Source organism: Conyzicola nivalis, assembly GCF_040548875.1.
Classification (GTDB): domain Bacteria; phylum Actinomycetota; class Actinomycetes; order Actinomycetales; family Microbacteriaceae; genus Conyzicola; species Conyzicola nivalis_A.
The window spans coordinates 277800-393142 of the sequence record NZ_JBEPSJ010000001.1 but is presented as its reverse complement, the minus strand read 5'-3'; the positions used below and the strand labels follow the sequence as shown (position 1 = coordinate 393142).

105 protein-coding genes, 1 tRNA gene and 1 pseudogene (2 of these 107 cut by a window edge) are annotated in these 115343 nt (G+C 68.4%); 27 read left to right on the top strand and 80 right to left on the bottom strand.

Annotated elements, in window-relative coordinates:
• The 3 genes in view from ABIE21_RS01940 to ABIE21_RS01930 are tightly spaced (at most 58 nt apart) and all read right to left on the bottom strand, a layout consistent with a single transcriptional unit that may run on beyond the window.
• On the bottom strand, nt 1-669 hold the 5' end (the start) of the coding sequence (locus ABIE21_RS01940; RefSeq protein WP_354023099.1) for an aspartate ammonia-lyase. Its footprint begins 933 nt before the window's first position; only the first 669 of its 1602 coding nucleotides appear in the window; it begins with the start codon at nt 667-669; the stop codon falls past the left edge of the window.
• A gap of 58 nt (nt 670-727) precedes the next feature.
• On the bottom strand, nt 728-931 hold the full coding sequence (locus tag ABIE21_RS01935; protein WP_354023098.1) for a hypothetical protein: 204 nt from the start codon (nt 929-931) through the stop codon (nt 728-730).
• The gene (locus tag ABIE21_RS01930) at nt 928-2205 is read right to left on the bottom strand and encodes an inorganic phosphate transporter (RefSeq protein WP_354023097.1); all 1278 of its coding nucleotides are present in this window, start codon (nt 2203-2205) and stop codon (nt 928-930) included. Before ABIE21_RS01930 ends, ABIE21_RS01935 begins: the two co-directional genes overlap by 4 nt.
• Before the next feature lie 213 nt (nt 2206-2418).
• Between ABIE21_RS01930 and ABIE21_RS01925 the strand changes: the two are divergent.
• The 3 genes and pseudogenes from ABIE21_RS01925 to ABIE21_RS01915 form a co-directional block, all read left to right on the top strand.
• Nucleotides 2419-2529, top strand: a pseudogene (locus ABIE21_RS01925) (DUF2510 domain-containing protein); the annotation flags it as partial.
• An 18-nt stretch (nt 2530-2547) separates the two neighbouring features.
• Nucleotides 2548-3639 (top strand): hypothetical protein, encoded by a 1092-nt coding sequence (locus ABIE21_RS01920; protein WP_354024425.1) that lies wholly within the window; start codon nt 2548-2550, stop codon nt 3637-3639.
• A gap of 132 nt (nt 3640-3771) precedes the next feature.
• Entirely contained in the window at nt 3772-5094 is a 1323-nt protein-coding gene (locus tag ABIE21_RS01915; protein WP_354023096.1) for a DUF2510 domain-containing protein, read from the top strand.
• Nucleotides 5095-5184: 90 nt separating this feature from the next.
• Here ABIE21_RS01915 and ABIE21_RS01910 read toward each other — a convergent pair whose 3' ends face one another.
• Together ABIE21_RS01910 and ABIE21_RS01905 are read right to left on the bottom strand one after the other, a co-directional pair.
• Complete coding sequence (locus ABIE21_RS01910; RefSeq protein ID WP_354023095.1) at nt 5185-7329, bottom strand: DEAD/DEAH box helicase; 2145 nt, start codon at nt 7327-7329, stop codon at nt 5185-5187.
• A 153-nt stretch (nt 7330-7482) separates the two neighbouring features.
• Complete coding sequence (locus ABIE21_RS01905; protein WP_354023094.1) at nt 7483-7833, bottom strand: DUF6804 family protein; 351 nt, start codon at nt 7831-7833, stop codon at nt 7483-7485.
• 131 nt (nt 7834-7964) lie between these two features.
• On the opposite strand from ABIE21_RS01905, the gene ABIE21_RS01900 reads away from it, so the two are divergent.
• Nucleotides 7965-8969, top strand: coding sequence for a phosphodiesterase (locus tag ABIE21_RS01900; protein ID WP_354023093.1), 1005 nt, complete (start codon nt 7965-7967; stop codon nt 8967-8969).
• Between the two features lie 61 nt (nt 8970-9030).
• Here the strand turns inward: ABIE21_RS01900 and ABIE21_RS01895 are convergent, their stop codons facing one another.
• On the bottom strand, nt 9031-10608 hold the full coding sequence (locus ABIE21_RS01895) for a stealth family protein (RefSeq protein ID WP_354023092.1): 1578 nt from the start codon (nt 10606-10608) through the stop codon (nt 9031-9033).
• Nucleotides 10609-10691: 83 nt separating this feature from the next.
• On the opposite strand from ABIE21_RS01895, the gene ABIE21_RS01890 reads away from it, so the two are divergent.
• Nucleotides 10692-12080 carry a M20/M25/M40 family metallo-hydrolase gene (locus tag ABIE21_RS01890; protein WP_354023091.1) on the top strand — a complete coding sequence of 463 codons (1389 nt, stop codon included), beginning with the start codon at nt 10692-10694 and terminating at the stop codon, nt 12078-12080.
• Nucleotides 12081-12084: 4 nt separating this feature from the next.
• On the opposite strand, the gene ABIE21_RS01885 is transcribed toward ABIE21_RS01890, so the two are convergent.
• Together ABIE21_RS01885 and ABIE21_RS01880 are read right to left on the bottom strand one after the other, a co-directional pair.
• Entirely contained in the window at nt 12085-12984 is a 900-nt protein-coding gene (locus ABIE21_RS01885; RefSeq protein WP_354023090.1) for a glycerophosphodiester phosphodiesterase, read from the bottom strand.
• 77 nt (nt 12985-13061) lie between these two features.
• On the bottom strand, nt 13062-14579 hold the full coding sequence (locus ABIE21_RS01880) for an SDR family oxidoreductase (RefSeq protein ID WP_354023089.1): 1518 nt from the start codon (nt 14577-14579) through the stop codon (nt 13062-13064).
• 75 nt (nt 14580-14654) lie between these two features.
• On the opposite strand from ABIE21_RS01880, the gene ABIE21_RS01875 reads away from it, so the two are divergent.
• A complete protein-coding gene (locus tag ABIE21_RS01875) occupies nt 14655-15614 on the top strand; it encodes an ROK family protein (protein WP_354023088.1) in 960 nt (319 codons plus the stop codon).
• A gap of 66 nt (nt 15615-15680) precedes the next feature.
• Here the strand turns inward: ABIE21_RS01875 and ABIE21_RS01870 are convergent, their stop codons facing one another.
• Nucleotides 15681-16913: an MFS transporter gene (locus ABIE21_RS01870; RefSeq protein ID WP_354023087.1), complete on the bottom strand. Its 1233-nt coding sequence runs from the start codon at nt 16911-16913 to the stop codon at nt 15681-15683.
• Between the two features lie 36 nt (nt 16914-16949).
• Between ABIE21_RS01870 and ABIE21_RS01865 the strand changes: the two genes are divergently transcribed.
• Complete coding sequence (locus tag ABIE21_RS01865) at nt 16950-17855, top strand: hypothetical protein (protein ID WP_354023086.1); 906 nt, start codon at nt 16950-16952, stop codon at nt 17853-17855.
• A 15-nt stretch (nt 17856-17870) separates the two neighbouring features.
• Here the strand turns inward: ABIE21_RS01865 and ABIE21_RS01860 are convergent, their stop codons facing one another.
• From ABIE21_RS01860 to truB, 4 genes are read right to left on the bottom strand one after another with little or no spacing between them, the layout of a single operon-like run.
• A complete protein-coding gene (locus ABIE21_RS01860; protein ID WP_354023085.1) occupies nt 17871-18836 on the bottom strand; it encodes a bifunctional riboflavin kinase/FAD synthetase in 966 nt (321 codons plus the stop codon).
• Nucleotides 18837-18838: 2 nt separating this feature from the next.
• Nucleotides 18839-19276, bottom strand: coding sequence for a hypothetical protein (locus ABIE21_RS01855; RefSeq protein ID WP_354023084.1), 438 nt, complete (start codon nt 19274-19276; stop codon nt 18839-18841).
• 10 nt (nt 19277-19286) lie between these two features.
• Nucleotides 19287-19655, bottom strand: coding sequence for a hypothetical protein (locus ABIE21_RS01850; protein WP_354023083.1), 369 nt, complete (start codon nt 19653-19655; stop codon nt 19287-19289).
• 13 nt (nt 19656-19668) lie between these two features.
• A complete protein-coding gene (truB, locus tag ABIE21_RS01845; RefSeq protein WP_354023082.1) occupies nt 19669-20577 on the bottom strand; it encodes a tRNA pseudouridine(55) synthase TruB in 909 nt (302 codons plus the stop codon).
• A 110-nt stretch (nt 20578-20687) separates the two neighbouring features.
• Between truB and ABIE21_RS01840 the strand changes: the two genes are divergently transcribed.
• Nucleotides 20688-21680 (top strand): ketopantoate reductase family protein, encoded by a 993-nt coding sequence (locus ABIE21_RS01840; RefSeq protein ID WP_354023081.1) that lies wholly within the window; start codon nt 20688-20690, stop codon nt 21678-21680.
• Nucleotides 21681-21689: 9 nt separating this feature from the next.
• On the opposite strand, the gene ABIE21_RS01835 is transcribed toward ABIE21_RS01840, so the two are convergent.
• Nucleotides 21690-22364, bottom strand: coding sequence for a uridine kinase (locus ABIE21_RS01835; protein ID WP_354023080.1), 675 nt, complete (start codon nt 22362-22364; stop codon nt 21690-21692).
• A gap of 48 nt (nt 22365-22412) precedes the next feature.
• Between ABIE21_RS01835 and ABIE21_RS01830 the strand changes: the two genes are divergently transcribed.
• A complete protein-coding gene (locus ABIE21_RS01830; RefSeq protein WP_354023079.1) occupies nt 22413-23276 on the top strand; it encodes an A/G-specific adenine glycosylase in 864 nt (287 codons plus the stop codon).
• Between the two features lie 36 nt (nt 23277-23312).
• The gene (locus ABIE21_RS01825; RefSeq protein ID WP_354023078.1) at nt 23313-23687 is read left to right on the top strand and encodes a hypothetical protein; all 375 of its coding nucleotides are present in this window, start codon (nt 23313-23315) and stop codon (nt 23685-23687) included.
• 6 nt (nt 23688-23693) lie between these two features.
• Here the strand turns inward: ABIE21_RS01825 and rbfA are convergent, their stop codons facing one another.
• The 17 genes from rbfA to ABIE21_RS01740 form a co-directional block, all read right to left on the bottom strand.
• On the bottom strand, nt 23694-24197 hold the full coding sequence (gene rbfA / locus ABIE21_RS01820) for a 30S ribosome-binding factor RbfA (protein ID WP_354023077.1): 504 nt from the start codon (nt 24195-24197) through the stop codon (nt 23694-23696).
• A gap of 78 nt (nt 24198-24275) precedes the next feature.
• Complete coding sequence (gene infB, locus ABIE21_RS01815) at nt 24276-27104, bottom strand: translation initiation factor IF-2 (protein WP_354023076.1); 2829 nt, start codon at nt 27102-27104, stop codon at nt 24276-24278.
• A 45-nt stretch (nt 27105-27149) separates the two neighbouring features.
• Nucleotides 27150-27425: a YlxR family protein gene (locus tag ABIE21_RS01810; protein WP_354023075.1), complete on the bottom strand. Its 276-nt coding sequence runs from the start codon at nt 27423-27425 to the stop codon at nt 27150-27152.
• Between the two features lie 77 nt (nt 27426-27502).
• Nucleotides 27503-28504 (bottom strand): transcription termination factor NusA, encoded by a 1002-nt coding sequence (gene nusA / locus ABIE21_RS01805; protein WP_354023074.1) that lies wholly within the window; start codon nt 28502-28504, stop codon nt 27503-27505.
• Between the two features lie 104 nt (nt 28505-28608).
• Nucleotides 28609-29313, bottom strand: a complete 705-nt coding sequence (locus ABIE21_RS01800; RefSeq protein ID WP_354023073.1) for a tetratricopeptide repeat protein — start codon at nt 29311-29313, stop codon at nt 28609-28611.
• Nucleotides 29310-30392: a VWA domain-containing protein gene (locus tag ABIE21_RS01795; protein WP_354023072.1), complete on the bottom strand. Its 1083-nt coding sequence runs from the start codon at nt 30390-30392 to the stop codon at nt 29310-29312. Before ABIE21_RS01795 ends, ABIE21_RS01800 begins: the two co-directional genes overlap by 4 nt.
• Nucleotides 30389-31366 (bottom strand): vWA domain-containing protein, encoded by a 978-nt coding sequence (locus tag ABIE21_RS01790; protein WP_354023071.1) that lies wholly within the window; start codon nt 31364-31366, stop codon nt 30389-30391. Before ABIE21_RS01790 ends, ABIE21_RS01795 begins: the two co-directional genes overlap by 4 nt.
• On the bottom strand, nt 31357-31824 hold the full coding sequence (locus ABIE21_RS01785; RefSeq protein ID WP_354023070.1) for a hypothetical protein: 468 nt from the start codon (nt 31822-31824) through the stop codon (nt 31357-31359). The genes ABIE21_RS01790 and ABIE21_RS01785 overlap by 10 nt, the downstream gene beginning before the upstream one ends.
• Nucleotides 31811-32695, bottom strand: coding sequence for a DUF58 domain-containing protein (locus ABIE21_RS01780; protein ID WP_354023069.1), 885 nt, complete (start codon nt 32693-32695; stop codon nt 31811-31813). Before ABIE21_RS01780 ends, ABIE21_RS01785 begins: the two co-directional genes overlap by 14 nt.
• Nucleotides 32696-32705: 10 nt before the next feature.
• Nucleotides 32706-33725 carry an AAA family ATPase gene (locus tag ABIE21_RS01775; RefSeq protein WP_354023068.1) on the bottom strand — a complete coding sequence of 340 codons (1020 nt, stop codon included), beginning with the start codon at nt 33723-33725 and terminating at the stop codon, nt 32706-32708.
• Nucleotides 33722-35494 carry a proline--tRNA ligase gene (locus ABIE21_RS01770; RefSeq protein ID WP_354023067.1) on the bottom strand — a complete coding sequence of 591 codons (1773 nt, stop codon included), beginning with the start codon at nt 35492-35494 and terminating at the stop codon, nt 33722-33724. The genes ABIE21_RS01775 and ABIE21_RS01770 overlap by 4 nt, the downstream gene beginning before the upstream one ends.
• 88 nt (nt 35495-35582) lie before the next feature.
• Nucleotides 35583-36731: a flavodoxin-dependent (E)-4-hydroxy-3-methylbut-2-enyl-diphosphate synthase gene (ispG, locus tag ABIE21_RS01765; RefSeq protein WP_354023066.1), complete on the bottom strand. Its 1149-nt coding sequence runs from the start codon at nt 36729-36731 to the stop codon at nt 35583-35585.
• Between the two features lie 52 nt (nt 36732-36783).
• Entirely contained in the window at nt 36784-38127 is a 1344-nt protein-coding gene (locus ABIE21_RS01760) for a M50 family metallopeptidase (protein ID WP_354023065.1), read from the bottom strand.
• A gap of 52 nt (nt 38128-38179) precedes the next feature.
• Nucleotides 38180-39262: a 1-deoxy-D-xylulose-5-phosphate reductoisomerase gene (gene dxr, locus ABIE21_RS01755; RefSeq protein ID WP_354023064.1), complete on the bottom strand. Its 1083-nt coding sequence runs from the start codon at nt 39260-39262 to the stop codon at nt 38180-38182.
• An 85-nt stretch (nt 39263-39347) separates the two neighbouring features.
• Entirely contained in the window at nt 39348-40328 is a 981-nt protein-coding gene (locus ABIE21_RS01750) for an FKBP-type peptidyl-prolyl cis-trans isomerase (RefSeq protein WP_354023063.1), read from the bottom strand.
• Nucleotides 40329-40444: 116 nt separating this feature from the next.
• Nucleotides 40445-41449, bottom strand: a complete 1005-nt coding sequence (locus ABIE21_RS01745; protein WP_354023062.1) for a DUF2330 domain-containing protein — start codon at nt 41447-41449, stop codon at nt 40445-40447.
• Nucleotides 41450-41499: 50 nt separating this feature from the next.
• Nucleotides 41500-41973 (bottom strand): OsmC family protein, encoded by a 474-nt coding sequence (locus tag ABIE21_RS01740; RefSeq protein ID WP_354023061.1) that lies wholly within the window; start codon nt 41971-41973, stop codon nt 41500-41502.
• A gap of 60 nt (nt 41974-42033) precedes the next feature.
• On the opposite strand from ABIE21_RS01740, the gene gabT reads away from it, so the two are divergent.
• Nucleotides 42034-43389, top strand: coding sequence for a 4-aminobutyrate--2-oxoglutarate transaminase (gene gabT, locus ABIE21_RS01735; RefSeq protein WP_354023060.1), 1356 nt, complete (start codon nt 42034-42036; stop codon nt 43387-43389).
• Between the two features lie 138 nt (nt 43390-43527).
• Here gabT and ABIE21_RS01730 read toward each other — a convergent pair whose 3' ends face one another.
• The 13 genes from ABIE21_RS01730 to ABIE21_RS01670 form a co-directional block, all read right to left on the bottom strand.
• On the bottom strand, nt 43528-44337 hold the full coding sequence (locus tag ABIE21_RS01730) for an ABC transporter permease (protein WP_354023059.1): 810 nt from the start codon (nt 44335-44337) through the stop codon (nt 43528-43530).
• The gene (locus tag ABIE21_RS01725; RefSeq protein ID WP_354023058.1) at nt 44334-45251 is read right to left on the bottom strand and encodes an ABC transporter permease; all 918 of its coding nucleotides are present in this window, start codon (nt 45249-45251) and stop codon (nt 44334-44336) included. Before ABIE21_RS01725 ends, ABIE21_RS01730 begins: the two co-directional genes overlap by 4 nt.
• 2 nt (nt 45252-45253) lie before the next feature.
• Complete coding sequence (locus ABIE21_RS01720; protein ID WP_354023057.1) at nt 45254-46450, bottom strand: ABC transporter ATP-binding protein; 1197 nt, start codon at nt 46448-46450, stop codon at nt 45254-45256.
• 25 nt (nt 46451-46475) lie between these two features.
• Nucleotides 46476-47657, bottom strand: coding sequence for an ABC transporter substrate-binding protein (locus tag ABIE21_RS01715; RefSeq protein WP_354024384.1), 1182 nt, complete (start codon nt 47655-47657; stop codon nt 46476-46478).
• A 193-nt stretch (nt 47658-47850) separates the two neighbouring features.
• Nucleotides 47851-50934: an FtsK/SpoIIIE domain-containing protein gene (locus ABIE21_RS01710; protein ID WP_354023056.1), complete on the bottom strand. Its 3084-nt coding sequence runs from the start codon at nt 50932-50934 to the stop codon at nt 47851-47853.
• 159 nt (nt 50935-51093) lie between these two features.
• Nucleotides 51094-52224 (bottom strand): zinc-ribbon domain-containing protein, encoded by a 1131-nt coding sequence (locus ABIE21_RS01705; protein ID WP_354023055.1) that lies wholly within the window; start codon nt 52222-52224, stop codon nt 51094-51096.
• A complete protein-coding gene (locus ABIE21_RS01700) occupies nt 52221-54602 on the bottom strand; it encodes a transglutaminaseTgpA domain-containing protein (RefSeq protein WP_354023054.1) in 2382 nt (793 codons plus the stop codon). Before ABIE21_RS01700 ends, ABIE21_RS01705 begins: the two co-directional genes overlap by 4 nt.
• A complete protein-coding gene (locus tag ABIE21_RS01695) occupies nt 54599-55954 on the bottom strand; it encodes a DUF58 domain-containing protein (RefSeq protein ID WP_354023053.1) in 1356 nt (451 codons plus the stop codon). The genes ABIE21_RS01700 and ABIE21_RS01695 overlap by 4 nt, the downstream gene beginning before the upstream one ends.
• Nucleotides 55951-56922, bottom strand: a complete 972-nt coding sequence (locus ABIE21_RS01690; RefSeq protein WP_354023052.1) for an AAA family ATPase — start codon at nt 56920-56922, stop codon at nt 55951-55953. Before ABIE21_RS01690 ends, ABIE21_RS01695 begins: the two co-directional genes overlap by 4 nt.
• 47 nt (nt 56923-56969) lie before the next feature.
• Nucleotides 56970-62858, bottom strand: a complete 5889-nt coding sequence (locus ABIE21_RS01685) for an Ig-like domain-containing protein (RefSeq protein ID WP_354023051.1) — start codon at nt 62856-62858, stop codon at nt 56970-56972.
• A 7-nt stretch (nt 62859-62865) separates the two neighbouring features.
• Nucleotides 62866-64362 carry a protein kinase domain-containing protein gene (locus tag ABIE21_RS01680; protein ID WP_354023050.1) on the bottom strand — a complete coding sequence of 499 codons (1497 nt, stop codon included), beginning with the start codon at nt 64360-64362 and terminating at the stop codon, nt 62866-62868.
• 52 nt (nt 64363-64414) lie between these two features.
• The gene (locus ABIE21_RS01675; RefSeq protein WP_354023049.1) at nt 64415-65269 is read right to left on the bottom strand and encodes a PP2C family protein-serine/threonine phosphatase; all 855 of its coding nucleotides are present in this window, start codon (nt 65267-65269) and stop codon (nt 64415-64417) included.
• A 6-nt stretch (nt 65270-65275) separates the two neighbouring features.
• Complete coding sequence (locus ABIE21_RS01670; protein WP_354023048.1) at nt 65276-65863, bottom strand: FHA domain-containing protein; 588 nt, start codon at nt 65861-65863, stop codon at nt 65276-65278.
• Nucleotides 65864-66011: 148 nt separating this feature from the next.
• Here ABIE21_RS01670 and ABIE21_RS01665 point away from each other — a divergent pair, with 148 nt between their 5' ends.
• From ABIE21_RS01665 to ABIE21_RS01650, 4 genes are read left to right on the top strand one after another with little or no spacing between them, the layout of a single operon-like run.
• Nucleotides 66012-66491, top strand: coding sequence for an Lrp/AsnC family transcriptional regulator (locus ABIE21_RS01665; protein ID WP_354023047.1), 480 nt, complete (start codon nt 66012-66014; stop codon nt 66489-66491).
• A gap of 5 nt (nt 66492-66496) precedes the next feature.
• The gene (locus ABIE21_RS01660) at nt 66497-67918 is read left to right on the top strand and encodes an aspartate aminotransferase family protein (RefSeq protein WP_354023046.1); all 1422 of its coding nucleotides are present in this window, start codon (nt 66497-66499) and stop codon (nt 67916-67918) included.
• Nucleotides 67919-69280: an NAD(P)/FAD-dependent oxidoreductase gene (locus tag ABIE21_RS01655; protein ID WP_354023045.1), complete on the top strand. Its 1362-nt coding sequence runs from the start codon at nt 67919-67921 to the stop codon at nt 69278-69280.
• 43 nt (nt 69281-69323) lie between these two features.
• Complete coding sequence (locus tag ABIE21_RS01650; RefSeq protein ID WP_354023044.1) at nt 69324-69656, top strand: hypothetical protein; 333 nt, start codon at nt 69324-69326, stop codon at nt 69654-69656.
• Between the two features lie 13 nt (nt 69657-69669).
• On the opposite strand, the gene ABIE21_RS01645 is transcribed toward ABIE21_RS01650, so the two are convergent.
• The gene (locus tag ABIE21_RS01645; RefSeq protein WP_354023043.1) at nt 69670-70095 is read right to left on the bottom strand and encodes an NUDIX hydrolase; all 426 of its coding nucleotides are present in this window, start codon (nt 70093-70095) and stop codon (nt 69670-69672) included.
• A gap of 166 nt (nt 70096-70261) precedes the next feature.
• Between ABIE21_RS01645 and ABIE21_RS01640 the strand changes: the two genes are divergently transcribed.
• Nucleotides 70262-71251 carry a hypothetical protein gene (locus ABIE21_RS01640; protein ID WP_354023042.1) on the top strand — a complete coding sequence of 330 codons (990 nt, stop codon included), beginning with the start codon at nt 70262-70264 and terminating at the stop codon, nt 71249-71251.
• Between the two features lie 33 nt (nt 71252-71284).
• Nucleotides 71285-71803 (top strand): TspO/MBR family protein, encoded by a 519-nt coding sequence (locus tag ABIE21_RS01635; protein WP_354023041.1) that lies wholly within the window; start codon nt 71285-71287, stop codon nt 71801-71803.
• 81 nt (nt 71804-71884) lie between these two features.
• Here the strand turns inward: ABIE21_RS01635 and ABIE21_RS01630 are convergent, their stop codons facing one another.
• Entirely contained in the window at nt 71885-73081 is a 1197-nt protein-coding gene (locus tag ABIE21_RS01630; protein ID WP_354023040.1) for a DUF4192 domain-containing protein, read from the bottom strand.
• Between the two features lie 142 nt (nt 73082-73223).
• Here ABIE21_RS01630 and ABIE21_RS01625 point away from each other — a divergent pair, with 142 nt between their 5' ends.
• Nucleotides 73224-74135: an NADP-dependent oxidoreductase gene (locus ABIE21_RS01625; RefSeq protein ID WP_354023039.1), complete on the top strand. Its 912-nt coding sequence runs from the start codon at nt 73224-73226 to the stop codon at nt 74133-74135.
• A gap of 25 nt (nt 74136-74160) precedes the next feature.
• On the opposite strand, the gene ABIE21_RS01620 is transcribed toward ABIE21_RS01625, so the two are convergent.
• Entirely contained in the window at nt 74161-75138 is a 978-nt protein-coding gene (locus ABIE21_RS01620; RefSeq protein WP_354023038.1) for an aldo/keto reductase, read from the bottom strand.
• A gap of 114 nt (nt 75139-75252) precedes the next feature.
• Between ABIE21_RS01620 and ABIE21_RS01615 the strand changes: the two genes are divergently transcribed.
• Nucleotides 75253-75792: a methylated-DNA--[protein]-cysteine S-methyltransferase gene (locus ABIE21_RS01615; RefSeq protein WP_354023037.1), complete on the top strand. Its 540-nt coding sequence runs from the start codon at nt 75253-75255 to the stop codon at nt 75790-75792.
• Entirely contained in the window at nt 75789-76394 is a 606-nt protein-coding gene (locus tag ABIE21_RS01610) for a DNA-3-methyladenine glycosylase I (RefSeq protein WP_354023036.1), read from the top strand. The genes ABIE21_RS01615 and ABIE21_RS01610 overlap by 4 nt, the downstream gene beginning before the upstream one ends.
• Nucleotides 76395-76467: 73 nt before the next feature.
• Here the strand turns inward: ABIE21_RS01610 and ABIE21_RS01605 are convergent, their stop codons facing one another.
• From ABIE21_RS01605 to ABIE21_RS01540, 14 genes are all read right to left on the bottom strand, one after another.
• Nucleotides 76468-76992, bottom strand: a complete 525-nt coding sequence (locus tag ABIE21_RS01605; RefSeq protein WP_354023035.1) for a DUF5684 domain-containing protein — start codon at nt 76990-76992, stop codon at nt 76468-76470.
• A 128-nt stretch (nt 76993-77120) separates the two neighbouring features.
• On the bottom strand, nt 77121-77867 hold the full coding sequence (locus tag ABIE21_RS01600) for a YaaA family protein (RefSeq protein WP_354023034.1): 747 nt from the start codon (nt 77865-77867) through the stop codon (nt 77121-77123).
• A gap of 6 nt (nt 77868-77873) precedes the next feature.
• Nucleotides 77874-78422 (bottom strand): AAA family ATPase, encoded by a 549-nt coding sequence (locus tag ABIE21_RS01595; protein ID WP_354023033.1) that lies wholly within the window; start codon nt 78420-78422, stop codon nt 77874-77876.
• 3 nt (nt 78423-78425) lie between these two features.
• On the bottom strand, nt 78426-78686 hold the full coding sequence (locus tag ABIE21_RS01590) for a F0F1 ATP synthase subunit epsilon (protein ID WP_354023032.1): 261 nt from the start codon (nt 78684-78686) through the stop codon (nt 78426-78428).
• 2 nt (nt 78687-78688) lie between these two features.
• Nucleotides 78689-80152 carry a F0F1 ATP synthase subunit beta gene (gene atpD, locus ABIE21_RS01585; RefSeq protein WP_354023031.1) on the bottom strand — a complete coding sequence of 488 codons (1464 nt, stop codon included), beginning with the start codon at nt 80150-80152 and terminating at the stop codon, nt 78689-78691.
• Between the two features lie 23 nt (nt 80153-80175).
• Nucleotides 80176-81075, bottom strand: coding sequence for a F0F1 ATP synthase subunit gamma (locus ABIE21_RS01580; protein WP_354023030.1), 900 nt, complete (start codon nt 81073-81075; stop codon nt 80176-80178).
• 47 nt (nt 81076-81122) lie between these two features.
• Entirely contained in the window at nt 81123-82760 is a 1638-nt protein-coding gene (atpA, locus tag ABIE21_RS01575; RefSeq protein ID WP_354023029.1) for a F0F1 ATP synthase subunit alpha, read from the bottom strand.
• Nucleotides 82761-82801: 41 nt separating this feature from the next.
• Complete coding sequence (locus ABIE21_RS01570; protein ID WP_354023028.1) at nt 82802-83590, bottom strand: F0F1 ATP synthase subunit delta; 789 nt, start codon at nt 83588-83590, stop codon at nt 82802-82804.
• Complete coding sequence (locus ABIE21_RS01565) at nt 83590-84153, bottom strand: F0F1 ATP synthase subunit B (protein ID WP_354023027.1); 564 nt, start codon at nt 84151-84153, stop codon at nt 83590-83592. The genes ABIE21_RS01570 and ABIE21_RS01565 overlap by 1 nt, the downstream gene beginning before the upstream one ends.
• An 8-nt stretch (nt 84154-84161) precedes the next feature.
• A complete protein-coding gene (gene atpE / locus ABIE21_RS01560) occupies nt 84162-84404 on the bottom strand; it encodes an ATP synthase F0 subunit C (RefSeq protein WP_354023026.1) in 243 nt (80 codons plus the stop codon).
• Between the two features lie 75 nt (nt 84405-84479).
• The gene (atpB, locus tag ABIE21_RS01555; RefSeq protein WP_354023025.1) at nt 84480-85289 is read right to left on the bottom strand and encodes a F0F1 ATP synthase subunit A; all 810 of its coding nucleotides are present in this window, start codon (nt 85287-85289) and stop codon (nt 84480-84482) included.
• 131 nt (nt 85290-85420) lie between these two features.
• Nucleotides 85421-85879, bottom strand: a complete 459-nt coding sequence (locus ABIE21_RS01550) for a hypothetical protein (RefSeq protein ID WP_354023024.1) — start codon at nt 85877-85879, stop codon at nt 85421-85423.
• Between the two features lie 8 nt (nt 85880-85887).
• Complete coding sequence (locus ABIE21_RS01545) at nt 85888-87096, bottom strand: MraY family glycosyltransferase (RefSeq protein ID WP_436232314.1); 1209 nt, start codon at nt 87094-87096, stop codon at nt 85888-85890.
• On the bottom strand, nt 87093-87770 hold the full coding sequence (locus tag ABIE21_RS01540; protein ID WP_354023022.1) for an L-threonylcarbamoyladenylate synthase: 678 nt from the start codon (nt 87768-87770) through the stop codon (nt 87093-87095). Before ABIE21_RS01540 ends, ABIE21_RS01545 begins: the two co-directional genes overlap by 4 nt.
• Before the next feature lie 64 nt (nt 87771-87834).
• On the opposite strand from ABIE21_RS01540, the gene ABIE21_RS01535 reads away from it, so the two are divergent.
• Nucleotides 87835-87987 carry a hypothetical protein gene (locus ABIE21_RS01535; protein WP_354023021.1) on the top strand — a complete coding sequence of 51 codons (153 nt, stop codon included), beginning with the start codon at nt 87835-87837 and terminating at the stop codon, nt 87985-87987.
• Nucleotides 87984-88598 (top strand): HAD-IA family hydrolase, encoded by a 615-nt coding sequence (locus ABIE21_RS01530; RefSeq protein WP_354023020.1) that lies wholly within the window; start codon nt 87984-87986, stop codon nt 88596-88598. Before ABIE21_RS01535 ends, ABIE21_RS01530 begins: the two co-directional genes overlap by 4 nt.
• A gap of 192 nt (nt 88599-88790) precedes the next feature.
• Here the strand turns inward: ABIE21_RS01530 and prmC are convergent, their stop codons facing one another.
• The 10 genes from prmC to argS form a co-directional block, all read right to left on the bottom strand.
• Nucleotides 88791-89684: a peptide chain release factor N(5)-glutamine methyltransferase gene (prmC, locus tag ABIE21_RS01525; RefSeq protein ID WP_354023019.1), complete on the bottom strand. Its 894-nt coding sequence runs from the start codon at nt 89682-89684 to the stop codon at nt 88791-88793.
• Nucleotides 89685-89708: 24 nt separating this feature from the next.
• The gene (gene prfA, locus ABIE21_RS01520; RefSeq protein ID WP_354023018.1) at nt 89709-90788 is read right to left on the bottom strand and encodes a peptide chain release factor 1; all 1080 of its coding nucleotides are present in this window, start codon (nt 90786-90788) and stop codon (nt 89709-89711) included.
• Between the two features lie 3 nt (nt 90789-90791).
• The gene (gene rho / locus ABIE21_RS01515; RefSeq protein ID WP_354023017.1) at nt 90792-93149 is read right to left on the bottom strand and encodes a transcription termination factor Rho; all 2358 of its coding nucleotides are present in this window, start codon (nt 93147-93149) and stop codon (nt 90792-90794) included.
• A 207-nt stretch (nt 93150-93356) separates the two neighbouring features.
• Nucleotides 93357-94310, bottom strand: a complete 954-nt coding sequence (thrB, locus tag ABIE21_RS01510; protein ID WP_354023016.1) for a homoserine kinase — start codon at nt 94308-94310, stop codon at nt 93357-93359.
• Entirely contained in the window at nt 94307-95383 is a 1077-nt protein-coding gene (gene thrC / locus ABIE21_RS01505; RefSeq protein WP_354024383.1) for a threonine synthase, read from the bottom strand. Before thrC ends, thrB begins: the two co-directional genes overlap by 4 nt.
• 18 nt (nt 95384-95401) lie before the next feature.
• On the bottom strand, nt 95402-96736 hold the full coding sequence (locus ABIE21_RS01500; RefSeq protein WP_354023015.1) for a homoserine dehydrogenase: 1335 nt from the start codon (nt 96734-96736) through the stop codon (nt 95402-95404).
• Entirely contained in the window at nt 96733-98220 is a 1488-nt protein-coding gene (locus ABIE21_RS01495) for a diaminopimelate decarboxylase family protein (RefSeq protein WP_354024382.1), read from the bottom strand. The genes ABIE21_RS01500 and ABIE21_RS01495 overlap by 4 nt, the downstream gene beginning before the upstream one ends.
• A 74-nt stretch (nt 98221-98294) precedes the next feature.
• Nucleotides 98295-99104 (bottom strand): LmeA family phospholipid-binding protein, encoded by an 810-nt coding sequence (locus ABIE21_RS01490; protein ID WP_354023014.1) that lies wholly within the window; start codon nt 99102-99104, stop codon nt 98295-98297.
• Between the two features lie 51 nt (nt 99105-99155).
• Nucleotides 99156-99965, bottom strand: a complete 810-nt coding sequence (locus tag ABIE21_RS01485; protein WP_354023013.1) for an LmeA family phospholipid-binding protein — start codon at nt 99963-99965, stop codon at nt 99156-99158.
• A complete protein-coding gene (argS, locus tag ABIE21_RS01480; RefSeq protein WP_354023012.1) occupies nt 99966-101624 on the bottom strand; it encodes an arginine--tRNA ligase in 1659 nt (552 codons plus the stop codon).
• Nucleotides 101625-101709: 85 nt separating this feature from the next.
• Here argS and ABIE21_RS01475 point away from each other — a divergent pair, with 85 nt between their 5' ends.
• On the top strand, nt 101710-102315 hold the full coding sequence (locus ABIE21_RS01475; RefSeq protein ID WP_354023011.1) for an iron ABC transporter ATP-binding protein: 606 nt from the start codon (nt 101710-101712) through the stop codon (nt 102313-102315).
• 79 nt (nt 102316-102394) lie between these two features.
• Here ABIE21_RS01475 and ABIE21_RS01470 read toward each other — a convergent pair whose 3' ends face one another.
• Both ABIE21_RS01470 and ABIE21_RS01465 read right to left on the bottom strand, forming a co-directional pair.
• On the bottom strand, nt 102395-103189 hold the full coding sequence (locus tag ABIE21_RS01470) for a transglutaminase-like domain-containing protein (protein ID WP_354023010.1): 795 nt from the start codon (nt 103187-103189) through the stop codon (nt 102395-102397).
• Nucleotides 103190-103317: 128 nt separating this feature from the next.
• On the bottom strand, nt 103318-103977 hold the full coding sequence (locus ABIE21_RS01465; protein ID WP_354023009.1) for a pyridoxine/pyridoxamine 5'-phosphate oxidase: 660 nt from the start codon (nt 103975-103977) through the stop codon (nt 103318-103320).
• Between the two features lie 70 nt (nt 103978-104047).
• Here ABIE21_RS01465 and ABIE21_RS01460 point away from each other — a divergent pair.
• A tRNA-Arg gene (locus ABIE21_RS01460) sits at nt 104048-104119 on the top strand.
• A 144-nt stretch (nt 104120-104263) separates the two neighbouring features.
• On the opposite strand, the gene ABIE21_RS01455 is transcribed toward ABIE21_RS01460, so the two are convergent.
• Entirely contained in the window at nt 104264-105016 is a 753-nt protein-coding gene (locus ABIE21_RS01455; protein ID WP_354023008.1) for a tyrosine-type recombinase/integrase, read from the bottom strand.
• Nucleotides 105017-106205: 1189 nt separating this feature from the next.
• Here ABIE21_RS01455 and ABIE21_RS01450 point away from each other — a divergent pair.
• Nucleotides 106206-108506: an AAA family ATPase gene (locus tag ABIE21_RS01450; protein ID WP_354023007.1), complete on the top strand. Its 2301-nt coding sequence runs from the start codon at nt 106206-106208 to the stop codon at nt 108504-108506.
• Nucleotides 108507-108826: 320 nt separating this feature from the next.
• Here the strand turns inward: ABIE21_RS01450 and ABIE21_RS01445 are convergent, their stop codons facing one another.
• From ABIE21_RS01445 to ABIE21_RS01430, 4 genes are all read right to left on the bottom strand, one after another.
• Entirely contained in the window at nt 108827-109237 is a 411-nt protein-coding gene (locus ABIE21_RS01445) for a hypothetical protein (RefSeq protein ID WP_354023006.1), read from the bottom strand.
• Between the two features lie 2 nt (nt 109238-109239).
• The gene (locus ABIE21_RS01440) at nt 109240-110001 is read right to left on the bottom strand and encodes a toll/interleukin-1 receptor domain-containing protein (protein ID WP_354023005.1); all 762 of its coding nucleotides are present in this window, start codon (nt 109999-110001) and stop codon (nt 109240-109242) included.
• A 559-nt stretch (nt 110002-110560) separates the two neighbouring features.
• The gene (locus tag ABIE21_RS01435) at nt 110561-111013 is read right to left on the bottom strand and encodes a hypothetical protein (RefSeq protein ID WP_354023004.1); all 453 of its coding nucleotides are present in this window, start codon (nt 111011-111013) and stop codon (nt 110561-110563) included.
• Nucleotides 111014-111174: 161 nt separating this feature from the next.
• Complete coding sequence (locus ABIE21_RS01430; RefSeq protein ID WP_354023003.1) at nt 111175-111966, bottom strand: thioesterase family protein; 792 nt, start codon at nt 111964-111966, stop codon at nt 111175-111177.
• Nucleotides 111967-112081: 115 nt separating this feature from the next.
• On the opposite strand from ABIE21_RS01430, the gene ABIE21_RS01425 reads away from it, so the two are divergent.
• Nucleotides 112082-113263, top strand: coding sequence for an amidohydrolase (locus ABIE21_RS01425; protein WP_354023002.1), 1182 nt, complete (start codon nt 112082-112084; stop codon nt 113261-113263).
• Between the two features lie 69 nt (nt 113264-113332).
• Nucleotides 113333-113674, top strand: coding sequence for an META domain-containing protein (locus ABIE21_RS01420; RefSeq protein ID WP_354023001.1), 342 nt, complete (start codon nt 113333-113335; stop codon nt 113672-113674).
• A 14-nt stretch (nt 113675-113688) separates the two neighbouring features.
• Here the strand turns inward: ABIE21_RS01420 and ABIE21_RS01415 are convergent, their stop codons facing one another.
• Both ABIE21_RS01415 and ABIE21_RS01410 read right to left on the bottom strand, forming a co-directional pair.
• Nucleotides 113689-114732 carry a DNA polymerase IV gene (locus ABIE21_RS01415; protein ID WP_354023000.1) on the bottom strand — a complete coding sequence of 348 codons (1044 nt, stop codon included), beginning with the start codon at nt 114730-114732 and terminating at the stop codon, nt 113689-113691.
• A gap of 39 nt (nt 114733-114771) precedes the next feature.
• Nucleotides 114772-115343, bottom strand: the 3' end of a protein-coding gene (locus ABIE21_RS01410; protein ID WP_354022999.1) for an NAD(P)-binding domain-containing protein. Its footprint extends 736 nt past the window's final position; 572 of the gene's 1308 nt are visible here — the last part of the coding sequence; its start codon lies beyond the right edge, outside the window; its stop codon occupies nt 114772-114774.

Sequence of the window (115343 nt, the reverse complement as noted above, 5' to 3'; positions counted from 1 at the left end):
CTGCAGCTGCGTGCGCCCGACCTTGAGGATGTCGTTGAACTCGATCCCCTTGCGGTTGAAGGCCATCGTGAGCAGCCGGTGCTCGGCCAGCAGGCGGTGGATGCCGAACACCATGGCGAGCTTGATCGCCGTCGGGTAGACGTCGTTGGTGCTCTGGCTGCGGTTCACGTCGTCGATCGGGTGCAGGTGGGAGTAGTCCCCCTTCTTGTACCCCATGAGCTCGAGTCCGCGGTTGGCGATCACCTCGTTGGTGTTCATGTTGGTGCTCGTGCCCGCACCGCCCTGGATGACGCCGACACAGAACTCGCGGTGGAGGGCGCCGCTGATGATCTCCTCGCAGACACGGTCGATGATGTCGGCCTTCTCCTGCGACAACACGCCGATCTGCGCGTTCGCGCGTGCGGCCGCCTGCTTCACGCGGGCGAGCGCCCGGATCAGGTCGGGGTAGTTCGTGATGGCACGACGGGTGATCGGGAAGTTCTCGAGCGCCCTGGCCGTGTGGATGCCCCAGTAGGCATCGGCGGGGATCTCGAGCGACCCGAGAGAGTCGGACTCCGTGCGGGTCTCGCCGGTGGGGCGGGTCTCGCCGACGGCGTGCGTCGGGCTGGTTTCGTCGGGGATCGTGGTGTGATCCGTGTCGGCGAGAACGGTGCTCCTGGGTGTGGGCATCGATCAATCTCCTTTGACTGTTCGGTTGCGATTCTGCAGATCGTGCAGAGGGCTGATGTTACTGGTGAAAGTAGGGAATAACGAGGTAGACGCCGTAGAGAACGACGAGCGCGCAGATCGTGAAGCAGGCGATTCCGGCCGGGCGACGCCAGCCGTGCCCCGTGTCGAGGAGCCGCAGACCCACGGAGTAGAAGGTGACGACGAGGCAGGCGGAGACGAGGGTCGAGACGAGCACGACGAAGAAAGCGGGCCAGTCGATCATGCGCGGTCGCTCTCGTTCGTCGTGACGCTCTGGTTCGATGTGACGCTCTGGTTCGACGTGACGCTCTGGTTCGACGGGGAGTCTGAGGTGTGTGCTGCCACCTGCTGCTCGTCCGCCCTGCGCCTCTCGTCTGCCTTGCGCTGATTGCGGCCGCGCTTGGGCCGGATCAACACCGTCGGCTCGTCGTGGATGTTGCGGGAGTCGACTCGATTGCGCCGGGAGGAGAGGAAGATCCCGACGATCACACCGACGGCGACGACCGTGTCGATCACGACGCCCAGCGCACCGCTGAGGGCCACGACCGCGGCGAGGGCTCCGACGAGCCCCGCCGCGGGGATGGTGATGAGCCAGCCGACCCCGATGCGCCCGGCGGTACTCCACCGCACCGAGGCTCCCTTGCGGCCGATGCCGGTTCCGATCACCGAACCGCTCGACACCTGGGTCGTCGACAGGGCGAACCCGAGGTTCGAGGAGGCCAGGATGGTGGCGGCGGTGGATGCCTCGGCCGAGAAGCCCTGGCCGGGCTCGATCTCGGTCAGACCCTTGCCCATTGTGCGGATGATCCGCCAGCCGCCCGTGTAGGTGCCGATCGCGATGGCGAGCGCGCACACCGCGATGACCCAGAACTCCGGTCCGGAGCCGGCGGCCTGGAACCCCCCGGCGATCAGGGTGAGGGTGATGACGCCCATCGTCTTCTGCGCGTCATTGGTGCCGTGAGCGAGCGAGACGAGCGACGAGGTGAAGATCTGGCCGTGCTTGAACCCGTTGCGCTGTCTCTTCTTGGTGATGCCGTACACGATCTTGGTGGCCAGAAAGGCCACGAGTCCCGCGGTGAGCGGAGCCAGCAGGGCGGGCAGCACGACCTTCGACATAAGCACCGAGAAGTCGACCGCGCCGAAACCGGCGCCCACGATCGCCGCGCCGATGAGACCGCCGAAGAGGGCGTGACTCGAGCTGGACGGGAGCCCCAGCAGCCACGTGGTCATGTTCCAGAGCGTGGCGCCGATGAGCCCGGCGAAGATCATGACCGGCGTGATCTGGATTCCGCTCTCGCCCTCCTTGATGAGGCCACCGGAGATGGTGCGGGCGACCTCGGTCGACAGGAACGCTCCGACGAGGTTGAGCACCGCCGCGATGGCCACCGCCGCCTTGGGCTTCAGAGCGCCCGTGGCGATGGGCGTCGCCATCGCGTTCGCGGTGTCGTGGAAGCCGTTGGTGAAGTCGAAGAAGAGAGCCAGCACGATGACCAGCACAACCATTAACTGCATGTCCACTGTCGATGATTGTAGCGGTGAACGGGAGGTGTACTTAAAGGAAACTGTCGACGCGCAAAGTGACCACGCCGATCTGTACCCCGTTTCGCGGCGTCAGCACCCCCGGCATTGGGGGTGCCTCGACAAGGTGAGAAATGATGCACTTGGGTTTGTCGGTTCCCTATACTCGGGAACAAGTCGGAAGATCAGGCTTTCGAAAAGGGGAACAACAACGTGGCACAAGACGATCTGTTCGGGGCGCCAGCGGGATGGTATCCAGACCCTCTGGGGCTGCCACAACTTCGCTGGTGGAACAATCACGCCTGGACCGAGCAGACCTCTGCCGCTCGCCAGCCGATGGTCATGCAGGACACGAAGTTCGCATGGGCCGACGACGAGCTCCCCACACGTCGCGAGGAGCGCGAGCGGGAACGCCAGCGGGACGAGCGCGCACCCACACGACCTGCTCAGCCCACCGCGGCAACCCTGCGTGAGCTCGAGCCTCCCCGCGCCTTCACGAAGATCGACGACACCGCGGCACCCAGCGAACCAGACGCCGGCTACCAGGCCTTCTACGAGCAGCCGTCGGAGTTCGGCGGCCAGCCGAACGCCGCTCAGCAGCCCAGCACCCAGTCCTACGCGCAGCCGACGCAGGCCCAGCCGTCCGCGGATCAGGCTCGTCCGTCGTTCGATTCGCTCTTCGACCCGGCTCCCGCCGCGGCCGGCCCCGTCTCGGAGGAGTCCCTCGACGCCCTCTTCGGGGCCAGGACCGAGAACTCAACCCCGTCGCGCCGATCGACCGACCGCGGCACCACGACCGCGAGCGCCCGCCGCGGCGACCCGCTCGTGAGCACCGCTCCCGCGTGGATCATCGCGATGATCCCCCTGTTCCAGCTCGTGCTCAGCCTGCTGCTGCTCACCGCGCTGGGCATGGGAAGCAACGTGGCCGTGTTCCTCGGCATCCTCACCGTTCCCTACCTTCTGGTGATCGCGCTCGCCTACGCCGACTACCGCATGCTTGGCAACCAGGGAATCGAGCGGCCGGCCCACTGGGCATGGGCGTTCCTCACCGCGCCCGTCTACCTGCTCGCACGCGCTCGCGCCGTCATCAGGGAGTCCGGCCACGGAATCGGACCGGTGCTCGTCTGGTTCGGACTGGGCGCACTGCACCTGGCCTCCGTCGTGGCCATCCCCGGCCTGCTGATCGCCATCCTCCCCGGAGTGTTCACCTCCCAGCTGGAGGCGTCGGTCGAGGGTGACGCGCTGCTCATCAGCGGCGCCGAGATGAACGTCTCGTGCCCCGCCACTCCCCCCGTTCTGTTCGGCGAGCAGACCGTCTGCGACGCCGTGAGCTCGAGCGGCAAGAGCTCCGAGATCTCCGTCAGCCTCGAACGCGCAAACGGCTGGATCGAGTGGCAGGTACTCGACTGGGGCGTCTGGGGCATGGAGAACTAACAGGGCGTGGTGTGGGCTCGTGCCCACGAACCGAACGTAAACAAAAGTATCCCTAGGCTTTTGCGATCCGGACGGGCTAGTGTGATGAACGCCTTTCGAGTAACCCGAAACCTGAAAGTGTAGTCACCCGATATGACCGAATTCACGCACCCCACCATCCCTGCGGGGTGGTATCCCGACCCGCGCGGCCTTCCGCAGCGCCGCTGGTGGGACGGCTCGTCCTGGACGCACGCTCTCGAGTCGCCACCCGCGCCCGCGGCGAGCCCGGCCGCACCCGCGTACGCCAGCATGCCCGGCCCGAGCGTTCGCAGGGTCCCCTCGCCGAATGCCCCCACCGTTCGCCACGCGATCAAGGCCGAGGCATCCGCGAACGACTCCTTCCCCACCCGCCGTCAGCTCCGCGACGCAGCGGCCGTGCTCGAACTGCAGAAGCAGCTCACCGAGCCGCGGGAGCACGACTCGGGGGGCTCCGGCGACGGCGCTCCCAGCTACGCCATGGGCCCGGCCGTGTCGGCCACCCAGAAGCCCCAGGCGTCGTTCTCGATCGAGCAGTTCCGCACCGTCGCCACACAGGCGCCGACGGAGAACGTCACGAAGGAGGCCGCGGAGTTGACCAAGTCGCCGGCGATCTCCACCGCGGCATCGCTCACCGGGGCCCCGCCGCGCGCCGTCGCGCAGACGCTCGCTCCCGTGAAGGCCGCCACTCCCGCGAGCGCCTTCGCCCAGACCCACACCTTCACTCCCGCGGCGCGCGCCGTGACCGAAGAGGCGGCCCAGGCCGCGGCCGTGGTCTCCCCGACCTCGACCCCGCATGCGGCGCAGGCAGCGCAGGCAGCGCAGGCGAACCCTGTGGCCGCACCGGTCCGCGCGCCCGCCGCGCCGGTCACCGCCGCCACCTCGGTCATCCCCCGTCAAGAGCCCGTCGTCACCGACTCGGCCGCCGCCTCTGCCTTCGTGCCGGTCATGCGCACGGGCGCCGCCACGCCGCCGGCCACCATTCCCGACGACATCGAGTACCGGCCGTTCGGCATGACGCCGCGCATCACGACGGGCACCGTGGAGCCGCCGACCCACGTCAACACCGGGTCGGTGTGGATGCTGACTCTGATGCCGTCCATCCTGTTGGGCGTCGTTGTCGCGCTGTCGATCCTCGCCCCCGGGTTCTACTCGCCGTTCATCCTCGGCGGGCTCGTGTTCGTGTTCGCGATGGCGTCCCTCGCCCTGGCCATCAGCGATCGCCGCCAGCTCGTGCAGCGCGACCACCAGACGACGGCGTCTCCCGCGTGGACGCTGCTGACCCCGCTCGCCTACCTCGTGGCACGCGCGGTGCGCACTCGCCAGCAGGCCGGACGCGGGTGGGCGCCCGCCGTGGTGTTCCTCCTGCTCAACGCCGCCGGCGCGGCCGCGGTCGTTCTCACGCCGATCGACCTGATGGGTTTCGCCGCGGCGCTGTAACCGGCCGCGGTGCTGTAACCAGCCGCGGCGCTGTACCCCGGGGCGAGGGGCGGCTGCGGCCGCCGACGCGCGTCGGCGGCCTACCGGAACCTAGTCGTCGAGGGCGTCGCGCAGCAGGCTCATCAGTGCCTGCAGCTGGATGTTCGACTCCGCGGTGATCTCCTCGTCGGATCCGTCGAGCGCGCGGGCGGCGAGCCCGGCCTTGGAGTCGATGAGCTCGGCGATGCGAGCATCGATCGTGTGGGCCGCGATGATGCGCCAGGCGGTCACGGGCAGCGCCTGCCCGATGCGGTGCACGCGGTCGATTGCCTGCGTCTGCTCGGCACTGGTCCAGCTGAGCTCGGCCAGGACGACGTTCGAGGCGGCCTGCAGGTTCAGCCCGACGCCCGCCGCGGTGAGCGATGCGACGACGACCGAGACCTCCGGGTCGGTGGCGAAAGCGTCGATGGCGGCCTGACGGGCCTTCGGCGACTGGTCGCCACGGATCGAGACGCTCGTGAGCCCCACCTTCGCGAAGTGCGCCTCCGCGGCGTCCATCACGTCGATGTGCTTGGCGAAGAACACGACCTTGCCCACGTTGCGGGCGAGCTGCGCGGTGTAGTCGGCGGCGAGCCCGGCCTTGGCCTGACCGATCTTGCGCACCATGGTGAAGACGTTGTCTCCCGTGCCCGCGCCCTTCGACTCCTCGAGCTCGGCGTGGGCGACGACGCGGATGAGGTCCTCGACGTCGGCGTCGGGCTTGAGCGCCCGCACCCGGCGGTAGGTCGCCATGAGGCGAGCGGTGAGCGCGGCCTCGGCGGCGCGGATGGTGCGCCCGAGGTCGTCGTCGAGTTCGACGGGGATGTCTGCCACCCGGCGTGCGGGGATGTCGGCCGCGACATCCACCTTCTTCCGTCGCACGATGCCCATGTCGATGACCGCCTGACGCGCCTCGGAGAAGAACCCGAAGTCGGCGGGGGTGAGCCCGGTGTCCTCGAGCTTCTCCATCAGCGTGGAGAGCGGCTTCTTGTCGTCGATCCAGCCGAGGAACTGCCAGATGGCGCGGAAGTCGTCGATGTCGTTGATGAGCGGCGTGCCGGTGAGCGCCATCATGAGCGCCCTGGGCTGAGCGGCGCGGATGCTGCGGCTGAGGGTCAGCACGTTCTTGCTGCGCTCGCTCTTGAGATTCTTGATGAAGTGCGCCTCGTCGACGACCATGCCTTTGAAGCCGAAGCGTCCGAGCCAGCCGACGTGCCGGTCGAGCACCTCGTAGTTGACGATGACGACGTCGCTGAACGCGTCGACGTCTTTGCCGTCGCCGTGCACGACGGTCGCCGTGCGCCCCGGGGTCCACAGTTCGACCTCGCGCGCCCAGTTGGTCTTGACCACGTTGGGAACGACGACGAGCAGCGGGTAGGAGTTCGAGACGGATGCGGCAAGGAGGGCCTGCGCGGTCTTTCCGAGACCGGGCTCGTCGGCGAGGAGGAAGGTGCGGTGGCCGCGCTTGACCTCTTCGACGAAGCGGGCCTGATGGCGCATGAGCTCGGTTCCGCCCGGGGTGACGAGGCTCTGCGCCTCGGGCAGCTCCATGCTGGCCGAGCCGCCGCCCGCCCCGTACTCGAACGCGCGGAAGAGGGGCTCGATGAGCTCCCAGTTGCCGAGGCGGTTGACCTGCACGGGTTTCGGCTGCAGTGCGCTGAAGTCGGGGGCCAGGAAGGGGTTCGACATCTGCATCTGACGCACCGACTGCGGCACGACCTGCTTCTCGACGGTCTTGTCGACGGGCTTCGGCTCTGTCGTGATGATGAGCTCGTCTGGGCTGAGCTCCACACCCGCGGCGAGGAGCAGGTCACGGCGCAGCGCCTTTGCTGCCGCGGTGACGGGCGCGTCCTCGGCGAGCATGGCGATCAGGCTGGTGTCGCGGGCTGCGGTCTTGGCGAGGATGCCGGCGAGGCCGTCGAGGCGTTTCTGCTCGTTGGCGCGTTCCGAGTCGGTCAGCGTCGGGTCTTTCTTGACTCGCGCGCGCTCCTCGCGCAGCAACAGCGCTGCGACCTGGAACCGGGCGCGGTTGGCCGGCTTGAGCGGGCCCTTCTGCACCGCCGTCTCGACCTCGCGTGCCGCACGGGCGAGCACCGGGATGACGCCGGCGTCGTCGCCGCCGCGTGCCCGACGCTGCTGCGTCGATCGTCGGGCGGTCGCTGTGCCGTTCGACTGTCGGTCGTTCTGGCGCCGTTGGCGCTGGCCCTGTTCGGCCATTGTTCTCCTCGTGCCCGGGTCGTCTCGCGATCGCGGGACTATCGCTGGTGCGGTCGGCGCCCGTTCGAGTTGTCCAGACCCAGTCGCGATGCGGCTGGTGGGTTCTAGGTGCGTTACGCCCATCTTAGGCGATACGCGAGCATGTCCCGGTAATCAGCGCCTATTTCGGTCTTCGGGGTTGCGCACCTTGATGCGGATACCCGCTGCGATGAAGATCAGAGCGGCGACGTACTGCATGCCGAGCCACACGTCGTCGGGGAATTCGATGGGCACGACAGGGTTCCAGGCGATCACGATGGGGGCGAGCCCGATGATCCACCACCACTGCTTCGCGTTCCAGGCGAAGACGATCACGATGAGCGCGAGGATGCTCGCGACGTAGCGGATGACCGTGAACGTGTCGGACTGCACGAGGGCGACACCGGCGAGCAGCGCGAGAGCCCCGAGAATGCCCGGTGCGAGCGCCGGGCGGGTGAACTGTGGTGTGGGGTACGACGCGCTCATCTCCCCTGAATCCTACCGTCGGCCCCCGGCTCGCAGATTCCGAGACGATCGTTCGCTTTTTTTCCGCTATTTTCCGACCCGCCAGCCCGCGTTTACCGTTTGTCCAGCAAACCTCTGATGGAATGGGCTGCATGAGCCTCCGAACGGCTGAATACTCTCGGCCGGACCACTTCATACTCCATCTCAGCGACACGCACTTCGTGGCTGAGGGCCCCCTCTACGGATCCGTCGAGAGCGAGCGCAATCTGCGTCAGCTCTTCGACGAGTTGGAGGCGTCGGGCGGCAGGCCGGAGGCCATCGTCATCACCGGCGATCTCGCCGACAAGGGCGACCCGCTCGCCTACCAGCAGCTCAAGTCGATCCTCGAGCCGGCTGCGGCCAGGCTAGGCGCCCAGGTGGTGTGGGTCATGGGCAACCACGACGACCGGGGCGCGTTCCGCACCGAGCTCCTCGACCAGGGCCACCTCGGCGCAGACCAGCTCGCGGCGCCCGTCGACCGGGTCTACGACGTGAACGGACTGCGCATAATCTCGCTCGACACCTCCGTGCCCGGCCATCACTACGGCGAGATCACGAGCGCACAGCTCGACTGGCTCGCCGAGGAGCTCAGCACGCCCTCACCCGACGGCACGATCCTCGCACTGCACCACCCGCCTATCCCGAGCGTGCTCGACCTCGCCGTGCTCGTCGAGCTGCGCGACCAGTCGGGGCTCGCGGAGGTGCTGCACGGCTCCGACGTGCGCAGCATCATCGCCGGCCACCTGCACTACTCGTCGACGGCGACTTTCGCGGGAATCCCCGTGTCCGTGGCATCCGCCACCTGCTACACGCAGGACCTGAACGTGCCAGTGGGCGGCACCCGCGCCCGCAACGGCGCGCAGGCCTTCAACCTCGTGCACGTCTATCAGGACACGGTGCTGCACTCCGTCGTGCCGCTGGGCGTCCACGCCCCCGTGAGCTACGTGAGCGCCGACGAGACGACCGCGATCCTGCGCCGCGAGGGAGTGCGGATCGCGCCGGCCACGGCGCACGCCATCGACGAGGAGACCGTTCTCACCGTGCCGATCGACATCATCCGCGCGGTGGAGCTCGACGCGACCCTCGACGCAGAGCGTGTCGTCGCGCCCCTGAAGTAGCGCGCTAGCCGACCTGCTCGGTGCTAGCCGACCTGCTCAGTGCTAGCCGACCTGCTCAGTGCTAGCCGACCTGCTCAGTGGTGACGGCGGCCGGCTTCTCCCACGGGGCGACGATCGGGAAGTACAGGTTGAGGAACGACTTGACCGCACGGGTGCGCTCCTCGGGCTCGACCTCGGGGAAGCTGCCGTCGTTCAGGCAGAACATGTCGTAGGAGCGCTTCTTCAACAGCCCGTCCATGAGCTTGAGCCCGGCACGCGTCGTGGTGTCGACGTATTTGACGCGGGCCGCGGTCTGCGCCACGGCGCGACCTGTCACGAGCGCGTAGTAGTGGTACAGCGAGTTCGTCACAGAGATGTCGTTGCGGTTGCGGAAGGCGCTCGCTGCGGTGCGGGAGAACTCCTCGGGGAACTCGCGCTCGAGCTCGGCGAGCACGCTCTTGCGCAGCGGAGCGGCCGAGTGCTCGAGGTGGCGCGTGATCGTCACGCCGAAGCGTTCGAGCAGCACGTTGCGGTTCACGCGCGCGGCGTTTTCGAAGCCGCTGCGCTCGGGCGCGCTCGACCCCAGCCCGATGCGGGTCTCCGCCTCGATGAAGCGGGTGATGCCGCCGGGCGAGAAGAACATGTCGGGGGTGACCGGTCGACCGAAGAACATGTCGTCGTTCGAGTAGAGGAAGTGCTCGGCCAGGCCGGGGATGTTGTGCAGCTGGCTCTCGACTGCCTGCGAGTTGTGCGTCGGCAGCACCGACGGGTCGGAGAAGAACTCCTCGCTGCGCACCACGGTCACCTTGGGGTGGTCGGCGAGCCAGTGCGGCATCGGCGAGTCTGTGGCGATGAAGATGCGGCGGATCCACGGCGCGAACACGTAGACGGAGCGCAGGGCGTAGCGCAGCTCGTCGATCTGACGGAACCGGGCCTCGTGGTCGTCGCCCTCCCCCACCACGTAGCTCTCCATGCGCCGGGCGCGGGCGCGCTGGAACTCGACGTCGGTGCCGTCGACCCAGGAGAAGACGATGTCGATGTCGAAGGTGACGTCGGAGGCGAGCCGGTTGAACATGGGCTCGGCGGTTCGCCAGGTGGTGCCGTAGCGCTCCACCGTCGACTCCACCAGCTCCGAGCGGGGAATGGTGGTGCGGGTGAGCGAGTTCTCGACGGGGGCGACGATCTCGTCTTCGCCGAACGTCCACAGCTCCACCTGCACACCCGTCGACGCACCGTAGCGCAGGCGTCCGCGCGGCTCGATGCGCGGCCGGTAGAGGCGGAAGACCCGGGCCTTGTCGTCGGCAGACAGCCGCCCGTCGGCCACGAACAAGGCCGGTCCGGCGTTCGGGTCGACGGTCTTCGAGTAGAACGGCTCGGTGGCCGACGCCGTCGCCAGCGCCGACTGCAGGACGAGACGGTCGCGGATGTCTACGGCGAGCACCGGTCGCGCGTCGTTTCCGCGCACAAGCAGGTACTCCAGCCCCGCCTCGTCGAGCACACGACGCACGAAGAGCAGGTCGTCGACCATCGACTCGAGCGGGGTGAGATGGTCGTTCACGAGGGTCAGTTGACCCTTGTGCACAACGACGTCGCTACGCGACAGCGTGCGCGGCCACGACGACGGTACAGCCGTGACATCCATCCCAGGGTTTTTGCTCATCGGGCTACTGTAGTCGAGCCCGCCTGATGGTCGGTGAGGGTTGCCAACCGGGCGAACGGCACCGGGGCAATATGCTCGTGGGCATGAGCGATGCCCCGAGTGAGCGCAGTGCGTCAGAGGCCGATTCGGCGGCCGGTTCGATGGCCGGGTCGATCGACCGATTCCGGCGGCTGGTGCGCATTCCCACGGTGTCGCGGATCGACGAGGCGCAGACCGACTGGGGGCAGTTCGACGCCTTCATCGCCGCGCTGCCGCAGCTGTATCCGGCGACGCACGCCGCGCTCGAGCGGGAGATCGTCGGCGGGCACTCGATGCTCTACCGCTGGGCCGGTCGCGAGGACGGCCCGCCCACGGTGCTGATGGCGCACTACGACGTCGTGCCGGCGACCGGCGAGGGCTGGACACGGCCGCCCTTCTCCGCGGAGGTCGTCGACGACGGCGACGGCGACGTGATCTGGGGGCGCGGCACCCTCGACGACAAGGGGGCGCTGGTCAGCATCCTCGAGGCCGTCGAGACCCGCGCAGCGGCGGGTTTCCGCCCCCGCCACGACGTCTATCTCAGCTTCGGCCACAACGAGGAGACCACGGGAGCGGGCGCGATCGCGATCGTCGAGACGCTCGAGGCCAGGGGCGTCCGGCCCGCCCTCGTTCTCGACGAGGGCGGCGCCGTCGTCGAGGGCGTCTTCCCGGGGGTCTCCAAGCCCGCGGCGGTGATCGGTGTGAGCGAGAAGGGCATCACCACCGTCACCCTCACCGTCGACCAGCAAGGAGGTCACGCGTCGACCCCGCCCCGGCTCACCGCCACGGCGCGGCTCGCCCGCGCGATCGTGCGCCTGAACGCCCGACCCTTTCCCGCCCGGTTCTCGCCGACGAACGTCGAGATGCTGCGCACCGTCGGCGCCCACGCCGCCGGCCCGATGCGCTGGGCGCTCGGAAACCTCTGGCTGACCGGTCCCCTCATGCTGCGCGTGTTCACGCGCCTCAGCGACGAGACCCGCGCGATGGTGCGCACGACGCAGGCCGTGACCCAGCTGAGCGGCAGCCAGGCGGCCAACGCCCTCGCCGAACGCGCGGAGGCCATGGTCAACGTGCGTATCGCGGTCGGGTCGTCGGTGGAGGAGACGGAACGCCACATCCGCTCGGCCATCGCCGACCCGGCGGTGCGCGTCGAGGCGCTGCTGCCGTCGGAGCCCTCCCCCGTCTCCCCCACGACCGGCGCCGCCTGGGAGCTGCTGTCGCGTACGGTGCGGCAGACCTTCGGCCAAGACGAGGTCATCGTCACGCCCTACGTCATGCTCGGGGCGAGCGACAGCCGGCACTTCACCCGCATCAGCGACCACGTCTACCGCTTCAGCCCGTTCGAGATGTCGGGTGAGGAACGCGGAACCCTGCACGCGATGAACGAGCGGATACGCGTGGAGTCGTGGCTGCGCGGCGTGCGCTTCTACACGACGCTGGTCGGCGAGCTGTAGACGCCTAGGTGCCAGGGGCCGTCTCGGCCAGCCACTCGTCGAGGTTGCTGGGCTTGTCGGTGACGATGCCGTCGACGCCCAGCGCGAGAGCCTCCGACCAGCGCTGCCTGCTGTTCAGCGTGTAGAGCAACAGCCCGAGTCCCGCCTCGTGCATCGCGGCGACCGCTGTCTTGTCCGCCTCGATCGACGCCGGGCTGGTGAGGATCGCGATCGCCCGGAAGTGCTCTGCGAGGGCCACCGGATCGGCGGGCAGCATCCGCTGGATGATGACGCGAGGGATGGACGGCGCCGCTGTGCGGAGGTTCATCATCGTGGTGAAGTCGAAGCTGGCGAAGGTGACGCGGTGCTGGGTGCCGCTGGCGTTGACCTGGTTCGCCACGAGGCGGACCTGGTCGACGGTCCAGAATCCCTTGAGCTCGAGCAGCGCCTGCTTGCTCGATCCGGCGAAGACGCCGAGGAACTCCTCGAGCGTGGGCACGGTGACCCCGGCGAACTGCGGCGAGTACCAGGTGCCGGCGTCGAGTGCGCGGATCTGCGCGTAGCTCAGGTCGGCCACGGCCCCCGAGCCGTCGGTGGTGCGGTCGACGGTCTCGTCGTGCATCAGCACCACCACACCGTCGGCGGTGAGCTGCAGGTCGGTCTCGACGAAGTCCATGGTGCTGTCGAGCGCCCCCTGCAGGGCCGGCAGCGTGTTCTCGGGAGCCGCCGACCTGTCGCCCCGATGACCGGCGATGAGCGCCGGCTGCCCGGGGCTGCGGAGGGTGCCGAAGACGCTCTCGGCGTGCACTCTCGCGGGGCTCGCGCTCAACACGATGAGTAGCACGAGCGCCGCGGCGAGCGCGGAGGCCGAGATGGTGCGGGTACGCCTGCGGGTAAGCGGGGGTAGCGCCCGGGTTGTCGCCATCGACAGTCCGTTCTGGTTCGGGTTCGCCCGAATCGCAGTCGGGATGCAGCAACTATAGCGACGCCGTTACCATTCCGTTATCTGACGCGCCGCCCCCTTTCGGGGGTGGGGCTCTTCTCGGCTTCGAGCGTGATGCGGTTCGCCATGCCGGCGAAGATCACGCCGTGGAAGGGCAGGATCGCGAACCAGTAGAGGCGTCCGCCGAGGCCGTGAGGGAAGAAGACGGCGCGCTGGGTGTACACCGAGCCGGACGCGGCGTTCCCGGGATGTGCGTCGTCGTCGTCAGGGGTCACCGTGAGCTCGAGCCAGGCGGTGCCCGGCACGCGCATCTCGGCGCGGAGGCGCAGGAAGTGTCCGCGGTCGATCTCCTCGACCCGCCAGAAGTCGAGCGCCTCGCCCAGATTCAGGCGGTCGGGGTTGCGTCGCCCGCGCCGTAGACCGACGCCGCCCACGACTTTGTCGGCCCAGCCGCGCAACGCCCACGCGAGCGGGAAGGAATACCAGCCGTTGTCTCCGCCGATCCCCTCGACCACGCGCCAGAGCGCCTCGGGGCTCGCGGAGGTGCGCTTCTCCCGCCGGTCGGTGAACACGGTGTGCCCCGACCACTCCGGGTCGCTCGGCAGCGGGTCGCTGGGCGCCCCGAACACCGAGGAGTCCTGCCAGCTGGTCTCGACCTCGCCGGCGCGCTCCTTGCCGAGGGCGAGGCTCACCGAACGGCGGTAGCCGGTCAGACCGCCCTCCGGCGGCGCGATGAAGTCGTCGATGTCGTGTTCGCGCACCACGCAGTCGTACTGCAGCGACGCGATGATCGGAATCGCCAGCGCGCGCGGGATCGGCGTGACGAGGTTGACCCACTGCGACGCGAGCCACGGAGTCAGCACCGGCAGCGACGCGATCGGCCGCTGCTTGAGCCCGGCCTCGAGGGCGTATCCGTTCATCATCTGTCCGTACCGCAGCACGTCGGGACCGCCGATGTCGAACGTGCGGTTGACCTCGGGCGGCAGCGTCGCCGCACCGAGGAGGTAGTGCAGCACGTCGCGGACCGCGATCGGCTGGATGAAGTTGCGTACCCATTTGGGCGCCGGCATGTAGGGCAGCACGTCGGTGAGGTGCCGGATCATCTCGAACGAGGCGGAGCCGGAGCCGATGACCGTTCCCGCCTGCAGCGCCACGGTCGGCACCCCGGAGTCGATCAGGATGCGCCCCACCTCGGCGCGCGAACGCAGGTGAGGGCTCAGCGTGCCCTCGGGGTGCAGTCCGCCGAGGTAGACGATGCGCGAGACGCCGGCCGCCTTCGCGGCCGTCGCCACCGTGTTCGCCGCGAGCGACTCCGACCGTTCGAAGTCGCCGCCGGCACCCATCGCGTGCACGAGGTAGTACAGCACGTCCATACCCTCGACGGCGCGTTCGACCTCGTCCTGCACCGTGAGGTCTGCCTGGACGATCTCGACGTCACCCGCCCACGGGTAGTCGCGCAGCCGCTGCGGATTGCGCACCGCGACACGCACGTCGTAGCCCGCGTCGATCAGTCGTGGAACCAGACGCCCCCCGATGTAGCCGCTCGCTCCGGTAACCAGTACTCGCTGTATAGCCATCCGCCCACGGTACGCCCGCGCCCTGCGAATCCCCGCAGCGCGGGTAGGGCATCGACCGACCATAGAATATCGAGTATGACGACGACCAGCCCCGAGGTTCCCACCACCCAGAACCTCGCACTGGCGATCGACATCGGCGGCACCAAGGCCGAGGCTGCGCTCGTCGACTCGAACGGCACGGTCGTTTCCGGCAGCCGTTTCCGCCGCCCCACCGGGCCGCTCGCGAGTTCCGACGACCTCGCCGAGGCCGTGCGCTCGGTGCTCGGCGACGCCGTCGCCTCCCGCACTCCCGGCAGCACGCTGCTCGGGGTGGGAGTCGGCTCGGCCGGCCCGATCACCGTCGCCGACGGACTCGTCTCCCCTCTCAACCTGGCGGTCTGGCGCGACTACCCGCTGCGCCAGCTCGTGATCGACGCGGTTCCCGACGTGCCCGTGACCATGCGCATGGACGGCGAGTGCATCACCCTCGCCGAGCACTGGGTGGGCGCGGCCGTCGGCTACGACAACGTCATGGGGATGATCGTCTCGACCGGCATCGGCGGCGGGCTCATCCTCGAGGGTGCAGCGGTGGCCGGCCCGACCGGCAACGCCGGACACATCGGCCATGTCGAGGTCGGCGGATTCGACGACCCCTGCCTCTGCGGCGGCATCGGCTGCGTCGAGGCGATCGCCTCCGGACCGAAGACCGTCGCCTGGGCCAACCGACAGGGCTGGGTCGGCGCGACCGGCGAGGACCTCGCCGCCGCCTACGCCGCCGGAGACGCGACGGCGATCGCCGCCGTCGAGCGTTCCGGCCGCGCGATCGGTCAGGCCATCGCCTCGGCCACGGCGTTGGCCGACCTCGAGATCGTCGCCATCGGCGGCGGGTTCTCGCGAGTCACTCCCGACCTGTTCCGGTTCATCCGCGAGGCCATCGCGAAGCGCGTGGCGTTCGGCTTCGTCACCAAGGTGAAGGTGGTGCCGTCGTCGCTCTCCGACGCGGGTCCGCTGATCGGCTCGGCCGCCCTCGTGCACCGGGCGGACATGCTGCACTAGGCGAACCGACGGGGCAGACCCGTCGGCGGCAGCCCCGTCCGCGGCGCCGCGGTTCGGCCGACGCGGCTACCGGGCCAGCTGGTCCTCGACGAACGCCGGCTTCGACAGCACGACCGCGCCGAAGATCGCGGCGAGCGTCGTCGCGAGCAGGAACACCAGAGGAAGGGTCCAGCCGCCGGTCGCGTCGTGCAGCACCCCGACGATGAGGGGGCCGAATGCGCCGACCGAGTACCCGATCGCCTGGGCGAAGCCGCTGAGGGCGACCGATCCGGTGTGCGATCGGGTGCGGGTGTTGATGAGCACGAGGCACACCGGGAAGAGGATGGGCCCGAGTCCGAGCAGCAGCACCCACACGACGGTGAGCGCGCCGGGGGCCGCCAGCAGGCCGATGTAGCCGACGAGGAACGAGACCACACCGGCGACGATGATCCACGCCGGGCTGCGCAGCCGGCTCACGAGGATCGGCGCGATGATCGACGCCGGGAGACCGGCGATGCTGAAGACGGCGAGCAGGGTGCCCGCGGCGGCGGGGGTGACGCCGACGATGTCGATGAGGATCTGCGGCAGCCAGGCGAACAGCGCGTACACGTTGATCGTCGAGACCGAGAAGGTCACGACGATGGCGATCGCGACGGGAGAATGCCAGAGACGGCGCTCCAGGGCCGCATCCGGAACCTCGACGGCCGACAGGTCGTCTGCCGCCCGCTCGGCCGACGCCCGCCGCTGCCTGGCGAGCAGCACGAGCCAGGGCAGCAGTGCCACTCCGGCCAGTGCCGCCCAGATCGCGAGCGAGAACCGCCAGCCGAGCGAGTCGCTCACCGGGACCGCGAGGAGCGACGGAACGGCGGTGCTGATCGACATGATCGTGGCGTAGGTGGCGGTCACCAGGCCGATCCGGTCGGGGAAGTAGCGCTTGACCACCGGCGGCAGCAGCACGTTGCAGATGCCGACGCCCATCAGAACGAGAGCGCTGCCGATCAGGAGGATCGTGAACGACCCGGACGCGGCGCGCACGAGATGGCCGGCCGCCATGACCGCGATCGACACGACGATGGCGAGTTCGAGGCCCAGACGGCGCGAGACGAGCGGGCCGACGAAGCCGGAGAGGGCGAAGAAGATGGGCGGCAGCATGCCCAGCAGACCGATGCCGACGTTGGTGAGCGGGATGTCCTCGCGGATCTCGGCGATGATCGGCGAGATCGAGGCGACGGCGGTGCGCAGACTGAGGGCGACGGCGATGACGGCGAGAAGCGCGACGGTGCGGCCTCCCCAGAGCGGAAGAGGGCGGGTCGGTGGCACGCGATCAGTCTAGGCGCGGTGCGTAAGGTAGGTGGCATGAGCGACGTGTCCCGGTACCTGCCGCTGAGCCAGCGCCCGAAGCGCGACGAGAGCGGAGTATCCGGCGACTGGTCCGCCGCTTTCGCCGCCGTGCTGCGGGCGATCGCCGGGCAGGTGCGGGACTCGGCGGGCACGACTCACGACGCCGGGCTGCGCGCCGTGGCAGGTCCGCTGGTCTGGAGGCTGTCGACGACGAGGCTGGGCAGGGTGTCGGCCGGCCTGTCTAAGCGCGCCGCGAGCAGCGGGGCCGAGCGGCCGGCCACCGAGCTGGCCGCCGAACTGGAGGCGATCGCCCTCGACGCCCGCCAGACCCGCATCCCCGAGCTGTCCGCTGCCGTCGTCGCGGCCCTCGACACCGCCGCGGTCACCGGCATGCCGGTCGCCGTCGATCCCATCGCTCTCGGCGCCGTGGCCATAGCCCGCGCGCTGAGCGCTCCCCTGCCGATCCGGGCCGTACTCGGCGGCACGACGCTCGTCGCGCTCGACGGCGACTGGCAGGTGGGCCGCGGCTGGTCGGTCGTGCACGCTCCGGGAGCAGAGATCGCGGCGTTCCTGTTCGGGCGCGCCGGGGTGCCCGCCGACGCAGCGAATACGATGGAGGGCGGAACGACGAAGGAGCAGGACATGGCTGGCAGCAAAGACGGCGGATTCGACCTCGGAGGACTCGAGGGGGTGGTCGGCAACCTGTTCGGCGGCAAGCACTTCGACATCAAGGCCCTCGAGCCGATGTGGGCGCAGATCCAGCCCTTCCTGCGCGGCCTGGACAGCGACGAGATCGTCGACAAGATCGGCTCGTGGGCGAAGGAGCTCGAACTGCCGATCGTCAAGCACATCCCCGACGACGTGATCACGAAGATCCAGAACGGCGTGCGGGTACCGCTGGCGAACCTGATCCAGCGCTGACGCGGGCCGGCTCTCCTAGGCGACGACCTTGTCGGGGTAGCCGAGGATGGTGCGCACCTTGCGCTCGTCGTCGGCGATCTGGTCGATGAGCGCCTCGACGGTGGAGTACTTCACCTGACCGCGGATGTACTCGACGAACGACACCTCGACGGTCTTGCCGTACAGGTCGATGGTCTCGTCGAGCACGTGCGCCTCGACCTGCTTCTCGGGCACGCCGTGGAACGTGGGGTTGTTGCCGATCGAGACGGCGGCGCCGTAGCGGCGCCCGTCCACCGTGAACCAGGCGGCGTACACGCCGTCGCCGGGGATGAAGCCCTCGTTCTGGGGCGACAGGTTGGCGGTGGGGAAACCGAGCTCGCGACCCCGCTGCGCGCCCATCACCACGACACCGCGCACGCTCGGCAGGTGTCCGAGCACGACGGCGGCCTCGGCGACGCGACCCTCGGCGAGCAGCTCGCGGATCCAGGTCGAAGAGGCGCGGCGAGTGTGCTCGGCGCCCGGAGCGGGCGAGACGACGTCGTCGATGAGCTGCACGGCGAAACCCTGTTCGGCACCGAGGCGCTGGAGCAGCGCGACGTCGCCCGCGCCCCGCGCCCCGAAGCGGAAGTCGGCGCCGACCATGACGACGCGGGCGTGCAGGGCGTCGACGAGGATGCTGCGCACGAACTCCTCGGGAGAGAGCCGGCTGAACGGGAGGTCGAAGACGAGCATCAGGGTCGCATCGACACCCGACTCCTCGAGCAGCTCGACCTTCTGCGCGTTGCTGACCAGCGGCGGCGGGCAGGCCTCTGGGCGGATGATGCTGAGCGGATGCCGGTCGAACGTGACGATCGTCGACTCGAGCGAGTCCCGCTCGGCCACTGAGCGCAGCTCGTCGATGATGCGGCGGTGGCCGGCGTGCACACCGTCGAACTTGCCGATGGCCACGGCGCTCGGCCCGAAGTCGGCGGGAACCTCGGCGAGCGAGTCGAAGAAGATCACCCTCAGACCGCCCGGGGTTCCGCCGAGGCGGCGGCCGTCGGTCGGGCGCGGTGGCGGTACAGCCAGAGCATGCCGAGGATCGGCAGCACGAGGGGCACGAAGCCGTAGCCGCGCCCGAACATCGACCACACGGTCTTGGCGGGGAAGAGCACCGGGTCGAAGATGCTGAGCAGCCCCACGACGAGGACGCCGAGCAGCTCGAAGCCGATGGTGATCCAGGCGACCCGGTACCAGACGTCACCCGGCATGATGAGGGCGACGGTCGCGACGATGTAGACGACGGCGGCCAGCGCCGACAGCGAGTAGGCGACGGGCGCCCGGTCGAAGTCGTCGAAGAGCTGGAAGACGCTCCGGCCCGTGGCCGCGAGTGCGAGGAGGCCGTAGACGGCGATGAGTACGCGTCCGACGCCGGTCGAACGCGAGGAAGTCGTTGTGGTCATTGCCTTTAGATTACGCGACCTGGACGAACCAGATCTGATACATGCGGTACAGCATCACCGCGACGGCGAGGCAGGCGACGCCGAGGATGGCGGTGCTCCACCGCGTGCGGTCGACGAGGCCCCAGACGATGGCCAGCGGGGGGATGATCAGCGCCGTGACGAGGTACACCCAGAACTCGAGTGCGCTCCCCGTCGCCGTGTTCCCGAAGGCCGGGGCGAGCAGCGAGACGACGACCTGCACGACCAGGAGCACCGTGACGAGCGCCGTGGCGCCCATGGTGAGGTCGTCCGGGGTGCGGCCGAACAGGCCGAGGGCGACCGCGAGCAGGCCGGCGACGACCGCGACCGCGATCTGCGCCCAGGTGAACCACTCGATCATGCGGGCACCCCGGTCACGCGAGCACCTCGTCGGTCGGGAAGTTGACGAGCGGCTTGACCGTCGCGCCGTTCGCGGCCAGCAGCCCGACCAGCCGACCGTCCGGGCCGAGCCCTGCGATCGGACCGTCCGTGCCTGCGAGCTCGGGGATCTCGAGCCGTTTGCCGTGCACGAGGTCGATGACACTCTGCTCGTCGAGCCTGTGAGCGGGGAAGAGGGTGGTGGCGACGCTGGCCGGCGTGAGCAGCCGGTCGTTCACCACGAGGTCCGCGAGCGTCGACGCCTGGGCGACGTCGAACGGCCCCACCTTCGAGCGGCGCAGGGCCGTGAGGTGGCCGCCGACGCCGAGGGAGAGGCCGAGGTCGCGGGCGAGCGCGCGGATGTAGGTGCCGCTCGAGCATTCCACCCGCACGTCGAGGTCGACGAAACCGTCGACCTCGCGCGTCTCGAGCACCTCGAAGGCCGCGATGGTGACGGTGCGAGCCCTCAACTCGACGTCCTCCCCCGCCCGCGCGAGCGAGTAGGCGCGCTTGCCGTCGACCTTGATGGCGCTGAAGCTGCTCGGCACCTGCGAGATCTCGCCGGTGAGCGCCGCGATGCCCGCGGCGACGGCTGCCCCGTGCACCCCGGAGGTGTCGGCGGGCTCGCCGAGGGTTCCCTCCGCGTCATCCGTGTCGCTGGACTGCCCGAGCCGGATCGTCGCGAAGTACTCCTTGCCGAGGCCGACGAGGAAGGTGAGCAGCCGCGTCGAGCTGTTCATACCGAGGACGAGCAGCCCGGTCGCCATGGGGTCGAGGGTTCCGGCGTGGCCGATCTTGCGGGTGCCCGCGATCTTTCGGGTGCGCGAGACGACGTCGTGACTGGTGAGACCCTTCGGCTTGTCGACGAGCAGGATGCCGCTGGCCGGGTTCGTCGGCGGCTTCACCGGGCGGCGATCGACGACGGATGGCGCGAAGGATGCATGAAGTCGATGGTAGCAATCCGCGGGGTGCGCCTTCCCCGGGTGCGGACAGCGCGAGCGCCTAGGCTCTCCCTATGCGAATCGCTGTGATCGGAGCCGGGGCCGTGGGCGGAGCCGTCGCCGCGCTTCTCGCCGGCGCCGGGCACGAGGTCGAGGTCACCGCCCGTGGCGCCCACCTCGACGCGATCCGCGAGCGGGGCATCCGGCTGCGCGGCGCCTGGGGCGAGGCGATTGCGGCGGTCACGGCGGCGGAGCGTCTGTCTGCTCCCGCTGAGCTCGTGATCGTGACGACCAAGGCGCAGGACGCCGTCGCCGCCATCACCGACAACCTGGCGTTCGTCGGCGACTCTCCGATGCTGGTCGTGCAGAACGGCCTCGACGGCATCGCCAACGCGCGCGCCGCGGCGCCCGGGGCCCGCGTCGTCGGCGGACTGGCGATGTTCGCCGCCTCCTACCTCTCCCCCGGCGAAGTCACCATCACCACGCCCAACCCGACGTTCATCGGCGGCGACGACGACGCAGCGGCCCGCGAGTTCGAGAGGGTGCTCTCGCCAGTGCTGCCCGTGCGGCGCATCGACGACTTCGCCTCCGCGCAGTGGACCAAGCTGCTGATCAACCAGGTGAACGCTCTGCCCGCGGTCACCGGACTGAGCGTGCAGGAGGTCATCTCTCACAGCGGACTGCGCCGAGTGCTCGTGCAGAGCATGCGCGAGGGCGTCCTGGCGGGGCACGCGCTCGGTGTGAGGTTCGCGAAGCTCGGAGGCCTAGGCGACGCGTCGCTCAGCGCCTTCGCACGCGCACCCTACTGGGCTGCGCAGCAGCTGCCCCTGCTGATGCGACGCCGCATGGGCGCGGTGCCGAACCCGGGTTCGACCCTGCAGAGCATCCGGCGCGACCAGCCGAGCGAGATCGACTACCTCAACGGCGCGGTCGTCGCGGCGGGCGAGCGCGGCGGCGTGGCGACGCCGATCAACGCCCTCATCGTGCGGCTCGTGCACGAGGTGGAGTCGAGCAAGGCCTTCGTCGTGCCGGAGGTCGTCGTGGCCAGGGCCGCGACCGCGTCCTGAGCGAGGCGTCTAGCAGCTGTCGGCGAACACGCGACGGGGCACGTCGACGTCGGTGTTGTCGATGATCGCGGTAGCGCGTGTGCGGGGTGTGGACTCGACCGCGTAGAGGGCCTGGGCGCCGCTGTAGCGCAGGTGGCGCTCGGGACGTGGGCTGGGCGAGGTTCGGTCGCGGTCGATGCGTCTCGCGTCGGCCTCCGCCTCGGAGACCTCGAGCCACACCGAGTAGTTCCACAGCCCACGCAGCTCGGGGCGGTTCAGGAAGTTCCCGTCGACGATGAGCACGGCGTCTGCCGGACCGCTGAGCCACACGGGCTCGACCTGCGCGTCGCGGCGGACGTCGAAGGCGGCGGCGACGAAGCTGGTGCTGCCTCCCATGCGGAACGGTTCGACGAGGGTGCGCTTGAAGGTGCGGTAGTCGTAGGAGTCGCGGTAGAAGCCCTCCGGCGAGTCCCTCCCCCTCGCGTACCGCAGCGCGCGCGGGCGGTGGAATCCCTCGATCGAGGCGCGGAACACCGTGTGGCCCTTGAGCCGCATGGCTTCGGCGAGGTCGTCGGCGAACTCGCCCGTGCCGGCGACGTCGATTCCGTCGACCGCGACGATGGTGCGCCCCCGGCCGTAGTTGTGCAGGATCTCCTCGGCGAGGGAGGCGAGAACGTCCTTCTTCTGTGGTGCCCAGCGCGTCATGCCGTCAGCCTACGCCTCGTCGGTTCGGGCCGAGCCTAGAGTGGGGATGTGAGCATTGCACCCGCGACGAGCGACTGGTTCGAGGGCAACGGCCGGGATCTCCCGTGGCGACGCCCCGGGTTCACCGCGTGGGGAACCCTGGTCAGCGAGTTCATGCTGCAGCAGACCCCCGTCGTTCGGGTCATCCCCCGCCTCGAGGAGTGGCTCGACCGCTGGCCGACACCCGCGGACCTCGCAGCGGCGCCGTCGGGCGACGCCGTGCGGGCGTGGGCGAGCCTCGGCTACCCGCGGCGCGCGCTGGCGTTGCACGCCGCCGCGGTCGCCATCACCGAGCGCCACGTCGGAGTCGTGCCGCACGACGTGCCGTCGCTGCTGGCCCTGCCCGGGGTGGGCGACTACACCGCGCGGGCCGTCGCCGTCTTCGCCTACGGCCACCGGCACCCGGTCGTCGACGTGAACATCCGCAGGGTCATCGCCAGGGCAGTACACGGACAGGGCGAGCCAGGACCGGCCGCCAAGCGGGACCTCGCCGACATGGAGGCGATCCTGCCCGAGTCGGTGACGGATGCCCGCCGGGCCAACGTCGCCATCATGGAGCTCGGGGCCGTCGTGTGCACGGCGAGGTCGCCTCGCTGCGACGCCTGCCCCATCGCCGACCAGTGCGCGTGGCGCCTGGCGGGCTACCCGGCGTTCGAGGGGAAGCGGGCGCCCGTGCAGAAGAAATTCGCCGGGTCCGACCGGCAGGTGCGCGGCCTCATCATGGCCGAGCTGCGTGCGAGCGACGTGCCGGTGACCGCCGACGAGGTCGCGTTGGTCTGCGCTCTCGAGGAGCAGCGCGTCCGTGCTCTGGCGGGGCTGCTCGCCGACGGCCTGGTCGTGGCCGTAGACGACGCGTACCAGCTGCCCGATTGAGCATGCAGCACTCGGTAACCATGAGAGGGTTGCGGAGTGCCCCTCATCTATGGAAATGACACCACCCCGAAGCATCCGGTATCCAAGCTCACCTGGGTGGCCCTCGTCTCAGACGCCGTGCTGGTGGTGTACTGGGCGTTCATCGTCTGGACGCTGGGCGAACCGTTCGACCGGCCCGACTGGGTGAATTCGCAGGAGACCGGTTACTTTATCCTGTTCTCCTGGGCGGTGTCGTTCTTCGCCGGTCTCATCACGATCGCTGTGGCGATCGCCGGGCTAGTGCGTGCCAGGAGGGCATATTCGGGCGAGGGGGGACGCACCAACGTGCTGGGCGTCGTCGCTCTCGTCGCCGCGTGCCTGCTGAACACCGCCATCGTGCTGCCGATCCTGCTGGTCACTGCCAACGGCTGACGAGGGCTACGGGCGGGGTCCGGCCTCGAACACGGCGTCGTCTTCGTCATCGTCATCGTCATCGTCGACGTCGTTCTCGTCGCCCACGAACGCGCGGGGCTTGACGTAGGGATCCTCGTCGCCGGCGTACTGCGCGGTCTTGGCGAGGGTCTCCGACTCGGCATCGCGTGAGCGGGCCTCGTTGAGCAGCGACTCGATGAGCGCGGCGTTCTCGGGGATGCCGTCGGCGATGAACTCGATGCTCGGCGTGAGGCGGGCGGTAATGTTCTTGCCGACCTCGCTGCGAAGCATTCCGGTGGCGGACTTCAGCGCGGCGGCCGTGTCGGCGCGCTCCTCGTCGGAGCCGTAGACGGTGTAGAACACGGAGGCGTGCTGGAGGTCTCCCGTCACGCGCACGTCTGTGATGGTCACGAAGCCGAGCCTGGGGTCCTTGACGCCGCGTTCGAGTGACTTGGCGATGATTACCTTGATGCGGTCCGCCATCTTGGCGGCGCGAGCCTGGTCGGCCATGTGTTGCTCCTTAGGTGGTTAAGGCGGTGATTGGGCAGGCCGCGAACGACCTGCCCAATCACCGATCCCGCCGGGGTGTTAGACCCGCGGCTTTTCCTTCATTTCGATCGTCTCGATCTCGTCGCCGATCTGGATGTCGTTGAACTTGCCGAGACCGATACCGGCCTCGAAGTCCGTACGAACCTCGGTGACGTCGTCCTTGAAGCGGCGCAGGCTCTCGATCGCGAGGTTGTCGCCGACGACGACTCCCTCGCGGATGACGCGGGCCTTGGCGTTGCGGGTGATCGTGCCGGAGCGGACGATGACACCTGCGACGTTGCCGAACTTGGAGGAGCGGAAGATCTCGCGGATCTCGGCGACACCCGACTGCACCTCTTCGAACTCGGGCTTGAGCATGCCCTTGAGGGCGTTCTCCACGTCTTCGAGCGCGGCGTAGATGACCGAGTAGAAGCGCACGTCGACACCCTCGCGAGACGCGCGGTCGCGCGCCTTCGGGTCGGGGCGCACGTTGAAGCCGATGATGATGGCGTTGTCGACGGTGGCGAGGTTGACGTCGCTCTCCGTGACAGCACCGACACCGCGGTGGATGATGCGCAGCTGGACCGACTCGTCGACCTCGATCTTGAGCAGGGACTCCTCGAGTGCTTCGACAGCACCGGAGACGTCACCCTTGATGATGAGGTTGAGCGATTCGACCTTGCCGTCTTCGAGGGCCTTGGTGAAGTCCTCGAGGCTGATGCGCTTGCGGCTGCGGGCGAGCAGTGCGTTGCGCTCTGCTGCTTCGCGCTTCTCGGCGATCTGGCGGGCGGTGCGGTCGTCGTCGGTCACAAGGAACGTGTCGCCTGCGCGGGGAACGGACGTGAGTCCGAGTACCTGCACGGGGCGGGCCGGCGTCGCGAACTCGACCGAGTTGCCGTTCTCGTCGAACATGGCGCGCACACGGCCGTATGCCGTTCCGGAGACGATCGGGTCTCCGACCTCGAGCGTTCCCGACTGGATGAGCACGGTAGCGACAGCACCGCGTCCCTTGTCGAGCTTCGCCTCGATCGAGACACCGCGGGCGTCCTTGTTCGGGTTGGCACGCATGTCGAGACCGGCGTCTGCGGTGAGCAAGACGGCGTCGAGCAGCTTGTCGATACCGACGTTGTTGAGCGCCGAGACGTCGACGAACATCGTGTCTCCGCCGTACTCTTCGGCGACGAGGCCGAACTCGGTGAGCTGCTGGCGCACCTTGGCCGGGTTCGCACCGACCTTGTCGACCTTGTTCACCGCGACGACGATCGGAACGCCGGCCGCCTGGGCGTGGTTGAGCGCCTCGACGGTCTGCGGCATGATGCCGTCGTCCGCCGCCACCACGAGGATCGCGATGTCGGTGACCTGCGCACCACGGGCGCGCATGGCGGTAAACGCCTCGTGGCCCGGGGTGTCGATGAAGGTGATCTTGCGCTCGATGCCCTCGTGCTCGGCAGCGACCTGGTACGCACCGATGTGCTGCGTGATTCCGCCGGCTTCGCTCGCGACGACGTTCGCATTGCGGATGGCGTCGAGGAGACGGGTCTTACCGTGGTCGACGTGACCCATGACGGTGACGACGGGGGGACGGATCTCGAGGTCTTCGTCGTCTTCGTCTTCGAGCTCCTGGTCGAGATCGATGTCGAAGCCGCTCAGCAGCTCGCGGTCTTCGTCTTCCGGCGAGACCATGTCGATCTTGAAGCCGAGCTCGTCGCCGAGGATGCCGAAGGTCGCCTCGTCGAGGGACTCGGTCGCCGTCGCCATCTGTCCGAGGTGGAACAGCACGGTGACGAGGTTTCCGGGGCTCGTGTCGATCTTGTCGGCGAAGTCGGTGATCGACGCGCCGCGACGGAGACGGATGACCGTCGAGCCGTCGCCGCGGGGAACGCTGACGCCGCCGAGCGACGGGGCTTCGCGAAGCTCGAACTCGGCGCGCTTCGTGCGCTTCGACTTGCGGGCCTTGCTCTTTCCGCCACCACGGCCGAAGGCACCTGCGGTGCCGCCGCCGGGACCGCGACCACGACCGCCGCCGCCTGCTGGACGGTTCGGGCCGAAGTTGGAGCCGGGAGTGCCGGGCGTGGATCCGGGAGCGCCACCGGGGCGGAAGCCGCCACCGGCGGGTCGAGCTCCGCCTGCGCCACCGGGACGACCGGCGCCTGCCGGACGAGCACCGAATGCCGGCGGGCGTGCGCCCTGGCCGGGTCCGCCCGGACGCGGTGCGCCGGGACGCGGAGCACCGGGACGCGGGATGCCGGGGGCACTGGACGTGCCGCCCGCAACCGGGGCGCCGGGACGCTGCATGCCCTGGTTGCTCGCGAAGGGGTTGTTGCCGGGGCGAGCCGCGCCTGGACGCTGCATTCCCTGGTTGCTGCCGAACGGGTTGTTGCCTGGTCGGGGCTGGCCGGGGCGCGGGATGCTCGAGGCGCCGGGCTTGCCGGGTGTCGCGGCCGGAGCCGCGCCCTCGGCGGGAGCCGCAGGTGCCGCGGCCGCGGCGGCTGCTGCCGCTTCGGCCTGCGCCTGGCGCTCGGCGACGGTGAGCGGAGCGGGCGTCGTGACGACGGGCTCTGCCACCGGCTCGTCGACCACGACGGGAGCCTCGGCCACGGGGGGCTTGGGCGCCGCCGGGCGCGGAGCCGCGGCCTTGACGGGGGGCTTGGGAGCACTGGGAGCCGCGGCTGCGGGCTTGACGCCTGCGGCCTCGAGCGCTGCTTTGAGGCGGCGCGCTACGGGAGGCTCAATGCTGGATGACGGGCCCTTGACGTATTCGCCCATTTCTTTGAGCTTGTCGAGGGCGATCTTGCTGTCGACGCCGAGTTCGGCGGCGATTTCGTGTACGCGTGGTTTGGCAGCCACAATTCTCCTGTCTGGGTCTGCACCCGGACAGGGGCAGACCATTAGTGGACGGAACTCATTTCGAGCCGCTCATTAGTTGTCCATAGGTCAATCAGCCTGTTCTTCATGGAGTCTCGTCGAGACTCCTCCATCTGCGAGAAGCTGCACGGTATCGACCGTGACGCTCGAACGAAACGCCCGGCCGAAGGCCTTGCGTTTCACTGAGGCTTCTACGCACTGAACCGTGGGGTGAACCCACGCACCTCGACCGGGAAGCGTTGCCGACTGATCGGCGACGACGACGCCGTCACGAGCGACCAATCTCAACAAGGAGGAACGGTCGGCGCGCGCTCGGCAGCCGAGGCAAGTTCTAACGGAGTCCATACTACCCCCTGTTTGGTGCAGGTACCGGTCCCCGAGCCCGTCGAAGGGGCGCTTCGACAGGCTCAGCGTCCGGAAGACTACTTGTCTTCGAGGATGGAGTCGGGCTGGATGTCGATGCGCGCGCCGGTGAGCTTCGCGGCGAGTCGGGCGTTCTGGCCCTCCTTGCCGATCGCGAGCGACAGCTGGTAGTCGGGCACGAGGGCGCGTACGGCCTTGGTCGACTCGTCGATCACGTAGGAGCTCGTGACGCGGGCGGGCGACAGGGCGTTCGCGACGAACGTCGCGAGATCCTCGGAGTAGTCGACGATGTCGATCTTCTCGTCGCCCAGTTCGGCCGAGACGGCGCGGACGCGCTGACCGAGCTCGCCGATGCACGAGCCCTTGGCGTTGATACCCGCCTCGGTCGCCCGCACGGCCATCTTGGTGCGGTGACCGGCCTCGCGAGCGAGCGAGGTGATCTCGACAAGTCCGCTCGCGATCTCGGGGACCTCGAGGGCGAAGAGCTTGCGGACGAGGGCCGGATGCGTGCGGCTCACGGTGATCTGCGGACCCTTCGCGCCCTTGGCGACGCTCGTCACGTAGACGCGCAGCCGGCTGCCGTGCTTGTACTCCTCGCTCGGAACCTGCTCCTCGGGCGGCAGGATCGCCTCGATGGTTCCGAGGTCGACGTGGATCATGCGGGGGTTGGGTCCCTGCTGGATGACCCCGGCGACGATGTCGCCCTCACGCCCGCGGAACTCGCCGAGGATGTGCTCGTCGGCGATGTCGCGAAGACGCTGGTTGATGACCTGCTTGGCCGCGAAGGCGGCGATGCGGCCGAAGTCGCTCGGGCTGTCCTCGGCCTCGCCGATCACGGTCCCGTCGTCGTCGAGCTCGGCCACGAACACGCTCACGTGTCCGGTCTTCCGGTCCAGGTGCACGCGCGCCTTGGCGGGCGCCTCACCGGGCTTCTGTTCGTTCTCTTCGGTGTGCTTGAGGTAGGCCGTGAGGATGGCCTGCTCGATGATGCCCACGAGTTCCTCGAACGGAATCTCGCGCTCTCGTTCCATGAGACGCAGCACGCTCAGATCGATGTCCACTGAGGGCCTCCACTATTCAGGTATCTGTTCGGTTTCGCGTCCTCTGGGTCGCGAATACCTGAAGACTAAGTTACCCGAGCCAGCCCATCACCGCCTACCACCCGTCACCACGGTTTCGCCGGCCGCCCCGTTTCCTGTGACTCTTCGCCGCGATCCGCGGCGTCCTGTGTCGCCTTGTCCTGCTCTCCGGCCTCGCTCTTCTGACCCAGCTCGTCGAGCTGCTCGTCGAGGCTCCCCGGCCCCTCGTCTTGCGACCCCTCTGCCGCGTCGCGCTGGCGCTCCGACTGCTCGATCTTGCCCTCGACGCGGGGTTCCGCCGCCTGCAGGTCTTCGCCGGAGGGTTCTGGCGGAACGCAGTCCTCGCCCTCGGAGATGACCTTGAGCGCGGTCTCGTAGAGCAGCACAGCCCCCTGCGGATAACCGTTGACCGCATAGATGTCGCCGAGCCGCTCCCAGCCGAGGGCGAGGTTGACGCGCACGTCGCACTGACGTTCGGCCGGGGCGAGCTCGAGCGCTCTCTCGAAGTCGTCGATCGCGTCGGTGTACTTCTCCTGCGCCGCGTACGCGTCGCCCCGGTTGAACCACGGGATGTACGGCTCGATGAGGGTCTCGTCGAGAAGCTCCGTCGACTTCTCGGCGCTCGACTCGAACCGTGCGGAGTCGAACAGGCTGAGCGCCGCGCCATTGGTGATCGATAGCCCCATCAACCGGGTCGCCACGTAGAGCAGGCCCAGCACCACCGGCAGCGACCAGAGAAGGTACTTCGTGCGACGCCGACGGCGTGTGCGGGTCTCGAGTTCCCGGGTCATGGCGCGCTCCGATCGCGATCGGGGTCGAGGTCACGGTCGCGACGGCGGGGCGTTCGCCCTCCCGCGCCGCGAGCCTCGACGAGGAGCCCGCCGAGCGCGAGGACCTCGTAGAGCGCGAAGAGCCCGAGTGCGATCGCGGGGATCCAGTACAGCTCGGTGCGCTCGCCGCGCACACCGTCGGTGACGGTCGAGGTTCCCGGCTCGAGCGGTGCGAGCAGCGCGTCGATGCCCGATCCCGCGTCGCGGTGCAGGTAGCCGACTCCGAGCTGCGCGGCGATGGCCTCGAGCCGCGCGTCGTCGATGCGCGATACGGCGTCGACCGGGTCGCCGTCCGAGTAGTCCTGGATGTAGGCGGTCGGCGCGTTGGGGTCGACGTATCCGCCGAACTCCCGCATGCGTCCCCCCTCGGGTGTTCCGTAGCCGAGCACCGCTCCCCCGCTGATCAGCGGGGCGAGCGCCTCGAAGGACCCTGGCTGGGTGGCCGCGGTCTGCTCGCCGTCGCCCAGGTAGAAGAGCACGCGTTGCTGGCCGGGGTCCTGATCGGCGGCGCCGCCGATGATCTCGGTCAGCAGCTCGACGGGTTCGTCGACGCTCGAGCCCTGCGAGTAGGCGGTGATCTCCTGGGTGAGCACCTCGGCGGCAGAGACGAGAGCCGAGGCATCCGACGTCAACGGGACCCGTTGCACGGCGTCGCCGTCGAAGGTGACCAGTGAGAAGCTCGCGCCGCGCAGGCGGTCGGCGATGGCCGCGATGTCGGCCTTGACGCCGGCGAGCCGCTGGGCCGCGTCGGGGTCTGCGCCCGCGTCACCCCAGTCTTCCGCGGCCATGCTGCTGGTCGTGTCGACGGCGATGTAGACCTCGAGTCCCCCGGCCGACGTCGAACGTGAGGCGGGGTCGGCGGGGATCATCGGGCGCACTGCGACGGAGACGAGCAGCAGGACCGCGACGATGCGCACGGCCCAGGCGAGGCGCGCGCGGGCGTCGGACGAGGTGGCGAGGCACCAGCCGCAGAAGGCGGCGAGGGCCGCCGCGAGAACGACGATGAGCCAGACGGGGGCCACGGGGTCGAGAGCGATCATCGGCGCAGCCTCCAGACGAGTCCGAAGAACCCGGCGAGTCCGACGAACGCGAGCAGCACCCCGAACGCCGGCTGGTCGACGAGCACGAGTTCGGGCTCGCCGGTCATCGACGCGGCCTGCTGGGCGGTGATGTCGTCGACGATGGAGGGGATGGTCGCCGGATCGTCGAGGGCGTAGTACGCGCCGCCGGTGCCGTCGACGACGGTGCGGAACTCGGTCGCGAGCTCGGCGAGGTAGGCCTTCGCCTCGGTGTCGCCCGGGTTGATGCCGTAGACGCGCACCCCGCGCGACCTGGCAAGCTCCCCCGCCTCGGGGAGGGTGAAGACCGGCTTCCCCGCGATCAGGTTGTCGGTTACGAGGATCACCGAGCGGCTGCGCTCCTGGTCGGGCGAGTCGAACCGCACGGCGCACGACGCGAGACCGTCGCCGACGAGCGACGAGCCGTTGCCGTACAGCGTTCCCCGGTAGTAGTCGCTGTCGGTGGAGTCGAACTGCTCGCGCAGCTCGGCCAGCTGTTTCGAGATGTAGTCGTAGTCGCTCGTGAGCGGGAAGCGGGTGACGGCCGAGGCGTTGAAGACGACGAGGGAGATGCGCTCCCCCGTGAACTGCTGCGCGAGCTCGCCGAAGACGTCGAGCACCTCTTTGTCGTAGTCGACCATCGAACCGGAGATATCGAGGCACAGCACGATGTCGCGGTTCTTGAGTTCAGGCTGTACGGATGCAACGGACGCGGGTCTCGCCGTGAGCGCGACGGCGCCGAACAGCACGAGCGCGAGGCTCGCCACTATCAGCACGAGCAGGCGGCGGTAGCGGCCGAGGGCGCGCGCATAGCCGGGCAGCGAGGTGAGACGGTCGCGATGGGCGATCGGCAGCGACACGGCGGCACGTTCGGCACGGCGGCGGCGCAGCAGCAGCGCCACGACGACGATTAGTGCTGCCCAGACGGGGATCGTCCACCAGAAGATCAGTTCCACGAGCGCACCAGCTCACTCGCGCGGGCGGTCGCATCGTCGATGCTGCCGGCGGTGGCACCGCTGAACGCGCCGGGGTACAGCCGCTCGACGGTGGCGGCGAGGTCGTGGTGCGGTGTGCGGCGCAGATCGTCGAGGGTCATGAACTGCGCACGCACGCCCTGCGCCTGCGCGGCGAAGGAGCGCACCAGGGCGCTCAGCTCGTGGTGCGCCTGGCTGTACGACACGTCGCCGTGGGCGTAGCGCCGCCCGACCTCGTCGATGCGTCCGAGATACGCGTCGCGCACGCTCGTGGTGAGCTCGGGAATGGAGCCGACGAACTCGACCGGGTCTGGCCGGCGGCGTGTGAGCAGCAGCACGAACAGGTACCAGCCGATCACGAGCGCGATGATCACGACGCCGATGATGAACCAGATCGGCGAGTACTGCACGGGCGGGAAGAAGGTCTCACCTCCTGGCATGGCGATGCACCTCCAGCAGGCGGAACAGCCCGGGCACGACGTCGCTCTCGGCGCTGACGCGTTGGCTGCTGACCGCGAAGCCGTCGAACACGTCTTCCGCCCGCGCCGAGCTCTCGGCCACCGCTGCGGCGAACTCGGCGCGCAGTGCCGGGTCGCCGCGCACGAAGGCGGGGATGGGGGCTGCGTCGTGCACGTCGTGCATGCCGGCGGAGCTCCACTCGGGCTTCATCAGGTCGGCGTCGCCGATGCGCAGCCACAGTACCTCGTGCTGCACGCACAGCCTGCGCACGAGCCGTTGCTCCGGCGCCCCGAGCTCGCGGTCGTCGGCTATCACGAAGACGATCATGCGCCGCCGGAACGCGCGCACGGCGTATTCGAGCTGACGCGTCAGGTCGCTCGCTCCGGCTGCGACGCTGGTGTTCGCGGCGATCTTCTGCAGCATGCGCTCCAGGTGCGCCTCGGTGGAGGCTGGCTCGACGAAAACCGTGTGGTCGGCGTCGCCGGCGACCATGGCCACGCGGTCGCCGTGCCGGATCGCGATGTACCCGATCGTGCCCGCCGCGAGAATGGCCAGGTCGCTCTTGGTGTCGCCCTTCTCGGCGAGAGCGGCCATGTTGCGGCCGGTGTCGGCGATCACGAGAACGGTGTGTTTGCGTGAGGCGATGAACCGCTTCGTCATCGGGGTGCGCAGCCGCGCCGTCGCCTTCCAGTCGATGTCGCGCACCTCGTCGCCCGGAACGTACGGCCGAAGGTCGTCGAACTCCATGCTGCGACCGTGGAAGATCGAGGTGTACTCCCCCTCGAGCAGTCCGCGCACCCTGCGGTGGGCGCGGATCGAGAGGGTCGTCTTGACGCGACGGAGGAGGCTCAAAGGCGCCGTCCTAGGGCGCCTGCACGGCGTCGAAGACCGCGTCGATGATCGTCTCGGGAACGATCTGGTCGGCGATCGCCTCGAAGTTCAGGATGATCCGGTGTCGCAGCACCACGTGACGGAGCGCCTTCACGTCGTCGGGGATCACGTGGTCGCGGCCGTTCAGCAGGGCGAGCGCGCGCGCCGCCTTGCTGAACGCGATGCTCGCGCGCGGACTCGCGCCGTACTCGATCGCTCCCGCGAGGTCGGCGCCGATGTACTGCTCGGCGTGACGGGTGACGTAGACCGCGGAGACGATGTAGTTCGTGATCGACTCGTCGAGGAACACGCGCTTTGTGACCGACTGGAGGAAGAGCACGTCGTCGATCGAGACGGTCGGCGGCGGGACATCCGTCGACTCGTCGGCCGCGTCGTAGACGCCGGCCTCGAGCCGCGCCAGGATCTCGATCTCCTCGGCGAACTGCGGGTAGTCGAGAACCTCCTTGAGCAGGAAGCGGTCGAGCTGCGCCTCGGGCAGGTGGTAGGTGCCCTCCTGCTCGATGGGGTTCTGGGTGGCGAGCACGAGGAACGGGTGCGGCAGCGCGAAGATCTCGCCGCCGATGGTGGTCTGCCGTTCCTGCATGGCCTCGAGCATCGCGCTCTGCGTCTTCGCGCTCGAGCGGTTGATCTCGTCGAGCAGCACGAAGTTCGCGTGCACCGGGCCGAGCTGGGTGGAGAACGTCGAGGTGGCGTAGTCGAAGACCTGGCTGCCGATGATGTCGCTCGGCAGCAGGTCGGGCGTGCACTGGATGCGCTTGAAACTGGCGCTCACGGCGTCGGCGAGGGCCTTCGCCGCCGTGGTCTTCGCCAGTCCGGGCACGCTCTCGAGCAGGATGTGGCCGCCCGTCATCAGGGCGATCATCAGGCTGGAGCGCAGACCGTCCTGGCCGACGACGGTGTGCTCGTACGATTCGGTGATCGTGGCGAGGATCGACCGGGCGCGGTCGAGCTCCTGCGGGGTGACCCGGGTGCTGCCCACGGCTACGGTCACTTCGACAGCACCTCCACGAGCTCGGCGACGGGGTACGGGGTGCGCTCGTTGGTGCGGCGGTCCCACAGCTCGACGTTGCCGTCGACGGCCCCGCGTCCGACGATGACGATCAGCGGCACGCCGAGCAGCTCGGCGTCGCCGAACTTCACGCCGGGCGAGACCTTGGGGCGGTCGTCGAAGAGCACGTCCTTGCCGCTGGTCTCCAGCGCGGAGACGAGCGCCTCTGCGGTCTCCCAGACGACGGGCTCCTTGCCTGCCGCGACGACGTGCACGTCGAACGGGCTCACGTTGGTCGGCCAGATGAGGCCCTTGCCGTCGTTGTTGCTCTCGGCGATGACGGCCATGATCCGGGTGATCCCGACCCCGTACGAGCCCATCGTGACGGTGACGAGCTTGCCGTTCTCGTCGAGCACCTTGAGACCCAGGGCCTCGGCGTACTTGCGTCCGAGCTGGAAGACGTGGCCGATCTCCATGCCGCGCGCGAGTTCGACCGGGCCGGAGCCGTCGGGTGCGGGATCGCCCGCGACGACCTCGGCCACCTGGGCGACGCCGTCGGCGGTGAAGTCGCGTCCGGCGACGAGTCCGAAGACGTGCCTGCCGTGCTCGTTCGCTCCGGTGATCCAGCCGGTGCCGTCGGAGACCCGGGGGTCGAGCAGGAAGCGGATGCCGGTGACCGATTCGAACTCGGTGCCGAGCACCGGTCCCTCGGCCGACCACGGGCCGATGTAGCCCTTGACCAGTCCGGGGTGCTTCGTGAAGTCCTCCTCGGTGGCTGCTTCGACGGCGGCGGGCGCGAAGGCGACCTCGGCACGCTTCATGTCGACCCCGCGGTCGCCGGGCAGGCCGACGATGACGAGTTCGCGGGTTCCGTCAAGGTTCGTGAGCGCCAGCACCACGTTCTTGAGAGTGTCGGCGGCGGTCCAGGCGCGGCCGTCGGGGCGTGGGTGCTTCTCGTTCGCGACGTCGACCAGGGTGGCGATGGTCGGGGTGTCCGGGGTGTCGAGCACCTCGGCCGGGGTCAGCTTCTCGTAGGAGCGCGGTTCGGCGGCGAGCGTCTCGAAGGCCTCCACGTTGGCCGCGTAGCCGCCGTCGGTGCGCACGAAGGTGTCCTCGCCGACCGGGGTCGGGTGCAGGAACTCCTCGGACCGGCTGCCGCCCATCGCTCCGGCGTCGGCCTTCACGATCACGTACTCGAGGCCGAGGCGGGTGAAGATGCGCTCGTAGGCGTCGCGCTGGGCCTGGTAGCTGACGTCGAGTCCGGCGTCGGTGTAGTCGAAGCTGTACGCGTCTTTCATCGTGAACTCGCGGCCGCGCAGCAGCCCCCCGCGTGAACGTGCCTCGTCGCGGTACTTGTCCTGGATCTGGTAGATCGACAGCGGCAGGTCTTTGTACGACGAGTACAGGTCTTTCACCAGCAGGGTGAAGACCTCTTCGTGGGTGGGGGCGAGCAGGTAGTCGGCGCCCTTGCGGTCGTGTAGGCGGAACAGGTTCTCGCCGTACTCGGTCCAGCGGCCCGTCGTCTCGTAGGGCTCGCGGGGCAGCAGCGCGGGGAAGTGCACTTCCTGGGCGCCGGCGGCCTCCATCTCCTCGCGCACGATCGCCTCGATCTTGCGCTTGACCTTGAGGCCGAGCGGCAGCCAGGCGTAGATACCTGGCGCCTGGCGGCGGATGTAGCCGGCGCGAACGAGCAGGCGGTGGCTGGTCACCTCCGCGTCGACGGGATCTTCACGGAGGGTGCGGACAAAGAGCTGCGAGAGACGAGTAGACACCCGGCGATTCTAGTTGAGCAACCTCGGTGTTCCCGGACCGCTCGGGGCTCGGGCGGCCACGGGGTCGAGCCGTTACGAGGTCGAGCCGTTACGGGGTGACGACGACCGGAGAGCCGGTGGCGCCGACGGGCATCTCGGCGGCGAGCCGGTTGGCCTCTTCGATCAGTGTTGCGACGATGTCGGCCTCCGGCACGGTCTTGATGACCTCGCCCTTGACGAAGATCTGGCCGCGGCCGTTGCCGCTCGCGACGCCGAGGTCGGCCTCACGGGCCTCACCGGGACCGTTGACGACGCAGCCCATGACGGCGACGCGCAGCGGCACGGTCATCTTCTCGAGCCCCTCGGTCACGTCGTTGGCGAGCTTGTACACGTCGACCTGGGCACGGCCGCAACTCGGGCAGGAGACGATCTCGAGCTTGCGCTCGCGCAGGCCGAGCGACTGCAGGATCTGGAGTCCGACCTTGACCTCCTGCGCGGGTGGCGCGGACAGCGAGACGCGGATGGTGTCGCCGATGCCCTCGCCGAGCAGCAGACCGAAGGCCGTCGCGCTCTTGATGGTGCCCTGGAACTCGGGGCCGGCCTCCGTGACGCCGAGGTGCAGCGGCCAGTCGCCCTGCTCGGCGAGCAGGCGGTAGGCCTTGACCATGGTCACCGGATCGTTGTGCTTGACCGAGATCTTGAAGTCGTGGAAGTCGTGCTCCTCGAACAGGCTCGCCTCCCACACGGCGCTCTCGACGAGCGCCTCGGGGGTGGCCTTGCCGTACTTCTGAAGCAGGCTCGGCTCGAGCGATCCGGCGTTGACGCCGATGCGGATCGAGACGCCCGCGGCCTTCGCCGCCGCGGCGATCTTGCCGACCTGGTCGTCGAACTTGCGGATGTTGCCGGGGTTGACGCGCACCGCGCCGACGCCGGCGTCGATGGCCGTGTAGACGTAGCGCGGCTGGAAGTGGATGTCGGCGATGATGGGCAGCTGGCTCTTCGCAGCGATGATGTGCAGCACGTCGGCGTCGTCCTGATGCGGAACGGCGACACGCACGATGTCGCAGCCGGTCGCGGTGAGCTCGGCGATCTGCTGCAGGGTGGCGTTGATGTTCGTCGTCTGCGTCGTCGTCATCGACTGCACGCTCACCTGGGACTCGCTGCCGACCCCGATCTTGCCGACCTTGATCTGGCGGGTCTTGCGGCGGGGAGTGAGGACGTTGGGAGCTTTGGGGAGTCCGAGGTTTATTGCAGGCACGCGTCGATTCTACTTTCGTAAGGTCACGGTTCGCTGGCGGCGTGAAGGACTGCTAGAGGATGCTGATCGGCTTGACGAGGTCGGCGTAGATGAGCAGGGCGCTCATGCTGCCGAGCAGCACTACGACGACGAGGGTCAGCGGCACGAGCTTTGCGATGTCGACTGGACCGGGATCCTTCCGGCCGAAGAGCTTCGCGAAGAACCGGCGGATGCCCTCCCAGAGCGCCCCGGCGACGTGGCCGCCGTCGAGCGGCATCAGCGGCACGAGGTTGAAGACGAACAGGGCGATGTTCAGCGAGGCGAGCAGGCCGACGAGGCTCGCAGCCTTGTCGGCGACGGCGATGGAGTCGAGGCTGGAGATCTCGCCGGCGAGACGGCCGACGCCGACGACGCTGATCGGGCCGTTCGGGTCTCGTTCCTCGGTGCCGAAGGCAGCGTTCACGACGTCGACGAGGCGCTCGGGCAGGTTGAGGATCATGTGGCCGACACGGCCGATGTTGTCGCCGACGGCGGGAAGCACGGCAGTGATCGGCTGCTGCACCGTCTCGAGGGCCGGTCCGATTCCGAGGAACCCGACCTCTTCGGTGACGGTATCGCCCGAGGCATCCGTCAGCACTTCGCTGTTCTCGTCGTAGACGTACCGCTCGGTCAGCAGCGGCACCGAGGTGAGGGTGACGTTCTCGCCGTCGCGTTCGACGACCATCGTGAGGTCGTCGCCCGCGGAGTCGCGGATGATCTGGGTGGCTTGGTCCCACGACGTGATCGGGGTGCCGTCGAGGCTGACGAACCGGTCGCCGGGCTTGAGACCCGCTGCGGCTCCCGGCGCCGTCGCGTCCCCGGCGGAGCACTCCGTGTCGTCGGCGGGGTCGGTCGAGCTGGACTGGCTGACGACGCACGCGGAGACGCTGCCGACGGTCGTCGAGGCCTGCGCGGCGCCGAAGCCCATCAGCAGGACCGCGTAGAGTACGATGCCGATCAGCAGGTTCATGGCCGGCCCGCCGAGCATGATGACGATGCGCTTCCAGACGGCGAGCTTGTAGAAGACGCGCTGCTCTTCGCCGACGATGACGCCCTCGGCGCTGGCGGTCCGGGCGTCTTGGACGAGCGTCTGGAAGAACCCGGTGCTGGAGGCGCGGGCCGAGCCGCCCTCCTTCTCGGGCGGGTACATGCCGGCCATCGAGATGTAGCCGCCCATGGGGATGGCCTTGAAGCCGTACTCGGTCTCGCCGATCTTGCGCGACCAGAGGGTCTTGCCGAAGCCGATCATGTACTGACCGACCTTGACGCCGAACAGTTTGGCGGGAACGAGGTGCCCGACCTCGTGCAGCCCGATGGAGACGACGAGGCCGACGACGACGATGATTATGCCCAGGAGATAGAGCAGCACGGATTCCACTGGCTAACAATAGCCTCGCGCGGCCATGGATCCGCTGAGCGCGGGCTGAATGCTAGGCGCGAGAGTCGAGCAGCGCGTCTGCGGTGCGCCGGGCCCACCGTTCGGCCTCGTAGACGCCCTCGAGCGAGTACTCCCCCGCCTCGTGCAGCTCGACCGCGCGCGTGACCGTGTCGAGGATGTCGAGGAAGCCGATGCGTCCGGCGTGGAAGGCGAGCACGGCCTGCTCGTTGGCGGCGTTGAAGACGGCGGGGAACGTGCCGCCGAGGCGGCCGACGGTCTTCGCGAGCTCGACAGCCGGGAAGACCTCGTCGTCGAGCGGCTCGAACGTCCAGGTGCTCGCGGTGGTCCAGTCCAGCGGCGTGCCGACGCCGGTGATGCGGTTCGGCCAGTCGAGGCCGAGCGAGATCGGAAGCTTCATGTTGGGCGGGCTGGCCTGCGCGATCGTCGATCCGTCGACGAACTCGACCATTGAGTGCACGATCGACTGCGGGTGCACGGTCACGTCGATGCGGTCGTACGGCACGTCGAAGAGCAGGTGCGCCTCGATGACCTCGAGGCCCTTGTTGACGAGGGTGGCGGAGTTGGTCGTGATGACGAGGCCCATGTCCCAGGTCGGATGCGCGAGCGCCTCACGCGGGGTGACGTTCGCGAGCGACTCGCGGCTGCGGCCGCGGAACGGACCGCCCGAGGCGGTGACGATGAGGCGGCGCACCTCGGCCGACGTGCCGGAGCGCAGCGCCTGCGCGATGGCGGAGTGCTCCGAGTCGACCGGCACGATCTGCCCGGGCTTCGCGAGCGCCTTGACGAGGCCGCCGCCCACGATGAGCGACTCCTTGTTGGCGAGGGCCAGTGTGGCGTCGGTCTCCAGAGTGGCCAGCGTCGGGCCGAGTCCTACCGACCCGGTGATTCCGTTGAGCACGACGTCGGCGCGTACGCCCCGCACGAGTGCGCTGGCCTCGTCGGCGCCCAGGGCGGTGTGCTCGACGCCGAAGGCCGCGGCCTGCTCGGCGAGCCGCTCCCGGTTACTGCCGGCGCCGAGGCCCACCAGCGTGAACTGTTCGGGGTTCTCGGCGATGACCTCGAGGGCCTGGACTCCGATCGACCCGGTCGAGCCGAGGACTATGACTGTGCGCACCGTGTCAGCCTAGCCGGGACGCCCGGACGCAGAGACGGGGACCGAGCGGCGTGCGCTCGATCCCCGTCGTGTGGTGCCCTGGTGCCTAGCCCTTGGTGGCGAGGATGTCGATCACGAAGACGAGCGTGTCGTCGGCGAGGATGCCGGCCTGCTCGTTGCCGCCCTGCGGGCCGTAGCCGAGGTCGGGCGGGATGACTGCGATGACCTGCGAGCCGACGGTCTGGCCGACGAGGGCCTGGCCGAAGCCGGAGACGACCTGGTCGGTGGGGAAGGTCGCGGGCTCGGCGCCCCAGCTCTGGTCGAACACCTCACCGGTGCGCCAGTTGATGCCCTGGTAGTTGACGGTGACCGAGTCGCCGTCGGCGACCTCTTTGCCGTCGCCCTTGATCGTGGTGGCGATCTGCAGTTCGGCGGGCGCGGTGCCGCCTGGAAGCGTGACGGTCGGGGTGCCCGTCTCGTCGTCGGCGACGCTCAGCTCGATGGCGGGGAAGCCTTCGGGGAGCTCCTGAGGCTCTCCGTCGGACTTCGGCAGCACTGTGGCCGGCTTCTCGGTCGAGATGAGGTCGGCGACCATGACGAGCGAGTCGTCCTTGGTCATGCCGAAGCTCTCGAGGTTCTCGGCGACGATTCCGTCGGCCGGCGAGAAGACTCCCACGACGCGGCTGCCCTCCGTGGAGCACTCCAGCGTCTTGGTGAAGCCCGCGATGAGGTTCTCGTCGAGTGTGAACGCGGCCGGCTCTTCCTTGTACTCGGTTCCGCCGCCCTCGATGGCCTCGCCGGTCGCGCCGTTGTAGATGGTGAACTCCATCGTGACGTCGTTGCCGGCCTGGGCGACGGCGCCGTCACCCTCGATGACCACCGAACGCTGGGTGGTGCTCGCGGTGAGCGGGTCCTTGATGTCGACGGTGGGCTTCGCGCCGAAGTCGCCGCTGACCTTGACGCTCTCAGACGCCTTGCCCGACTTGGTGGGCGTGCAGTCCGAACTGGCTTCTGGGGCGGCCGCAGAGCAGGCGGCGAGCGAGCCGACCAGTCCGAGTACGACCACGAGTGACAATGCTGTGCGCAATTCGCACCCTTCTTTTCGCTGTTTGCTGTGCCGTCCCGGTGCGGGGGCAGCAACCATTGTCCCGCACTCAAGCTGGGCGCAGGGTGGCAAGTCGGGCAGAGGTCGGCGACGGGCCCCTATCGCAGCCTGCTGCGGGCGATGATCGCGCCGAGAAGTCCGAGCAGTCCGAGCGCCCCCCACACCGCGAGAAGCGTTCCGAGGGGGAACCCGAGCAGTTGGATGGGACGGACGACCGAGACGGTGTGCTCGACGACGTCGTCGTTGGGCGAGAAGGTGAGTCCGATGTCGGTGGTGACCTGGGCGGCAGGGTTGTCGAAGCGCAGGTCGACGACGGTGAGATAGCTGCCGAGCGCGGCGAGCGGCTTCTCGGTCACGGGCCCCGCCCAGACGACGCGCTCGGCGGCGTTGAGCGGCGCGCTCGACGAGCCCGCCTGGACGACGTCGACGCGGTGGTCGCTGACGACGCTGAGACGCAGCGAACGTTGCTGGTCGGTCGCGCGCGTCAGTCCGATCGGGTAGACGAGCGACGTGGTGGGGAACGACACGTTGATGGGCTCGAGTCGGCCGTCGAGGTGGTCGTCGTTCGTGAGGGCGACGGCGACGAAGTACCAGCCCTTCGCGTTGTACTGCTCGAGCTGGGCCGACACCTCCGGCGTGAGCGCGAACCCGTGCTGGCCGAGCCAGGCTGCGAGGCCGGCGAGGTCGGAGGCGTCGAGCGCGGTGGCCTCGAGGCCGCCGATGCTCGTGCTGGCGAGGACTGTCGGCTCGGTGGTCGCCCGGGGGTCGACCATGTTCCCCCACCAGTCGTCGACCTGGTGCTCGCGCGGGGCGATCTGCTCGTCGAGCGCCTGGAACAGCTTCTGGTCGCCCGCGACGACCGTGGCGGGGCTGGGCGTCGGGATGATGAGGCCCGCGCTGGCGATGGCGGATTCGACGCCGAGCGACAGCTGGATGCTCTGGACACCGGCGGCGTAGCTGAGAATCGCGCTCTCGTCGGTGACGGAGACGGCCGCGCCAGGGGCCGGTGCGATCGCGCCGCAGGTGCAGGCGTTCGCGGGTGCGACGGCGGCGGTCGCCGCGAGCAGAACGCTCGCCGCCGCCACTGCCCACAATCGCCTCATTTTTCAATCGTGTCACAGTGCGGGGCGTCGGTCGTGCACCGGCCGCCCTATCAGGCGGGGACGAGTACGATCTCCGGCTCGTGGAGCACGGGGAAGTTCATCGACGCGGCGATGAAGCACTTCGTGCTGGCCTCGCGGTGCAGTGCGCGCGCGAGGTCGACGTCTCCCGATGAGATCGTCACCCGCGGGCGCAGGGTGACCGTCGTGAAGTGCCCGCCGCCGTCTGCCGTCTGCACCATCGTCCCCGTGGCGGCATCCGTGTACTCGGTCACGACGACGCCGTTGCTCGCGGCCACGTGCAGGTAGCTCAGCAGGTGGCACTCGCTCAGCGCGGCGAGCAGCAGCTCCTCCGGATTCCAGCGCTCGGCGTTGCCGTGGAAGACCCGGTCGCTCGATCCCTCGATGGAGTGCTTGCCGGCCGCCGTGATCACCGTCTCGCGACCGTAGGCCTTGTAGGCGCTCGTGCCGGTTCCGCGGTTGCCGACCCACTCGATGGCCGTCGTGTAGTGGTGTTCGAGATTCATGTTCTCCTTAGCCGGGTGCTCCCGGTTGCACGGTGTCGAGAGGGTAAACTTCACTCCATCATGACTGACTTGCTGACATCCTCCACGACCCCGTCCGCTTCTACCGTCGCTCAGGAGCGACGAGTGGTCACCGCGGTACCTGGTCCGAAGTCGCAGGAGCTGCACCAGCGCCGCCTCGCGGTGGTGCCTCCCGGCGTCTCGTCGGCACTTCCGGTCTACATCGAACGCGCTCACGGCGCCATCATCGTCGACGTCGACGGCAACCAGTTCATCGACCTGGGCGCGGGAATCGGCGTGACCACCATCGGCCACACGAACGACGCCGTCGTCGAGGCGGCGACGCGTCAGCTGCGGGACTTCACCCACACGCTGTTCACCGTCACGCCGTACGAGAGCTACGTGCGCGTCGCGGAGCTACTCGCGCAGCACACGCCGGGAGATCACGCCAAGCGCACCGTGCTGGTGAACTCCGGAGCGGAGGCCGTGGAGAACGGCGTCAAGATCGCCCGCAAGCACACCGGCCGCAACGGCATCGCCGTGCTCGAGCACGCGTACCACGGCCGCACCAACCTGACGATGGCGATGAACTTCAAGGCGGCGCCCTACAGCACCGGCTTCGGTCCGTTCGCGGGCGACGTGTACCGTGCGCCCAGCTCGTACCCGTTCCACGACGGACTCAGCGGGGCGGATGCCGCGGTGAACACCATCTCCTACCTCGAGAAGACCGTGGGAGCGGCCGACCTCGCGTGCCTCGTCGTCGAGCCGATCCAGGGCGAGGGCGGCTTCATGGTGCCCGCCGACGGCTACCTTCCCGCGTTGCAGGAGTGGTGCACGGCGAACGGCATCGTCTTCATCGCCGACGAGATCCAGAGCGGCATGGGCCGCACCGGCAAGTACTGGGCGAGCGAGCACCTCGGCCTCGTGCCCGACATGATCCTCTCGGCGAAGGGCATCGCGGGCGGCCTGCCGCTCGCCGGGGTCACCGGTCGCGCGGAGATCATGGACTCCGCCCAGCCCGGCGGACTCGGCGGCACCTTCGGAGGCAACCCCGTCTCGGCGGCCGCGGCCATCGCGGTGTTCGAGCAGATCGAGTCGAACGACCTGCTCGCAGAGGGTGTGCGCATCGGCAACACGCTGACCACCGCCCTGCTCGAACTGCAGGAGAAATACCCCGTGATCGGCGATGTGCGCGGAATCGGCGCGATGATCGCGATCGAGCTGGTGCAGCCGGGAACGCGCGACCCGAACCCGGCCGCCGTCGCCGCGCTCGCCAGTCACGCGGCGCAGAACGGCGTTCTGGTGCTGACAGCGGGCACCTACGGCAACGTGCTTCGTTTCCTGCCCAGCCTGGCCATCAGCGACGAGCTGCTGCTCGAGGCGGTCGGCGTGCTCGACGAGGGCTTCGCCGGGCTCTGAGCCCGCCGAAGCGCGCCGGTCGCTGAGCCCGTCGAAGCAGCCGGTCGCTGAGCCCGTCGAAGCAGCCGGTCGCTGAGCCCGTCGAAGCAGCCGGTCGCTGAGCCTGTCGAAGCGCCCGTCGACAGCCTCCGCTAACGATCAGCCCTGCCGCGCCAGCCGCTTGCGCCTGGCGGCCGCAGACACCTGCGACGTCACGACGAACACGATCGCGATGATGAAGACGGCTGACGCGATCACGTTGGCCTCGGCCGGTATCCCCCGCGCTGCGGCGGTGTAGACGTACTTCGGGAACGTCACGAACGACCCCGAGTTGAAGTTCGTGATGATGAAGTCGTCGAAGCTGAGCGCGAAGCTCAGCAGGGCCGCGGCGACGATGCCGGGCAGCAGCAGCGGGAAGGTGACACGCAGGAACACCTGGGCCGGAGACGCGTAGAGGTCGCGGCCCGCCTCCTCGAGCGCCGGATCGAGGCTCGCCACCCTCGCACGCACCGTGACCACGACGAAGCTGATGCAGAACATCGTGTGCGCGAGGATGACCGTGCCGATCCCCTTCTGCACGCCGGCCGTGAGGAATTCGGCGGCGAGCCCGGCGCCGAGCACGACCTCGGGGGTGGCCATCGGCAGGAAGAGCAGCAGCGTGGTCGAGTTGCGGAACGGGAAGCGGAACCGCACGAGGGCGATGGCGATCATCGTGCCGAGCGTCGTGGCGATCAGAGTGGCGGCGACGCCGACCAGCACGCTGTTGCCGAACGCCTCGCACACACCCTGCGACTCGCAGACGCTGGTCCAGTTGTCGAGGGTGAACCCGCGCCAGACGATGTTCGAGCGGCGCGAGTCGTTGAACGAGAAGACGATCGTGTAGACGATCGGCACGAGGAGGAAGGCGAAGGCGAGCACGGAGTAGATCCACAGCGCGTAGCGCCCGAACCAGCGGGAGAAGGAGTTCACAGCAGATCATCCGTTCCACTACGCACCACGTAGACGCTGACCGGGATCAGTATCGCCACCATCAGGATCAGCGACAGCGCCGCGGCGGCCGGATAGTTCTGCAGCACCAGGAAGTTGGCCTCGATGACGTTTCCGATCATGGCGGTGTCGGTGCTTCCGAGGAAGTCCCGGCTCGCGTTGATGTAGTCGCCGGCCGCGGGGATGAAGGTGAGCAGGGCGCCGGAGATGATGCCGGGGGCCGCCAGCGGCACGGTGACACGGAGGAAGGTCGACGCGGGGCTCGCGTAGAGGTCGCCCCCGGCCTCGACGTAGCGCAGATCGAGACGCTCGAGCGAGGCGTAGATCGGCAGCGTCATAAACGGGATGAAGTTGTAGGTGAGACCGAAGATCACCGAGAAGGCGGTGCCGGTGACGTGGGCGCCCGGCGGCAGCAGTTGCAGGCCGTGCAGGCTGGAGACCAGCCAGCTCTCGTCGGATAGCAGCTGCTTCCACGCCAGCGTGCGCAGCAGGAAGCTGATGAAGAACGGTGCGATGACGAGGGTGAGTGCGAGGGCCTGCAGCAGCGGGAACCGGCGCAGTTTCACTCCGATGAAGTAGGCGAGGGGGAAGCTGAACAGCAGCGCGGCGACGGTCGCGGTGGCGGCGAACACGAACGACCGGACGATGTGCGGCCCGTAGGTGCCGATGACGGTGGTGTAGTTCTCCCACTTGAACGCCGTCTGATACTGCCCGATGTCGCCGAACTCGACCGGCGCCTGGAACGACGTGATGACGAGCGACAGCAGCGGCGCGAGGAAGAACAGGGCCAGGTACAGGATGCCGGGGAGCAGCAACCAGAGTGCGACCCTGCTGCGTCGGCGTACGACGGGTTCGGCCGGCGCCGTGGCCGTGCTGGCGAATGCTCCGAAGGCCATTCCTAGGCCTCTTCCAACTCCGCCTCGAGCTTCTCGCGCTTCTGCAGCGCGAGAGAGTGCGTGTCGGTGTCGGCCGCGAAGCGCGGTGCGTCTGCCGGGTCGTCGGCGAGCCCGAAGCCGTGGTCGGTGTTCCAGGTCAGCCACACTTCGGCGCCGAGAGACACGACCGGGCCGAAGACCATGTTCTGCGCGAAGACCACCATCGAGCCGAGGCCGGGCACCGCGACCTGGTACTGGGTGCTGACGCCGCTGAACGAGACGTCGGTGACGCGACCCGGTCCGACGACGTTTATGTCTGGCTGCTCCTCGGGGGCGCTCGTGTGCAGCATGAGCTTCTCGGGCCGCACTCCCACGGTCACGTCGCCCGCGTGGCGTTGAGCCCGCTCGGTCGGGATCTCGATCCTGCGCCCCGCGACGTCGACGACGATCGATGTCGAGGTGGACGTGACGACCGGCCCGGTGAAGAGGTTCGACTGACCGAGGAAGTTCGCGACGAACGCGGTTCTCGGAAGCTCGTAGAGCTCCTCGGGCGCGCCCATCTGCTCGATCTGCCCCTTGTTCATCACGGCGACCGTGTCGGCCATGGTCATGGCCTCCTCCTGGTCGTGGGTGACGTGCAGGAAGGTGAGGCCGACATCCTGCTGGATCGTCTTCAGCTCGATCTGCATCTGCCGGCGCAGCTTCAGGTCGAGCGCGCCGAGCGGCTCGTCGAGCAGGAGCAGCGCGGGCCGGTTGACCACCGCGCGGGCGAGGGCGACGCGCTGCTGCTGGCCACCCGAGAGCTGCTGCGGCTTTCGCTGCGCGAGGTGGTCGAGCTCGACGAGTCTCAGGGCCTCATGGGCCTTGGCCGTGGCATCCGCGATCCTGCGTCTCTTCAGCCCGAACGCGACGTTCTCGAGAACGCTCATGTGCGGGAAGAGTGCATAGCTCTGAAAGACGGTGTTGACCGGCCGTTGGAACGACTTGGTCGTCGTGACGTCCTTTCCGCCGATGAGGATGCGCCCCGCCGTCGCCTCCTCGAGCCCGGCGACCAGGCGCAGCGTCGTCGTCTTGCCGCAGCCGCTCGGGCCGAGCAGGGCGAAGAACGAGCCGGCGGGGATGGTGAGATTCAGGTCCTCGATCGCCGTGAACCCGGGGAATCTCTTGGTGATGCCGACGAGTTCGAGGTCTGCGCCCGACTCGGCGAATGATCCTGCCATGTGTCGTTCTCCCTAAGACCGATGGTCAGACGCCGAGCAGGACGCTCTGGAACTCGGCACCGTACTTCTGCTCCTGCTCGGAGGTGAGCGTGCGGAACGCCTTCACGGTCGCGAGGGTCTCTTCGTCTGGGAAGATGAGCTGGTTCTCGGCGAGCTCGGGGTCGATGGCCTGCATCGCCTCCTTCGCGCCGGCGACCGGCGTGATGAAGTTGACCCACGCGGCGACCTCTGCCGCCACCTCGGGCTCGTAGTAGTAGTTCATGAGGGTCTCGGCATTGGTCTTGCGCGACGAGCCGATGGGCACGACGAAGTTGTCGTTCCAGATGGTGCCGCCGCCCTCGGGAATCATGAACTCCCACTTGTCGCCGGCTTCGGCGTTGATGACGGTGATGTCGCCCGACCAGACGATCGCGGCGAGGGTGTCCTCGTTGGTGAGGTCCTCGAGGTAGGAGTTGCCCTTCACGTTACGGATCTGGCCCGACTCCACATGGGTGCGGAAGATCTCGACGGCCCGGCTGAACTCCTCGTCGCTGAAGTCGCCGGAGATGTCGATGCCCTCTTGGAGCATGATGAGGCCGATCGTGTCGCGCATCTCGGAGAGCACGCCGACCCGGCCTTTGAGCTCGGGGTTCCACAGGTCGTTCACGCTCGTGAGGCCGTCGGGCAGCTTCTCCTTGTTCCAGCAGATGCCGGCGAAACCGCCCTGCCACGGCAGCGAGTTGGCGCGACCGGGGTCGAAGTCGGGCTCCTGCAGGGTGGGCAGGAGGTTCGAGATGTTCGGGATGTTGGCGTGGTCGAGCTCTTGCGTGTAGCCGAACTTGATCCAGCGGCCGGCCATCCAGTCGGTGAGGCAGACGGTGTCTGCGCCGATGTCCTGACCGAGGGCGAGCTGGTCTTTGACCTTGCCGTAGTAGGAGTTGTTGTCGTCGACGTCGATCATGTACTTGACCGAGATGCCAGTCTCCTGCTCGAACCGCTCGAGCGTCGGGTAGCTGCCGTCGTCGGCCTCGTCGATGTATGCGGCCCAGTTCGCCCAGTTGAGGCTCTTGTCGCTGTCGGACTCGTCGGGCGCCGCGGTGGGCTTCGCCGCCCCTCCCGTGCTGCACGCCGCGAGCGCGAGAGTCGCGGCGGCGGCACCGCCGGTGGAGAGCAGCGCGCGACGCGAGACCTGAGACTGCCTGGCCTGCTGCACGAGGCGCCGGATCATCGGGTCTTCGGGAAGGGCTCGGTTCACGGGGACTCCTCTTGCGCGCTGGGCGTTGGGCGAATGTGCCGGTGGAATTACGTGAGTCGATACTTGCATAGAGCACGGTCGACGGCCATAAAAAAACAACTGAATGCTCGACCTTGTAACAAGAATTTCACGAAATCAGCACAACTGCGGGGCATTTGGTGCGGAATCAATGGTGAGGCAGGATTCCGCGAACGACGCCGTCCTCGGCGGCGACGACCCAGAACACGTCGCCGTCTGGTGCGAGCGGCGGCGGGAGCGCACGGGATCGCGTCACGGCGCGGAACTCGCCGACGGTGCAGTGATCGACGACGACCGTGTGCGTCGACCGCAGTGCGGCCAGCGCTCCCCACTGCGCCTGCCATGCCTCAACGTCGCCCACGATCACCTCGGGGCGCGCGCCGACGGAGACGGTGATCTGGGCGGGCGCCGGGTCGGGCGTCGCGCCGGGCGCGCCTCCGATGAGTGTTATCGCGGCGGGGGCGAGTGAGGGGAACGCGCGCCGCAGACGGTCGACGAAGGGGCCCGGCCGGTTCGAGACCACGGCGAGCGGCCGAGCGAGGTCGATGGTGCTGCGCCGTGACAGCTCGTGCTTCGCGTGCCGCGCACGGTGGGTCTCTCCCGGATCCGCCGCCGCGACCTGCAGCCGCAGCCCGAGCCAGCGACCACCGCCGGGCGGCATCCGCTCGATGTAGTCCTGGCTGTCCCCGCCGGCGAGCACGTGCTCCTGACGGCTGGGCAGACGCAGCAGCAGGCGGCTGCCGCAGAGGGCGGCGATCGGATGCAGGGCGGCTGTGAGGCGCTGCGCCGAGACGACGAAACGGATGCCTCGGGCCGGTCCCTCACGGAGGCACTGAGTCAGCATGTCGACGACGGCGCTCTCGTGGTCCTCTCCGCACCGGGCGACGACGACGTCGAGGTCGTCGAGCAGCACGACCCGGTCGGGCGGCGCCTCGGACGGGCGCTCCGGCAGAGCGGCGGCGGGTGTTCGGATCTCGGCGAGCAGCGCGGCGAGGGCGTCCCACGAGCCCTCCACGTGCTGCGGCACCCGTTCGACGCCTCCGTCGGCACCGGCCGCGATCGAGGCGAGCAGGGTGGACTTGCCCGAACCGGCGCCGCCGAGCACCAGCAGGCTGCCGTGCTCCGTCGGCCGGTAGAGGGCGACCGGCTGGGACTGGTTCGCGGGATCGTCGAGCAGCCCGAACGGGATGGCGTCGGCGGAGACGCCTGGCTCCGTGGCGGCGGCCACGGCTCTGAGCCGTGAGCGATCGATCGATGGCGGCAGCGGGTCGAGCCACGGTCGGTGCGGGCGAGTCACGTCATGCGTCCACAGAGCGGCCACCGCCTCGATGTCGGAGGGCAGCACGAGCGGGAACTGGGCGAGGACGGGCTCGTCACCGTCGGAGGAGATCAGCGCCCGCCCCCGCGGCGACAGCGGGAGCGCCGCCGCGCCGTCGGTGCCGATGACGGCGGTGCTGTCTGTCCGGTTGTTGACGCGGAGCGAGATGCGGATGGCGCTGTTGGCGAGCACCGCGTCCCTGATCACGCCCGCTGGTCGCTGGGTGCACAGGATCAGGTGCACGCCGAGCGATCTGCCGCGGGCAGCGATGTCGCCGAAGAGGCCGTGCAGGTCGGGGAATCCGGACACCATGGCCGCGAACTCGTCGACGACGATGACCAGTCGCGGCAGCCGCCCGGCCGATCTGAGGCGCCCGGACGCGCCCTCCGCGTCTGCCGACGCGGACCGGCCGCTCGCTCCTGCCGACGCGGTGGGCACGTCTACCGACTCGGTCAGGTCGTCGATCGATTTCGCGCCGGCCTCGGCGAGGTGTCGTTCGCGCCGACGCAGCTCGGCGGCGAGACTCTGCAGGGCGCGCCCGGCAGACGCCTCGTCGAGGTCGGTGAGCACGCCGACGCAGTGCGGGAGGGCCGCGAGGCTGGCGAACGCCGATCCGCCTTTGAAGTCGACCAGGAGCACGCTCGCGTCACGCGGCGAATGCGACCGCGCCAGCGCGAGCACCCACGCGGTGAGCAGCTCGCTCTTGCCGCTGCCGGTGGTTCCGCCGACGACGGCGTGCGGCCCGTGCTCCACCAGGTCGATGGTGACGGGACCGTCGGCCGCGACCGCGACGGTGCAGGCTAGTCCGCGGCGGGGCGCGTCCGGCCGGCCCTGCCCGCCCGCCAGGTCTTGCTGGCCGCGCTCCCCCGGTCGGCGGTCGACACAGTCGGCGAAGCTCACGGCGTCGACGAGCCCCGCGGCAGCCACGAGCCCCTCCCGCGCCGCGTGCACGGAGAACCGCCGCGCCACCGCGGCCGCCTGCTCTCTCGAGGTGAGCTCGACGGCGACAGGGACGAGGAACGACGGGTCGGGGTGCTGCTCGATCCTCCCCCGTGTGCCGTCCACCCGCACGACGATCCGGGCGGCGCGGGGCAGGTCGTCGCGGCCGGGCGCGACGGCGACGACGAGTTGCCCCGACGGGCCGATCACCCGCACGACCGAGGCCGTGTTCGTGCCCGTGCCCGTGCCTGGCACCGCTCCCGTGCTTGTTCCCGTGCTCGTGCCCGCACCCGCGTCTGCGCCTCGGGAGGTCGCAATGCCGCCCGCCGAGTCGACGTCGCCCCGACCGTGGGGTGCCTCGTCGAGCCACGCCCAGTCGGGCGTCGCCGTGCTCCCGCTCACGCGGTGCGACGCCGGCGGGAGCGTCGCGAGCACCTGCACGAGCGCCGACCGCGCGGCAGCGGCGCACGCCGCCGGCGCACCGACGAAGCCGAGACCGAGTCGGGCGTCGACGACGAGCGGTGCGTCGCTCACGGTGCGTGCCCGCGCCGCCAGTTCGCGCAGCGCGTCGTTGTGGTCGCCGACCGTGCGGGACGGGGCCGGCATCCCGTCGAGCACGACGCCGCTGGGGCGGTCGCCCCGCCCGACACTCACCGCGACGACCTCGTCGAGGCCGCCGAGCCACTGCTCCGACTCGTTCCAGCCGCCGTCGATCAGGCGCCCCGCCGACGGGGCGGAAGCGGCGAGCATGGCGCGCTCCCGGTCGTGGGCGCCGACGACGTCTGCTCGGGCTGCCGCCGTCTCCGCGGCGAACCGCTGCTTCTCGCGCCGGGACGTGCGCCGCGACTGTAGGCGCGCATCCGCGAGGCTCGCGATCGCGACCGCGGGCCCGAGTGCGGCGAAGACGAGGGCGAACACCGACGAGGTGATGAGCCACAGGGCGACGCTCACCGCCACGGGTGCGATCGTAGCCATCAGGGGAAAGCTGAATGGCGCCGCGGCCGCGGGCGGAACGGGCGCGGCGACGTGTTCGGTAGCTGTCTGCACGCTTCAAGCAGAACACCAGCCCGCCACGGGCCGACGGCGTCCGTCGAGAGTCGTGGAGCGGGCTCCCGCGCTCCGGCTGGGGAGGAGTCAGCTCACGACGAAGAACTGCTCGCCGATGTCGACGCGGGTTCCACGCGCGACCGGCTGTCGCTTGCCGGGGTCGAGCCGCTGCGGCGGAGCGTCGGGCTGGCGCACGACCGTCCCGTTGGCGGAGAAACGGTCGACCACCCAGAACACCCCGGAGGTCTGACCGAACTCGAGGTGCGTCTTCGACACCGACTTGCCCTGGTCGAGGATCGTCACGAGCTGGTCGACGAACTCGCCGGGCTGCAGCACGGGGTTGCGGCCGACGAGCCCGGTTCCGAACACCGTGGCGTTCTCGCCGGTGCTGAACTGCAGCACGAACCGGTCGCCCTGACGTCCGCGCACGATGCGGGTCGCCTCCACGTCGTCGTGCTGGCTCTCGAACGCGGCGTTCGACGGACGGCGCGAGATCGGCTCGGCGACGGGCGGAACAACGACGGGCGGAGCGACGGATGCCGGTGGCGTGAGCGGCGTACGGACCGCGGGCGGGGCGAGGGGCGGTGAGACCGGTGCGGCGGCCGGCGGGGTCAGCCGTCGCGGTGCCGTTGGAGCGGGCGCGGGCGCGGGCTCCGGGACAGGCGCGGGAACCGCCGCGGTAGTCGGCGCGGACGCGGAAGTCCCCGCAGCTGCGGGCGCCGGGGCGATCGTCGTGGGGAAGGACGCCTCGACGACCGGCACCGAGGAGTGGTCTGTGACGGGCCAGGGGTCGGGCACCCTCGGGCGGGCTCGCGCGGAAGGGCCGGCCTGGCCGGCGGGCGCACGACCGGTGACCGGGCGGGCCGAGCTGGTCTCGATCTGCGGGGCGTCGTCTGCCGGCTCTGCGATCGGCTCGGAGACGGGCTCCGCCATCCGCGCGGACTGCGTCTCGACGGCCGCGTCGACGGCGGGTTCGAGGGGCGGCTCGATATCCGGCTCGGCAGGCGAATCCCGCCGGACGGAAGCGAGGTCGGCCGGATCCGGCTCGAGGAACTCGAGTCGGGGAGCTCGGATGTCGATCGGCTGGATGATGGCGGTGTCACCCGGTCGCGGGCGCGTGTGCGGCTCGACGAGTCGCGGCACGGCGACGGTGGTTCCGCACTCGCCGCAGAACAGTGCTCCCGTCGGCAGCTCGGTGCCGCAGTTCCTGCAATTCACGGGGTCGCCCCCTCACCCTGGCTGGCCTCGGCACGCGTGGAATCCCTCGTGCCCTTGTCGTTCGGGCGACGCGGAACGCGACCCCCGCCAGCGACTTTACCAAGCGACCGCAGCGAAATGCGTGCCTTGAAGCGCTGCCAGCGCGTCGCGCCGTTGTCGAGGTGGGCGCTGAGCTCGCGAACCGCCTTCCAGACCTTGTCCGCTTCCTCGGCGGTGGGCGGGCGGGGCGAGAACATCGCACGGTCGGCGATCGCCGCGAGGATCACCGGCTGGCTTCCGCCGACGACGGTGGCGAGCTCTCGTCGGGTGGCGGTGGCCGGCGGGGTGAGCCCGTGGTCGACGACGCGGTCGCGGTACTCGTTCCACCCCCCGCTGATGCGCGCGAGCGGGGTGGCGGCGCGACGGCGACGACGGCGCCTGCGCAGCTTTGCGGCCATGATCGCGAGGAACGGCGACGCGATGACGGCGGCCGCGAGCAGCGTCCACCCGAGCACCTGTGCGATGAGGAGCACGATGACCAGCCACTCGGGCAGTGTCGCTGGCTCCTCCGGCGTGGACTCCTGCGGTGTCTGCTCCACCGGGCGGTCCGGCTCGACCACCTGGGGCGGGATGACCGACTGCGGGCGGGACACCGTCGTCGGCTCCTCGGGAAGCTCCTCCGGGATCGGCCGCACGGGCGGGGTGGGGTCGATCGTCACCCAGCCGAAGCCCACGGTGTCGACCTCGATCCACGCCGAGACGGATGCGCCGGTGACGCGGGTCTCGCCCGACTGGACGTCGGGGGCGAACCCGAAGACGACCCGCGCCGGGAAACCGAGCTGACGCGCCATCAGGGCCGCGGTGACGGCGTACTGCTCGGCGTCTCCGATCATCCGCTGGTCGGTGAGCAGCTGGGTGACGCGGTCTGCCGAGTGCCCCGAACGGCTGGGAGGCTCGTCGGCGCCGATTCCATGGCTGATGTACCCGTTCTCGCGCAGTCCGGCGATCATCACGGCGAGCTGCGGACCCGCGCCCTCGACGCCGTCGGTGTAGCGGTCGAGCACGGTCTCGATCTCGGCGGGCAGCACACCGATCTCCGGCACGACCGCCGCACCGGGCCGCAGTGCCTGCAGCGCACCAGGAGCCGGCTGGTCGGGCAGCACGGCCTCGAGCCGGTACCGGTCGCCCGCGCGCACGCCGCCCAGCACCGCGGCGGTCGCCGCGGTGTCGTTGTAGTAGAACCGGTCGCGCAGCGTCGCGGAACGCGAACCGGTGAAGGCCACGGACTCGAGCCGGCCCACGGTGGGAACCCACACCCCGGTGTACCCCTCCACCGTGACGTCGATCGAGACGGGGTCGCCCTCGACCGACGACTGGTCGAAGCGGTAGGGCACCCGGGTGAACGATCCGGACTCGCTCGCGACGGCCTCGCTCCCGACCGAGTAGACGATGCCGTCGTACGTGTCGAGGGTCGCGACGCGGATGCGCGCGTCGGTGGGCAGGCCGGTGACGGTGAACAGCACATCGGTGGACTCGCCGGTCTGGAGGTAGCGACGGAAGCCGGCGAGCGGGCTCACGTAGTCGCGCGGGTCGAATGGCTGCACGAGGGCGGCGCGCAGGACCTCGCGCGGACCTGTCGGCGGGGCGAGAGTGGCGGCTCCCGCTCCGGCGGCGCCGGCGACAGCGAGGATGACCCCCGCCGCGACTATCGTGCGCAGGCCGACGAGCCTGTGCTCCGACGGCACGACCGCCCCGGTTCCGTCGGTCGACCTTGCCTCGCGAGCGAGCAGCCGAACGGCGTTCCGCCGTGCGTACCAGCGTCGCCACATGAGCCAGACCAGGCTGCTGACGATGAGTGCGAGCGAGACGAAGAGCGGGAGTATCGCGTAGTCGGGCCCGAACGCCGCGGCAACGACGAAGAGCACGATCGGCCCCATCACCGCGAGGCCGCCGCGGCGGGCACGCAGCGCGGCGGTGAGAGAGCACACCGAGACGCCGAGTACGAGCACGAACGCCGGCACCAGGAGGCCCTGGTACGTGCCGACCGGGAGGGTGATGGTGAGCAGCTGCTTCCAGCCGAGGGCGACCGAGCTCACGAGCTGGACGAGCCCGTCGAGGGTGGGAAGGACGCCGTAGAGCGCCTGCTGAGGGACGGCGAGGGGCACCCCCAGCAGGAGGAAGGCGACGACCGTGGCCGCCAGGACCACGGGCGACGACCAGCGGAAGACCGCGCCGAGGATGGCTATCGCGGAGCCGGCGACCGTCGTCACCGCCACGAGGAGGACGATTGCCGCGCTCTGGTAGATGGGCCAGAGGGCGATGGAGGCGAGCGCGATGCCCAGCCACAGCATCGCGGTGTTCGCGACGATGTAGGACGCAGCAGGTCGGGGGCGTCTCACGCGGCCACCACCCTGGCGAGCGACTTGGGCAGGTCTTCGAGGTACCCGATGGTGAGCACGCTGAGCCCCGGGGCCGTGCGCAGCGACGGGGCTGCATCGGGGTCGCAGACCACAGCGATCACTTCGACGCCCACGGGGAACTTCGTCGATGCGGCGCGCAGCTCTGTCGCGGTAGTGGTCGATCCGCAGATGAGGAACGCGACGGACACGCCGGCGACCTGTGCTCCCGCGACGCGCGCGATGTCGGTGATGGCGATCGCGGTCTCCGCCGACTCGACCACGGCGAGCTCGTCGAGCAGTTTCACCCGGCTGCGTGTGGACAGGGCGCGTACGGCGACGACCTTGCGAGCGGCGAACTCCGGGGTCTTCTCGCTCACGACGACGGAGACCTCCCGGATCTCCCGGATGGCTCGGGATCCGAGCGAGCCGGCGACGCTCACCGCCATCTCGAACTCCTCGTCGGAGGCGTAGTCGGCGTGGGCGAGGCTCAGCGCGATCACCAGGTGGCTGCGCCGCGTCTGCTCGAACTGGCGCACCATGTAGGTGCCGGTCTTGGCCGTGGACCTCCAGTGGATGTTTCGCCGTTCGTCTCCCGGCTGGTATTCGCGCAGCGCGTGGAAGGCGATGTCGGAGTTGGTCAGGTCGCGAGTGGGCGACCCCTCGAGGTCGCGCACCAGCCCCGCGCTCATGCTGGGTATTCCGATGGTGCGCGGGTGGATGTAGAGGTCGGTGGAGTCGGTCCAGAGCAGCTCGCGGCGCACCAGGCCGATCGGGTCGGCGCGCACGGTGCGCGCTGGACCGACGGCGACGACGCCGCGCCGCCTCGTGGGGATCGAGAAGCGCTGCACCGACTGGGCTCCGCGGGCGAGACTGGGGACGGCGATCTCGGCGAGCCCGTGGGCCACGGGGATCTCGACGGTGACTCCGAGGGTGCGGCCGATTCCGGCGTTGCGGACGGTGACAGTGCCGGTCGCGACTTCGCCGACGACGACGCGCGAGTGGGCGACATCGAGCCCGATCTCGATCGAATTGCGACCGATGAGATAGACGACCGCGACGGCCACGAGAACGACGCCGGCGAATCCCGCGACCACGAGCTCGACCCACCCGAGTCCGTACCCGGCGAACAGGGCGACGGGGATGATCGCCAGCACCACCCAGCCGAGCGGGGTCACGACCGCGGCCGCCCGTCGCGCGAGGCGCGCGAGCACCGAGCGCAGCGCGCCGGCGAAGCGCACGGTGGTGATCACGGCGTCGGCGACGAATCCGGTTCGATTACCTACGAGCTTGGTTCGCGCGTTGGTGAGGCCCTCGGTCGCCGTCGGGTAGTGGGAGTCGGATCGCAGCGTCACACGGCTTGCCGATCGCTCGGCGGGGGTGTCTCGATGAGCAGCTGGCTGATGATGCTCGTGCCTGTCACCCCGTCGAACTCGGCCTCGGGGTCGAGCACCAGTCGGTGCGCGAGCACGACCTCGGCGAGGGCCTTCACGTCGTCGGGGATCACGTAGTGACGGCCGTTCGAGGCCGCGAGGGTCTTCGCGCAGCGCAGCAGCGCCAGGGCGCCACGCACGCTCGCCCCCAGCCGCACCTCGGTGGCCGACCGCGTGGCATCCACGAGTCTCGACACGTAGTCGTTGATGGTGGGATCGACGTGCACGGTGCGCGCGAGGCGTGCCATCTCGATGATGACCTCGGCGCTGGCGATGGCCGGCACCGTGGTCTCGTGCGCGCGCGTTCCTGCGCCCTCGAGGATGCGCAGGGTGGAGGCGTGGTCGGGGTAGCCGATCGACGTCTTCATGATGAAACGGTCGAGCTGGGCCTCGGGCAGCCGGTAGGTTCCGGCCTGCTCGATGGGGTTCTGGGTGGCGATGACCATGAACGGGAGGCCCACGTCGTGGGTGACGCCGTCGACGGTGACCGTGCCCTCCTCCATGACCTCGAGCAGCGCGGACTGGGTCTTCGGGCTGGCCCGGTTGATCTCGTCGGCCAGCACCACGTTGGCGAAGATCGGTCCGCGGTGGAACTCGAACTCGCCCGATCTCTGGTCGAAGATGCTGACGCCGGTGATGTCGCCGGGAAGCAGGTCGGGCGTGAACTGCACCCGGTTGCTGACCCCGTCGACGCTCTGCGCGATCGCGCGCGCGAACGACGTCTTGCCCGTACCGGGGAAGTCCTCGAGCAGGAGGTGCCCCTCGCTGAGCAGCGCGGTGAATCCGAGGCGGATCACGAAGGTCTTGCCGAGCAGCACGGTCTCGACGTTCGAGACGAGCCTCGCGAAATTGTCGGAGAACCAGCCGGCCTGCTCGGGTGTCATGGTCATACTGGGTTCCCTCTGTTGGGTCGTGGCGGAGTCTGTGCGGGCGCCGATCAACTGCCGCACACACTCTCTAGCACGGGGGCATCGCCAAACGACGTTCCCCCGGCCGATACCGTCGTTCTCACCCGGACTCCGGCGGTTCCCGACGGTACAGGATCTCCCTCATTGTAGGTCTCGAACGCGCCCCAGTTCGGGATGAGCGGTCCTCCGATGTCGCCCGCGAGCGGTCGATTGAAGGACACGCTGTACGACACGCTCTGCGACGGCGAGCTGAGCGGACGTGCCAGCACTAGCGAACCCTGGTCGCTGCCCGCGGGTGGCGTGCAGCTGGCGATCGAGGCGACCCCGTTGAGAGGCGTCGCGGAGCCCGCACCGGACTCCGGCCCGCAGTAGTCGGTCGAGGCGTCACGGCAGGCCCGGTAGCTGACCGCGACGGATGTGCCGTAGACCGAGGAGTCCCCCGTCGACGTGAGCCACTGGCCGGGGGTCACGGGCGCCCAGTTTCCGCCGGCGACGCGGTACTCGTAACGGCCGGCGATGCCGAATCTGACCCCGTTGATCACCGCCTGCACGTCGAGCTGCCCCGTTTCGCGATCGGTGAGGATCACGCTGCCGATGACCTCGCCCGGCGGCAGCTTGCCCTCGGCGGGGCCGGTCGACGCGACGGAGCAGTATCGGCCGTTGTCGGCGAAGACGTAGTACGTGTAGCTGACCGCGTCGCTGCGCCCCGAGTCGGTCCACGACAGCGATGTGCCCGTCGACGCCGTCGGCGACACGCAGGCCGTGGGGGCGGGCTCGCCCGTGGTCGTGCGACGCACGGCGTAGGTCACCTCGCCGCCGCCGTTCGGCGCGAAAGCCCCCCAGGAGACACTGATCGCGCCGTTCAGGCCGCTCACCGCACTCGGCCCGGGCTGCGGAGGGGTGGGCAGGCCGATGGTGGTCGCCGTCGCGAGGTTCGAGCGGCGCCAGTCGCCGGCCGAGCCCACCTGGGCGCTGTTGCGGGCGTAGACCCTGACCGAGTAGCTCGTCGCGGCCGGGAGGTCGCGGAAGGTCGTGGTCGTGACCGCTCGAGAGACGTCGCGGGGCGGCAGGCCGTCGACCTCGACGGTGTAGCCGGTGACCGCTGTGCCCGGCGTCGGGTCGTCGACGGCGGGCCAGGAGACGGTGAGCGCGCCTCCGGTCGGGGCGACCTCCGCGGTCGATGCCTCGGCCGTCACCACGGGAGCCGCGGGAAGGTAGTCGACCGTGTACGCGTCGCTGGGCGCGCTCGGCGCGCTCGGCCCGATGGCGTTGACGGCCGTCACCTGGAACCGGTACGGCTCGCCCACGACGAGGCCTGGCAGGGCGCAGATCAGCTGCGTGCCGCAGTCGAACGCGTACCCGCTCGCGGTCGTCACGCGGTAGTTCGTGATCGGCGAGTTGTTCGTGACCGGCGCCGTGATGCGCAGCACGAGCTCGCCGCTGATACTGCTCCCCTGGCGAGTGGGCTTGGCCGGGGCATCCGGCACGTCTTGAACGGAGATCCGTACCGATCCCCAGACGTACCGGTCGCTGTCACGGCTCGCGTCGGCCACCTGATACTGAACCATCGCGTCGACCGGAGCGGCCGTCGCCGCCACCGTGACGGTGAGCCTGCGGTTGTCGTTCGAGGCGGTCACCGCGACGCCGGCGGGCAGCGAACCGCCGTCGATGCCGCGTACCGCGACGACGCGCAGCGGCTCGCCGGGGAACGGGTTGGTCGCCTCGTCGTTGGACAGAACGTCGACCACCGTCGACTGACCGCGCTTTACCACCGCGTTGTCGGTCGCCGGGATCGCGAGCGGGCGGGTGGAGGGGACGACGCGCAGCTGGATTCGGCCCGCCTGTCCCTCGGCCGTGGCATCGCGCACCCCGAGGGAGATCGCCGTGGTCGAGCCCTTCGCGGCCGTGTCGTCGGCGCGGAGGGTCAGGCTCTGGCCGACGAGCTGGTGGCTGAATCCGACCGGTGCGGGCTCGCGCACGGAGTAGACGAGCTCGTCGAGGTCGTCGGCGTACGGGTAGTTGGTCAGGTTGGCGAGGTCGATGACCTTCTCCTGGCCCGGTTCGAAGTCGATGCTGGCTCCGCTGAACACCGGCGGCTGGTTCTGACGCGGCTTCACGGTGATCGGCAGCACGAGACTGGCCTTCCGACCCTCCGGGTCGTTGGCCGAGGTGCCGTCTGTGACCTCGAACGAGATCGATGCCGCCCCGAAGTACAGGTCGGCGGAGGTGAAGGAGAGCGTGCTCGAGTTGACGACCAGCGACGAGCCGTCGGCGTGCGTCGCGCGCACGGTGCTCGAGTCGGTCAGGCGCACCTTCTTGCCGTCGACGGCGATCACGTAGTCGTTGAGGTCGATCCGCAGGGTCTCCTCGCTCACGACCTGCAGCCGGGGCGCGTCACGGTTGAGCTGCGGCAGGGCGTCTTTGTACCCGGGCACCCAGATGAACGCGTACGAGCGGGCGGAGCTGTCGTCGGGATGGGAGACCGCGAACGGGATGATCTGCCGCTCGTCTGTGATGGTGACTCGGATCTCCTTGCGCGCAGTGACCGTCGCGCTGCCCCCGTAGCCGGGGACGATCGCGAGATCGAGATCGCGCGCGTCGCCGTCGGCGAAGAACACGTTGTCGAGCACGTCGACGTTGATGGCGGTGCGGTCGAGCACGTCGGTGAGGGTGAGCACCGTGTCGCGAGCCAGCGGGTACGCGAGCGGGGCGTCGTCGCTGACGACCACCGTCACGAAGTTCGAGCTCGACCCGCCGACCTCGTTCTCGATCGAGTAGACGAGCCCGTAGATGCCTTCCGCTGTGGGGGCAGTGATGTCGACGATGGTGTCGTCGTCGATCTCGGCGGTGAGGCTGTCGTCGTTCGGCTGCACCGCGACCACCCGCAGCGGACTGCCGTCGGGGTCGGAGTCGTTGGCGAGCACCTGCACCGACACGGTAGCGCCGGGGCGCACGTTCACTTCGTCTTCGATCGCCACGGGGTTGCGCGTCTCGTCGCCGCGCGGGCTGATGCCGACCCGCACGGTGCCGGTCGCCCGCGCTCCGAGGGCGTCGCGCACCGTGTAGGTGAAGGCGTCGGTCCCCGCGGAGTAGTCGCCCGCCTCGTAGTCGATGCTCGTCGCACCGACCGCGACGACACCGCCCTTCTCCGGGCTGGACTCCTGCCCGAGCAGCTGCACGGAGTCGCCGTCGGGGTCGATGCCGTCGAGCGGGATCTCGATGCGCACGCTCTCGCCGGCGAGCACCCGTGCCACGACGGTCTTCGGCACCGGCGGGGTGTTCGTCTCGGCGTTGGGCTCGCGCACCTCGATGCTCAGCTGCGCCTGCGCCGTCTGCCCGAGCGGGCCGACGATCTCGTAGACGGCCGTGAAATTGCCCGTCGTCGTCGGCGCGAGATAGCGCAGCGAGTCGCCGGAGGCGAACAGCAGACCCGACGAGCCGCTCAGACCGTCGACGAGCACCGGGTTGAGGGTGATCGGCTCACCGTCGGGCTGCTCGTCGTTCTGCATGACGTCGATGGTGATCGCGTCGCCGACCCGCACGGTGGCCGAGTCGTCCCGCGCGATCGGGGGCTGCAGCCGGGTCGGCGGCGCCACCTCGATCACGGTGATTGTGCCCATGGCCTCCGATAGCCCGTTGGTGATGCGGTAGCCGAAACTCACCGGTCCCTGCAGCGGGCCGGTCAGCGTCACCCGCACCGACCGCTGTTCGAGTACTTCGGCGCGGATTCCGGATGTCGCGGGCACGTCCACCACGCCCGTGACCAGCAGCACTCCCCCGGCCGGATCGATGTCGGTCGCCGCGACGTCGACGGAGCGGCTGCTCAACGTGGGGACGAACATCGTCTTCGGGATCGTGACGGGTTTCGTGTTCGCGTCGGGCGGCGCGGTCACGTCCACCCGGATGAGGCCCGTCGCGGTCTGCTCGTTGTCGGTGACGGTGTACTCGAGATAGTGCGAGCGCGGCTCGTCGGTGATGAAGCGGAAGGTGCCCGTCTCGTAGCTCGGCGTGATCGTGACCCCGGCCTTCGCGGGCACGGCGTTGAGCCGCACAGAGCCGTTGCCTCCGCGCACGTGGTCGAGCGGCGAGACGGTGGTCTCCTTGCCCGTGTGGGCCGGCACCACGAAGGATTCGGCGACGAGCGGCACCTCGTCTGCCGCCATGGTCTCGACCGAGAGCGAGCCGGCCGCCGACGCGGTGCCGTCCGATGCCACGAGCGACACGGACGACGGTCCCATGCCGGAGCCGGCGTCGGTGAGGATCACGGTCCCCTCCGGTTTGAAGCTGGCCGTGATCTGCGAGGGTGCCGTCGCACTGACGAGGTAGAACGGGTCGCCGTCCGGGTCGATCCAGTCGTCGAGGGTCGAGACGGTGACCGTGCCGCCGCTGGCGAGGGTGGTCTTCGTTGCCCGGGCCTGCTGCGGGGGCGAGTTCTCGCCGGGCTGGCGGATCGCGACCTCGACGTTCGCGCTCGCTGTCCCGCCACGGCCGTCGTCGATCGTGTAGCCGAAGTTCACCGTGCCCGCTGCGCCCGGTTCGAGCGTGAGCTGCAACTGCTGACGGTCCTGGATGAGGTCAATGCGTCCGACGGCGGGATCGATGTCGGTGACGGAGCTGACGACGATGACGTCGGCGTTGGGGTCGTAGTCGTTGAGCAGGACGGGCAGAACCGTGGAACGGCCGGGCCTGGCTCCGAAGGCGTCGTCGACGGCGACGGGCGGCAGCTGGGTCTTCTCTATCTCGGGCGGCGTGTTGTCGTCGTTCTGCTCGACCTGCTGTTCGTCTTCGTCGACGTCGATCAGGTCTGACCAGTTGTCGATGAGCTCTCCGTCGGCCTGCACCGCCCACGACGCCCCGCCGGCTGCGTCGTTCAGAACCGTGCGTGCGCCGTTGACCTGAAACTCGAGTCGCGCGTTCGCGGGCATGTTCTCGAGCGACCGGGTGCTCGGCTCGCCGTCGCAGCGCTGCCAGGACCGGCCGTTCGACCACGCGGCGTATGCGCAGCCGTCGACCACGGTGGGTGCGGCCGCGGTACCGCCGCCGTCGGTGACCAGGGAAGTGGGGTCGCCTCCGCCGAGCGACAGTCCGATCAGGCCGGAAGAGTGGGCGATGAGCAGCGGGCCGCCCGCCGAGCTCGGGGCCTGAAGCCGCACGCCTGCGGCACCGTCTCCGGCGCTGTCGCCGAGCGAGTCGGCGAGGTCGACGACCCGGCCGGCGACCTCGACTCGGTCGGCTTCGATGTCGAGCACGGCCCAGCGTCCGCCGACGGAGGTGACGGCGTAGTCGCCGGTCGTGCCTCCGAGCTCGGTCGAGGCCGTGGCATCCGCCGTCACGGCTCCCGTCGACGCCATCGCGGCATCGACGCGGTAGACCTTGTTCGTCTCGGGGCTGAAGGCGAACAGCAATCCGTCGGGGTCGACGCTGACGGCGGAGTTCGCACCGAGACTCAGGGTCGCCTCCTGGCCCGTGTCGAAGTCGGAGAGGTCGGCGAGCGGGATGATCCACACCTCGCCGGTGCCCTGGGAGAAGAGCACCACGTTGTCGCCGGCGAGGAACACAGCCGGCTGCAGCGGAGGCAGGGGCACGCTCTCGGTGACGGTCGAGGTCGCCGCGTCGACGAGGTCGAGGGTGGCGTCGCTGCGGTCGAACATCAGCACGGTGGATCCCCGCTGCACGACGTCGAGTTCTGCGCTCGCGCCGGCGACGACCGTGTTGAGCTCGAACACCTCGGTGTTGGCCCTGCCGATGAACTGGTCGGCGCCGTTCGACACCCACACGGAGGCGTCGTTGAGGTCGAGTCGTTGAGCCGAGTAGCCGTTCGAGACCACGGCGATCGTCGCGACCAGCGCCGCTACAAGAGAACCGCTCGTCACCGTGGTGACGAGCGACTTGTGCCCTCGGATCCAATCCCTGATCATGCGCCACTCACCCGGGGATGTCCACGCATTTCGGGTTGCTCGGCTCGCCGAGGCGGCCGTCGCGGCTGACCCGGACGGTCATGCACATGTAGTCGCCCGCCGAGCCGTCGGCGACGAACTCCGGCGTGCTCTGCACGCTCTGCGTGTCGCCGTCGAGCTCGATCTGATAGGCGTCGGCGTCGGCGAGACCCGGATCGTCCCAGGTGAAGGTGACCGTCTCGCCGCTCATCGACGACGCGATATCGCTGACCACGGGGATATCGTCGGAACTCGACCGGATCAGCACCAGCGTGGCCGTCGCCCCGAGCGCGATGACGAGCACGGAGCAGGCCACGAGGATCCAGGCCAGCAGCTGCATGCGCTTGCCGACCGGGGCGCGCGTCGAGCCGCGCTGCCCGAGGCTGCGGTGGCCCTGGCTGCGGTGGCCGACGGTGCGGTTGCCCTGACCGCGGTCTCCCGCCGTGTTGCGGTTGTCGCTGTTGCCCTTGATCAGGGTGCCGACGGCGTCGTAGTTGTCGGCGACGGCCGCGACGCGTCGGCGGCGACGGCCGGGCGCGACGGGGGCGGCGGCACCGGCGACGCCGCGCACCCGCGTGCGGTCTTCCAGGTCGGCGACGGTGGCGAGCGCCCAGTCGTCCATGGCGACCTCGACCGGGGTCTGCGCCACACCGATCTCGGTCTCGACCGACTGCAGTTCGCGGACGAGCTCCAGGATGCTCGCCGGCCGGTTCTTGGTGCTCTTCGACATGGCCCTGGTCAGCGCACGCTCCAGGCTGGCGGGGACGTCAGGGCGGGCGATCGGCTGGGCCTTCGCCCGGTTGATCCGGGAGATCAGGTCGACGGAGGTGTTGGACTCTCCCGGCACCTCGAAGGGCGACCTGCCGGCGAGCAGCGAGTACACGGTGGCGGCGAACGCCCACACCTCCGACGCGATCGTGCCGGCCGTCTCGTCCATCAGCACCTCGGGAGCCGACCACGGGATCGACATGCCGATGGCCTGCTGCGAGTCCGACTCGCTCAGCGTGGCCGCGATGCCGAAGTCGGAGAGCACGGGGTGGCCGTAGGCGGTCATGAGGATGTTCGACGGCTTGATGTCACGGTGCAGCACGCCGGCCATGTGCGCCGTCTCGATGGCGCTGCCGATCTTGATCGCGATGCGCATTACCTCGGCGACGGGCAGCCGCTCGGCGCGGTAGCGCTGGCTGAGCGACGACGAGCACATCTCCATCACCAGATACGGTCGCCCGTCGGAGGAGACGCTGGCCTGATACACGGTGAGGATCGAGGGGTGGGCGCTCAACTGCGCCATGAGGTTGGCCTCGGCCTGGAACATCTGCCGCACCTGGTCGTTGACGACCTCGGCGAGCATGACCTTGACGGCGACCTGGCGCCGAGGCATGTTCTGCTCGTAGAGGAAGACGTCGGCGAAACCGCCGGAACCGAGCACGTGGATGTACGAGAACCCGGGCAGGATCGGAGGTTGCGAAGGAAGGCGACGCGCCACGTAGACCCCCCTCAGACCGCGGACAACTTTGCCTTATTCTAAGCAGGTTGTGTCAGAGCACTCTATGGTTTGCCCGGGGTGCCGTGATCCCGGTGTCCGCGCCGCCCTCTGCGGCATGCGCTCCGATCACGTCGACGACGTCGACGATGAGCACGGTGACGTTGTCGCGTCCGCCCTCGGCGAGCGCCGCATCGACCAGCGCACTCGCCGTCTCGGTGGCCGAGAGTCCGGCGGCGAGGTGCAGCCGCAGGCGTTCGTCCTCGATCTCGCCGGTGAGCCCGTCGGAGCAGATCAGCAACCGCAGCCCCGGCTTCAGCGGCAGGAGCCAGTAGTCGGGGGTGGGCTGCGACTGGAATCCGACGGCCCGCGTGATGACGTTGCCCTCGGGGTGGTTGTGTGCCTGAGCGGGGGTGATCAGCCCGCTCTCGACGAGCTGCTGCACGAGGGAGTGGTCGACGGTGACCTGGGCGAGCTCGTTGCGCTCGTACCGGTAGACGCGGCTGTCGCCGATGTTGAAGATGGCGAAGTAAGGCTCGCCGTCGATCATGGTGAGGGCCGCGCCGGTGACCGTCGTTCCGACGCCGAGTTCGCTGCCGTCGGAGATCACGTCGATGTCGGCGGTCGCCTTCTCTAGCGCCCGCTCGATCGACTCCGGCTCGATGAAGTCAGACGTGCGTGCCTCGGCGAGGCGGGTGACGACCGCGGCGCTCGCCCGGTCGCCGGCGAGGTGTCCGCCCATGCCGTCGGCGACCGCGAAGATCGGCGGAGCGGCGATGAAGCTGTCCTCGTTGGCCGCGCGTCGGCGTCCGACATCCGTCACCGCCGCCCAGGCGATGCGGATCTCGCCCGCACCTCCCCCGGGGAGGGGAATGGGCAGCTCTGGGTTGCTCGCGCCGATCTCGGTCATGCTGCCCTACTCTTCATGGCCGTCTGGCCGTTCATGACCGGTTGGCCCGAGGTGGCGTTGTAGCGGCAGGATCTCGATGATATTGCCGTCGCCAATGTCCACGAGCGTACCGGGGGTGACGACCATCGCCTCACCCTGTCTCAGAGAGCGGGGCGCGCTGCCGGGCACGGAGACCGTCGAACCGTTGGTCGAACGCAGGTCGGTGACGATGACGGATGTACCGAGCTGACGTATCTCCAGGTGGGTGCCCGACACCTCCCCCTTCGGTGACTGCACGCGGATGAGCTTGGGCAGTTCGCCGTTGCTGATGCGGGGCGAGCTGGGCGACCGGCCAACATAGGCCGCGACGTCGAGCAGCACCGTGCGTTCGCTGCGCCCGATGCGGAACCCGTAGCGGGCGGGCGGCGCCGCCGCCGCCGGCTGCGAGGGCTGCGCCGGCGGGGCGGGTTCGGGGGCGCGGGGCGGGGCGGATGCGGCGACGCCGGTCGACGCGGGGCCCGGTCGACCGACGATCGTGTCGTCGAGGTCGCCGCCGATGCCGGTCGCCGCCGCACGGTCGACCGATCGGATGGTGTCGTCGAGGTCGGGGATCACAGCCCTATTATTCGCTATCCGCCGACCCGCGGCGCGACGAGCCCGATCATTGTGCACAGCGGGCTATTTCGACGGATTTCGACGGTCTGATCTGCCGCACGTTGCGGAATCGCTTGTGGCCGCCACGGCGCACTGACAGAATCAACCCATGAACTCGCTCGGCAAGTCCATTGCAAAGCCCGTACAGCTCGACGCCGTCTCGAAGGCGATCATCGAGCAGTTGCAGACCGACGGCCGAAGGTCGTACGCCGAGATCGGCAAGGCGGTCGGGCTCAGCGAGGCGGCGGTGCGGCAGCGCGTGCAGAAGCTCACCGAGTCGGGCGTGATGCAGGTCGTCGCCGTGACCGATCCGATGCAGCTCGGGTTCTACCGTCAGGCGATGATCGGCGTGCGGGTCTCGGGAGACACGACCCTCGTGGCCGAGGCGCTCGGCGCGCTCGACGCCGTCGACTACGTCGTTCTCACCGCGGGCAGCTTCGACATCCTGGCCGAGGTGGTGTGCGAGAACGACGACGACCTCATCGACCTGTTGAACAAGCAGATCCGGGCGATCGAGGGCGTGCAGTCCACCGAGACATTCGTCTATCTGAAACTCTTCAAGCAGCTCTACAACTGGGGAACGAGGTAACCGCGATGACCACCACAGAGCAGACAGTCGGCCCGGCTTCGAGCGAGGGCGGCGACGACGCCGCGCTGCAGCGGAAGGCCAAGGACCATCTCTGGATGCACTTCAACCGGCAGTCCGTGATGGAAGACGGCGGCGGCGTGCCGATCATCGTTAAGGGCAGCGGCCACCACATCTTCGACTCCCGCGGCAAGAAGTACTTCGACGGCCTCTCCGGGCTCTTCGTGGTCAACGCCGGCCACGGCCGGAAGCGGCTCGCCGAGGTCGCAGCCAAGCAGGCCGAGGAGCTCGCGTTCTTCCCGCTCTGGTCGTACGCGCACCCCTCGGCTATCGAGCTCGCCGACCGGCTCGCCTCCTACGCGCCCGGCGAGCTGAACCGCGTCTTCTTCTCCTCGGGTGGCGGCGAGGCCGTCGAGACCGCGTTCAAGCTGGCGAAGTACTACTGGAAGCTGCAGGGCCGGCCGACGAAGCACAAGGTCATCTCCCGCTCCGTCGCCTACCACGGCACGACCCAGGGCGCGCTCGCCATCACCGGCATCCCCGCGATGAAGCAGATGTTCGAGCCGGTCACCCCGGGCGGTTTCCGGGTGCCGAACACCAACTACTACCGCGCCTCGGAGATGGGCGCGCCGGCCGACGACCCGTATCTGTTCGGGCAGTGGGCCGCGAACCGCATCGAGGAGATGATCCTGTTCGAGGGCCCGGAGACGGTGGCAGCGGTGTTCCTCGAGCCGGTGCAGAACTCCGGCGGAGCCTTCCCGCCTCCGCCCGGCTACTTCGCGCGGGTGCGCGAGATCTGCGACCAGTACGACGTGCTGCTCGTCGCCGACGAGGTCATCACCGCGTTCGGGCGCATCGGCAACATGTTCGCCTCGACCACCTACGGTTTCGAGCCCGACATGATCACCTGCGCGAAGGGCATGACGAGCGGGTACTCCCCCATCGGCGCCACGATCGTCAGCGAGAAAATCTACGAGCCGTTCAAGCACGGCGACACGTCGTTCTATCACGGCTACACCTTCGGCGGGCATCCCGTCTCGTCGGCCGTCGCCCTCGCCAACCTCGACATCTTCGAGGAGGAGAAGCTCAACGAGAACGTGCGCGCCAACTCGCCCGTCTTCCGGGCGACGCTCGAGAAGCTGCTCGACCTGCCGATCGTCGGCAACGTGCGCGGCGACGGCTACTTCTTCGGCATCGAGCTCGTCAAGGACAAGGCCACGAAGGAGACGTTCGACGACGACGAGGCCGAGCGGCTGTTGCGCGGATTCCTCTCCAAGGCGCTGTTCGAGGCGGGGCTGTACTGCCGTGCCGACGACCGCGGCGACCCCGTCATCCAGCTTGCCCCGCCGCTCACCGTCGGACCCGCGGAGTTCGACGAGATCGAGGGCATACTGCGCTCTGTGCTCACCGAGGCGTGGACCAAGCTCTAGGTGGACGACGGCGAGAGCGTCTACCGCGGGCTCAGTCTCTGGCACGGCACGGTGGCGGATGATCTCACCCCGCGTTCCCCGCTGCCGGGAGACACCGCGGTCGACGTGGCAGTCGTGGGCGGCGGGCTGACCGGCCTGTGGACCGCCTACTACCTGCTGCAGCGCGACCCCGGCCTGCGCATCGCCGTGCTCGAGAAGCACATCGCGGGGTTCGGGGCGTCGGGGCGTAACGGGGGCTGGTGCAGCGCGCTCTTCCCCGCATCCACCACCGCCCTGGTGCGCGAGCACGGACGGGACGCGACCCTGGCCATGCGCCGCGCGATGGTCGACACCGTCGACGAGGTCGGGCGTGTGGCCGCCGCCGAGGGCATCGACTGCGACTTCGTGAAGGGCGGCACTCTCTCGCTCGCCCGGTCTGAGGTGCAGCTGTCCGCGGCCCGCGCCGAGGTCGTCACGGCGCGCGCCTACGGCGTCGACGACCTGCGTCTCGTGCAGACCGCGGTCGCCGGAGCGCTCGGCGGCGCCGTCGACCCGGCCTGCGCGCGGCTGCATCCGGCGAAGCTGGTTCGCGGGCTCGCCCGGGTGGTCGAGGCGCGCGGCGCTCGCATCTTCGAGGGCACCGAGGTGCTGGGCTGGGAGCCGCACCGGGTGCTGACGGCGCGCGGAACGGTGACCGCCGATCACGTCGTCATCGCGACCGAGGGCTACGGCGCGACGATCCCCCAGACCCGGCGCGACGTGCTGCCGCTCTACTCGCTGATGATCGCGACCGAGCCGCTCACCGACGCCGCGTGGCGGTCTATCGGCATCGAGCACGGGCAGACGTTCACCGACTACCGCCACCTGCTCGTCTACGGGCAGCGCACGGCCGACAACCGGTTCGCGTTCGGCGGTCGGGGGGCGCGCTATCACTGGGGAAGCAGAATCCGCGCCGAGTACGACCGCGCTCCCCGCGTGTTCGAGCACCTGCGGGCGAGCCTGGTCGACCTGTTCCCCGAGGCCGCGGGGGCCCGAGTCACCCACCGGTGGGGCGGGCCGCTCGGGGTGCCCCGAGACTGGCACGCGAGCGTGCACCACGATCGCGCCACCGGCATCGCCCGCGCCGGTGGCTACGTGGGCGACGGCCTCAGCACCACGAACCTCGCCGGCCGCACCCTCGCCGACCTCATCACCGGCGCGAGCTCGACGCTGACGGCTCTGCCCTGGGTGGGACACCGCTCTCCGCGGTGGGAGCGCGAGCCGCTGCGCTTCGTCGGCGCCAATCTCGGGCTGGCGGCGATGGCGGTCGCCGACGCCGAGGAGGCCGTGACGGGTCGGCCGTCGCTCGCCGCGCGCGTGATGGCGCCGCTCACCGGACACTAGCGCGGTACTAGCGGCCCGCCCTGACGCGACCTAGGGTATGCCCATGGTTACTCTCGAAGATCTCGCAGCGTTGCGACCCCAAGGAATCGACTTCGAGGCGGTGGGCCACCTCGTCACGATCATGCCGACCGCCCACACCCGCAAGCTCGGGATGGGCGTTCCCGACGTCAAGCTCGACTGGCAGGTGCTGTCGGACGGCAACACCGTCGGCTACATCGAGGCCGGGCAGAACGTCATCCTCGCCTGGAAGCCGTTCGAACTCGACGACGGCACCCCCGCCGAGGTCACCTCGATCGACGAGGCCGTGGAGTTTCTCGCCGCAGACCCGCCCAAGCTTCGGCATAACCACAACAAGCATCCGCACAAGAAGCGGTAGCGGCGCGACCGCGTTACGAGGCGCGCGCCGCGAGCAGGGGCAGCAGCACCTCGCTGGTGAGCGGGGCGAGCGGATAGTCGAGCGCCTCGTCGGGCGAGACCCAGATCAGCTCGTCGATCTCCGCGGATGCCACGGCCTCTCCGCGCACGGAGACGAAGAAGATCTCGGCGTCGACGACGTAACCCGCCTCGTTGGCCGCCGGGGCGTGGAAGCGCCCGAGATAGTCGAGGTCGCCCGGCAGCACGTCGATGGCGAGTTCCTCGCCCAGCTCGCGCATGAGCGCGACCGCGGGCGTCTCGCCGGCGTCGATCTTTCCGCCTGCCTGCATAAACCGGTCCGTTCCGCGCTTGCGCACGAGCAGCAGCCGTCCGGCCTCGTCGGTGATCACGGCCGCGACGATGACGATGACCCCGGTCGGGGTGGCGCTGGTGGTGTTCATTCGGGTCGCTTCCGTCTCGGGTCGGGCTTCAGCAATGGTGCCACACGTGCCGCCTGGGCCCGCCTGCTCGGCGCACCCGCTGGTAGGGTGTGCCCAACCCCGTCCGGTTTGATTTCTGGGAGACGAGCCTCTGAACGAGCGAACCTCACGCACGCGGTTTCCCGTCGTGGGCGCGATCGCGATAGCCCTCCTGGTGGCGGTGCAGATCATCCCGCTCGTCGCCGTGGTCTGGATCTCACTGCACGGCCAGCGGCTCGCCGACCAGATCGCGGTGTGGAACTTCTCCCCCACCGACGTGCTCGAGACCTACGTCGACCGGTCGACGATGACCGAGCTGGGCGCGTTTCTCTTCTACGCCAGCAGTCCGGTGGTGAATTCGAAGGAGTCGTTCGACGAGATCTGTTCGAGCGACGAGGAGGGCATAGGCACGCTCGGCTGCTACCTGCCCGCGACGGGCGCGATCCACCTGTACGACATCACGGACGAGCGTCTCGACGGCATGGAGGAGGTCATCGCCGCGCACGAGATGCTGCACGCCGCGTGGGCGCGGATGGGCGACGACGAGCTCGCGGCGATCGGTCCGCTGCTCGAGGAGCAGGCGCTGTTGTCGGAGGCCGATCCGGAGTTCGCCGCACGGATGGAGTTCTACGCGCGCAGCGAGCCCGGCGAGCGGTTGAACGAGCTGCACTCGATCCTCGGCACGGAGGTCGCCGAGCTGGATCCTCGGCTCGAGAGGCACTACGCCGACCTGTTCTCCGACCGACAGGCGCTCGTGGCGCTGCACGCCGTGTCGAACCAGGTCTTCGTCGACATCGAGAAGCAGGCGGCCGACCTGGTCGCGCAGCTCGACGCGCTGGCGGCCGACATCGAGGCGGACTACGCCAGCTACACGGCCGGCTACGACCAGTTCGACGTCGACGTGCAGTCGTTCAACGCCCGCGCCACCTCCGGCGACTTCGACTCCCAGCGACAGTTCGACCGCGAATACGACGCACTCGTGCAACGCCGCGACGACCTCGACGCCCTCTACGCCTCGATCTCCGCGCGGGACGCGACCTACACGGCGCTGGTCGCCCAGCTCGACGCGCTGAACGCCGACGTCGACGAGCTCAATAGCAGCATCAACATCGCACCGCGACCCGGCGGCGGGCTATAGCCGAGGCCGGTGGGCGAACGTAGGGTGAAACGCATGAACCGCACTTCCGATCGCACGTCCACACTCACCTCCGCACTGGTCCTCGTCGCGTTTCTCGCCATCTCCTTCGGCGTCGCCGCTCTCGGATCCATCGCCACGGCCGGCAACGTCGAGGGCTGGTACGCGGATGCCGCGAAGGCGCCGTGGAATCCGCCGAGCTGGGTCTTCGGACCCGCGTGGACGCTGCTGTACACGCTGATGAGCGTCGCCGCGTGGCTGGTGTGGCGTCAGCGGCACCGGGTGTCGGTGCGGCGTCCGCTCGCCCTCTACGTGGTGCAGCTCGTGCTCAACTCGATCTGGACACCGGTGTTCTTCGGCCTGTTCCCCTTCATCGGTGCGCCCGCCCTGTGGGTCGCGCTCGCCATCATCCTCGCGCTCGACGTGATGGTTCTCCTGACCATGATCGCGTTCTGGCCCGTGAGCAAGACCGCGGCGTGGCTGCTGGTGCCGTACTGGGCCTGGGTGCTGTTCGCCACGACGCTGAACTGGGCACTCGCCGCGCTGAACTCCTGACGGGCGGGAAGGATACGGGCGAGAAGGCGACGGGCGGGAAGGCGACGGGCGGGCCGGCTCCTGTCGCGGGACGTGCGCCCCCTAGTCGACCGCGAAGGCCCACTCCGGGAGCATGCCGCGGTCGAGCACGGTGCGCAACAGTTCGGCGAGCCCGTAGCGTCCGTCGATCTCCTGCGCCGCCGTGACGAACAGGTGCGCGACACTGCTGCGACCGAGCGCCCAGTTCAGCCAGGCGAGCATGCAGAGCAACGGCGGTCGGTCGGGCCGGGGCGCCCGCGCGGCGATCGCCTTGAGCAGCTCGATCGCCACCTCGACACGCTCCGGGTCGGGCCGTGGGCCCTGGCCGAGCATCAGCACTCCGCTGTCGAGGCTCTCGGCCGGGGTGCCGGCCGCGAAACTCTCGGCGTCGTCGAGCACACGGCCGCCCGTCGCGAGGTCGAAGGCCCACTGCAGCATCACGACGTCGCGCAGAGCCGGCGACCGGCAGATCGCGATGACGAACGCCGCCGCCCGGTCGTCGAGCCGGGCGACGTCGTGCGCGAGGATCAGCTCGAGCACTGCGGGGAGGTCGTGCACCCTGGCGGGATCGTCCAGGCCGAGGGCGAGCGCGACGTCGGCCTCGACGGCGGTGATGCCGTCGTCGGCGTGAGCGGTCGCCGGGGCGCCGGATCGCCCGGGCTGGAACGCGCGGGTGAGCTCGCGCAGCTTGCGTGCCACCACCTCCTTGGTCGCCAGATCGACGACGGGCAGCGCCGCCCACTGAGCGACGTCGCCGAAGCGGGACCGGGCGAGCTGCGGAACCTCGCCGAGGGCCTCCGACCCGGCGATGTCGTCGAGCGAGCGCCCCTCGGCGGGGCAGTCGGGATCGAGGTACGAGCCCCAGGCGTCGCCGGCCACACACAGGGCGTCGCGCACACGATAGCCGGAGAACCGGAAACGCTCGATGACGGCGGCCACGAAAAGGCTGTGCGGAGGGCCCGCGTCGCCGGCCGGGGCGTCTGGATCGCCGCCGTCGCCGCGATACGCACGCTCGGTGTACACGACGGGCACCACCCCGTCTGCGCCGGGCAGTTTGCTCAGCATGCCGACGAGCGAGGTGGCCACACGTCGGTGATGCTGCTGGGACGAGTCATCCGGAAGATCGAACCGCACCGCAGCGCACGTTCGGCTGCCCCGGAAGGCGACGAACACGATGCTCTGCCGCGGTTGGAAGCCCACGAGCTGAGGCACGAGGGCGAGGAAGTCCTTGGCGTGGGCGGTTTTCACGATCGTCGTCATGACCCACAGCCTCCGCCCGTCGACGGCGCACCGGGACGCCGCGGTCGGATCTGTGGACAACTCCGCGCCTGTGGATAGCGGGGGGCGGCAGCGCGCTCGCCTAAGCTGCAGACGACACATGCTGCAAGAAGAGGAGATCCGGATGTCGCTCGCTGTCAGGTATTCGGAACACGGCGACGCCGACGTTCTCAGGGTCGTCGACGTCGACGAACCCCACGCAGGCCCGGGCGAGGTGCGGGTCGCGGTGCGCACCGCCGGGCTGAACCCCTACGACTTCAAGGTGCGCCGGGGCGGATACGGCAAGCCGATCCCGCTGCCGAGCGGTCAGGGATCCGAATTCGCCGGCGTCGTCGACGAGGTCGGGGAGGGCGTGACGGATGTCTCGGTCGGCGACGAGGTACTCGGCTTCACGTCGTTCGCCGCCCAGGCGGAGTACGTGGTCGTTCCCAGCGCCCGCACCGCCCCGAAGCCCGCCGAGCTCGACTGGGCCGTCGCCGGCGGCATCGGCCTCGTGGGCAACACGGCGGAGCGTTCCGTCGACTCGCTCTCGCTGACGCCCGACGACACGGTGCTCGTCACGGCCGGCGCGGGCGGCGTGGGGCTGCTCGCCGTACAGTTCGCCCGCAAGGCGGGCGCCACGGTCGTCGCGACCGCGAGCGAACCGCATCACGAATTTCTGCGTTCGCTCGGCGCGATCCCCATCGCGTACGGCGAGGGCGAGGTGGAACGGGCCAGGGCCGCGGCACCGGGCGGTTTCACGGCGGCGCTCGACAACGTCGGCCGCTCGGGCGTCGAGCTCGCGCTCGCCCTCGAGATCCCGCCCGGCCGGATCAACTCGATCGCCGACTACGAGGCGGGCGAGGAGTTCGGCATCACCAACGTGGGCGGCGGTGGCAAGAACCGGGCCGGCCTCGAGCGCCTGGCCACGGCGGCGGCCACCGGCGCCATCGTCTTCCCGATCCTCGCCACCTACCCGCTCGCCGACGTCGTCGACGCGTACCGACGCCTCGAGGAGCGCAGCGGGCTCGGCAAGATCGTGCTGACGATCTCGTGACGGACTAGCGCCGAGCCGGCCCGTCTCAGGAGAGCGTGGCGGGGTCGAACAGCTCCGAGATCTCGGCGACCTCCTCGGCGGTCGGCGTCCACGCGGTAGCGGCATCCGCGTTCTGCACGATCTGCTCGGCGCGCGTCGCACCGGCGATGACGCTGGTGAGTCCGGGCTGCGCGAGCAACCACGCGAACGTGGCCTCGAGCATGCTCACGTCGCGGGCGGCGCAGAAGGCCTCGTAGCGCTCGATAGCGTCCCACGGCGCATCGGCCAGCAGGTGCGAGCGGGTACGCATGATGCGGCTGTCGGCTGGGCCACCCTCACGGGAGAACTTGCCGGTGAACAGGCCGTTGTAGAGCGGGAAGAAGGGCAGAAAGCCCAGTCCGTAGGCGTTCACCGCCGGCAGCACCTCGGCCTCCGCGTCGCGCACGAGGAGGCTGTACTCGTTCTGGGCGGACACGAACTTCGGATGCGACGCGAGCGTCGCGACGTACTCGGCCTCCGCGATCTGCCAGCCGGCGAGATTGGAGTGCCCGATGTATCTCACCTTGCCCTCGGATATGAGGTCGTCGAGAGTCGCCAGGGTCTCCTCGACGGGGGTGAGCGGGTCTGGCGTGTGCAGCTGGTAGAGGTCGATCCAGTCGGTCTGCAGGCGTCTCAGCGACGCCTCGACCGCCAGCCGGATGTACCGGCGGGAGCCGCGCGCACCCCAGTCGGGCCCGTTCGCTCCGGCCATGTCCATGCCGAACTTCGTCGCGAGCACGATGTCTCCGCGCCTGGCGCCGAGGGAGTTGCCCATCAGGGTCTCGCTCAATCCCCGTTCGGCGCCGTAGATGTCCGCCGTGTCGAAGAGGGTCACCCCGGCGTCGATCGCCGCGTTGATCACCGCGTCGGTGCCCTCCTGCGACTCGCTCGACGTGCCGGCCCGTCCGAAGTTGTTGCAGCCGAGGCCGATCGTTGAGACGCGCAGGCCGCTCGCGCCGAGGTTGCGGTACTCGATGATTGCCATTCTTCGATGCTAGACCGCCGTGTCCTCTCCTCCACAGGAATCTCGGCCGTCGCCGGTTTCGCCATGTCCGAAAAGTGCCAGAACCGCGTCGGCACCGCGGGCTACAGTCGTGTCATGACCATTCGAACAGCCACATTCGAACCCCCGCGGTACCTCGTCCGCGTGCCGAGTCCCATCGGCAGGCTCGAGATCACCAGCGACGGCGAGGCGATCACCTCCCTCAGCATCGAGCGTGCCGGCTCTCTGCCGCTCGAGGAGTTTCCCGAGAACCGCAATTCGGTGCTCGACGCCGCGGCCGAACAGCTGGCCGAGTACTTCGACGGCCGTCGCCGCGACTTCGACCTGCCGGTGCGCCTCGAGGGCACCGCTTTCCAGAAGGCCGTCTGGGCGCAACTGCGCGACCTGCAGTGGGGCGAAGTGGCCTCCTACGGCAGCGTGGGACTGGCCACCGGCCGAGCCACCGCCGGCCGAGCCGTCGGCGGCGCGGTCGGCGCGAACCCGATCCCCATCATCGTCCCCTGCCACCGCATCCTCGCCGGCAACGGCAAGATCACCGGCTACAGCGGCGGCAACGGCATACCGACCAAGGCCTGGCTGCTCGACCACGAGGGCATCGTGCACCACACCGTGGGCTTCGAGCCGGTGCCCGCTTGACGGCCGAACGGGCGAGCATCGTCGTCGGAGACGACGGAGTGCCCCGGTGCGGGTGGGCAGGCGGCGACGTGGAGTACTCCCGCTACCACGACGAGGAGTGGGGTACGCCGCTGCACGGCGATCGTCCGCTCTTCGAGAAGCTCTCCCTCGAGGGCTTTCAGGCCGGCCTGTCGTGGATCACGATCCTGCGCAGGCGGGAGAGCTTCCGGCAGGCGTTCCACGGCTTCGACATCGCCCGCGTGGCGGCCATGGAGCCCGACGAGGCCGACGCATTGATGCAGAACGCCGCCATCATCCGCAACCGCGCGAAGATCCAGGCGACGATCGCCAACGCTGCCATCACGCAGTCGATGGTAGACGAGCGACCCGGCGCCCTCGACGAGCTGATGTGGGGGTTCGCTCCCCCGGCGCGTGCCGCTCCCCCGGCCTCCTTGTCGCAGGTTCCGGCGATCACCCCGGAGTCCACGGCGATGAGCGCTGCGCTGCGCGCTCGAGGCTTCAAATTCGTCGGACCGACGACGCTCTACGCGCTCATGCAGTCGAGCGGCATGGTGAACGACCACGTCCTCGGTTGTGCGAGGGCGCAAAGTGGCGAGCGGTGAGCCGGCCGATAGGCCTCTGAATCAGAGGCCCTGAATCAGAGTTCCTGAATCAGAGGGTGCGGCCAGACGTGGCCTACGGCTCGCGCGGTGGCGCGTAGGGCGTTGCCAGGTACTCGGGCGGTGTGCCCGGCAGCGCGGCGCCCGGCAGCGCAGTGCCGGAGGTCGCGGCACCGTCGAGTGCGGACGTCGGGGACCCGTGGCCGACCAGGGGCGGCTTGTAGCCCTCCACCGTGAGAGTGTGCGGTCGGTACTCGGCGCGTCCGAAGCCCAGGACGAAGAGCCAGACCCATGGCAGCACGATCCCGAGCACGAGAAAGCCGGTGCCCTTGCCGAAGGCCCGGCCCGTCCGGTGCATCCCGACATACAGGAAGACGGAGGTGACGACGCTGCCGTACGGCACGAACGACGCCCAGGCCCAGTTGCCGTTCTGCCCGCCGAGTCGCAGCCAGGTGTACGTGTTCAGCACCGGCACCCAGGCCTTCCACGGCTCTACGCCCGTCTTGCGAAACAGGGCGGCGAGCGGCACAGCCGTCAGCAGGTAGTTCACGATGACGACCGCCGCCACGAACGCGACGAAGGCGAGCAGGACCAGTCCCACGGTGGCCGCGGCCTGCGCGTCGCTGGTGTAGCTGTCGTACGAGTCGATGGCGGTCCCCCTGGGGTGTGTCGCATGAAGCGGGTGCGCCCACTCTATCGGCGCCGACGTCGCTCTGAGGCGGCCGCCGCTCAGACGTAGAGCTCGAGCTCGCCCGGCTTGCCGCGCTCGAGCCGGATGCCGGCCGTGGCAGCCCAAGCCAGAAGAGAGTCGGCATTCGCATGGTCTATGCCCGCCACGGCGAGCTCGCGAACGAACACACCCTTCCCCTTCTTATTGAAGTGGGTGAGCGCCTTCTTCTGGCCGGTGTCGGTCTCGGTGACGACCCGGAGGTAGTGGGCGTCCGGGCCGGCGGTGAGCGGTCCGAGCGCCGCGTACGACTCGGAGCGCAGGTCGAGCACGAGCCCGGGCTCCCGCGCGATCAGCTCGCCGATGGCCTGACGCCAGTGCTTCTTCAGCGACAGGCCGGGCAGCCGGGAATCGTGCGACAGGCGGTAGGCGGGGATGCAATCGCCGGCGCCGACGAGGCCGAACAGCGCGGAGTTCACAGCGACGTGCTCGAGCACCCACTGCCGCTCGGAGTCGCGCAGGGACTCCGCCGCGATCCCGTCGAACAGCACGCCCGTGTACCGGTCGATCACCGGCATGACGGGAGACGAGAGCACGACACGGTTGCGATCGACCTCGAACCGCTGGGTGGGGCCCAGTCCGAGAGCGCCGGTGGCGACGGTGAGATTGCGCGAGAGCTTGCGCAGGGCGTCGAGGGTCTCGGCGCGGTGCGCGGCGAGCTCGGGGTAGCTGAGGCCGGCGAGGTCGAGGCTGCTGCCCGGTTCACCGCCGTCCCGCTTGGTCTCGGAGGGAGGGAGCAGTACGAGCATGTGACCTTACGGGGCTGTGGGTGGGGAGTCGACGGGCCGGGCCAGGAATGCGAGTGCACGCTGCACCAGCGTCTCCAACGGCTCGACGGAGTCGAGGGTGAGACGTTCGACGTCGCCGCTCGATCCCGACCATTCAGCGTACTCGTCGAGGCTCTGCTCGACGGCGTGCCACGTCGGGGAGGTCACGTGCGGGAGGTCGCGTTCTCGCGCCTCGAGACGGTTGCGGTGCACTCCCAGATCGGAGCACACGACCTCGAGGAATCGCAGCGGCTCACCGGCGCGGGCGGCGAGGTTGACCCACTGCTCACGGGCGGGGTCGACCGCGTTCACCGCGTCGATGATGGCGCCGTGACCGGCACGCAGCACGGTCTCGGCGAGGGCCTCGGCCACCAAGTAGGCGGCGAGACCGGTCGGCTGGTCGGCGTCGATCCCGGCCCGCAGGATCGCGGACTCGATCGGATCGACCGACACGACGGGCTTCAACAGCCGCGCGCCTATCGCTTCGGCGATGGCGGTCTTCCCTGTACCGGGAAGACCGGCCATCGCTACCAGCATGGGTTATACCAGCGCGGCGTTGCGCGCAACGATCGTCACTGTGTCGTGCTCGACAGAGAGGAACCCGTCTTCGGCATTCGCCTTCACGACGGCGCCTTCGAGCGTGGTCACACGCACTTCACCCGCGGCGAGGATCGCCAACAGCGGCTCGTGACCGGGCAGGATGCCGATCTCGCCCTCTGTCGTGCGCGCCACGATCTGCTTCGCCAGCCCGGACCAGACCTCGTGGTCGGCCGAGACGACGCTGACCTTCAGGTCGGCCATGGTTAGCCGTTCTCCTTCTGGATCTTCGCCCACTGCTCTTCGACGTCGTTGATTCCACCGACGTTGAAGAACGCCTGCTCGGCAACGTGGTCGAACTCGCCCTTGGTGATCGCGTCGAACGACTCGATCGTGTCCTTGAGCGGAACCGTCGAACCCTCTACACCGGTGAACTTCTTCGCCATGTAGGTGTTCTGCGACAGGAACTGCTGGATGCGGCGTGCACGCGACACTGTGATCTTGTCTTCTTCAGAGAGCTCGTCGACACCGAGGATCGCGATGATCTCCTGGAGCTCCTTGTTCTTCTGAAGAATCGCCTTCACCGCGGTTGCGACGCGGTAGTGGTCGGCGCCCAGGTAGCGGGGGTCGAGGATGCGGCTCGTGGAGGTGAGCGGGTCGACGGCCGGGTACAGGCCCTTCGACGCGATCTCGCGGCTGAGCTCGGTGGTCGCGTCCAGGTGGGCGAACGTCGTTGCCGGCGCGGGGTCGGTGTAGTCGTCGGCGGGCACGTAGATCGCCTGCAGCGAGGTGATCGAGCGACCACGCGTCGAGGTGATGCGCTCCTGGAGCACACCCATCTCGTCGGCGAGGTTCGGCTGGTAGCCCACGGCGGAAGGCATGCGTCCCAGAAGGGTCGACACCTCGGAACCGGCCTGCGTGAAGCGGAAGATGTTGTCGATGAAGAGCAGGACGTCCTGGTTCTTCACGTCGCGGAAGTACTCCGCCATCGTCAGCGCCGACAGGGCGACGCGAAGACGCGTTCCCGGCGGCTCGTCCATCTGGCCGAAGACCAACGCGGTCTTGTCGAAGACGCCGGCCTCTTCCATCTCGGCGATGAGGTCGTTGCCCTCACGGGTGCGCTCGCCGACACCGGCGAACACGGACACTCCGCCGTGGTCCTGCGCGACGCGCTGGATCATCTCCTGGATGAGAACGGTCTTTCCGACGCCGGCTCCGCCGAAGAGGCCGATCTTTCCGCCGAGAACGTAGGGCGTGAGAAGGTCGATGACCTTGATGCCGGTCTCGAACAGCTCGGTCTTCGACTCGAGCTGGTCGAATGCCGGGGGCTTGCGGTGGATGGGCCAGCGCTCGGTGATCTCGATCGCCTCGCCACCCTCGTTGTTGAGGATGTCGCCGATGACGTTGAAGACCTTGCCCTTGGTGACGTCGCCCACGGGAACCGTGATCGGCTCGCCGGAGTCGCGCACTTCCTGGCCGCGGACGAGTCCGTCGGTCGGGTTGAGCGCGATGGCGCGGACGAGGTCGTCTCCGAGGTGCTGTGCTACCTCGAGGGTGATCTCGCTGGTCACGTCACCGATGGTGAGCGTGGTCTTGAGGGCGTTGTAGATGCCGGGGATCGAGTCGTGAGGAAACTCGATGTCGACGACGGGGCCGGTTACGCGGGCGATGCGGCCGACGCCGGTGGGCGTGGCCACATCCGGCGTGGCGGCGGGGGCTGAGGTAGTCATGGCTTCCCTATTCTCCTGTGGTTCTATTTCGCCGAGCTGAGGGCGTCTGCGCCGCCAACGATCTCGGAAATCTGCTGGGTGATCTCGGACTGGCGAGCGTTGTTCGACAGTCGCGTGTAGTTCTCGATGAGCTTGTCGGCGTTGTCGCTTGCCGACTTCATCGCACGCTGGCGGGCAGCGTGCTCGGATGCAGCGGACTGCAGCATCGCGTTGAAGATCCGGCTTTCGATGTACACCGGCAGAAGAGCGTCGAGAACGCCTCCCACCTCAGGCTCGAACTCGTAGAGCGGGAGCACGTCGGTCGGCTCGGGGCTTTCGACACCCTCCACAACCTCGAGAGGAAGCAGACGCACGACCTCGGGAACCTGCGTGACGACGCTCACGAAACGGTTGTAGACGATGTGGATCTCGTCCACTCCGCCCTCGCTCGCGGGCTGAACGAACTTGGCCACGAGGGCCTCGCCGATCGACTGCGCGGTCTCGAACTCGGGCTTCTCGGTCGACCCCGTCCACACCTGCTCCGACTGGCGCTTGCGGAACGCGAAGTTCGCGATCGCCTTGCGTCCGACGAGGTAGTAGACGACCTCGCGGCCCTGGCTCGTGAGCAGGGCTGCGAGTTCGCCGGCTTCCTTCAGGACATTCGAGCTGAACGCGCCGGCGAGGCCGCGATCGGAGGAGAAGATGACGATCGCTGCGCGTTCGATCTTCTCCGGCTCGGTCGTGAGGATGTGGTCGACGTTGGAGAACGTGGCGACAGCCGACACGGCGCGCGTCACAGCGCGCGAGTAGGGTCCGGATGCTGCAACCCGCTGTTGCGCTTTCTGAATGCGCGACGCGGAGATGAGCTCCATGGCCCGAGTGATCTTCTTGGTCGTCTTGGCAGACTTGATCTTCTGCCGGTAGACCCGAAGTTGCGCTCCCATGTCTTTCTTCCTTTGGTTTCAGTAATCGATGCGTGAAGGAGAGGCGACTAGCGCTTCTGCTTGACGATCTTTTCCTGGTTGACGTCGTCGGCGGCGAGTTCTTCGAACTGCTCGCTGCCGGCGGAGAGGAGCGGCTTGCCCTCGCCCGTCTGGAACTCGAGCTTGAACTTGTCGACGCCTGTTTCGAGAGCGGTGACGATGTCGTCGCTCAGGACGTTCGTGTCGCGCAGCTTGGTGAGCACCTCGGTGTTGCGACCGAGGTAGTCGAGCAGCTCGCGCTCGAAGCGCAGCACGTCTTCGAGGGGAACCTCGTCGAGCTTGCCGTTCGTTCCGGCCCAGATCGAGACGACCTGGTCCTCGACGGGGTACGGCGAGTACTGCGGCTGGCGCAGGAGCTCGGTGAGACGGGCGCCACGGGCGAGCTGGCGGCGGCTGGTCGGGTCGAGGTCGGACGCGAACATCGCGAACGCCTCGAGCGAACGGTACTGGGCGAGCTCGAGCTTGAGCGTTCCCGATACCTTCTTGATCGACTTCACCTGGGCGTCGCCACCGACTCGCGAGACCGAGATTCCCACGTCGACCGCGGGACGCTGGTTGGCGTTGAAGAGGTCGGACTGCAGGAAGATCTGGCCGTCGGTGATCGAGATCACGTTGGTGGGGATGTAGGCCGAGACGTCGTTCGCCTTGGTCTCGATGATCGGGAGACCGGTCATCGAGCCGGCACCCAGCTCGTCGGACAGCTTGGCGCAACGCTCGAGCAGACGCGAGTGCAGGTAGAAGACGTCACCCGGGTACGCCTCGCGTCCCGGCGGGCGGCGCAGGAGGAGAGATACGGCGCGGTAGGCCTCTGCCTGCTTCGACAGGTCGTCGAAGATGATCAGGACGTGCTTGCCCGAGTACATCCAGTGCTGGCCGATGGCCGAGCCGGTGTAGGGGGCGAGGTATTTGAAGCCGGCCGGGTCGGAGGCGGGAGCGGCGACGATCGTCGTGTACTCCATTGCTCCGGCGTCCTCGAGCGCGCCCTTGACGGCGGCGATCGTGGAGCCCTTCTGGCCGATGGCGACGTAGATGCAGCGAACCTGCTTGTTGGTGTCGCCCGACTCCCAGTTGGCCTTCTGGTTGATGATCGTGTCGATCGCGATGGCCGTCTTACCGGTCTGGCGGTCGCCGATGATGAGCTGGCGCTGGCCGCGGCCGATCGGGATCATGGCGTCGATTGCCTTGATTCCGGTCTGCATGGGCTCGTGCACGCTCTTGCGCTGCATAACGCCGGGAGCCTGGAGCTCGAGTGCGCGGCGTCCCTCGGCCGCGATCTCGCCGAGGCCGTCGATGGGCGAACCGAGGGGGTCGACGACGCGACCCAGGTAGGCGTCGCCGACGGGTACGGAGAGGACCTCGCCAGTGCGGGTCACCTCCATGCCTTCTACGATCTCCTGGAACTCGCCGAGCACAACGACGCCGATCTCGTTCTCGTCGAGGTTCTGGGCGAGGCCCAGGACGCCGTTGGAGAACTTGATGAGCTCGTTGGCCATGACGCCGGGGAGACCCTCGACGTGGGCGATGCCGTCGGCGGCGTCGACGACGTAGCCGACCTCCGTCTTGGACGACGTGCTCGGCTCGTAGGCCTTGACGAAGTCTTTCAGCGCGTCGCGGATCTCATCCGGGCTGATTGTTAGTTCTGCCATCTTCTTTTTCCTCTTCTGGTGGAAAGTCTGTGCAGCCGCCGCTAGGCGAGCTGGAGCCTGAGTTCGTTGAGACGGGATGCGACGCTGCCGTCGATGATCTCGTCACCCAGCTGGACGCGAACCCCGCCGACGAGCGTCGGGTCGATCACGTGGTTGATGCGCAATCCGCGGCCGTAGCTGACGGACAGAGCCGAGACGAGGCGGGTGAGCTGCGCCGGCGAGATCGCCGAGGCGGTCGTGACGGTGGCGACCGCGAGGCCGGCCTCGTCTGCGACGACGGTGGTGGCGAATCTCAGCAGCTCTGCGATGCGGCGGCCGCGAGGCTGCTGCACGAGGTGTGAGACGATCGCGACGGTCTGCTTGCTGGCCTTCGAACCGAGGAGGCGCTCGATGAGCGCCGCCTTCGACTCGTCGGAACCCAGCTTGCTGCCGACGGCGAGCTCGAGCTGCGCGTCGGAGCCGACGGCGGCCCCGAACGCGAAGAGCTCGGCCTCGATGTTCTCGCTCGACGCGGACTCGGCGAGGGCACGGATGCCGATCTCCTCGATTCCGGCGAGGAACTCGTCTTCGGTCGACCAGGCGTTGGTCGCGATGACGCCGAGCAGCTCGCGGGCGGGCTGTTCGACCGACGCGAAGACCGCGTTGATGACCGAGAGCTTGTCGCTCGGGTCACCGGACGGGTCGGCGAGAGCCGCACGCAACTGGAAGGACGTGCCGAGCACACGACCGGCGGCGAGCAGTTGTTCGCCCGTCGCCAGTGTCGCCTTGCCACCGAGCGCGGCGAGTGCCGCACGCGATACGGAGAGTGCTTCTCTCGATGCCGAACCCATTACTTGCCTGCCTTGGCCTTCTCAGACGCTTCCAACTCGGCGAGGAACCGGTCGACGACGGCCGAAGCCTTCTTGTCGTCGCTCAGGCTCTCACCGATGACACCGGATGCGAGGTCGATCGCGAGCGTGCCGACCTCGGACCGCAGCGAGATGATCGCGCTCTGGCGCTCCGCTTCGATCTGGGCCTTGGCGCTCGCGGTGACGCGGGCGGCCTCGACGGTCGCCTGCTCCTTGAGCTCGTTGATGATCGCGGTTCCGTCGAGACGGGCCTGCTCACGGATGCGAGCTGCTTCGGCGCGGGCCTCAGCGAGCTGCTTCTTGTACTCCTCGAGGGCTGCGTCGGCTTCCGCCTGCGCGTTCTCAGCCTTCTTGATGCCGCCCTCGATGAGCTCGGCACGCGCATCCAGCGTCTTGCGCATCGCCGGAAGAACGATCTTCCAGAACAGGAAGAGGATGATCGCGAACGGGACCAGCGACCAGACGATGTCGTAGATCTCAGGGATCAACGGGTTCTTCGTGGCGGTCTCACCTTCTCCCGCCGCGAGTACGAGTGCGTTAAGCATCCGAGTCCTTACTGGCCGGTGGTGAAGATGAAGTACGTGGCGATACCGATGAAGGCGAGCGCCTCGGTGAATGCGATACCGATGTACATGAGGACCGTGAGGCGACCCTGGAGCTCAGGCTGGCGGGCGACAGACTCGATGGTCTTGCCGACGACGATACCTACACCGATTGCCGGGCCGATGGCCGCGAGGCCGTAACCGATGGTGGCGATGTTTCCGCTGAGCGCAGCGACGATGGATGTTGCGTCCACGTTGTGGGTTCCTTCCGTGATGTCAGTCCGAGCGTGTGCCCGAACCGGTAGTGCGTTGGTCTGGTGAGTTGGTGCCTAGTGCTCGTCTGCCAGCGCGAGCTGGAGGTAGACGGCGGTCAGGAGGGTGAAGACGTAGGCCTGCAGCACGGCGACGAGGATCTCGAAGAACGTGAAGACGACTCCGAAGGCCAGGGTGCCGACACCGAACAGCGGGAAGAGCCCGCCGGCGCTGAAGAAGAAGAAGTGGGTCGCTGCGAAGAACAGCACCAGGAGGAGGTGGCCGACGACCATGTTCATCAGGAGTCGCAGCGTCAGGGTGATGGGACGCAGGATGAAGGTCGAGACGAACTCGATCGGGGTCACGATCAGGTACAGGCCCTTCGGCACTCCCGGCGGGAACAGCGCGTTCTTGAAGAACGCTCCCGGGTGCTTCTTGACGCCCGCGTAGATGAACGTGACGTACGAGACGACCGCGAGCACGAGAGGCACACCGATCACCGAGGTGCCCGCGATATTCAGCAGCGGGATGATTCCGGTGATATTCATCACGATGACCATGAAGAAGATCGTGGTGAGGATCGGCAGGAAGCGGGCTCCGTCCTTCTTGCCGAGGAGGTCTTCTGCGATGTTGACGCGGACCAGGTCGAGGCCCATCTCGACGGCGCCCTGGAAGCGGCCGGGGATGAGACGCATGCGACGGGTACCGAGCCAGAAGATCAGGACGATCGCGATGACCGCGAGGAAGCGGATCAGGACGATGCGGTTGATCTCGAAGTTAGTGCCTTCGAAGAAGATCGCGTCGGGGAAGAATTCGGCGATCGAAGGGGCGTGGAAACCTCCTCCACCGTGCTCGTCGTCAGCGGCGAAGGGAAGTAGCGGGGTCAAAGCGAGGTGCAACAGCGCTAACTCCAGAATCGTAGACGCGTAAACGCGGCGATGGAAAAGTGGGGGGTTTGTACTTAGGAAACCCTATCAATAGAACTCGGTCAGAACGAATCCGAGGGTGTTCCCTATTACTAAGGCGTACTACGCTCCACGCCACCCTCGGTCGAGGGGCGGTCGCCGGGCAGAGCCACGTCGACGTAGGGCTGGCGGGAACGCGCGATCACGACCATGTCGACGACGAGACTGCCGATGACACCCACGATGACAGTGAGCAGCAGCACGACGTTGTTCACCCACGGCTGGTCCTTGAGCAGGAACAGCAGCACCAGGAACACGGCGAACTTCAGCAGCCAGCCGCCGAGCACCGTGATGAAGAACAGGGGGCTCAGGAAGTCGGAGTGGGCGATCTTGTTTCCCAGCAGGATGCTGGCCGCCGTGACGCCGAGGAACACGAAGGCCATGGCAGCCCCCACGAGCGCGCTGACGAGACCAACGCTGCCGTCGACGAGGTAGCCGATGACCGACCCCACAACCGCGATGACGACCGCGAGGATGCCCCCGTAGAGGATCGTGTTCTTGAGTACCGGCATTGCGCTATTCACAGCGGGTGCCCTTTCGTTTCTGAAGCGGGGGTCGCTTCGGGGGCGGGAGCCGCTTCGAGGGCGGAGACGGCGTCTGTGGAGGGCACGGCCGCAGGCGCCGGCTCACGGAGGAGCGGGGTGCGACGACGCAGCGGACCGAGCGTGACGGCCGTGCACACCACGAAACCCACGGCGATGATCGTGGTCGCCCAGTACCAGGGCACGAACATGAACGACAGGCAGCCGACGGCGACCACGGTGGTCCAGCTGTAGAACACGAGCACGGACTGCAGGTGCGTGTGCCCCATGTCCATCAGGCGGTGGTGAAGGTGCTTGCGGTCGGCCGCGAAGGGCGACTTGCCCGCGAGCAGGCGGCGGACGACCGCGAGCGCGAAGTCGAGCAACGGGAGCAGGAGTACCGCGGCGGGGAGCAGGATCGGGATGAATGCCGGGAGCAGCTGCCGGCCGCCCCAGCTCTCGGGGTCGGCGTTGCCGGTCACCGAGATCGCGGATGCGGCCATCAGCAGGCCCACCAGCAGCGCCCCGGCGTCGCCCATGAACAGCTTGGCCGGGTAGAAGTTCAGCGGCAGGAAGCCCAGGCAGGCGCCGATGAGCACGGCCGTGATGAGCGAGGCGAGGTTGAAGTACTCGCTCTGGCCCGTGTTCACGGCGAGGATGTAGCTGTAGATGAAGAACACGCCGTTGGCGATGAGAGCCACTCCGGCGACGAGTCCGTCGAGGCCGTCGATGAAGTTGATGGCGTTCATCACCAGCACGACCGCGAACACCGTTAGTGCGAGCGAGGCCGCGGGCGACAGGATCGTCACTCCCCCGAAGATCGGGAGCGTGTAGATCTGGATCCCCGACCAGGCGAGCACGCCTCCGGCGATGATCTGGCCGGCCAGCTTCGTCATCCAGTCGAGGTCCCAGATGTCGTCGGCGACTCCGATGAGCACGATGATGAGGGCAGCGGCGAACAGACCCCACACCTTGAGCGGCTCCGAGAAGATCAGGCTCATGCTCGGCAGCCCGGAGGCGACGACGAACGCCACGATCATGCCGATGAACATGGCGATGCCGCCGAGCCGCGGGGTGGGGCGGGTGTGTACGTCGCGCTCGCGCACCTTCGGATAGAGCCGGTAGCGGTGGCTGAGCTTGAGGATGAGGAACGCGAGCCCGAAGGTGACGAGCGCCGAGACGCCCGTGACGAGCACGTAGAAGACTATGCGCATCGTTCGCCCACGATCTCGCGGATGGCGTCGTCGGAGATCACGCCGCTGCGCACGATGCGCAGCTTGCCGTCGGGCAGCAGCAGACCGGTGGCGTCGACGATCGTCGACCCGGTCGCGGCCGCGGCGTGCGGGTAGTCGGCGCCTGCCTCGCCATCGTCGAGATAGACGGACACCGAATCGCCCAGCATCCGCTCGGCCTCTTCGATGGTCATCGCGGCCGGCTCGCCGGTGAGATTGGCGCTGGACACGGCCAACGGGCCCGTCTCGGAGAGGATCTCCAGGGCGACGCGGTTCGACGGCATGCGCAGCGCGACGGTGCCCGCCGTCTCGCCGAGGTCCCAGTTGAGCGACGACCTCGCGGGCAGGATGACGGTGAGACCGCCGGGCCAGAAGGCGGCGACCAGTGCACGAACCTCGTCGGGCACGGTCTCGGCGAGGGCGTCGAGCGTGGGTATCCCGGGGATCAGCACCGGAGGAGGCGACTGGCGGCCACGGCCCTTGGCCGCGAGCAGCCGGGTCACCGCTGCGGGCGAGAACGCGTCGGCGGCGACCCCGTAGACGGTGTCGGTGGGGAGCACGATCAGCTCACCCTTGCCGATGGCCTGCCGAGCGAGGCGCATGCCGGTGAGCAGCTCCGTCTCAACTGAGCAATTGTAAATAGAGGCCATGTCTCGTTCATGATACCGGGCGCCGCGTGGGGAAAGATGAATGCGGGGGTAGCGTGGAGGCAACGTGGATCTCTACCTGTTCGACTTCGACACGACGCTGTACGTGTACGACTTTCGCAAGCGCCTGCCGGAGCCGGCGCGTATCCACGCCCACCACTCCACCGCTCCAGAGCTTCTGGATGACGCGATAAGCACCTTCTCGGAGCGCAAGCCATGACCCTCCTCTTCATCTTCGACATGGACGACGTGCTCTACGACTACGACTGGCCCGCCAGGATGGCCGGTATGACCCGGATGACCGGGCACTCTCTGCACGAGCTGCGGCGCCGATGGTGGACGCCGGAGGGCGAGCTCGCCGCGGAGGCGGGAGGCTACGCCACGGGACGCGAGTACCTCGCCGCGCTCGAGGCGGCGCTCGGCTGCGCGGTCGACGAGGACGAGTGGGTGCGAGTGCGTGGCGAGGCGATGACCCCGCGGCCCGAAGCGCTCGCGGCCGTGGCGCGGGCGGGCGAGCTCGGGCGGGTGACCCTGCTGACGAACAACGGGGCGCTCACTGCCGAGCACCTCCCCGTGCTCGCCCCGGAGCTGGTCGAGCTGTTCGGCGAGCACCTGCACACGTCGAGCGTCTACGGCGCGCGCAAGCCAGACCCGGTGGTGTTCGAACGGGTGCTCGACGCCTACGGTGTCGAGGCCGAGCACGCGTTCTTCGCCGACGACATGCCCGAGAACGTCGAGGGGGCCGCCAGCGTGGGAATCACCGCGCACCTGTACACGACCGCTGCGGCCATGCACGCCGCGATCGAGGAGTTCGCCGCGGGGCGGGGTTAGCGCGAGGGCTGCGCGGGGTGACGCGAGGGTTGCGCGAGAGTTGCGCGCGAGTTGCGCGCCCGATGGTGAAACGATCCAGTTGTCACAAGCGGGCCTGTTTCGGCACGATGGAGGCCCGTTAGCGACAACTCGCGGCGCCGCCGAGTCCCCCGCGAGCTGGTTTCGGCCACTCGAGGCGGTCTCGGCAGGCCGCTATGGGCGCAGCGCGGTGGTGGCGCGGTCGCGTCCGAGAAGGTCGGGGTGGGATGCAACGGCGAGCCAGCCGTCGGCGCGGAGCAGCTCCGCGATCTCGGCCGCCTGCAGTTCGCCATGCTCCATAACGAGGGTGCCACCGCTGTGCAGCAGGCGCAGGCCGGTGGCAGAGACCTGGTGCACGACGTCGAGGCCGTCGTCTCCGCCGTAGAGGGCGATCTCGGGGTCGAACAGTCGCACCTCGGGGTCGCGTGGGATCGCGGCCCGCGGGATGTACGGCGGGTTCGAGATCACGACCGAGACGGTGCCGTTCAGCTCGGGGAGCGCGATCGCGAGATCGGTGAAGATCGGGGTCGCGTTGGTGGCGCCGCTCTCGCGGAAGTTCTGCTTGGTCCAGACGAAGGCGAGCGGAGACACCTCGACGCCGTAGACACGTGCGTGAGGGACCTCGGTGGCCATGGCCAGCGCGATCGCGCCGCTGCCGGTGCCGAGGTCGACGGCGATGGGGCCGGCGGGCGGCCCTTCGACAAGCTCAGGGGCCGGTGTGGGCTCAGGGACCGCCACCGCGCGCAGTGCGTCGATCGCGAACTGCACCACTTGCTCGGTCTCAGGGCGGGGCACGAAGACGCCGGGGCCAACGGCGAGCTCGAGCGAGCGGAACGGGGCGCGCCCGGTGATGTGCTGCAGGGGCTCGCGGGCGGCCCGACGGTCGACGAGCTCCGCGATGGTCGCGGCGTGGGCCGCATCGAGCGAGGCATCCGTTATCGCCTTCGACTGCACCGCGCCGCGAGTGAGGCCGAGCACGTGGCCGACGAGCAGCTCCGCGTCGACCCGGGCGTTCGGCACTCCCGCGAGGGTCAGCTGCGAAACGGCGCCCTCGAGGGCGCCGCTCACAGTGCTGGGCTGCGGAAGAGTCACTTAGCCTTCGGAACCGATGTCGGCGAGCTGCGCTTCCTCGTCGGAGGCGATGCACGACTGGATGACGGGCTCGAGGGCGCCGTTCATCACGGCGTCGAGGTTGTAGGCCTTGTAGCCGGTGCGGTGGTCGGCGATGCGGTTCTCGGGGAAGTTGTAGGTGCGGATGCGCTCCGAGCGATCCATGGTGCGGATCTGGCTCTTGCGGAACACCGACGCCTCGGCGTCGGCCTCCTCCTGGTAGCGCGCGAGGATGCGGGCGCGCAGGACGCGCATTCCGGCCTCACGGTTCTGCAGCTGCGACTTCTCGTTCTGCATCGCGACCACGATCCCGGTGGGAAGGTGGGTGATGCGCACGGCGGAGTCGGTCGTGTTGACCGACTGGCCGCCGGGGCCGCTCGAGCGGTAGACGTCGATCTTGAGGTCGTTCTGGTTGATCTCGACCTCTTCGGGCTCGTCGACCTCGGGGAAGACGAGCACGCCGGCCGCCGAGGTGTGGATGCGCCCCTGCGACTCGGTCGCCGGCACACGCTGGACGCGGTGCACACCGCCCTCGTACTTCAGGTGCGCCCACACGCCCTCTGCGGGGTCGGTGGACGACCCCTTGATGGCGAGCTGCACGTCTTTGTAGCCGCCCAGATCGCTCTGGGTCGACGTGATGATCTCCGTCTTCCACTTCTTCGACTCCGCGTAGTGCAGGTACATGCGCAGCAGATCGGCGGCGAACAGCGCCGACTCGGCGCCGCCCTCCCCCATCTTGATCTCCATGATGATGTCGCGGCCGTCGTTGGGGTCGCGCGGGATGAGGAGACGCCGCAGCGTCTCCTCAGCCTCGGCGAGGGTCTCGGTCATGCCGGGAATCTCGGCCGCGAACGACTCGTCTTCCGCGGCCATCTCGGTCGCGGCCTCGAGGTCGTCGGTCAGCTGACGCCACTCGTGATACGCGGCCACGATGCGGCTGAGCTCGGCGTAGCGCCGGTTGACCTTCTTGCTCCTGGCCGGATTCGAGTGCAGTTCCGGATCAGCCAGCTGTTCCTGAAGCGACTCGTGCTCGGCCAGCAGACTCTGCACTGACTCGAACACGGTCTAGTCGTCCTTGGAGCTCGCGGCGCCCGGCAGCGACTTCTGGATCTGCATGAGGAACTCGACGTTCGACTGCGTCTCGCGAAGCTTGCCGAGGACGATCTCGAGCGCCTGCTGCTGGTCGAGTCCCGCGAGGGCGCGACGCAGCTTCCAGGTGACCTTGACCTCGTCGGCGCCGAGCAGCATCTCCTCGCGGCGCGTGCCGGAGGCGTTGATGTCGACGGCGGGGAAGATGCGCTTGTCGGCCAGCTGGCGCGAGAGGCGGAGCTCCATGTTGCCGGTGCCCTTGAACTCCTCGAAGATGACCTCGTCCATCTTGCTGCCGGTCTCGACGAGAGCGGTGGCGATGATGGTGAGCGAGCCGCCCTCTTCGATGTTGCGTGCCGCACCGAAGAAACGCTTCGGCGGGTACAGGGCGGCCGAGTCGACTCCGCCGGAGAGGATGCGTCCCGACGCCGGGGCGGTCAGGTTGTAGGCACGGCCCAGGCGGGTGATCGAGTCGAGCAGCACGACGACGTCGTGGCCGAGCTCGACGAGACGCTTGGCGCGCTCGATGGCGAGCTCGGCGACCGTGGTGTGGTCTTCTGCGGGGCGGTCGAAGGTCGAGGCGATGACCTCGCCCTTGACGGTGCGCTGCATGTCGGTGACTTCTTCGGGGCGCTCGTCGACGAGAACGACCATGAGGTGGACCTCGGGGTTGTTCTTGGCGATGGCGTTCGCGATGGCCTGCAGCACGAGGGTCTTGCCGGCCTTGGGCGGCGAGACGATGAGGCCGCGCTGGCCCTTGCCGATCGGGGCGACGAGGTCGATGATGCGGGTCGACAGCTTGGCCGACTCCGACTCGAGGCGCAGGCGCTCCTTCGGGTACAGCGGGGTCAGCTTGCCGAACTCGACGCGGTTCGCGGCTTCCTCGATGGAGAGGCCGTTGATCGAGTCGATCTTGACGATCGCGTTGTACTTCTGGCGTCCCTGGCCCTGGTCGCCCTCGCGCGGCTGGCGGATGGAGCCGACGACGGCGTCACCCTTGCGCAGGTTGTACTTCTTGACCTGGCCGAGTGAGACGTAGACGTCGTTGTTTCCGGGCAGGTAGCCCGAGGTGCGGACGAAGGCGTAGTTGTCGAGCACGTCGAGGATTCCGGCGACGGGGATGAGCACGTCGTCTTCGGTGATCTCGGGCTCGAAGTCGTCTCCGACGGGGCCGCGGCCACGCTTGCGGTCGCGGTAGCGGTTGCGGCCGCCGCGCTCGGAATCGTCGTCGAGAGGCGCGTTGCGGTCGGGACCGTCGCCGCGCTGCTCGTTGCCACCACGGCCGGCGCGCGGCTGGTCGCCGCCCTGCTGGCGGTCACCCTGCTGGCGCTCGTTCTGCTGGCGGTCACCCTGCTGGCGCTCGTTCTGCTGGCGGGGCTGGCGGTCGCCCTGCTGACGGCCGGACTGCTGGTCGTTCTGCTCGTCCTGCTCGCCCTGCTGGCGCTCGCCCTGCTGGCGGTCGTTCTGCTGGCGGTCGCCTTGCTGGCGGTCGCCCTGCTCGCGTCCGGCCTGCTCGCGACCGGCCTGGCGGTCACGGCGGTTGCGGTTGCGGCTGCGCGACGAGCCGCCCTCGCGGGGTTCGCCGTTCTGCTCGTCGGACTGCTGGGCGTCGGCGCCCTGGTTGTTGTTCGCGGGAGACTCGGCGACGGGCAGCTCGATCGAGTTGAGCGCCTCGGCCTTCTCGGCGTCGGTGGGTGCGGCGGCCTCGGCCTTGGCGCGGCCGCCCTGGCGACGCTGGCGCGGTTCGCGCGACTGGGATCCGCGGCCCTCGGGCACCTGCGCCTTCTGCTGCGGCTCGCGGGAGTAGAGGGGACGCTCGACGGGAGCTTCCTCGTCGGCCGCCAGGCCGGACTCGGCCTGGTTCACGTGCGAGGTCGCGGAGCGCGGGGCGTCGACGATGCTGTCGGCGGCCGCGGTGGCGGACTCGGTGACGGCCTCGGCGGCGGCTGCTGCCGCTGCGGCGATGGCCTCGGCGTCGGCCGTCGTGGCGCGACGGGAGACGCGCTTCTTGGCTACCGGGGCGGTGGCGGCGGGCGCGACGGCGGCGGGCGCTGCGACGGCGGGCGCTTCGACAGGCTCAGCGACCGCGGGCTCGGCGACCGCGGTCTCGGTCTCGGTCGCGACGGGGGCTGCCTCGGCGGGGGCGGCGTCGGCCGCATCCGTCGTCGACGTGCTCTGGATCTCGTTGATGGCGTTCACGAGTTCTCCCTTACGAAGTTTGGATGCGCCGCTCAGTCCCAGCTCGGCAGCGAGTGCCTGGAGCTCGGGAAGACGGAGGGCGCTCAGGTTCGAGCTGGAATTCGCGCTCGATGCGCGAACATTGACATCAGTCACTAGGGGGGTTCCTTTCCCCGGCCGAGAATTCAGATACGCGGCGGAGGGGTGATCGATCGCCCCGTGTCTGTGCGGGTGCACAGGAATCTACTTGGGCGATGCGAGTGTGGGTGAAAGTGCACACCGGGCGGTACCAGAACAGGCGAAGTTCCGTTGCTTCTCCAGTGCGGATCCAGTGGTGGACGCCAGTGGGGAAACGAGCGGTGGCTAGGCCACTGCTTCTACCGGGTGCGAAATAACAGTAGCACCTTTGAAGTCGACGGCCAGCATAAGAGACTGCCAGGGTGTCGCGGCGTTGTCGGCCACCAGCTGGGCGGCGACGAGGCGCTGTGCGGGGTCGCTGCACAGGACGAGGAGCGAGGGTCCCGCGCCGGAGACGACGGCGGCGAGACCGTTCTTGCGCAGCACCTGGATGAGGCTGTCGGTCTCGGGCATGGCGCTCGCGCGGTAGCTCTGGTGCAGCTTGTCCTCCGTGGCCGCGAGCAGCAGCTCCGGGCTCTGGATGAGCGCGGCGATGAGCAGCGCGGAGCGGGACACGTTGAAGATGGCGTCTTCGTGGGGCACAGACGAGGGCTGCAGGCTGCGGGCCAGCGCCGTCGACATGGTCGTCTCGGGCACGCACACGAGCGGCGATACGCCGCGGTGCACGATGAGCTTCTTGTGCTGCGGACCGTCGGGGGTGACCCAGGCGATGGTCAGGCCGCCGAAGAGGGCGGGCGCGACGTTGTCGGGGTGCCCCTCCATCTCGGTGGCGAGACGCAGCAGGCCGACGGAGTCGATGTCGACGACGCCTTCGAGCAGGCCCTTGGCGGCCATGATGCCGGAGACGATGGCTGCGCCGGATGAACCGAGCCCGCGACCGTGCGGAATGACGTTGTGCGCCTCGAGGTTCAGGTTCGGCAGCTCGAAGCCGTACGAGTTGAACGTGTGCGCGATGGCGGTGACGACGAGGTTCGACGCGTCGGTCGGCACCTCTCCTGCGCCGACGCCGTGCACGTCGACGTAGACGCCCGGCTCGTCGCGAACCGAGACGTGCAGCTCGTCGTAAAGCGACAGGGCGAGGCCGAGCGTGTCGAAGCCTGGGCCGAGGTTCGCCGTCGTCGCGGGCACCTTCACCGTGACCGAGCGACCGGTCAGGTCGGGCGCGGGCTGCAGCGTCATGCCTTGCTCAGTCCGAGCACTTCGGCGATGGCCGTCGTGTCGACGGGCACGATCGTGGGGGTGATCTCGTCGCCCGTGGCGGTCTTGAGCGCCCACTGCGGGTCTTTGAGGCCGTGGCCGGTGACGGTCAGGACGACCGTTGAGCCCTTGGGGATCTGGCCGGCGTCGGCCCGCTCCAGCAGCCCGGCGACGCTGATCGCCGAGGCGGGCTCGACGAAGATGCCGACCTCGCCGGCGAGGATGCGGTACGCCTCGAGGATCTTGTCGTCGTCGATGGCGCCGAAGTAGCCGTCGGTGGCCTCGCGCGCCGCGATGGCGAGGTCCCACGATGCGGGGTTGCCGATGCGGATCGCGCTGGCGATCGTCTCGGGGTGCTTGACGACGTGGCCGACGACGATGGGCGCGGACCCTGAGGCCTGGAAGCCGAACATGCGCGGGAGCTTCGTGGTGGCGCCGCGCTCGAGCTCTTCTGCGTAGCCGCGCGAGTACGCGGTGTAGTTGCCGGCGTTGCCGACGGGGAGGATGTGGATGTCGGGCGCGTCTTCGAGCACCTCGACGACCTCGTAGGCCGCGGTCTTCTGGCCGTTGATGCGGTCGGGGTTCACCGAGTTGACGAGGTGCACCGGGTAGTTGGCCGACAGGTCGCGGGCGATGTCGAGGCAGTCGTCGAAGTTGCCCTGAACCTGCAGCAGCTCGGCGTTGTGCGCGATGGCCTGGCTGAGCTTGCCGAGCGCGATCTTGCCCTCCGGCACGAGCACGACGGCCTTGATGCCGGCGTGGGTGGCGTAGGCGGCGGCCGAGGCGGACGTGTTGCCGGTGGAGGCGCAGATGACGGCCTTGGCGCCGTGCTCGATCGCCTTCGAGATGGCCATGGTCATGCCGCGGTCCTTGAAGGAGCCGGTCGGGTTCATGCCCTCGTACTTGACCCAGACGGTCGCGCCGGTGCGGGCTGAGAGCGCGGGAGCGGGCAGCAGCGGGGTGCCTCCCTCTCCGAGGGTGACGACGGGCGTGGCATCCGTGATGTCGAGGCGGTCGCGGTACTCGTTGAGCACTCCACGCCACTGGCGGCTGATCACCTTGCTGTTTGGCACTTACAGTCCCTCTACTCTCAGTACGGAAACCACGGCACTCACGACGTCGTTGCTTGCGAGTGACGCGACTGTTGTTGCGAGTGACGACTCGGTTGCCTCGTGGGTGACGATTACAAGGGTAGCGGTGGGAAGAGAGTCGCTCTTACCGTCGCTTACGGATTGTGACACGGCCTCGACCGAGACGCCGTGGTCGCTGAACAGGCTCGCGATCGTGGCGAGCACGCCGGGCTGGTCGACCACGGTGAGGGTGATCTGGTACCGGGTGCGCACGCTCGACATGGGCAGTACCGCGATGGTGGCGTGGGTCGACTCGGCAATGCCGGGGCCGCCGATGACGTGGCGGCGGGCGGCGGAGACGAGGTCGCCGAGCACGGCCGACGCGGTCTCGATGCCGCCGGCGCCCGCGCCGTAGAACATCAGGCTGCCCGCGGCCTCTGCCTGAACGAAGACGGCGTTGTTCGCACCGTGGACCGCGGCGAGCGGATGCGCCACGGGGATGAGCGCGGGATGCACTCGCGCGGAGACGCCGTACTCCCCCGTCTCCACGCCGTCGTCGCCCGTGATGGCGATGCGCTCGCAGATGGCGAGCAGCTTCACGACGTAGCCGGCCTTGCGGGCGGCGTCGACCTGCTCGGCGGTGACCTCGGTGATGCCCTCGCGGTGCACCGACTCGAGCGGCACGGTGGTGTGGAAGGCGAGGCTCGCGAGGATCGCGGCCTTCTGCGCCGCGTCGTAGCCGCCGATGTCGGCCGTGGGGTCGGCCTCCGCGTAACCGAGCTCGGTCGCGATGGCGAGCGCGTCGTCGAGCGTGTCGCCGTTCACGTCCATGCGGTCGAGGATGAAGTTGGTCGTTCCGTTGACGATGCCGAGGATGCGCGTGACCCGGTCGCCGGCGAGGCTGTCACGCAGCGGGCGGATGATCGGGATCGCGCCGCCGACGGCCGCCTCGTAGTAGAGCTGGGCGCCCACCTGCTCGGCCGCCTCGAACAGCTCCGGGCCGTGGGTGGCGAGCAGCGCCTTGTTGGCGGTGATGACGTCGGCGCCGGAGTTGATGGCCTGCAGGATGTAGCTGCGCGCCGGCTCGAGGCCGCCCATGAGCTCGACGACGATGTCGGCGCCGAGGATGAGGCTCTCCGCGTCGGTCGTGAGCAGGTGCTTGGGGATGGCCGGGGTGCGCTCTGCGTCGATGTCGCGCACGGCGACCCCGACGAGCTCGAGGCCCGCGCCCGAGCGGTTGGCGAGCTCTTCGCCGTGCTCGAGCAGCAGCGCGGCGACCTGGGCGCCGACGCTGCCGCCGCCCAAGAGGGCGACTCGGAGGTTGCGGTACTCGATCATGCGTTGTTTTCCAATCCAGCATCCCTGCTGAGTAGATCCGCCTCGGTCTCGCCGCGGACGATGATGCGCGCCACGCCGTCGCGCACTGCGACGACGGGGGCACGGCCGAGATAGTTGTAGTTGCTCGCCATGGCCCAGCCGTAGGCGCCGGTCGCCGGCACGGCGAGGAGGTCGCCGGGCGCGACGTCGCCGGGGAGGTAGTCGGCGTGAACGACGATGTCGCCGCTCTCGCAGTGCTTGCCCGCGACGCGCACGAGGGCCGCGTCGGCGTCGGACGAGCGGTTGGCGATGCGGGCCGAGTAGTCGGCGGCGTACAGGGCGGGGCGGATGTTGTCGCTCATGCCCCCGTCGACGGAGACGTACTTGCGCACGGCCCCGGTCGCTGAGCTTGTCGAAGCGCCCGGCCGTTCGACGGACTCAGGCCCTTCGACGGACTCAGGCCTTTCGACAGGCTCAGGGACCGTGCTGACGAGCACATCTTTGATCGTGCCCACCGTGTAGAGAGTCGTCGTCGAAGGTCCGATGATCGAGCGCCCCGGCTCGATCGCGATGACCGGCACGTCGACGCCGAACTCCGCCGCGAGCCCGGCGACGGCGTCGGCGAGGTTCGCCGCGAGCACGTCGATCGGCAGCGCGACGTCGGCGCTGGTGTAGGCGATGCCGAAGCCGCCGCCGAGGTTGAGCTCGGGCACCGGGCCATCGGCGAGCAGCTCGACGTGCACCGCGAACAGCCGCCTGGCCGCCTCGGCGAAGCCGTCGCTCTCGAAGATCTGCGAGCCGATGTGCGAGTGCAGGCCGAGGAACTCGAGCTCGGGCCGCGCTCGGATCAGCGCGACGGTCGCGGGCACGTCGGCGAGCGGGATGCCGAACTTCTGGTCTTCGCGGGCGGTGGCCAGGTACTCGTGGGTGCTCGCGTGCACGCCGCTGTTGACGCGGAGGCGCACACCCTGCACGCGGGAATGGCGAGCCGCGGCATCCGCCACTCTCTCGATCTCGATGAGGCTGTCGAGCACGATCGCTCCGAGACCGACGCTCACGGCGCGGTCGATCTCGCCGAGGCTCTTGTTGTTTCCGTGGAGACCGAGGCGCGCGGCGGGCGCTCCCCCGGCGAGGGCGACGGCGAGCTCGCCGCCGCTGCAGACGTCGATGTTGAGCCCGTCGTCGATCATCCACGCTGCGACCTGGGTGGAGAGGAACGCCTTGCCCGCGTAGTAGACCTTCACGGTGGTTCCGACCCGCGCGAACTCACGGTCGAAGGAGTCGCGGATGCCGCGGGCACGGTCGCGCACGTCGGCCTCGTCGACGACGTAGAGCGGTGTGCCGAATTCGGCGGCGAGGTTCTCGGCGCCGACGCCGGCGATCAGGAGTTCGCCGTCGGTCGAGCGTTCTGCGTTGTGCGACCACACAGATGCGGGGAGGGCGTTGGCGTCGGCGGGGAGCTCAAGCCACGAGGGGGCGAGCGGGTTGGGAGAAGACACGGATATACCTCACGGAATTTATTGTTGAGTGAGGCGAGCGAACCCGGCTTGGTCCCTGAAGCCGGTCTTATCTTATCGGGCTAGGCGACGGGCGGTTCGCACGTGCCCTTGGTGCCGAGCGAGGCGAGTCCGACGTCGGCGCCGGTCGCGGTTATGACGAGGTTCTTGCCGGTGACTGCGGCGCCGGTCACGGTGAGCGCCTTCGGCAGGTACTGCGCGACGCACAGCGGTCGTGAGGCGAGCATGGGCGCGGCCAGCGGCGCCAGCGGGCCGGCGGCGATCTCCTCGACGCTGGCGGCGACTCCGCCCGCGGTCACCGCGGCCGGCGTGAAGACGACCGCGCCCGTGGCGACGCTCGGTGCGAGCGAGACGGTGACGGGCACCCCGGCGAGGTCGGCTCCGACGGTGGCGAACTGGTCGGCGAGCACCACGCTGGTGAGCGGCACCCCGCTGAGGTACGCGGCGTACTTGGCGAGGTTGGCCTCGTCGATGAGCACGTCGGCGGTGAGGGTGCCCACGGGCTTGCCAGGGTCGAGGGGCACCTCGGTGACGGTGAGCGCGAGCGTGCCGACCGCCTCTCCGAAGGCGACGTCGGGCACGGTCACGTCGACCGAGTCGAGTTTGCCGGTGATCGCCTGGAACACGAGCAGCCCGCCGCCGAGGTCGACGTCGACCTTCTGCGTGTCTGGCAGGTCGAGCGCGGCGACGACGCCCGAACGAACGACTCCCCCGGCGACGTCACGCACGATCTTGTCGCCCTCGATCAGGGCGAAGGTGACGAGCGCACCGAAGATGCCGAGGATGACGAGCCAGCCGATCCAGCGGAAACGCGGCGGGATGGTCTTGGGCGCGTCGATCGAGGTCCACTGGATTCCTGATTCGCTGCCCACAGACACAGCCTAACCTCCGCCCAGTTCACCTGAGCAATATTTCGGCGAGGGTCAGTGGCAGGTCCCCTTGGCCGCGAGATCGTCGGCTCCGAGCACCGCGCCGTCGCCGGAGAAGTCGAGAACCACGGCGGTCTCCGTGACGTCGACCCCCTCGAGCGTGAGGATCGCGGGAAGGTACTGGGCGATGCAGATCGACTGCTGCCCGAAGAGGCCGCCCGCGAGAGATCCGAGCGGTCCGTCGCGCAGTTCGTCGACGCCCGTCGAGGTGCCGTTGATGGTGATCGACTGCGGCGCGAGCACGAGCTGGCCGTCGGCCGCCGACGGGGCCACCGTGGCCGACACCGGGATCGAGAAGACGAGCGCCTCGAGGGTGGCGGCGACCTCGATCACTCCGTCGCCGAGGGTGACCGAGTCGAGAGCGACGCCCTCGACGGATCCGGCGAGCTTCTCGACGTTCGCGGCGTCGACGGTGACTGTGGCGTCGACGGTGGCGACCGGCTTGTCCATGTCGATCGGGATGCCGGTCGCCGTGAGCGCGATGTCGCCGACGATGTCACCGAGCGGCACGTCGTCGATGGCGATGTGCACCGAGTCGACGGTGCCCGCGAGGCCCTGCACGATGAGCGACCCGCCGCCGAGATCGATGTTCATGGGGTGGTCGGCCTCGAGCGCGAGCCCGGTGACGAGCTCGTCGTGGATCCGGTCGGTGGCGATGCCGCGCGCCACGCTCTCGGCCACGAACGCGCCGATCACCACCACGACGACGAGCACACCCGCCGCGATCGCCCAGCCGATGTAGCGGCGGCGCTTCTTCGGCGTCTCGGGCAGCGGGGCGAGCGGCAGGGTGTCGGCGGTGGTCATCTACATCCGTTCCGGGGCGCTCACCCCGAGCAGGGCGAGGGCGTTGCGCAGAACAATACCGGTAGCGTCGTTCAGCCACAGCCGGGTGCGATGCACGTCGGTGACCTCCTCGTCGCCCATGGGGGTGACGCGGCAGTTGTCGTACCAGCGGTGGTAGGCGCCGGCGAGTTCCTCGGCGTAGCGGGCGACGCGGTGCGGCTCGCGCAGCTCGGCGGCCTGGCGCACGATGCGCGGGAACTCGGCGAGGGTGCCGAGCAGGATGCTCTCGGTCTCGTGCGTGAGCAGTGCGGCGTCGAAGGCGTCGCGGGTGACCCCGGAGTCGGCGGCGTTGCGCGCCACGGAGTGGGTGCGCGCGTGGGCGTACTGCACGTAGAAGACGGGGTTGTCGTTGGTGCGCTTCTGCAGGATCTCGGGGTCGAGCGTGAGAGGCGAGTCGGCCGGGTAGCGGCCGAGCGAGTAGCGCAGCGCGTCGGTGCCGAGCCAGGACTGCAGGTCGTTGAGCTCGATGATGTTGCCCGCGCGCTTCGACAGCTTGGCGCCGTTGATGCTCACGAGCTGGCCGATGAGCACCTCGATGTCCTTCTCGGGGTCGTCTCCGGCCGAGCCGGCGAGGGCCTTGAGGCGGTGCACGTAGCCGTGGTGGTCGGCGCCGAGCAGGTAGATCTTGTGTGCGTAGCCGCGGTCGCCCTTGCTCAGGTAGTAGGCGGCGTCGGCGGCGAAGTAGGTGAAGATGCCGTTTCCGCGGCGGATGACGCGGTCTTTGTCGTCACCGAAGTCGGTCGTCTTCACCCAGACGGCGTCGTCGGCGTCGTAGACGTGGCCCTGCGCGCGCAGGCGCTCGATCGCCGAGTCGATGCCGCTGACGCCCGTGGCGGGGTCGAGGGCGTGCAGCTCGCGTTCGCTGAACCACACGTCGAAGTGCACGTTGAAGCGGGCGAGCGACTCCTTGATCTCGGTGAGCTGCAGCTGGTAGCCGGTCTCGCGGGCGTTGGCGAGCGCCTCGTCGTCGGGCATCTCGAGCAGTGTCGGCACGAGCTCGAGCACGCGGGTCGACAGCTCGGTGATGTACTCGCCTGGGTAGCCGTTCTCCGGCGTCGGCAGGCCCTTCGCTGCGGCGAGAATCGAGGCGCCGAAGTTGTCCATCTGGTTGCCGGCGTCGTTGATGTAGAACTCGCTGACGAGGGTCGCTCCGCTGGCCTTGAGCACGCGGGAGAGCGAGTCGCCGAGCGCCGCCCAGCGGGTGTGCCCGATGTGCAGCGGGCCGGTGGGGTTGGCAGAGACGAACTCGAGGTTGATGGTCTGGCCCGCGAGCGAGTCGTTGTGCCCGTAGCTGTCAACGGTGTCGACGATGGTCTTCGCGAGGGCGCCGGCGGCCGCGGCATCCAGGGTGATGTTGATGAACCCGGGGCCGGCGACGTCGACGGATGCCACGCCGTCGACACTCTCGAGGGCGGTGGCGATCTCGGTGGCGAGCTCTCGTGGGTTGGCTCCCAGCGCCTTGGCGATCTTCATCGCGATGTTCGACGCCCAGTCGCCGTGGTCGCGGTTCTTCGGGCGCTCGAGCGCGACGTCGGCGATGCCGACCGGCTGGCCTCCGCGGCCGGCCACCACGGAGTTGACGATGGTGAGCAGGGAGGCGGAGAGGTCAGCGGGATTCACGATTTCCAAGCTTATCCTCGCGCGCGGCCCGCGCGATCGCGCGGGGTGGTGCGAGAAGCCGGTGTGCGTGGGTGAGAATGTTCCCATGTCTGCATCCGCCTCGCGCGTCATCACCGCCCTCGCCCTTGCCGGAGTGGTCGCCGCAGCCGTCACGGCCTGCGCTCCTGAGACCGCCGCGACGCCCGATGCGACTACGACGCCGACGTCCGCGCCGAGCCAGACGCCCGAGCCCACGGCCAGCGCCACCGCCGCCCCGGTCGGCACCCCGGTGACGATCGACTGCAACACGCTCATCAGCCCGCAGGCGATGTACGACTACAACCCCAACTTCGGCCTGAGCGAGAGCTACAAGCCCGCCGCGGGCACCGAGGCCGCCGACATCGTCGGAGTCGACGGGCTCGCCTGCGCCTGGATCAACCAGACGAGCGGCGAGATCGTCGAGGTCGCCGTGGCGAACCTCCCGGCCGACAGGCTCACCGAGTTGAAGAATGCGTTCGTCACGTCGAGCAACTCGGTGCCCACCTACGGCGACCCGACGAAGGTCGAGGGCTACTTCGAGCTGGCCCAGGGCGTCGGACAGGCGCAGGCGTTCGCCGGCCCGTACTGGATCTCTGCCGCGTCTGCCTCGTTCTTCGAGCCGGGCGACGCGCAGCCGGTCGTCGTGGCCGCCATCGCCGGACTCGGCCAGTAGCGCCCGGCCGGCCGGCTCGAGTAGCGCCCGGACGGCCGGCTCGAGTAGCGCCCGGACGGCCGGCTCGAGCCGCGCCGGATCAGCCGAGCTGCAGCAGCTGCTGGCCGTCGTCGACCGGCAGCACGTCGGCGACCGCGAGCACCTCCAGCCGGGTGAGCGTGAGGTTCGCCCAGTGGTTGGTGAGGAACGCGATGTCTGCCGCGTCGCGCCCGGTCGAGATGCGCAGCAGGCTCTGGCGCGGGGCGAGGCGGGTGGCGTCGACGACCCACCACTGCCCGTCGATGTGCGCCTCGGCGACGGCGTGGAAGTCCATCGGGCTGAGCCCCGGAGCGTAGACGGCCGCCATGCGGGCGGGAACGTCGAGGGCGCGCAGTAACGCGATCACGAGGTGGGCGTAGTCGCGGCACACCCCGCGGCGGGCCATGAGGGTTCTCGCCGCGCCATCCGTCACCAGGCTGGATCCCGGCACGTAGCTCAGCTTCTCCCAGACCCAGAGCGTGACCGCGGTCAGCAGCGCGTGGCCGCTGAGCCCCGCGAACTCGCTGCGGGCGGTCGGCAGCAGACTGTCGGACTCGCAGTAGCGGCTCGGCCGCAGGTAGGTGACGAGGTCGATCTCGTCGACCGGCGCCGGCAGCGAGCGGCCGGCGACCTCGGCGCTGTAGTCGACGACCATGAGCCCCGCCTCGCCGATCAGGCGGTGCAGCCGGGTGCCGTGGCGGTCGACGAGCTCCGTCGGATGCTGCGGCTCGCCGTTCAGCGTGATCGACAGGTTCTCGCGGTTGAACAGCGAATTGGCGCTCACCGCGAGCGAGAAGACCATGTCGGTTCGCCCGGAGATGTCGAGTTCGAGGTGTGCGGAGACGGAACGCTTCATGCTTCGATCCTGACAGGCGATTGTTGCCGTGACATTTCTGGCGCGGGCTATGGCTTTCTCGCGCGGATTGTGGCTTTTCGGCGGAGGACTACGGCTTTCGGCGGCGGACTACGGCCCTTGGCGGCGGACTACGGCCAGAGCAGGCTCTTCGACCATCCGGACTCGTCGCGGGAGTAGCGCAGGCGAACCTGGTCGCGCTCGCGGGCGGCCTGCCAGAACTCGATCGACTCGGGGCGCACCAGGTAGGCGGTCCACTCGTCGGGAACGAAGTCGGGGCGGAACTCGAGGATCGCCTTGGCCTCCTCGACGCGGTCGAGGAACTTCTGCTGGCTCGAGAGCACCTCGCTCTCGGGGCCGGCGATCGCTGCGGCGCGGGCGCCGGGCTTGCGGGCGAGGAAGTCCTTCTCGCTGACCTCGCGCGGACCCTTCTCGATGCTGCCGACCACCCGAACCTGGCGGCCCTGCTCGCGCCAGTACAGGGCGAGGGCGGCCTTGGGGTTGGCGGCGAGCTCGCGGCCCTTGGGGCTCGAGTCGAGCGACGCGAACCAGAGGCCCTCGTCGGTGATGTCTTTCAGAAGCAGGGTGCGGGCCGACGGGGATCCGTCGACGGCGGCGGTGGCGAGCGTCATGGCGTGCGGCTGCGCGACGTTGGCGGAGATGGCACCGCTCAGCCACTCCTCGAGGAGGGCGATGGGGCTCGCCGGTGTGGCATCCGTATCGAAGGTCGGAAGATCTCCGGTGAAGACGGGAAGAGCTCGGAGGTTGTCGCGCCACGATGTTTCGGTCATGAATCCAGACTACCCACGGTCGTGTAGCCGAAGCTGCGCTCAGACGCTGCTACCCTAGTGAAGCACCTGGGCCCCCATAGCTCAGGGGATAGAGCACTGCCCTCCGGAGGCAGGGGCGGCAGTTCGAATCTGCCTGGGGGCACTGTCTTATCGCCGGTCGCCGAGCCTGTCGAAACCCGCCTGTCGAAGCGGTCCCGCGGTCCCTGAGCTTGTCGAAGGGCCTTTTCGGCGCGTGGCGACGTTTCGGCAACATCCGTGCGAGAAATCTACTTATCGGCGGTATGTTTCATCTCGGGCGGGTTGAGGCGTCCTGACCAATCATTTCTGCTGCCTCGTTGAATAATCCGTGACGGAATACTCTCCCCCGCAGCCATCCACCACGGGCTGCCGCGAAGGTCGGCGAGCCGGCCTCCTTGCCATTGACGTGCACCTTTAGTTCGGCGAGCAGCGACGCCGGAACCGGGATGGATCTCGCTTCGTAGTCTTTGGGCTGCGAGTCGAGCTGCACGCCGTCGACCTCGACGATCGTGTGCTGCACCTCGAGACGCCCGCGCTTGAAATCGATGTCCTTCACGCGAAGACCGGAGGCCTCACCCCACCTGAGTCCGCAGTAGGCAAGGATCTTCACGAGCAGCCCGTAGCCGTTCCGCTCTCCGCGGTACATGCCCTTGCCGAGCGTGTCGACTGCGTCGGAGAGGTCGCGCACCTGTTCGTGGTTCAGATAGCGCTTGGCGGGTTTGCCGACCTTCGGCAGATTGAGGCCGTGTGCGGGGTTCGCCGGAAGCCGTCCGTCTTTGACGGCCATCTGCAGGCTGCCTGAGAGCACGTTGACGATCTTGCGCACGCTGGATGCACCCTGGCTCGCCGAGAGCCCTCCCGCCCACTTCTGGATCGTCTGATGGTCGAGAGCGCCGAGAGGGTACTGGCCCAGCTTGGGCTTGATATGGATCTCGACGATGCCGCGGGCTCGTTCTCGCGAGGTCGGCTGCCAGTCGGCTCTGGTGGCCATCCAGTCGTCGAGCCACTCCCCCAGTAGCACCCGTGACTTCGATGGATCGACATACGCGCCGCGGCTCTTATCGACTCCATGTTCGCGAGGAACAGCTCGGCGTCACGCTTGGTCTTGAACCCGCGTTGCTGCGTCTGCGAGTGATCGGGCTTCCGGTAGATGACGCGGTACCGCTTGCCACTGGACGTCACGTAAGCACTGATGCTTCCCATGGAAAAACGCTAGTCCTTTCGACCGTCATTTCGCCCTCGGACCGCCCACGCAATTCCCCTCACCTGCGCCAGCATCCGCTCTGTTACCCATTGCAGCAACTCCCCCATACGCACTTCTCACAACCAGCCATAGGAGTCCTGATCAGCCGCCACCCCTTTACTTCCCGACCCCCCACTCAGAGCTTGCGGAGAGTGGGGGGTCGGGAAGCGAGCTCGCTCGGGGGTGGCGGCTGATCAGGACTTAAAATTGAAAACCCTTCCCGCACTACTTCCCACCTTGGGAAGGGGTGCGGGAATACCCTGCGGCTTCAGAGACAAGTTTTGGCGCGTGTCGCACCATTCCGGTTCAGGAACGGAAATGACGTGGAATCGGTGCTGACTAGAGATGCGACGGTGACACTTTGATTGCCAAGGATGGTAGACGCCGGCGTCGATGAACCGCTTCCGACTTTGGCAGCTGTTTCGCATTGGTGAGCGGATCGAAAGTGACGAGCAGATCGTAGCCGTCCGGACTACGGTCTGGTTCACGCCCGGTCAAACCGCTTTTGTCACGGAGCTTTAGGTGTTTCCCAACGGACTCTGAATGCCCAACTTCAACCGTGGGGTCGAGAAACAAAGTTGTGAAAATTGCCGCGCCACGGTAGCTAGGGGCCTCAGGCTCCTACCGGTCTGGCGTCGATGAGACGTCGCAAATCCCGAACGCCATACGGCATGGGCATTTTGCGGTGAGTTCGTCGGAGTGGATTGGCGACAAAATGCAGAAGCGGTTTAGGCGCCCGCCAGCGCCACTTCTCGAAATCTGATCTATTGAGTCGAACTCGCTTTGTACTGCCTTCACGAAGTAGGTTGGCACTGCGCGGTTCTGCACTGCTACTGCGTACTCGTTGCGAAGCTGCAGCGGCGCTTTGGGCGCGCCCACTGCCGAAGAAAACCACAACGCTGCAACGGAGACGACTTGAGTGCCGGTGGATGGACAGCGGGCATTCTCAACAATTGACGGAGGAACAATGGGACTCACTGAAATTAGAGTTGCCGCGGAGTATTGCTTCGGCAGCACGCCGCTGGAGCTGACAAACCTAGCCAAGGTCAATTTTATCCACGCCCCCAACGGCTCAGGCAAGACAACCATCTCTAACGCCCTTTCCCATCAGCCACTCGATCCAGATTCACGTCTGACTTGGCAGATTGCGGCGACCGACACGTCCATCCGGGTGTTCAACGAGGCGTATCGATCGAAAGTCCTCAACGAGCAAGTCGACGGGATCTTCACAATTGGCGCGGAGTCGACCGCCGTGAACGCCAGGATCACGCTCTTGGAACGGGAGCGCGTCGATCACCGCACCGACCGAGAAATATGGACGAAAGCGATTGGCTCTGCCGCCGGAAATGGTCAAGCAAGTGGGCTACTCGGCGAAATTGAGGCTGAGCGCCGGAACGCCAGTGACGCCATCTTCGAGAGTCACAAGAACACCCCAGAGCAAGTCCGCGACACGATCTTCAAAGGCTTTCGCGGAAGTAAAGACAAATTCTTCGAAGAGGCGAGCTCGCGGTATGGCCCCGGGGTAGCCGTCGCGAAGAATGTGACGTGGGAGGCGCTGGAAGCCCGCAATGCGTCGCTGACGGGTGAGCGGCATCGTCGCTCGCCGCTCAGCGTTCTTTCTGTCCTAGTGCTTCTCTCAGAGGAACAGATCACCCAACTCCAGGCGGACGCCACGACGGTCGGAACTGGCGATCTTGCCACTCTTATCCACAATCTGGCGAACGAAGACTGGGTGAGTCAGGGCCGGCAGCATCTTCAGCACACAGATGGTATTTGCCCGTTCTGTCAGCAAGAGCTTCCAGAAACCTTCGGCACCAGACTTAGTGCATACTTCGCCGCCGGCTACGACGACGCGCTCGCACTCGTCACTAGCATCACAGAGCTAGTGAATACTCGCTCGGAGCTTCTATATTCGGAGCTAAGCAGACTCGAAGCCGCCATAGAGGCTGACTCCGCGATCGATTCTCCGCGCTTCACTGATGTGATCGACTCGATTCGGACCGCAACTGAGCTCGTGCTGTCCAGACTCGCCGAGAAACGCCGCCACCCGACGGCACGAGTAGATGTCGATGACATTGGGCCTCTCGTTAGCCACTTGAATGAATTAGTTAGAGAAATCAACACGGTTATCGGCGTGCACAACGGCCTTATCGAGCACTCCGCCACAGAACTTCAGAAGCTCGTCGACGACGGTTGGGACCTGTTCCTCGAAGGTGCAGACACCTCGAAACTGCTGAAACGTTACCGAGGAGTCAGTGCCAGCAAGCTGGAAAAGATCGAGCAGCTGCGTTCTCAGATCAGTGAGAGCCAGCAAGCGGATGAAGCCCGCGAGACAGAAATCGAAACGCTTCGCAATTCAATTTCGAATACTGTAGCGGTCGCTGAGCGTATCAACGAGCTACTTCAGGCGCTCGGATTTCACCGATTTCACCTAGCCATCGCGGATGAAATAGCGGGCGGCTACCGGATCGAACGCGACGACGGGTCTCTCGCATTCGATTCGCTTTCTGAAGGGGAAAAGTCGTTTGTCTGCTTCGCCTATTTCCTCGAGTCCCTGAGTGGAAGCAGTGTTTCAGGGGGGACAATCAATCCCGTAATTGCCGTCATCGACGATCCAATCTCCAGCCTCGACAGCGACACGCTCTTCATCGTCGCGGCCTACATTCGCGACATCGCCAAGAAGGTAATCGAGGGACAGACGAACATCGATCAACTAATTGTGCTCACGCACAACACGCAGTTTCACCACGAAGCGGCGTACGCGACGGAGACGGCAAAGGCCACTGACCGCCGCCATTACCGACTGCGGAAGGGCCTCGACGGGATCACTAAAGTTCAAGACGACGGCGCGCGGAGCAAGATCCGCGGCAGCTACGAATTGCTCTGGCAGTCTGTAGCCGACATCGCAGGGGGCGATGAGGATTCACCGATCGCGCAAGTGGGCGTGTTCAACATCGTCCGACGAATCATCGAGGGCTATTTCAAAACGGTCGGTTCGACTCAGCCCCATGACCGACAGCAACCACTTTCGGTCGCAGACGAACTTCTCATGTCGATGTTCCTGACTTGGGCGAACTCGGGATCACACACGATCATCGATGACTTCGCTCAATCTCACTACATAGGGGGTGCCAGAGAATTTCTTCAGCTTCTCCAGCTGTTTTTTGAGCTGCAAGGGCACGGCGCGCATTTCGACATGATGATCCGGGCCTCGGGTGGCAGTTCTTTGCTGGAATCAGGCTCCGTTTTCGCCAAACGCGCAGACTGATTCACCTTCGGCGTTGCATGAATGCAGTTGGCGTGGTCTGCGGCAAACGACAGGCCAACCTCGCCGATCCAGCGTTCAACTGACCAACAGCGTAAAGCCGTCGACCATGAACCACTGGGCGCTGCACGTGCGTTCCGTCAATCCGTGAAATCGCTAATGCTAGGTCGCATGTAGCGGCTAGCAAGACCCTCCAAATCAACGCAGTGCGTGCCGGAAGGGCTGAACCCCGCGACGACTTGAACCGTTACTTAGCGACGGCAAAATGCCGCCAAAACGCACCGGCACCGGAGCGCCGCCTCCGAGAACGAAAAAAACTGGCTTCATGGATTTTGTACTGGGTCGTCTCTGAATCGTTCCAGCTCGCCTCGCCACGACAATACGACCGAACTGTGCCTACTGCTACTTTCGTATTCGTTTAGTCGCCGCTGCGCTTGTTCCCCCCATTCATTGAATCTGACAATGATGCGAGCCCGCATGAGGCGATCGGCATTCGAGCCACGGCCGTTTTGTTCGTGATTCCAATTGACCTTCGCGGCGGCGTAGAGAACTGCAGATTTATAGTGTTCGGCGGCCAGCCATTCGTCCACCCATGGCTCTCCAGGGACATCCAACTCGTCGATGGAACGTTTGAACGCGGCGATACGATCAACAACCTCATTGCCAGCGGAGAAGTCGGACTCACTCAGCGACAGGTACTGCAGGGAGTCATGCACGCCAATGAAACTAGCCACGGTCATTCTGCCCCTCCGGCCGGAAGAACTGCGGCGGCAATCTTCTCCGCAATGACCTCTATGGGATCGCGCGCCGTTTCGAATCCGGCCAAGTCGGGAAGCATCCCGCTGTATTCGGCGACCTGGTCGAATGTCGACTGGTGAAGCACTGGGATAAGCGTGCTCTTGTGTAGCAAAGCCCCTAATTCGCGTTCTGTCCAGAATCGTCCGACTAGATACGCAGGAGTCAAAAGAACAACTCCAGCTCGCGCTTTGCGTAGCCCTTGGTCCATTTGAAGCGACTGGCTCTTCCCCGGGACGATTGCGAGCGCATCAAACCAGACTCGGACACCCAAAGACTCGAGCGACTCGCATAGAGCTTGAGCCGTCGCTTCGCCGTCGATGCGGGCGTAACTGAGAAAAACGTCCCATTCTCGCTCATCTCGAGCGACGAGAGCTTCCTGAACCCGATCCGTGAGCGCCTGCTCGTCGGGCGTGTAAGTCGACCGAACAGTGCTTGCGGAACGGAGCTGCTTGTTTAAATTCGCTACGACCTTGACATTGTGCGTGTTCACGCGCTGAATCTCCCGATTTTGGGCGGCGACTTGCTGATTGTGGCTATTGACGGCTCTCTGATTGGAAGCCCTGACCTTGCGGTTGTAGTCGTCCACAACTTGTTGGTTTTTCCGATTGATAGCGTCGACCTGGCGTTTTGCGTCCGCCTGCGCTTTTCGCTGAGCCGCCTGCAAATCTCTCTTGAACTTGTTCGCGTCGAACTTTGCCACCTGTAACCCCTTTGTTTTGGCCAGTATGCGCCACCCCGCCGACAACACCAGCTCCACGGCGCACCCAAGCGGAAATGCATCCGACGTCGTTTGTAATCGCGCACAGCGGCGATGACCGTCAACGTCCCACGCAAAGATCCTGGGATCACTGGACTTTGCCTTGAGATGCGCACAAACACTGAGGCCCTCGTGGTTCACTGCAAAGTTGCACGAAGCTTGCCCGCGAGCTTTATCGCTCCTCGAGCGAGCGGTTGAGAATCGGCCGACCGCATAGATTGTTGCGGCAACGCGAAGGCGGGGGCGTCAACTCAGCCGTGGCAACAGAATGGCAACACTTCGCGGAAAACGAGTCGTTTCGAGGCAATCCACGATGATCGAAAAACGCTGAAATCATGCGGAAGTTGCCGCTGATTGGCACCATTGCAACGCGCCAGTTCGCCCTCCGGAGGCAGGGGCGGCAGTTCGAATCTGTCTGGGGCACTGTACAAATAGCCTGTCGAAGCAGTCTCGTTCACTGAGCTTGTCGACGGGCCTCCCGCGGCGCGCCCCTGAAGGGTCACTATTCGAGCGGAGGAATTTCTTCTCCATCGCGGCCGGTGACGAGGAGGTTTCCGGTATCGCGGTCGCCTCGGATTGTGATGAAAGCAGTCGCGCCTTCGAACTGCCCGGAAATCCCCTGGGTCGTCACGAGTTCCGACAGCTCCGCTTCTGTGAGGGTGACACCGTAACCTCGCTCCAGCCACGCTCTCGCCTCCCCGAGGTAGGCGATCCGATGTGCGGTTTCTGCTTTGCGAAACTCTGAACCGGCCGTGATGAGCCCCGCGACGCTCGCGGCCGCAATCGCGAGAGCGAGAACGGCTCCGGCCACGGTGCGCATCCGCGAAACGTGTCCCGCGATCAACATCAGAATTGCGAGGCCCAGAAGGGGAACAGAGAACACGGCGCCGACGAACGCGAGAAACGGCCATGCGGTGTCTGACGCGTGCGGGAAATAGACCCCGGGATTTGCCATATACGGTTCCTCGCCAGTCGTGATCGTGAACGACGCCAGCCTACGCGTAGTCGAGGAAAATTCGATTCTTGAATGTTCTCAACATATCGATCGCGGCGCGAATCCGTGGTATGGACGGCGTCCGGTGGAGTCAGCCGACCAGCGCCGCGTCGATCATCTCCTCACCCCACGATCGGCCGCAGAGTCAGGATCTGCTCCGCGCGACCCACCGGCCCGTCGACGTCGTGCAGCCCACTGCTGGTGAGACCGTGTCCGGCTGGTCCGAACGTCACCGTGGTGTCGAGGCCTACCCAGGGCCCGGTCGGCTGCCGGTAGAGGTGCACGGTGAGGTCGAGGTTCGGAAACATCCACTCGGTCGGCGACTTGCGCACGGCGATCCCATTCGCCGTGTCGATGAGGGCGACGAACCGAGCGTGGGCGCTCGACGGCTGATCGGCGACGAGATCGGCACCCGTACGCAGCCAGGCGCTGGTGCGACCCGGCAGCGGCGGCGCGACCACACGCACCTCGAGCGAGGCGACGTAGCCGCCGGGCCAGCCCTCCGACATCGCCCACGGCTCGCAGGCGTCGGGTTCGGGCAGCGAGGCCGGTTCTCCCCCGGCGACGACGACCGTGTCGGCGGTGGCGATGAACCAGGCGCGGGCGAGAACCGCGGTGCGGCCGGCGATCGTGACGGTCGCCTCGACGAGCTCGATCGTTCGTCCGGGGCGGATGGTCTCGACCGAGATCGCGCAGTCGTCGGCGGCCAGGAATCCGAGGATGTCGAAACTGATGCGCCCGAGCTCTTTGCCGTCGCCGTGCGAGCCGCGCGCGTCGCGGTGCAGGTCCATGGCGTGCACGATGAGCCCGCCGAGCGGGCTGAAGTGGATCTCGTCGTCGTTCCATGCTCCGCCGGCCAGCGCGGTGGGCCGGTAGACCCCCGCCGCCACAGGCTCGAAGTAGGCACCTGTCATGCCGTCACCCCCGTTCACTGCGGCCGCGTCGTTGCGGCCGTCTCACAAACCGTACCCGGTGAGGGTCGCTCGAAAATGCTGGCGTCCAGCCGGGCACCTGCGGGACTATGAGCCCATGAGCATCGACGATCTGTATCGCGACCTGCATTCCCACCCGGAGCTCTCCTTCGAGGAGACCCGGACGGCCGGGATCGCCGCCGCAGAACTCCGCGCTGCGGGTTTCGATGTGATCGAGGGCATCGGTGTCACCGGCGTAGCCGGAGTGCTGCGAAACGGCGAGGGGCCCACGGTGTTGCTGCGTGCCGACATGGACGCGCTGCCGGTGGTCGAGGACACCGGGCTCTCGTACTCGAGCATCGTGCCGGGCGTCATGCACGCGTGCGGACACGACGTGCATGTCGCGTGCCTGATAGGCGCGGCCCGCGAGCTGGCCGTCACACGGGAGGACTGGAGCGGCACGGTGGTCGCCCTCTTCCAGCCGGCCGAGGAGGTCGGCGGCGGCGCGCAGAAGATGCTCGACGACGGACTGTACGAGAAGGTGCCGGTTCCGGATGTGGTGCTCGGCCAACACGTCGGCCCCGTCACCGCGGGCATGGTGGGCGCTCATGCCGGAGCGGCCTTCGCCTCCGCCGACAGCATCGACGTCACGGTGAGCGGACGCGGCGGTCACGGCTCAAGGCCCGAGACGACGATCGATCCCATCGTGATCGCGGCGGCGATCGTGGGGCGGCTGCAGTCGATCGTGTCCCGTGAGATCGCGCCGCAGGATACCGCGGTGCTCTCCGTGGGACGGCTGAGCGCCGGGACGAAGAACAACATCATTCCCGAGATCGCGGAGATCGGGCTGAGCATCCGGGCGTACAGCGAGGAGGTCCGGCAGCGCATTCTCGCCGCGATCGAGCGCATCGTCCGCGCCGAGTCCGCTGCGTCGGGCGCGCCAGACCCGACGATCGAGTACGCCGAGTCGTTTCCGGTGACCGTGAACGACCCAGTGGCCACCGAGCGCACGATGACGGTGTTCCGGGCGCTGTTCGGCGACGCGGCGGTCATCGACCCCGGACAGGTCTCCGGAAGCGAAGACGTCGGTCTGCTCGCGACCGCTGCGAACGCACCGCTGGTCTACTGGATCCTCGGCGGAGCTCACCCGGAGTCGTATCGGGTCGCCGCGACCGCGGGAACCGTCGACCGGGACATCCCGTCCAATCATTCGCCTCGTTTCGCCCCGGACATCCAGCCGACGCTCGATCGCGGGGTCGCGGCCCTGGTCGCCGCCGCCCGCGAGTGGCTGCGATCGTGAGCCAGGGATCGCTTCCCACCGCGACGCTCGCTCGCTAGGCTTCGGCGTATGGGCACAAGGACGTCTCGGATGGCCGTCGTCGTCATGGCAATTCTGGCTGTGAGCGCCATCACCGGCTGCTCCTCAGGCTCTTCGTTCACCGGCAGCTGGGGAGACGACGCTCCGGGCGAGCCATCCCTGCGCATCGAGTCCGACGGAGCATTCTCGGGAACCGACGGCTGCAACCCGCTCAAGGGCACCGGCACGATCTCCGGCGACACGTTCACCTTCGGCCCGTTCGCGTCCACGCTCAAGGCGTGCGAGGGTGTGACGCCCTGGCTCAACCTCGCGTCCACGGCGAAGGTCGACGGCGACACCCTCGTCGTCTACCGAACGGGCGGCGACGAGATCGGCACCCTCGAGAAGCGCTGATCGGCAACTGGCGGTCAGAACAGCGTCTGCTCGATCCGGTCCACGGGAACAAGGCCGGTCAGCGTCGCGCGCAAGCCGATCAGACGGGAGCCGGGCGCCGACGCGAGTGGCTCGCGCATCGCCTCCGTCCAGATACTCGAGTCGGCCGTGGCATCCGCGACCCTGTGTTTCAGCACCACGTCGGACGCCGACGCCTCCCCTCGAAGAGTGATCGTGATGCCGGTCGCGGCGAGGCCCGCGCGCTCGGCCCGGCGGCAGACCCGTTCGATGCACGCCTCCATCAGTTCGACCGGCGCCCAGTCGCGGCGGTTGAAGCCCGAGATGGTGCCCTCCGAGGTCAGGGTGGTGCGGCTCGCTATCGGGTGCAGCACGGAGTCGTCAGTGGCGTCACGGATGCGCCACAGCCTCCGGGCCATGGTGGTGCCGCACACCCGCTGCAGCTCGTCGCGCGGCACGCGGTCGATGTCGCCCATGCGCGCGACGCCGATGAGACGCAGCCGTTCGACGGTCTTCGCGCCGAGCCCCCAGACGTCGGTGATCGGCAGGCTCTCGCGCAGCCGCAGCTCCTCCTCGAGGCCGATCACGTGCAGCCCGTCGGGCTTGGCCGCCCGGGAGGCCAGCTTCGCCATCAGCTTGGTGCGTCCGATGCCGACGCTGACCGGGATGCCGAGCTCGCGGGCGGCACGCGCGCGCAGCCCCCGGGCGGCCTCGATGGCGATCTGCCAGTCGTCGGTGCCGACGTCGAGAAACGCCTCCTCCATCGAGCCGGGCTCCACGGTGCGGGCGCTCGCGCCGAAGATGTCGAACAGCCGGTCGCTGACCTCCTCGACCTCGTCGCGCGGCACGTCGATGAGCACGAGCTCGGGGCACAGCCGCTGCGCCTCCTGCGCTAGCATTCCGCCGCGCACGCCGCGGTCGCGGGCCGGGTAATTGGCGCTCGCCACGAACACGTGGGCGACGACGGCGACCGGCACTGTCGCGAGCTCGGGCCGGTGCCGCAGGACGACCGAGGCGAAGAAGGAGTCCGCGTCGGCGTGCAGCAGCAGGGTGGTCGCCATGCGCGCTATCGTACATGTGTTCGAATGACGCGGAGGCGCCTACACGGACATCGGCGCGCGACCGATCTGCAGCAGCGTCGGCGCGCAGCATCCCGCCGCGTCTCCGTCGCCGTCGAAGGCGCCCGAGCCGCCGCACACACCCGTGTCGGGAAGCGCCAGCTCGACGCGGGCCGCCGCGGCGTGGTCTCCGGCGAGCGCGGCCACTACGCTGCGTACCTGCTCGTATCCGGTCATCGCGAGGAACGTCGGCGCGCGCCCGTACGACTTCGATCCCACGAGGTAGAGGCCCTTCTCCGGCTGGGCGAGGTCGGAGGCTCCGGTGGCCCGCACCGACCCGCAGCTGTGGATGTTCGGGTCGACCTCGGCAGCGATCCGCGCCGGAGCCTGCAGGGTCGGATCGAGGTCGAGGCGCATCTCCGACAGGAACGACAGATCGGGACGGAAGCCGGTGAGCACAACGACCCGGTCGGCCGCCGGCAGCGTGCGCCCGCCTTCGGAGACGAGCACGACGCCTTCAGCGGCCTGCTCGACGCGTTCGACGCGGAAGCCGGTGACGAGTTCGACCACCCCGGCGTCGACGGCGCGCTTGGCCCGCAGACCGAGTGCCCCGC

Bases quoted from the DNA above. Each gene is read 5' to 3' on its own strand.
- ABIE21_RS01935 (WP_354023098.1), bottom strand. From the start codon at position 931: ATGATCGACTGGCCCGCTTTCTTCGTCGTGCTCGTCTCGACCCTCGTC.
- ABIE21_RS01920 (WP_354024425.1), top strand. From the start codon at position 2,548: ATGCAGGACACGAAGTTCGCATGGGCCGACGACGAGCTCCCCACACGT.
- ABIE21_RS01915 (WP_354023096.1), top strand. From the start codon at position 3,772: ATGACCGAATTCACGCACCCCACCATCCCTGCGGGGTGGTATCCCGAC.
- ABIE21_RS01910 (WP_354023095.1), bottom strand. From the start codon at position 7,329: ATGGCCGAACAGGGCCAGCGCCAACGGCGCCAGAACGACCGACAGTCG.
- ABIE21_RS01905 (WP_354023094.1), bottom strand. From the start codon at position 7,833: ATGAGCGCGTCGTACCCCACACCACAGTTCACCCGCCCGGCGCTCGCA.
- ABIE21_RS01900 (WP_354023093.1), top strand. From the start codon at position 7,965: ATGAGCCTCCGAACGGCTGAATACTCTCGGCCGGACCACTTCATACTC.
- ABIE21_RS01895 (WP_354023092.1), bottom strand. From the start codon at position 10,608: ATGAGCAAAAACCCTGGGATGGATGTCACGGCTGTACCGTCGTCGTGG.
- ABIE21_RS01890 (WP_354023091.1), top strand. From the start codon at position 10,692: ATGAGCGATGCCCCGAGTGAGCGCAGTGCGTCAGAGGCCGATTCGGCG.
- ABIE21_RS01885 (WP_354023090.1), bottom strand. From the start codon at position 12,984: ATGGCGACAACCCGGGCGCTACCCCCGCTTACCCGCAGGCGTACCCGC.
- ABIE21_RS01880 (WP_354023089.1), bottom strand. From the start codon at position 14,579: ATGGCTATACAGCGAGTACTGGTTACCGGAGCGAGCGGCTACATCGGG.
- ABIE21_RS01875 (WP_354023088.1), top strand. From the start codon at position 14,655: ATGACGACGACCAGCCCCGAGGTTCCCACCACCCAGAACCTCGCACTG.
- ABIE21_RS01865 (WP_354023086.1), top strand. From the start codon at position 16,950: ATGAGCGACGTGTCCCGGTACCTGCCGCTGAGCCAGCGCCCGAAGCGC.
- ABIE21_RS01855 (WP_354023084.1), bottom strand. From the start codon at position 19,276: ATGACCACAACGACTTCCTCGCGTTCGACCGGCGTCGGACGCGTACTC.
- ABIE21_RS01850 (WP_354023083.1), bottom strand. From the start codon at position 19,655: ATGATCGAGTGGTTCACCTGGGCGCAGATCGCGGTCGCGGTCGTCGCC.
- ABIE21_RS01840 (WP_354023081.1), top strand. From the start codon at position 20,688: ATGCGAATCGCTGTGATCGGAGCCGGGGCCGTGGGCGGAGCCGTCGCC.
- ABIE21_RS01835 (WP_354023080.1), bottom strand. From the start codon at position 22,364: ATGACGCGCTGGGCACCACAGAAGAAGGACGTTCTCGCCTCCCTCGCC.
- rbfA (WP_354023077.1), bottom strand. From the start codon at position 24,197: ATGGCCGACCAGGCTCGCGCCGCCAAGATGGCGGACCGCATCAAGGTA.
- infB (WP_354023076.1), bottom strand. From the start codon at position 27,104: ATGGTCTGCCCCTGTCCGGGTGCAGACCCAGACAGGAGAATTGTGGCT.
- ABIE21_RS01810 (WP_354023075.1), bottom strand. From the start codon at position 27,425: ATGGACTCCGTTAGAACTTGCCTCGGCTGCCGAGCGCGCGCCGACCGT.
- ABIE21_RS01800 (WP_354023073.1), bottom strand. From the start codon at position 29,313: ATGACCCGGGAACTCGAGACCCGCACACGCCGTCGGCGTCGCACGAAG.
- ABIE21_RS01795 (WP_354023072.1), bottom strand. From the start codon at position 30,392: ATGATCGCTCTCGACCCCGTGGCCCCCGTCTGGCTCATCGTCGTTCTC.
- ABIE21_RS01785 (WP_354023070.1), bottom strand. From the start codon at position 31,824: ATGCCAGGAGGTGAGACCTTCTTCCCGCCCGTGCAGTACTCGCCGATC.
- ABIE21_RS01745 (WP_354023062.1), bottom strand. From the start codon at position 41,449: ATGAGGCGATTGTGGGCAGTGGCGGCGGCGAGCGTTCTGCTCGCGGCG.
- ABIE21_RS01740 (WP_354023061.1), bottom strand. From the start codon at position 41,973: ATGAATCTCGAACACCACTACACGACGGCCATCGAGTGGGTCGGCAAC.
- gabT (WP_354023060.1), top strand. From the start codon at position 42,034: ATGACTGACTTGCTGACATCCTCCACGACCCCGTCCGCTTCTACCGTC.
- ABIE21_RS01725 (WP_354023058.1), bottom strand. From the start codon at position 45,251: ATGGCCTTCGGAGCATTCGCCAGCACGGCCACGGCGCCGGCCGAACCC.
- ABIE21_RS01720 (WP_354023057.1), bottom strand. From the start codon at position 46,450: ATGGCAGGATCATTCGCCGAGTCGGGCGCAGACCTCGAACTCGTCGGC.
- ABIE21_RS01715 (WP_354024384.1), bottom strand. From the start codon at position 47,657: ATGATCCGGCGCCTCGTGCAGCAGGCCAGGCAGTCTCAGGTCTCGCGT.
- ABIE21_RS01710 (WP_354023056.1), bottom strand. From the start codon at position 50,934: ATGGCTACGATCGCACCCGTGGCGGTGAGCGTCGCCCTGTGGCTCATC.
- ABIE21_RS01690 (WP_354023052.1), bottom strand. From the start codon at position 56,922: ATGACCATGACACCCGAGCAGGCCGGCTGGTTCTCCGACAATTTCGCG.
- ABIE21_RS01685 (WP_354023051.1), bottom strand. From the start codon at position 62,858: ATGATCAGGGATTGGATCCGAGGGCACAAGTCGCTCGTCACCACGGTG.
- ABIE21_RS01675 (WP_354023049.1), bottom strand. From the start codon at position 65,269: ATGACCGAGATCGGCGCGAGCAACCCAGAGCTGCCCATTCCCCTCCCC.
- ABIE21_RS01665 (WP_354023047.1), top strand. From the start codon at position 66,012: ATGAACTCGCTCGGCAAGTCCATTGCAAAGCCCGTACAGCTCGACGCC.
- ABIE21_RS01660 (WP_354023046.1), top strand. From the start codon at position 66,497: ATGACCACCACAGAGCAGACAGTCGGCCCGGCTTCGAGCGAGGGCGGC.
- ABIE21_RS01650 (WP_354023044.1), top strand. From the start codon at position 69,324: ATGGTTACTCTCGAAGATCTCGCAGCGTTGCGACCCCAAGGAATCGAC.
- ABIE21_RS01645 (WP_354023043.1), bottom strand. From the start codon at position 70,095: ATGAACACCACCAGCGCCACCCCGACCGGGGTCATCGTCATCGTCGCG.
- ABIE21_RS01635 (WP_354023041.1), top strand. From the start codon at position 71,285: ATGAACCGCACTTCCGATCGCACGTCCACACTCACCTCCGCACTGGTC.
- ABIE21_RS01630 (WP_354023040.1), bottom strand. From the start codon at position 73,081: ATGACGACGATCGTGAAAACCGCCCACGCCAAGGACTTCCTCGCCCTC.
- ABIE21_RS01625 (WP_354023039.1), top strand. From the start codon at position 73,224: ATGTCGCTCGCTGTCAGGTATTCGGAACACGGCGACGCCGACGTTCTC.
- ABIE21_RS01620 (WP_354023038.1), bottom strand. From the start codon at position 75,138: ATGGCAATCATCGAGTACCGCAACCTCGGCGCGAGCGGCCTGCGCGTC.
- ABIE21_RS01615 (WP_354023037.1), top strand. From the start codon at position 75,253: ATGACCATTCGAACAGCCACATTCGAACCCCCGCGGTACCTCGTCCGC.
- ABIE21_RS01600 (WP_354023034.1), bottom strand. From the start codon at position 77,867: ATGCTCGTACTGCTCCCTCCCTCCGAGACCAAGCGGGACGGCGGTGAA.
- ABIE21_RS01595 (WP_354023033.1), bottom strand. From the start codon at position 78,422: ATGCTGGTAGCGATGGCCGGTCTTCCCGGTACAGGGAAGACCGCCATC.
- ABIE21_RS01590 (WP_354023032.1), bottom strand. From the start codon at position 78,686: ATGGCCGACCTGAAGGTCAGCGTCGTCTCGGCCGACCACGAGGTCTGG.
- atpD (WP_354023031.1), bottom strand. From the start codon at position 80,152: ATGACTACCTCAGCCCCCGCCGCCACGCCGGATGTGGCCACGCCCACC.
- ABIE21_RS01580 (WP_354023030.1), bottom strand. From the start codon at position 81,075: ATGGGAGCGCAACTTCGGGTCTACCGGCAGAAGATCAAGTCTGCCAAG.
- atpA (WP_354023029.1), bottom strand. From the start codon at position 82,760: ATGGCAGAACTAACAATCAGCCCGGATGAGATCCGCGACGCGCTGAAA.
- ABIE21_RS01570 (WP_354023028.1), bottom strand. From the start codon at position 83,590: ATGGGTTCGGCATCGAGAGAAGCACTCTCCGTATCGCGTGCGGCACTC.
- ABIE21_RS01565 (WP_354023027.1), bottom strand. From the start codon at position 84,153: ATGCTTAACGCACTCGTACTCGCGGCGGGAGAAGGTGAGACCGCCACG.
- ABIE21_RS01550 (WP_354023024.1), bottom strand. From the start codon at position 85,879: ATGCCGGTACTCAAGAACACGATCCTCTACGGGGGCATCCTCGCGGTC.
- ABIE21_RS01540 (WP_354023022.1), bottom strand. From the start codon at position 87,770: ATGGCCTCTATTTACAATTGCTCAGTTGAGACGGAGCTGCTCACCGGC.
- ABIE21_RS01530 (WP_354023020.1), top strand. From the start codon at position 87,984: ATGACCCTCCTCTTCATCTTCGACATGGACGACGTGCTCTACGACTAC.
- thrB (WP_354023016.1), bottom strand. From the start codon at position 94,310: ATGACGCTGCAGCCCGCGCCCGACCTGACCGGTCGCTCGGTCACGGTG.
- ABIE21_RS01500 (WP_354023015.1), bottom strand. From the start codon at position 96,736: ATGATCGAGTACCGCAACCTCCGAGTCGCCCTCTTGGGCGGCGGCAGC.
- ABIE21_RS01485 (WP_354023013.1), bottom strand. From the start codon at position 99,965: ATGACCACCGCCGACACCCTGCCGCTCGCCCCGCTGCCCGAGACGCCG.
- ABIE21_RS01475 (WP_354023011.1), top strand. From the start codon at position 101,710: ATGTCTGCATCCGCCTCGCGCGTCATCACCGCCCTCGCCCTTGCCGGA.
- ABIE21_RS01470 (WP_354023010.1), bottom strand. From the start codon at position 103,189: ATGAAGCGTTCCGTCTCCGCACACCTCGAACTCGACATCTCCGGGCGA.
- ABIE21_RS01465 (WP_354023009.1), bottom strand. From the start codon at position 103,977: ATGACCGAAACATCGTGGCGCGACAACCTCCGAGCTCTTCCCGTCTTC.
- ABIE21_RS01450 (WP_354023007.1), top strand. From the start codon at position 106,206: ATGGGACTCACTGAAATTAGAGTTGCCGCGGAGTATTGCTTCGGCAGC.
- ABIE21_RS01435 (WP_354023004.1), bottom strand. From the start codon at position 111,013: ATGGCAAATCCCGGGGTCTATTTCCCGCACGCGTCAGACACCGCATGG.
- ABIE21_RS01430 (WP_354023003.1), bottom strand. From the start codon at position 111,966: ATGACAGGTGCCTACTTCGAGCCTGTGGCGGCGGGGGTCTACCGGCCC.
- ABIE21_RS01425 (WP_354023002.1), top strand. From the start codon at position 112,082: ATGAGCATCGACGATCTGTATCGCGACCTGCATTCCCACCCGGAGCTC.
- ABIE21_RS01420 (WP_354023001.1), top strand. From the start codon at position 113,333: ATGGCCGTCGTCGTCATGGCAATTCTGGCTGTGAGCGCCATCACCGGC.
- ABIE21_RS01415 (WP_354023000.1), bottom strand. From the start codon at position 114,732: ATGGCGACCACCCTGCTGCTGCACGCCGACGCGGACTCCTTCTTCGCC.